This is a genomic window from Candidatus Laterigemmans baculatus, assembly GCF_010367455.1.
In the GTDB taxonomy this organism is placed as follows: domain Bacteria; phylum Planctomycetota; class Planctomycetia; order Pirellulales; family Pirellulaceae; genus Laterigemmans; species Laterigemmans baculatus.
This window is the reverse complement of sequence record NZ_WRPR01000012.1, coordinates 1-112980: the sequence shown is the minus strand read 5'-3', so window position 1 is coordinate 112980 and position 112980 is coordinate 1. Positions and strand designations below refer to the sequence as shown.

At 62.1% G+C, this 112980-nt stretch carries 81 protein-coding genes; 38 read left to right on the top strand and 43 right to left on the bottom strand.

Features of this window, described 5'->3' with window-relative positions; translation table 11 throughout:
* Positions 1 to 86: 86 nt before the first annotated feature.
* Positions 87 to 368: a hypothetical protein gene (locus GNK13_RS02495; RefSeq protein WP_164100859.1), complete on the bottom strand. Its 282-nt coding sequence runs from the start codon at positions 366 to 368 to the stop codon at positions 87 to 89.
* 294 nt (positions 369 to 662) lie between these two features.
* Here GNK13_RS02495 and GNK13_RS02490 point away from each other — a divergent pair, with 294 nt between their 5' ends.
* Positions 663 to 1514 (top strand): lipase family protein, encoded by an 852-nt coding sequence (locus GNK13_RS02490; RefSeq protein ID WP_164100858.1) that lies wholly within the window; start codon positions 663 to 665, stop codon positions 1512 to 1514.
* 113 nt (positions 1515 to 1627) lie between these two features.
* Here the strand turns inward: GNK13_RS02490 and GNK13_RS02485 are convergent, their stop codons facing one another.
* On the bottom strand, positions 1628 to 2422 hold the full coding sequence (locus GNK13_RS02485; RefSeq protein ID WP_164100857.1) for a DsbA family protein: 795 nt from the start codon (positions 2420 to 2422) through the stop codon (positions 1628 to 1630).
* Entirely contained in the window at positions 2422 to 3387 is a 966-nt protein-coding gene (locus GNK13_RS02480) for a manganese catalase family protein (protein ID WP_164100856.1), read from the bottom strand. The genes GNK13_RS02485 and GNK13_RS02480 overlap by 1 nt, the downstream gene beginning before the upstream one ends.
* A 483-nt stretch (positions 3388 to 3870) precedes the next feature.
* Here GNK13_RS02480 and GNK13_RS02475 point away from each other — a divergent pair, with 483 nt between their 5' ends.
* The 5 genes from GNK13_RS02475 to GNK13_RS02455 all read left to right on the top strand — a co-directional run bounded on the left by GNK13_RS02475 (position 3871) and on the right by GNK13_RS02455 (position 8171).
* Complete coding sequence (locus tag GNK13_RS02475) at positions 3871 to 4686, top strand: endonuclease/exonuclease/phosphatase family protein (RefSeq protein ID WP_164100855.1); 816 nt, start codon at positions 3871 to 3873, stop codon at positions 4684 to 4686.
* Between the two features lie 374 nt (positions 4687 to 5060).
* The gene (locus GNK13_RS02470) at positions 5061 to 5366 is read left to right on the top strand and encodes a hypothetical protein (RefSeq protein ID WP_235934727.1); all 306 of its coding nucleotides are present in this window, start codon (positions 5061 to 5063) and stop codon (positions 5364 to 5366) included.
* A 109-nt stretch (positions 5367 to 5475) separates the two neighbouring features.
* Positions 5476 to 6990, top strand: a complete 1515-nt coding sequence (locus GNK13_RS02465) for an anthranilate synthase component I family protein (RefSeq protein ID WP_164100854.1) — start codon at positions 5476 to 5478, stop codon at positions 6988 to 6990.
* A 24-nt stretch (positions 6991 to 7014) separates the two neighbouring features.
* Positions 7015 to 7611: an anthranilate synthase component II gene (locus GNK13_RS02460; RefSeq protein WP_235934726.1), complete on the top strand. Its 597-nt coding sequence runs from the start codon at positions 7015 to 7017 to the stop codon at positions 7609 to 7611.
* Complete coding sequence (locus tag GNK13_RS02455; protein WP_164100853.1) at positions 7608 to 8171, top strand: DUF447 domain-containing protein; 564 nt, start codon at positions 7608 to 7610, stop codon at positions 8169 to 8171. Before GNK13_RS02460 ends, GNK13_RS02455 begins: the two co-directional genes overlap by 4 nt.
* On the opposite strand, the gene mgtE is transcribed toward GNK13_RS02455, so the two are convergent.
* Entirely contained in the window at positions 8168 to 9520 is a 1353-nt protein-coding gene (gene mgtE / locus GNK13_RS02450; RefSeq protein WP_164100852.1) for a magnesium transporter, read from the bottom strand. The two genes, GNK13_RS02455 and mgtE, sit on opposite strands and share 4 nt — an antisense overlap.
* Before the next feature lie 192 nt (positions 9521 to 9712).
* On the opposite strand from mgtE, the gene GNK13_RS02445 reads away from it, so the two are divergent.
* From GNK13_RS02445 to GNK13_RS02425, 5 genes are read left to right on the top strand one after another with little or no spacing between them, the layout of a single operon-like run.
* Positions 9713 to 10600, top strand: coding sequence for an NAD-dependent epimerase/dehydratase family protein (locus GNK13_RS02445; protein WP_164100851.1), 888 nt, complete (start codon positions 9713 to 9715; stop codon positions 10598 to 10600).
* A 49-nt stretch (positions 10601 to 10649) separates the two neighbouring features.
* The gene (locus tag GNK13_RS02440) at positions 10650 to 11645 is read left to right on the top strand and encodes an RluA family pseudouridine synthase (RefSeq protein WP_164100850.1); all 996 of its coding nucleotides are present in this window, start codon (positions 10650 to 10652) and stop codon (positions 11643 to 11645) included.
* Complete coding sequence (locus tag GNK13_RS02435) at positions 11642 to 12352, top strand: orotidine 5'-phosphate decarboxylase / HUMPS family protein (protein ID WP_164100849.1); 711 nt, start codon at positions 11642 to 11644, stop codon at positions 12350 to 12352. Before GNK13_RS02440 ends, GNK13_RS02435 begins: the two co-directional genes overlap by 4 nt.
* Positions 12349 to 13383 (top strand): zinc-binding dehydrogenase, encoded by a 1035-nt coding sequence (locus GNK13_RS02430; protein WP_164100848.1) that lies wholly within the window; start codon positions 12349 to 12351, stop codon positions 13381 to 13383. Before GNK13_RS02435 ends, GNK13_RS02430 begins: the two co-directional genes overlap by 4 nt.
* A 28-nt stretch (positions 13384 to 13411) precedes the next feature.
* The gene (locus GNK13_RS02425; protein WP_164100847.1) at positions 13412 to 14299 is read left to right on the top strand and encodes a sugar phosphate isomerase/epimerase family protein; all 888 of its coding nucleotides are present in this window, start codon (positions 13412 to 13414) and stop codon (positions 14297 to 14299) included.
* Positions 14300 to 14553: 254 nt separating this feature from the next.
* On the opposite strand, the gene GNK13_RS02420 is transcribed toward GNK13_RS02425, so the two are convergent.
* Positions 14554 to 15675 carry a class I SAM-dependent methyltransferase gene (locus GNK13_RS02420; protein ID WP_164100846.1) on the bottom strand — a complete coding sequence of 374 codons (1122 nt, stop codon included), beginning with the start codon at positions 15673 to 15675 and terminating at the stop codon, positions 14554 to 14556.
* A gap of 319 nt (positions 15676 to 15994) precedes the next feature.
* Here GNK13_RS02420 and GNK13_RS02415 point away from each other — a divergent pair, with 319 nt between their 5' ends.
* Positions 15995 to 22240, top strand: coding sequence for an ATP-binding protein (locus GNK13_RS02415; RefSeq protein ID WP_164100845.1), 6246 nt, complete (start codon positions 15995 to 15997; stop codon positions 22238 to 22240).
* A 109-nt stretch (positions 22241 to 22349) separates the two neighbouring features.
* Here the strand turns inward: GNK13_RS02415 and GNK13_RS02410 are convergent, their stop codons facing one another.
* The 4 genes from GNK13_RS02410 to GNK13_RS02395 form a co-directional block, all read right to left on the bottom strand.
* Positions 22350 to 23417 carry an HD domain-containing phosphohydrolase gene (locus GNK13_RS02410; RefSeq protein WP_164100844.1) on the bottom strand — a complete coding sequence of 356 codons (1068 nt, stop codon included), beginning with the start codon at positions 23415 to 23417 and terminating at the stop codon, positions 22350 to 22352.
* A complete protein-coding gene (locus GNK13_RS02405; RefSeq protein ID WP_164100843.1) occupies positions 23414 to 23833 on the bottom strand; it encodes an Hpt domain-containing protein in 420 nt (139 codons plus the stop codon). The genes GNK13_RS02410 and GNK13_RS02405 overlap by 4 nt, the downstream gene beginning before the upstream one ends.
* Positions 23834 to 24545: 712 nt before the next feature.
* On the bottom strand, positions 24546 to 25901 hold the full coding sequence (locus GNK13_RS02400; RefSeq protein ID WP_164100842.1) for a PQQ-binding-like beta-propeller repeat protein: 1356 nt from the start codon (positions 25899 to 25901) through the stop codon (positions 24546 to 24548).
* 47 nt (positions 25902 to 25948) lie between these two features.
* Positions 25949 to 27652, bottom strand: coding sequence for an FAD-dependent oxidoreductase (locus GNK13_RS02395; protein ID WP_164100841.1), 1704 nt, complete (start codon positions 27650 to 27652; stop codon positions 25949 to 25951).
* A 243-nt stretch (positions 27653 to 27895) separates the two neighbouring features.
* On the opposite strand from GNK13_RS02395, the gene GNK13_RS02390 reads away from it, so the two are divergent.
* Complete coding sequence (locus GNK13_RS02390; protein ID WP_164100840.1) at positions 27896 to 29533, top strand: alpha-amylase family protein; 1638 nt, start codon at positions 27896 to 27898, stop codon at positions 29531 to 29533.
* A gap of 6 nt (positions 29534 to 29539) precedes the next feature.
* On the opposite strand, the gene GNK13_RS02385 is transcribed toward GNK13_RS02390, so the two are convergent.
* From GNK13_RS02385 to GNK13_RS02360, 6 genes are all read right to left on the bottom strand, one after another.
* Positions 29540 to 29944: a hypothetical protein gene (locus GNK13_RS02385; RefSeq protein ID WP_164100839.1), complete on the bottom strand. Its 405-nt coding sequence runs from the start codon at positions 29942 to 29944 to the stop codon at positions 29540 to 29542.
* 103 nt (positions 29945 to 30047) lie between these two features.
* Positions 30048 to 30920, bottom strand: a complete 873-nt coding sequence (locus GNK13_RS02380) for a manganese catalase family protein (protein WP_164100838.1) — start codon at positions 30918 to 30920, stop codon at positions 30048 to 30050.
* A 161-nt stretch (positions 30921 to 31081) separates the two neighbouring features.
* On the bottom strand, positions 31082 to 32176 hold the full coding sequence (locus GNK13_RS02375; protein ID WP_164100837.1) for a dipeptidase: 1095 nt from the start codon (positions 32174 to 32176) through the stop codon (positions 31082 to 31084).
* A 91-nt stretch (positions 32177 to 32267) separates the two neighbouring features.
* Positions 32268 to 33710, bottom strand: a complete 1443-nt coding sequence (locus GNK13_RS02370) for a DUF1501 domain-containing protein (protein ID WP_164100836.1) — start codon at positions 33708 to 33710, stop codon at positions 32268 to 32270.
* 25 nt (positions 33711 to 33735) lie between these two features.
* A complete protein-coding gene (locus GNK13_RS02365) occupies positions 33736 to 37167 on the bottom strand; it encodes a PSD1 and planctomycete cytochrome C domain-containing protein (protein WP_235934725.1) in 3432 nt (1143 codons plus the stop codon).
* A gap of 8 nt (positions 37168 to 37175) precedes the next feature.
* On the bottom strand, positions 37176 to 38309 hold the full coding sequence (locus tag GNK13_RS02360; protein WP_164100835.1) for an SGNH/GDSL hydrolase family protein: 1134 nt from the start codon (positions 38307 to 38309) through the stop codon (positions 37176 to 37178).
* Positions 38310 to 38518: 209 nt separating this feature from the next.
* On the opposite strand from GNK13_RS02360, the gene GNK13_RS02355 reads away from it, so the two are divergent.
* Positions 38519 to 39775: a dienelactone hydrolase family protein gene (locus GNK13_RS02355; RefSeq protein WP_164100834.1), complete on the top strand. Its 1257-nt coding sequence runs from the start codon at positions 38519 to 38521 to the stop codon at positions 39773 to 39775.
* Between the two features lie 110 nt (positions 39776 to 39885).
* Here GNK13_RS02355 and GNK13_RS02350 read toward each other — a convergent pair whose 3' ends face one another.
* The 3 genes from GNK13_RS02350 to GNK13_RS02340 form a co-directional block, all read right to left on the bottom strand.
* Positions 39886 to 41031, bottom strand: coding sequence for a hypothetical protein (locus GNK13_RS02350; protein ID WP_164100833.1), 1146 nt, complete (start codon positions 41029 to 41031; stop codon positions 39886 to 39888).
* Positions 41032 to 41318: 287 nt separating this feature from the next.
* On the bottom strand, positions 41319 to 42764 hold the full coding sequence (locus tag GNK13_RS02345; RefSeq protein WP_164100832.1) for a DUF1501 domain-containing protein: 1446 nt from the start codon (positions 42762 to 42764) through the stop codon (positions 41319 to 41321).
* Positions 42765 to 42772: 8 nt separating this feature from the next.
* On the bottom strand, positions 42773 to 45394 hold the full coding sequence (locus GNK13_RS02340; RefSeq protein ID WP_164100831.1) for a DUF1553 domain-containing protein: 2622 nt from the start codon (positions 45392 to 45394) through the stop codon (positions 42773 to 42775).
* A gap of 393 nt (positions 45395 to 45787) precedes the next feature.
* On the opposite strand from GNK13_RS02340, the gene GNK13_RS02335 reads away from it, so the two are divergent.
* The 3 genes from GNK13_RS02335 to GNK13_RS02325 all read left to right on the top strand — a co-directional run bounded on the left by GNK13_RS02335 (position 45788) and on the right by GNK13_RS02325 (position 48597).
* On the top strand, positions 45788 to 46087 hold the full coding sequence (locus GNK13_RS02335; RefSeq protein ID WP_164100830.1) for a Rho termination factor N-terminal domain-containing protein: 300 nt from the start codon (positions 45788 to 45790) through the stop codon (positions 46085 to 46087).
* Positions 46088 to 46313: 226 nt separating this feature from the next.
* Entirely contained in the window at positions 46314 to 47729 is a 1416-nt protein-coding gene (locus GNK13_RS02330; protein ID WP_164100829.1) for a hypothetical protein, read from the top strand.
* Between the two features lie 4 nt (positions 47730 to 47733).
* Positions 47734 to 48597, top strand: coding sequence for a sugar phosphate isomerase/epimerase family protein (locus GNK13_RS02325; protein WP_164100828.1), 864 nt, complete (start codon positions 47734 to 47736; stop codon positions 48595 to 48597).
* 157 nt (positions 48598 to 48754) lie between these two features.
* On the opposite strand, the gene GNK13_RS02320 is transcribed toward GNK13_RS02325, so the two are convergent.
* Positions 48755 to 52084 (bottom strand): sialidase family protein, encoded by a 3330-nt coding sequence (locus GNK13_RS02320; protein WP_164100827.1) that lies wholly within the window; start codon positions 52082 to 52084, stop codon positions 48755 to 48757.
* A gap of 178 nt (positions 52085 to 52262) precedes the next feature.
* On the opposite strand from GNK13_RS02320, the gene GNK13_RS02315 reads away from it, so the two are divergent.
* Positions 52263 to 53756, top strand: a complete 1494-nt coding sequence (locus GNK13_RS02315) for an aldehyde dehydrogenase family protein (protein WP_164100826.1) — start codon at positions 52263 to 52265, stop codon at positions 53754 to 53756.
* Between the two features lie 298 nt (positions 53757 to 54054).
* Here the strand turns inward: GNK13_RS02315 and GNK13_RS02310 are convergent, their stop codons facing one another.
* Entirely contained in the window at positions 54055 to 55416 is a 1362-nt protein-coding gene (locus GNK13_RS02310; protein ID WP_164100825.1) for a Gfo/Idh/MocA family protein, read from the bottom strand.
* A 75-nt stretch (positions 55417 to 55491) separates the two neighbouring features.
* Positions 55492 to 56937: a N,N-dimethylformamidase beta subunit family domain-containing protein gene (locus GNK13_RS02305; protein ID WP_203328886.1), complete on the bottom strand. Its 1446-nt coding sequence runs from the start codon at positions 56935 to 56937 to the stop codon at positions 55492 to 55494.
* A 281-nt stretch (positions 56938 to 57218) separates the two neighbouring features.
* Between GNK13_RS02305 and GNK13_RS02300 the strand changes: the two genes are divergently transcribed.
* Both GNK13_RS02300 and GNK13_RS02295 read left to right on the top strand, forming a co-directional pair.
* Positions 57219 to 58370, top strand: a complete 1152-nt coding sequence (locus GNK13_RS02300; protein ID WP_164100824.1) for a M20 family metallopeptidase — start codon at positions 57219 to 57221, stop codon at positions 58368 to 58370.
* A gap of 74 nt (positions 58371 to 58444) precedes the next feature.
* On the top strand, positions 58445 to 59407 hold the full coding sequence (locus GNK13_RS02295) for an amidohydrolase family protein (RefSeq protein ID WP_164100823.1): 963 nt from the start codon (positions 58445 to 58447) through the stop codon (positions 59405 to 59407).
* Positions 59408 to 59643: 236 nt separating this feature from the next.
* Here GNK13_RS02295 and GNK13_RS02290 read toward each other — a convergent pair whose 3' ends face one another.
* Positions 59644 to 60453 carry a hypothetical protein gene (locus GNK13_RS02290; RefSeq protein WP_164100822.1) on the bottom strand — a complete coding sequence of 270 codons (810 nt, stop codon included), beginning with the start codon at positions 60451 to 60453 and terminating at the stop codon, positions 59644 to 59646.
* Positions 60454 to 60507: 54 nt separating this feature from the next.
* On the opposite strand from GNK13_RS02290, the gene GNK13_RS02285 reads away from it, so the two are divergent.
* A complete protein-coding gene (locus tag GNK13_RS02285) occupies positions 60508 to 60813 on the top strand; it encodes a hypothetical protein (protein WP_164100821.1) in 306 nt (101 codons plus the stop codon).
* Positions 60814 to 60953: 140 nt separating this feature from the next.
* Here GNK13_RS02285 and GNK13_RS02280 read toward each other — a convergent pair whose 3' ends face one another.
* Together GNK13_RS02280 and GNK13_RS02275 are read right to left on the bottom strand one after the other, a co-directional pair.
* A complete protein-coding gene (locus tag GNK13_RS02280; protein ID WP_164100820.1) occupies positions 60954 to 61451 on the bottom strand; it encodes a hypothetical protein in 498 nt (165 codons plus the stop codon).
* Positions 61452 to 61542: 91 nt separating this feature from the next.
* Entirely contained in the window at positions 61543 to 62556 is a 1014-nt protein-coding gene (locus tag GNK13_RS02275) for a DUF1559 domain-containing protein (RefSeq protein ID WP_164100819.1), read from the bottom strand.
* 894 nt (positions 62557 to 63450) lie between these two features.
* On the opposite strand from GNK13_RS02275, the gene GNK13_RS02270 reads away from it, so the two are divergent.
* Positions 63451 to 64629 carry a hypothetical protein gene (locus tag GNK13_RS02270; protein WP_164100818.1) on the top strand — a complete coding sequence of 393 codons (1179 nt, stop codon included), beginning with the start codon at positions 63451 to 63453 and terminating at the stop codon, positions 64627 to 64629.
* A gap of 15 nt (positions 64630 to 64644) precedes the next feature.
* Here the strand turns inward: GNK13_RS02270 and GNK13_RS02265 are convergent, their stop codons facing one another.
* The 4 genes from GNK13_RS02265 to GNK13_RS02250 all read right to left on the bottom strand — a co-directional run bounded on the left by GNK13_RS02265 (position 64645) and on the right by GNK13_RS02250 (position 70889).
* Positions 64645 to 65382 carry a 3-keto-disaccharide hydrolase gene (locus GNK13_RS02265; protein WP_164100817.1) on the bottom strand — a complete coding sequence of 246 codons (738 nt, stop codon included), beginning with the start codon at positions 65380 to 65382 and terminating at the stop codon, positions 64645 to 64647.
* 276 nt (positions 65383 to 65658) lie between these two features.
* Entirely contained in the window at positions 65659 to 67017 is a 1359-nt protein-coding gene (locus tag GNK13_RS02260; protein ID WP_164100816.1) for a hypothetical protein, read from the bottom strand.
* Positions 67014 to 68453, bottom strand: a complete 1440-nt coding sequence (locus tag GNK13_RS02255; protein WP_164100815.1) for a DUF1501 domain-containing protein — start codon at positions 68451 to 68453, stop codon at positions 67014 to 67016. Before GNK13_RS02255 ends, GNK13_RS02260 begins: the two co-directional genes overlap by 4 nt.
* 15 nt (positions 68454 to 68468) lie before the next feature.
* Positions 68469 to 70889: a PSD1 and planctomycete cytochrome C domain-containing protein gene (locus GNK13_RS02250; RefSeq protein ID WP_164100814.1), complete on the bottom strand. Its 2421-nt coding sequence runs from the start codon at positions 70887 to 70889 to the stop codon at positions 68469 to 68471.
* Between the two features lie 163 nt (positions 70890 to 71052).
* Between GNK13_RS02250 and GNK13_RS02245 the strand changes: the two genes are divergently transcribed.
* Both GNK13_RS02245 and GNK13_RS02240 read left to right on the top strand, forming a co-directional pair.
* Positions 71053 to 72375 (top strand): Gfo/Idh/MocA family protein, encoded by a 1323-nt coding sequence (locus tag GNK13_RS02245; RefSeq protein ID WP_164100813.1) that lies wholly within the window; start codon positions 71053 to 71055, stop codon positions 72373 to 72375.
* A 16-nt stretch (positions 72376 to 72391) separates the two neighbouring features.
* Positions 72392 to 73111 (top strand): DUF434 domain-containing protein, encoded by a 720-nt coding sequence (locus GNK13_RS02240; RefSeq protein ID WP_164100812.1) that lies wholly within the window; start codon positions 72392 to 72394, stop codon positions 73109 to 73111.
* Between the two features lie 59 nt (positions 73112 to 73170).
* Here the strand turns inward: GNK13_RS02240 and GNK13_RS02235 are convergent, their stop codons facing one another.
* The gene (locus tag GNK13_RS02235) at positions 73171 to 74052 is read right to left on the bottom strand and encodes a DUF1206 domain-containing protein (protein ID WP_164100811.1); all 882 of its coding nucleotides are present in this window, start codon (positions 74050 to 74052) and stop codon (positions 73171 to 73173) included.
* Positions 74053 to 74108: 56 nt separating this feature from the next.
* Positions 74109 to 74450 (bottom strand): family 16 glycoside hydrolase, encoded by a 342-nt coding sequence (locus GNK13_RS02230; protein ID WP_164100810.1) that lies wholly within the window; start codon positions 74448 to 74450, stop codon positions 74109 to 74111.
* A gap of 212 nt (positions 74451 to 74662) precedes the next feature.
* On the opposite strand from GNK13_RS02230, the gene GNK13_RS02225 reads away from it, so the two are divergent.
* From GNK13_RS02225 to GNK13_RS02210, 4 genes are all read left to right on the top strand, one after another.
* A complete protein-coding gene (locus GNK13_RS02225; protein WP_164100809.1) occupies positions 74663 to 76051 on the top strand; it encodes a dipeptidase in 1389 nt (462 codons plus the stop codon).
* 131 nt (positions 76052 to 76182) lie between these two features.
* On the top strand, positions 76183 to 78555 hold the full coding sequence (locus GNK13_RS02220) for a PSD1 and planctomycete cytochrome C domain-containing protein (protein WP_235934724.1): 2373 nt from the start codon (positions 76183 to 76185) through the stop codon (positions 78553 to 78555).
* A gap of 13 nt (positions 78556 to 78568) precedes the next feature.
* Positions 78569 to 79918: a DUF1501 domain-containing protein gene (locus tag GNK13_RS02215; RefSeq protein WP_164100808.1), complete on the top strand. Its 1350-nt coding sequence runs from the start codon at positions 78569 to 78571 to the stop codon at positions 79916 to 79918.
* Between the two features lie 163 nt (positions 79919 to 80081).
* Positions 80082 to 81590 (top strand): outer membrane protein assembly factor BamB family protein, encoded by a 1509-nt coding sequence (locus GNK13_RS02210; RefSeq protein WP_164100807.1) that lies wholly within the window; start codon positions 80082 to 80084, stop codon positions 81588 to 81590.
* Here the strand turns inward: GNK13_RS02210 and GNK13_RS02205 are convergent.
* The 6 genes from GNK13_RS02205 to GNK13_RS02180 all read right to left on the bottom strand — a co-directional run bounded on the left by GNK13_RS02205 (position 81584) and on the right by GNK13_RS02180 (position 88560).
* The gene (locus GNK13_RS02205; protein WP_164100806.1) at positions 81584 to 82432 is read right to left on the bottom strand and encodes a hypothetical protein; all 849 of its coding nucleotides are present in this window, start codon (positions 82430 to 82432) and stop codon (positions 81584 to 81586) included. The two genes, GNK13_RS02210 and GNK13_RS02205, sit on opposite strands and share 7 nt — an antisense overlap.
* Before the next feature lie 32 nt (positions 82433 to 82464).
* The gene (locus tag GNK13_RS02200) at positions 82465 to 83016 is read right to left on the bottom strand and encodes a CAP domain-containing protein (protein WP_235934723.1); all 552 of its coding nucleotides are present in this window, start codon (positions 83014 to 83016) and stop codon (positions 82465 to 82467) included.
* 831 nt (positions 83017 to 83847) lie between these two features.
* Positions 83848 to 85131, bottom strand: coding sequence for a hypothetical protein (locus GNK13_RS02195; RefSeq protein WP_164100805.1), 1284 nt, complete (start codon positions 85129 to 85131; stop codon positions 83848 to 83850).
* 4 nt (positions 85132 to 85135) lie between these two features.
* Positions 85136 to 85894, bottom strand: a complete 759-nt coding sequence (locus GNK13_RS02190; protein WP_164100804.1) for a creatininase family protein — start codon at positions 85892 to 85894, stop codon at positions 85136 to 85138.
* A gap of 27 nt (positions 85895 to 85921) precedes the next feature.
* Complete coding sequence (locus GNK13_RS02185; protein ID WP_164100803.1) at positions 85922 to 87613, bottom strand: sulfatase family protein; 1692 nt, start codon at positions 87611 to 87613, stop codon at positions 85922 to 85924.
* A gap of 257 nt (positions 87614 to 87870) precedes the next feature.
* Positions 87871 to 88560 (bottom strand): amidohydrolase family protein, encoded by a 690-nt coding sequence (locus GNK13_RS02180; RefSeq protein ID WP_164100802.1) that lies wholly within the window; start codon positions 88558 to 88560, stop codon positions 87871 to 87873.
* 824 nt (positions 88561 to 89384) lie between these two features.
* On the opposite strand from GNK13_RS02180, the gene GNK13_RS02175 reads away from it, so the two are divergent.
* The 9 genes from GNK13_RS02175 to GNK13_RS02135 all read left to right on the top strand — a co-directional run bounded on the left by GNK13_RS02175 (position 89385) and on the right by GNK13_RS02135 (position 102119).
* Entirely contained in the window at positions 89385 to 90698 is a 1314-nt protein-coding gene (locus tag GNK13_RS02175; RefSeq protein ID WP_164100801.1) for an MFS transporter, read from the top strand.
* Positions 90676 to 90906, top strand: a complete 231-nt coding sequence (locus GNK13_RS02170) for a hypothetical protein (RefSeq protein ID WP_164100800.1) — start codon at positions 90676 to 90678, stop codon at positions 90904 to 90906. Before GNK13_RS02175 ends, GNK13_RS02170 begins: the two co-directional genes overlap by 23 nt.
* A 237-nt stretch (positions 90907 to 91143) precedes the next feature.
* The gene (locus tag GNK13_RS02165; RefSeq protein ID WP_164100799.1) at positions 91144 to 92751 is read left to right on the top strand and encodes a MotA/TolQ/ExbB proton channel family protein; all 1608 of its coding nucleotides are present in this window, start codon (positions 91144 to 91146) and stop codon (positions 92749 to 92751) included.
* Positions 92751 to 93566 (top strand): hypothetical protein, encoded by an 816-nt coding sequence (locus tag GNK13_RS02160; RefSeq protein WP_203328885.1) that lies wholly within the window; start codon positions 92751 to 92753, stop codon positions 93564 to 93566. Before GNK13_RS02165 ends, GNK13_RS02160 begins: the two co-directional genes overlap by 1 nt.
* Entirely contained in the window at positions 93566 to 94696 is a 1131-nt protein-coding gene (locus GNK13_RS02155; protein ID WP_164100798.1) for a hypothetical protein, read from the top strand. Before GNK13_RS02160 ends, GNK13_RS02155 begins: the two co-directional genes overlap by 1 nt.
* Positions 94697 to 95099: 403 nt before the next feature.
* A complete protein-coding gene (locus GNK13_RS02150) occupies positions 95100 to 96569 on the top strand; it encodes a tetratricopeptide repeat protein (RefSeq protein WP_164100797.1) in 1470 nt (489 codons plus the stop codon).
* Between the two features lie 69 nt (positions 96570 to 96638).
* Positions 96639 to 98573 (top strand): RCC1 domain-containing protein, encoded by a 1935-nt coding sequence (locus tag GNK13_RS02145; RefSeq protein WP_164100796.1) that lies wholly within the window; start codon positions 96639 to 96641, stop codon positions 98571 to 98573.
* A 186-nt stretch (positions 98574 to 98759) separates the two neighbouring features.
* Entirely contained in the window at positions 98760 to 100514 is a 1755-nt protein-coding gene (gene xrtU / locus GNK13_RS02140) for an exosortase U (RefSeq protein WP_164100795.1), read from the top strand.
* A gap of 192 nt (positions 100515 to 100706) precedes the next feature.
* Complete coding sequence (locus tag GNK13_RS02135; RefSeq protein ID WP_203545330.1) at positions 100707 to 102119, top strand: tetratricopeptide repeat protein; 1413 nt, start codon at positions 100707 to 100709, stop codon at positions 102117 to 102119.
* Between the two features lie 10 nt (positions 102120 to 102129).
* Here the strand turns inward: GNK13_RS02135 and GNK13_RS02130 are convergent, their stop codons facing one another.
* The 7 genes from GNK13_RS02130 to GNK13_RS02100 all read right to left on the bottom strand — a co-directional run bounded on the left by GNK13_RS02130 (position 102130) and on the right by GNK13_RS02100 (position 111725).
* Positions 102130 to 102666: a WD40 repeat domain-containing protein gene (locus GNK13_RS02130; protein WP_164100860.1), complete on the bottom strand. Its 537-nt coding sequence runs from the start codon at positions 102664 to 102666 to the stop codon at positions 102130 to 102132.
* Between the two features lie 26 nt (positions 102667 to 102692).
* Complete coding sequence (locus GNK13_RS02125) at positions 102693 to 103391, bottom strand: c-type cytochrome domain-containing protein (protein WP_203545329.1); 699 nt, start codon at positions 103389 to 103391, stop codon at positions 102693 to 102695.
* Positions 103392 to 103398: 7 nt separating this feature from the next.
* Positions 103399 to 104319: a DUF1501 domain-containing protein gene (locus GNK13_RS02120; protein ID WP_164100792.1), complete on the bottom strand. Its 921-nt coding sequence runs from the start codon at positions 104317 to 104319 to the stop codon at positions 103399 to 103401.
* A gap of 126 nt (positions 104320 to 104445) precedes the next feature.
* Positions 104446 to 105438 carry a dihydrodipicolinate synthase family protein gene (locus GNK13_RS02115; protein ID WP_164100791.1) on the bottom strand — a complete coding sequence of 331 codons (993 nt, stop codon included), beginning with the start codon at positions 105436 to 105438 and terminating at the stop codon, positions 104446 to 104448.
* 216 nt (positions 105439 to 105654) lie between these two features.
* Complete coding sequence (locus tag GNK13_RS02110; protein WP_164100790.1) at positions 105655 to 107373, bottom strand: FGGY-family carbohydrate kinase; 1719 nt, start codon at positions 107371 to 107373, stop codon at positions 105655 to 105657.
* A 3-nt stretch (positions 107374 to 107376) separates the two neighbouring features.
* Positions 107377 to 109011 (bottom strand): L-fucose/L-arabinose isomerase family protein, encoded by a 1635-nt coding sequence (locus tag GNK13_RS02105; protein WP_164100789.1) that lies wholly within the window; start codon positions 109009 to 109011, stop codon positions 107377 to 107379.
* Positions 109012 to 109070: 59 nt separating this feature from the next.
* Positions 109071 to 111725 carry a CehA/McbA family metallohydrolase gene (locus tag GNK13_RS02100; RefSeq protein WP_203328883.1) on the bottom strand — a complete coding sequence of 885 codons (2655 nt, stop codon included), beginning with the start codon at positions 111723 to 111725 and terminating at the stop codon, positions 109071 to 109073.
* Positions 111726 to 111973: 248 nt separating this feature from the next.
* Between GNK13_RS02100 and GNK13_RS02095 the strand changes: the two genes are divergently transcribed.
* The gene (locus GNK13_RS02095) at positions 111974 to 112648 is read left to right on the top strand and encodes a PEP-CTERM sorting domain-containing protein (protein WP_164100787.1); all 675 of its coding nucleotides are present in this window, start codon (positions 111974 to 111976) and stop codon (positions 112646 to 112648) included.
* Positions 112649 to 112980: the final 332 nt, after the last annotated feature.

The window sequence follows — 112980 nt, the reverse complement described above, 5'->3', positions numbered from 1 at the left end:
TAAAAAGCAGTCGCCTTCGGCTTGCCGTTAAACGATTTTTCTGCGAGCCGTCCCGCTCCGAACCAATCCAAAGTGGCGCTGTCCAGCTAAGCCGCGCGGCGGAGCGGCAGTTCCGCCTTGTCGGCGCGCTGCCCATCGCTGCCGTAAAAAAAGACGTGGCGTCGTTCGAGATCGGCCACGGCCGTCAGTTTGACGCTTCTCGGGCCATGCAGGCAGAAGTAGATCCCGCACGGCTTCCCGCCCCGAACCACCACGCGTTCGGACATCGGGAACGCTCCCTCTTCGAGCTGTCCCAGATCAGCCAGTTTATTGCGGATCAGCTTGCGAAGACTGTCGACGTTTACCGCCGGTTGCGACCACCCGATCATTCGCTGCCACACTCCCTTGAAACGCCCTCGGAGATGACCGTCTTCCCTGACGGACACTCGAGGTATCGGACGATCGGCGAACGAGAATTGAGGCTGGAAGAACCGCTCAAGGCCCGTGTTTTGGCGGTCCAGGTAGCCGGCGCCGAAAGTGCCGATTGCCCGCCTCGGCTAGCGTTTTCTGCCTCTTTTTTCCCAACTCGTCTCAAGCGGCCCGGCTGATCTTTCGCTCGGGGCCGCTCGCAGTGTAGGAGACAGCACGCAGGATTTCGGAAACCGCAGCGGAAGAGGAGTGCGATGCCACGGATCGTCCAGGATGTTGGGGAGGTGCCGCTCGAACTCCACAGCCGACTCGCCGGCCCAATCGCTGCCCTCGGCTTTCTCGAAAAGTCGTTGTTGTTCGCCGAACTCGCGATGATCGCCTACAACGACCTCGACGAGGCCCAGCGAGCCTGCCGGGCGATCGGTTTCGAGGATGCCGCGCTGTTCGATAACGATGGTTCTCAGGCCTATCGCTTTCGCAGCCGTCACGATTGCGTCATCGCCTGCCGCGGCACCGAGGCCGACGAATGGAACGACATCCGCGCGGACGTGAACGCCGTGGCGGTGCTGGCCGAAACAGTCGGTAAGGTTCACTGCGGTTTCAAACGCGAAGTGGACGACCTATGGCCGATGCTCGAAGAAGTCCTGAACTACAACACGCAGCCTCTCTGGTTTTGCGGGCACTCGCTCGGCGGCGCCATGGCGACGCTCTCCGCCCACCGCTGCTATCGATCCTACATCCGCAGCAATCCCACCGAGCTCTACACCTTCGGTTCCCCCCGCGTCGGCGACCGGGCCTATGTCCAGGACGCCGAGCTCCCGCATTATCGCTGGGTGAACAACAACGACGTGGTGACGCGGATGCCGCCACCGTGGCTGGGATTCCGCCACACCGGCGAGGAAGTGTACCTCGACCGCCGCGGCACGATCCGCGAGACCGCCGGCTGGCACCGCGTCCGCGACCGCTTGCTCGGCATGCTGCACGGGCTGCGGCGCGGCAAGATTGACGCCTTCAGCGACCACGGAATTCACTGCTACGTGGCCGCAATCCACGCCTTGAAAAAAGCAGCCGCCGAGCCCGAACGCTCACTGCCAGTCGCTGCCTGATCCATAGTCGCCTTTCGCTCCGCGAAAGCAGCGCCGCTCCGCCAATCCGTGAGCCGCAGGCGCTAGCCTCGGGCCTCTCCGCCTTCGGGTTTTCTATTGGTGCGAGCCCCGCCTCACGCCACCGGACTCTCCAGCTCTGCGATTTCGCGGTCGAGCGTCCGACCCCAGTATGCCTGGTACGCTTCCACGGAATCGGCGCGGCGGTCCGGCCGCGTGCGGTCGTCGACGTGGCGGACTGCCGCAACGAGCGACTTGTAGGGGCGGTAACCGGTCAGCAACAAACCCCGCTCCTCCCCCGGTCGCCGAAGGATCAAGCTCGGATACCGCCCGATCCCCAGATACCGGGCCAGGCGTAAGTCTTCGCGAAGCGCCGTCCGCACTTCCGGACTTTGGAAATCTTCAGCGAACCGCTCCGCATCGAACGCCACGGCCTGCTCCTCCTGCAGTTGTCTAGCAAGCCGCTCTAACACCTCCTGCCGGGCAATGTTCTGGCGACCGAACATCGCCGCCTCGCGGAGCAGACGGAGATACGCCTCCCCCGCTTGCGGCGACTGCAGTTCCGCGGCCTTGAAGGCGGCGCAGCCGGGATAGGAAGACTCTGGCGGATCCTCCAGCCAGATCCGATCCTCCAGCGGCATTCCCGATAGCTCGCGGGCTTGGAACCACAATGGCCCCATCTGGGACGGACGATGGATCGAATTGACTGGATCATCGTAGGAAGACCAGTCCGAGATCATGCCTCCCATCCGATACCGCCAAGCGAGCTGGTTTCCAAATTCGAACCGCAATCTTCGCCACTGCGGTTCGAGAGCCCAACTCCAACAGCACAGCGGGTCGGTGAAGTATTCGATTTCGACCAACCCGGTCGTCGCAGCACGCGTTTCTTCGAGCATTTCCATGCGTGGCATCAGCGGGATTTCGGGCTGTCAAGGGTTTCCTGAGGATAGCAAGACCACTGGTTCTCGCCTTTCGGAACCGCGCTCGAAACTTCCTTACTTCGCTCCTTGCTTAGATTTCGGTTCAAGGTTTGAACCTCCTTTTCGGTCCGTTTCGAACCTTCAATCTCTTGTTTCGTTCCCCCTTGCGTCTGGATAACATGGTCGAGCGGATCTTCCACATACACCCATTCCTCACCGGCCGGCCAGGGACCCTGCCCTTCATTCCAAGGGCCGCGTGCGCTCGCGCCATTGGACATGTTGAAATAGGTATGAGTATGCCGCGGATCGCCCTGCAAGATTCCGGGCGGGAAGTTCGGCTGGATGGTTTCCAGTGCCGCACCGAACATTTGGAAATGGGCGATTTCGCGCGTCATCAAGAACCGTAGTGTGTCCTTGACATGCGGGTCGTCGGTGAACTGCATCAGATACTCATAAACGATTTTCGCTCGCGATTCGGCCGCGATATTGGAGCGGAGATCGACGGTGAGATCTCCATTGGCGTTGACGTAACTCCCCTGCCAGGGAACGCCTTGGCTGTTGGTCAACGTCGGGCCACCGCCGGAGAGGCACAGGAACTCGGGATTCGCCATCGCATCGTGAATAATCGTTTCCTTTTCTTGCTTCCCCTTCATCAACCGCGTCAAGAAGTTTCCTTCGGCCGCGTTTTTGAGTTCGCCGTTGACGCCGTCGAGCAACATCGTGATCGTGGCACCGACGATCTCCAGATGGCTGAATTCCTCCGTCGCGATATCCATCAACAAGTCGTACTTCTCAGGGTACGGCTGCCGAGCGGAGAAAGCCTGCACGAAGTACTGCATCGCCGCCTTCAGCTCTCCGTTGCCGCCGCCGAACTGCTCCAAGAGCAGACTTGCAAAGCGAGGATCTGGACCGGACACCCGTGCATCGAACTGGAGTTCTTTGACGTGATGAAACATAAGCCGAGCCTTTCGCGGTTTGACAGGGTTTAGAAAAAAGGCACCTCGGGGATGCGGGGCGGGCTCGATGCGAGTCCGCTTCCGCTCCTGCGGTTGCCCCGGTTCCCCGTCGCAATTTCCATGCCCCATCCCGCTAAACTCCAGCCTCCCAATCTCCAGCCCCCACTCTCAACCGCGAGGCTCCCGACGATGGTCCCCTCTGAACCAGTCCCCTGCCGCTCAAGCCGATGCACCAGCCGTAGCACCAACCTTCGCCTCAGAACGGCACGGTGGCTGGGGCCCGCCCTCCGCCCGCGCGGCTTCGGTCGGCGGCTCGCGTTCGGTCGGCGGCTCGCGTTCGGTCGGCGGCTCGCGTTCAGCGGGATCGTCCTGCTCGCTGCTCTGGCTACCATCATCGCCCCCACAGCGTCTCACGCCCCCACAGCGCTTCACGCGCAGGAAGTCCAGAAGCGAGAAACGCCAGCCCGCGAAGGAGAAACTGCCATGATCCGGTTGCTGACGTACAACATCCGCTACGGCAGCGCCCGCGACGGCGAGGATGCTTGGCCGGCTCGGCAAGACTCGGTGGCTCGGGCGCTTCGCGAGGCCGACGTCGTCGGCTTGCAGGAGGTTGAGGTCGACCAGCTGCGATATCTCGAGCGTGCCTTGCCTGAATTCCGCTTCATCGGAGTCGGGCGGACCGACGGCAAGGAGGCGGGTGAGTTCTCGCCGCTCGCCGTTCGCACCTCTCGCTTCAAGACCCTCCAAAGCGGGACGTTTTGGCTTTCGCCGACTCCGGAGCAAATCGGCTCCCGGGGGTGGGACGCTCAGCTGCCACGGATTGCGACCTGGGCGGTGATCGAAGATTTGCGGAGCGGCGGTTCGTGGGGAATCATCAACACGCACTTCGACCACGTTGGGTCCGAGGCGCGACGGCAGAGTGGACGGCTGATTCGTGAGCGGACCGGCACGTTTCCGGCCACGAGCCCAGTCGTCGTGCTCGGCGACCTGAACGCCGGGCCCGATTCTCCTCCTCTGCAGGCGCTGACGGCTCCCCCCGCCGCCGACCCGCCCTCGGGATCACGACAGCTGTACGACGCCCGCAGCGTCACGACGACGCCCCCGGCCGGTCCGACTGGAACCTGGAACGGGTTTCGGGAAATCGACCCCGATAAGCGGATCGATCACATCCTGGTCAGTTCCAATGTGCGGGTAGAGAGCTACGAGGTGCTCGATCCACGGACGCCAGCGGGCCGTTTTGCCAGCGACCATCTGCCGATCGAAGTCGTGCTCGCACCCCAGTCGCCGGCGAACCGCTAGGCACTGTCAGAAAACTCCCTTTTGGCACTACCCTCCCCCCGGGAGGGCCGGGCTCTTAGGCCCGGGGAGGGCCCCCTGGATTCGCCACGCGGAGGCCCTATGTCGCGCATCCCCCTCCCCGCTCGTTCCTCGCGACCCTCCCGGGGGGAGGGTGTCGTTACGGGTTTTCGGACAGAGCCTAGCGTCCGGTTCTCACGCCGTTTTCGGGAACCGGGGGGGCTAGCGCCCGGCGGCTGATGAATAATCCGGACTAGGCTCTGCAGGAAAGACGGCTGCGGCGGCGCGTTTGGCGGAAGGTTCGCGCTTGCCTCACCCGGAGGCGATTCGTATTACTGGAGAGAACCTGCTCCTCCAAGTACTCACGGATGGGTCTGATGAATCGCTTGACGTCGTTCCTCCTCGGTATGGTCACTGGGGCCGTGTTGCTCACCGGTGCGATGAACTACCACTTGGTCCACTCGGACGAGGGAATTCTGATGATTCCCAAACTCACGAAGGGGCTCGACGATCCCTACGTCGACATCCGTTCGTTCACTTTGGCCGATTGGCAAGAGCATCGCGCCCTGGCCGCGGCGCTCGTGCAAGCTCAAAAGTCGGAGCTGTTGGCCGACGGATCGCTGGTCAATTTTCGCCGTTCGATCGATGGCGTGATCGAGGGTCTGCTCGGCCCCAGGGGATAACGGTGCGAGGAGAACGCGGCGAGGAAAGCGCTGGGGAGGCCGGGCGTCGGTGGGGAGGCCGCTCGTCGGTCAGCTTTTCGGATCGCGGACAAACCCTAAACTGGGCGGGATGAATCCGACCGTCGTTCCTCCCTCCCTTGCCGGCTACCAGCGCTCGGCCCGCGAGGTGCTGCCGCTGGTGCATCCGCTTCCTGCTTCGTTTACTCTGGCCGAAGCGTTCGATCGCCTGCAGTCCCTTCCCGGCGTGCTGTGGTTCGATAGCGTCACCCATCCGTCGCCGACGCTCGGACGCTACAGCTTTCTGACGGCTGATCCGGTCGCGCGGTTGACGCAGTCGCACGTGACAGGGCCCGGTGACCGAGCCCCTTTCGAGGCGCTCCGCCAACTCGTCGCGTCCCTGCCGAGCACGTTTGACCCCGCCCTGCCCCCCTTTCAAGGAGGCGTCGCCGGGCTGTTCGGTTACGAATGGGGACGGCAGTTTGAGTCGATTCCTGAGACGCGGTACCACGATTTGCCAACTCCCGCCCTCTCGGTGGGGCTCTACGATTGGACGCTGGCCACTGACCACCGCACCGGGCAGAGCTGGATCATCAGCCAAGGCTTTGAGGCTCCCGAACCTGGCGAAGCCGGCTCGCGCCGCGCCGAGGCCGACTCGGAGCAGCGGTTCCAGCGGGCGGCCCGGCGGATCGACCAAGTGCTGCAGTGGCTGGCCGCCCCCGCTTGGCCGCGACTCTCCGCCACTCGCCAGCGACCGTCGCTGCCCCCGGTCGATCAACTGGCTCCACAGTTCCCGACGCAGCGGCATCCGAAACTGACCAGCAACTTTTCTCCCGAAGGTTTTCGTGAAGCAGTCGCTGAGATCGTACGATCGATCCGCCGCGGCGATTGCTTTCAAGTGAACCTCGCCCAGCGTCTGCTCTTCCCGGCCCAGCATCCGCCGGGAGAACTCTACCGCAGGCTCCGCCGTGAGAACTCGGCTCCCGAAGCGGGGTACTACGACGGGGGAACGTTTCAGGTCCTCAGCAGCAGCCCCGAGACGTTCCTACGAGTCCGCGATCGGCGGGTGGAGACGCGGCCGATCAAAGGGACCTGCCGTCGCAGCGGCGATGTGCAGATCGATGCGGAACTCGCTGCGGAGTTGTCCGCCAGCGAGAAAGATCGGGCCGAGAACGTGATGATCGTCGACTTGATGCGGAACGATCTCTCCCGCGTCTGCACCGATCAGAGCGTCCGTGTCGAGCAACTCTGTCGCGTCGAGCCGTACGCCTACGTCCAGCACTTAGTCTCGGTCGTCACGGGCGAACTCCGGCCCGAAGCGGATGTCTGCGACCTGCTCGCTGCCTGCTTCCCCGGCGGAAGCATCACCGGTGCCCCGAAGGTCGAAGCGATGCGAACGATCGCCGCCCTGGAACGCGTCCCCCGCGGACCTTATTGTGGTTCGCTCGGTTATATCAGTTGCGGCGGCGCGGCAGATTTCAACATTCTGATTCGCACGATCACCCAAACCGCCGGCTACCTCCAGATCCCCGTGGGCGGCGGGATCACGGCGGTGAGCGATCCATCGAGCGAAGAGCGAGAAACGTGGCACAAAGCCGAAGGCCTGCTCCGCGCCCTGCCGATCTGAGCCCTGCCGATGGAAGCCCAGCGGATGGAAGCCATGCTGATCCTCGACAACTACGACTCCTTCGTCCACAACCTGGCCCGCTATTTCCGCCTGCTCGGCCAGCCCACCGAGGTCGTCCGTAGCGATGCAGTGACCCTGGCGGAAATCGAACAACGACTGCCAGAGGCGATCGTGATTTCCCCGGGACCGCGAGGTCCAGCCGAAGCTGGAATCTCCTTGGCGGTTGTCGAACGCTTCTCCGGACGCGTCCCGATCCTGGGAGTCTGCCTCGGCCATCAGACAATCGGGGCTGCGTTCGGCGGCCGCGTGATTGTGGGCGAGCCGGTCCACGGTCGTCATTCCGACGTCACTCACGAAGGCCGCGGTCTCTTCGCTGATCTTCCCACGCCCTTGGCGGTCGCCCGCTATCACTCGCTGGTTCTCGACCCGACGGCGATTCCCGAGGTGCTCCGCGTGACCGCCAGCACGCAGGAGGGGACCGTGATGGCCGTGCAGCACCGCGAACACGCGACGTTCGGCGTCCAGTTCCACCCCGAATCGGTACTGACCGATCAGGGCGCGCAGTTGTTGGAGAATTTTTTGCGTCTCGCAAAGCCATCTGGAAACTTCCCCCGCCGATGATTCTCGAAGCGGTTCTCACCACGATCGACGAGCGCGGCAGACTCAACGTCGCGCCGATGGGGCCGCACGTCACTCCCGACCTCGGCCGCTTCACGCTCAAGCCTTTTGTCGGCTCGCGAACCTACGACAATCTCCGCGCCCAGGGACGCGCCACCATTCATGTGACCGACGACGTGTTGCTGATGGCCCAAGCCGTCACCGGGACGCTCGATCCGCTCCCCGCGACCTTCGAATTGCTGGGCGGCGATTGGCGCGTGCTGACCGCCGCCTGCCGATACTTCGCGGTCTCGGTCAACCGCTGGGAGGAGGACCCGCTGCGGCCGACCGCGCACTGCGAGATCGTCGCTTCGGGCGAGCTGCGGCCTTTCTTTGGTTTCAATCGGGCGAAGCATGCGGTCATCGAAGCGGCCATCCTGGCCACGCGAACCTCGCTGCTCGAGGCGGATGCGATTTCCGCTGAACTCCAGCGCCTCCAACCGCTCGTCGAGAAAACGGCTGGACCCGACGAGCAGCAGGCTTTCGAGCTGCTCAAACGATATATCGCCGCGCGGTGCAGTTAGTCGGACAGCATCAGCTTTGCGACGCTGAAATAAATTACCAGCCCGAGAATATCAATAATTCCCGTGACGAACGGGGTGCTCATGAGCGCGGGATCCAATCCCAAGCGTTTGAACATCAGTGGCAAAATCGAACCAGCCAAACAGCCGGCCAGGACAACGCCCATCAAGGTAATCGGCAAGACGGCCGCAGCCCACGGCGACGGAGCGAGCACCCAGGCGGCCCCAAAACCAAGCGTGGCGAGAAACACGCCCAACATCAAACCCATCATCAATTCCCGCAGCAACACCGCCAGCCAATCGGCCAGTTTGACGTCGCCACTGTTCAGCGCCGTGATCACGAGCGTTGCGGCTTGGCTGCCCGAGTTTCCTCCACAGCTAATGATCAGCGGGATGAATAACACAAGCCACTCGAACCGCGCCAGCTCCTCGTCATAACCCCGCAGCGCAAAGGTGGTCAGCAAGGCCGTAAAAAAGAGAATCCCCAGCCATGGCCCCCGCTTGCTGGTCAACGTGAACACATTGATCCGCAAATAACTTTCGTCGAACGGGTTGACCGCAGCGATTCGCTGGGCGTCTTCGGTCAACTCCTCGCGCAACACATCGATCACGTCGTCGTGGGTGATGATCCCGAGCAGGTGGCGTCCGGCGTCGACGACCGGGATGGCTAATAAGTCATAGCGCTCCACTTTCTCGGCGACCGATTCCTGGTCGTCGCTGACCTGGACGGCGATCACGTCGGTTTCCATCAAGTCGCACAACCGCTGGTTGGGCCGGGCCAGCGACGAGATGATCTTCCGCCCCGAGACGACGCCGCGGAGCACGTTGTCATCATCGACGACATAGATGTAGTAGATCGTCTCCCAGTTTTCGCCCTGCCAGGTCAGCTCTTCGAGCGCCTCGCGGATCGTCAGCCGCTCGCTCAGCTTGGCGACTTCACTGGTCATCAGCGCGCCGGCCGTTCCTTCCGGGTGGGATTTCAGCCGGAGGATGTCGCGGCGGTCGGCCGCTGGCAGTAAGGGAAGGATCTCGGCGACCCGCTCTTCACTCAACTCTTGCAGCAAGTCGACGCGATCGTCCGCGGCCAACTCGGTGATCAACTCGGCGAGTTCGGCTGGCGGCTCGTGCTCGAGAATCTCCAGCTGGCAGCCGTCTTGGAAGTGATTGAAGATTTCCGCGCGGCGAACTGGATCCGCGTGCCGCAGCACCGCCCATGCCTCGGTGGCGGTCAGCCCCTCCATGAACTCCGCCGTCCGCCCTGGATTCAGCGCCGAGCAGAATTCAGCCAACTCCTGCTGGTTATCCGTCTCCAGCATCTCGCGAATTTCAGGCAGGAAAAGCGTGTTGACCATAGTGGCGGGCAAAAGGAGAACGGCGGGCTACGGTGGACTGGCCATCGGAATTCGCTGAGGAAGGAGGGAGGTGCGGGGCGCATTCTAGGTCAGGGCCCGACCTGGACAAGGTCGCCCACCCTCGCATCGCGGGTAAAGGGGCTTAAACTCGGGTTCCCACGCATCTGTTCCTTCCAGCCCGAGTTCCCTGCCATGCAAATCAGCCTCACCGGAGCCACCGGATTTTTGGGTCGCTATGTCGTCGATTCGCTGCTCGCCGCCGGCCACTCACTCCGCTGTTCCTACCGCGACGGCTCGGACCGTTCCGACTTTCCCGCGAACGGCATCGAGTGGATCGAAGCAGAGTTGGGCGATTCTCGGGCGGCCGAGCGATTGGTCGCCGGCAGCGACGCCCTGGTCCACGCGGCACTCTGGCATCCGGCTGGCGGCTTTCAAGGAGGCGAAGGAGACGTCGTCGAGTTTGCCGAGCGGAACGTGATCGGTTCGCTGCAGCTGTTCGAAGCAGCCCGCACCGCGGGAGTCGGACGGGTCGTCTTTGTCAGCACCTGCGCCGTGCACGATCGAATCCTGAACGATCGCCCGCTCGATGAAACGCATCCGCTGTGGCCGCACAGCCATTACGGTGCCCACAAAGCGGCTCTCGAAGCATTCGTCAGCAGCTTCGCCTTCGGCCATGGGCTCTCGATCTGCGCCATCCGCCCGACCGGTATCTACGGCGTTGCGACACCGCCGGAGCAGAGCAAATGGTGGGATCTCGTCCGCCGTGTTGCCGCAGGCGAATCGGTCGAGTGCCGCGGTGGCGGCAAGGAAGTCCACGTCGCCGATGTGGCCGCCGCGATTACGACCCTGCTGACCGCCTCCGGCGTCGAGGGCAACAGCTACGCCTGCTACGACCGCTACATCAGTCGCTTCGAGGTCGCGGAGATTGCCAAAGAACTCTCCGGCAGCCGGGCCACCATTCTCGGAGAAGCGAGCTCGCCCAAAAACCAAATCGAGACCAAACGGATTCGCGACCTTGGCGTCCGCTTCGGCGGCACCGAACGCCTCCGTTCGACGATCGCTGAATTGCTCCAGAGCTGAGCCCCTTCCCTGCTTTCGCGGTGGCGCTGGCCGGGCCTATGATCTGAGCATGCCTATCATCACAAAATCGGCCGCCGTCACCGCCGAACAAGCCGGTCGAATCGACCTGGTCGTCCGCACGCTCACCGAGCTCTCCCGCAGTCAGGTGCGGGGGCTATTTGATCACCACTGCGTGACGCTCAATGATCTGCGGTGTGAAGATCCTGGGACGGCCGTGGAAGCAGGCGACCAAGTCGTCGTCCGCTACGACCCCAATCGCGGTTACCGGGAAAAGCCGAAAGCTTGGGTCGATCGAGCGTTCTCGATCGTGTTCGAAGACGACCATTTGATCGTGGTCAACAAAGCTCCCAACGTGCTGACGGTGGCGACCGAACGGGGCGAGGAAAACACGCTCTTCGATCGCGTCGGAGTCTATCTCAGCCACGCTCGGAAAAAACGAGAACCGGGCGTCGTCCACCGTCTGGACCGCGGCGTCAGCGGACTGTTGGTGTTCGGCAAATCGCCACAGATCGTGACTCAGCTCCAGGACCAGTTCAAACAACGCAAACCCGAACGAAGCTACGTCGCGATCGTCGCTGGTGAGATGCAATCCAGCGAAGGCACGTTCCAGTCCTACCTCGAGACGGGCAACAACCTCGATCGCTTCTCGACGTTCGACCAAAGCAAGGGACAGCTCGCGATCACGCATTACCGCGTGCTCAAAGGGCTCGACGGAGCGACGGTCGTGGAAGTGCGGCTGGAGACGGGACGGCGAAACCAAATTCGCGTCCACTTCGCCGACGCTGGCCATCCGGTTCTCGGCGATCCACGATACGGGAGTGGCCAAGCGGTCCATCCACGGTGGGTTCAAAAACGGCTCGCGCTGCACGCCGTGACGCTCGGACTGACGCACCCGGTCACCGGCAAAGCGATGCTGTTCCGGTCCGAGTTGCCCCAACCGCTGCAAAAGTTCATCAACGGCCGCCCCCTCAAGGATGCTCCCGAACTTCCCCAACCGGCCGCCCCACCACCTCAAAAAAAGAAGAAGCCGAGGAACGCTCGATGAAGCCGATCGTCCAGATTTCGTTGGATATCACCGAGATTGAAGAAGCGTTGGCGACCGCCGAAATGGCTCTCTCGGCCGGCGTCGACTGGCTCGAGGCGGGAACTCCGCTAATCATCGCCGAGGGGATGCATGGCGTCCGAGCCCTGCGCGAGCGATTTCCCAAGACTCCGATCGTCGCCGATTTGAAGACCATGGACGGCGGTTGGCTCGAAGCGGAACTGATGGGAAAAGCGGGCGCAACACACGTGGTCGTGATGGCGGCGGCACACGACGAGACGATCAAATGCGTCGTCAAGGCGGGCCGCGACCTCGGCCTCAAGGTGATGGGAGACAATCTCGCCTGTGCCGATATGGTTGCCGGGGCGCGGCGGCTGGCCGATCTCGGCTGCGACTACATCGTCCATCACATCGGCTACGACGAGCGACGCGGGATCGCTGCGGCAGGCAAAAAGCCCCCCAGCCCGCTCGACCAGTTGCGAGAAGTCGTCCAGGCCGTCCCGGTCCCCGTTCAGGCCGTCGGTGGTCTCTCGATCGAACAGGCGATCGAGACGCCCCGCTATGGAGCCGAATTGGTCGTCCTCGGAGCCCCACTGACTATCGACTCCGAAAAATTCCAAACCGCTCAAGGCGACGTCGAAGGCGCTCTGCGAAAAATTTGCCAGAGCGTTCATGCTTACCATCTCGATCCGACAGGAAAAACAGCATGAAGATGCCAGCGGTCGTAAATTATGCCAATCAAGCTGGGGCCGTCGAAATTCGCGAACTCCCGACGCCCGAGATCGGCGACGACGAGGTGCTGCTCGAAGTCGCGGCGGTGGGTGTCTGCGGCTCGGATCTTCACCAGTGGACGGCGCACCACAGTTGGCCGGTGAATTATCCCGTCGTGCTCGGGCACGAATTCGCCGGGACCATCGCGAATCGCGGCGCTCAGGTGACCCAATTCCAACTCGGCGACCGCGTCGTCAGTGAGACGGCCGCCGTCATCGATGCGGACTCGCCGCTCAGCCGCCAAGGGCTCTACAACCTCGACCCTTCGCGAAAGGGCTTTGGCTACGGAGTCGATGGCGCCATGACGCGATTCGTTCGCGTTCCGGCCCGTTGCCTGCACCAAGTGCCTGAGACCCTTCCGCTCGAGATCGCCGCCCTCACCGAACCGTGCTGCGTCGCCTACAACGCGGTCGTCCACCACGGCGAGATCCGCCCGGGCAACCGGGTGCTGGTCATCGGTGCGGGTACGATCGGAATTCTGTGCGCTGCGGTCGCGCGCCTGCAGGGCGCGCGGGTGGCGGTCTGTGGCCTGCCGCGCGACGCCGAACGCCTCAGAATCGTCCGCCAGTACGGATGCGAGGATATCGTCGGCGACCCGACCGAATGGGCCCGAGCTGGCGACGGCTTGGGAGTCGACGGGGCGATCGACGCGGCGGGAGCGTCAGCCGCTTTGAAAACTGCGATCGCGGCAGTTCGCCCCGGCGGCTGGATCAGCAAAGTGGGATGGGGCCCGCAACCGCTCGATTTCTCACTCGATCCGCTGGTGCAGAAAGGGCTCACGCTCCGCGGCAGCTTCAGTCACAACTGGCCGATCTGGGAATCGGTGATCCAGCTCCTGGCGACCGGCGATCTGGACGTCCGCCCGATCGTCGGCGGCACCTGGCCCATCGAGCAGTGGCAGGATGCTTTCGAAGCGATGTCCTCCGGCCAGATCGTCAAAGCGGTCATCCAACCCCACCGGAATTCCTAACAAGCGTCGATTCCGCAGGTGATGCAACATGCCCCAGCTCGCAGTCTTTCCCAAGGCTTACATGGACGCGCTGTGCGTCGATGGTTCAATGTCACTCGACGAGTGGATCGATCTGGCAGCGGGTCTGAATGTCGAGGGGCTCGAATTCTACTGCGGAATTCTCGACCTCGGCGACGAACGTCGCTGGTCTCACTATCGCCACAGTGTTGAAAGCCGCGGGATGGCAATGCCGATGCTCTGCTGCTCTCCCGATTTCACTCACCCGGATCCTGCGTTCCGCCGCGAGCAAATCGAGCGGGAGAAACAGTGGATCGAAATGACCGCCGCACTCGGCGGAAACTACTGCCGCGTCCTGTCGGGCCAACGTCGTCCCGAAGTCCAACGCGCCGAGGGAATCGCCTACGCGGCCGAGTGCATCGAAGCCTGCCTCCCGCACGCCGAATCACACGGCGTGACGTTGATCCTCGAAAATCATTACAAGGACAACTACTGGAGCTACCCAGAATTCGCTCAGCACATCGATGTGTTCTGCGATCTGGTCGAACGGATTCAGTCGCCCCATTTTGGGGTGAATTACGATCCGTCGAACACTCTCATCGCGGGAGAAGATCCACTCGAACTGCTACGAAAAGTGAAACACCGAGTCGTCACGATGCACGCCTCGGACCGGTACCTAACGTCGGGGACGCTCGAAGATCTGCGTCGCGAAGAGGTCGGCTCGCAGGGCTATGCCGCGCGCATGGCACATGGCGAAATCGGCCGCGGACTGAACGACTACGACGCGATTTTTACGGAACTCCGCAGCGCTTCCTTCGACGGCTGGATCAGTATCGAAGACGGAGTCGATGGCTTCGAACAACTGCAGCGAAGCGTCGCCTTCCTGCGTCGCAAGATCGCCCAGCACTGGAGCGAGTGAACCGTCGCATTGGTCTCGACGTAAGTCGCACGACCCACCATCGACCCTCCCCCGCGGGAGGGTCGAGCGTCAGCGAGGGGAGGGAGAACCATCCTCAACGATTGCGTCCTAAATGTAACTCATCGTTGCGGAAACCCTCCCCGCTCGTTCCTCGCGACCCTCCCAGGGGGAGGGTGTTGGCTGTGCCCTTCCTAGCCCTTGGACTTGGGTAGAAACCAATGCCCAGGGGGAGGGTGAAATTTGACTTCCGAAACCTACAGCGTCGGCGTGCCGGTAACGCTGGTGCGGCGGAGTCGCGGCGCGCGAACGGCCGGCTCGGCAGCGTCGACACGAGTGAAGGCAGGTTTTCCGATCGGGCAGAAGAAATGGATGATGATGTCCGAGGCATCACGCTCCATTTCGATCGTCGCGGAATCGAAGCCTGCCGCCGCCAGCAGTCGTCGGCAGTCCTCCTCGGTCCGTTGCAGGAAGTGCCAATCCAGATGCCACTGGTAGGGCGTCTTGTCGTAGCGACGGCAGTCCTTGAAGGCGACGTAGACGATCCCACCCTCGTCGACGCTCTCACGCCAGCCCTGGAGCATCGCGATCAACGGCTCGTCGGGAATGTAGTCCGCCAGCCCCACGCTGTAGAGCACATCGAAGCGGCCAAAATTCCGCTCCGTTGCCTGAGCCGACTTGGTGCGGAGCGCGTTGTAACGTTCCAGCCGGAACTGCTCAATTCCCGACGCAGTCGGAACCACGTTTTCGCGAACGTAACCCAACGCTTCTTGGTCGGTGTCCAGACAAGTCAGCAGGATTCGACTCTCTTCAGCCCGGTCGGTCCAACCGAGAAATTCACGGCAAGGACCCGAAGCGATATCCAAAATGCGAACGTCGCCCTCCCGCCATGAAATCTCCTGCGTCAAGAACGCCTGAGCGGTCTTCATTCGCTCCTTGACGGCAATGCCCAGCGGAAGCGTCAGCAGGCATGCGTCGAGATAGCCGCCAAGTCCGCGGGTCGGCACATGCTCGTCATAGATCGTCGCCAACATCATGCAGTCGCCCGGAAAGCCGGTCGGCTTCGTCTGGGCTCGGTTGGCAATCCAGCTTTGGGAAAACCAGGGAGCCATCTCCTTGCGAAACGCTTCCTGAACCGGGGTGATCGAATCCATCTGCCCGGCGAGATCCTCTTCCACGCGGCGGCAGTCGTCGCATGACTTGAGCAGCAGTTCGCCGATCCGCTGCAAATGCCCGGCGTTCAGCGGCTCTTCCTGCGGGTCGATCTCATTGCGGAGCGCTTCGAGATTCGCCTTCAATTCCTCGACATCCTTTTGGAAGAACTCCTGCAAGCGGTTCTTCACGTTCAAAGACGAGTCTTTCGTCAGAGTAGCGTCCATCAGATTTCCCCGAGAAGGCTGAGGTAGAAGCCCCAGCTAAGGATGAGTTCCCAGACGGCCCAAATGTCTGCCGACCCGCATCGCTGCTACAGCAAGCAAGTGACCTACCACCGTCATAACTGGACGCAGTCTCATATGTGTTTCAATGATGTCAAATCATCTTGCGGGTATCCACAATACAAGGAGTAAAATTCTCCTACAACTCATACTTGTGGCAAAACCTAACACCCCCAAAGGAGCGTCAAGCTGGACGCGGCTTTGCGCATTTGGCGAGCGTTGCGGATTGTTCCGGCTGTGTAATCGGAAAGAGTGGCGCAAAGTGAGCCGGCCGATCACTGCGGGTCCGATGCTGGAGGCGGGTCCGATGATGGAGGCGGGGCCGATGATGGCTGCGGGGCGAGCCGCTGGCTGCGGAGCGAGCCGCGCCATGCTGGAGCGGCATGCAAGGAGGAAATGGAAGAAGGCGATGGAACCGACGAATCGGCAAAACGATGGCGCTCCAGACCCAGTCGCAGAGGAAGTCCCCGCGGAGCTCGCGGAATTGGCGGCACGGTTCGCCTTCCGTCAGTTGCGGCGTTCCGGGCTGAGCGGAAGCAGCTGGGCCTGTGAATCCCGAGCCGATGGCCGCCCGGTGGTCCTCAAGTGGTGGCCGCTCCAATCGATCACCCGCGCCGCGGCGAGCCGCCTGGAGAGCGACTGCGCGGTGCGTGGGAGACTCGGCAGTCCAACCATTGCTCCGGTGCTCGAATTCGGACGGATCGAATCCGGCTGCTATGCGGTCATGCCAGCGATCGCGGGGCCCAGCTTGGCTCGCCGCCTGCAAGACGGACCGCTGGAATTGTCGGAAGCGCTGACCACGGCCACCGCAATCTTTTCAGCACTGGAGGATCTGCACACCGCCGGGGTCCTCCACCGGGATCTCAAAGCGACGAATGTTATTCTCGCACCGGGCGCACCGAACCTGCGGCCGATCGTAGTCGATATTGGAGTGACTCGCTCCTTCTCCCCTTCGCTCGGAATGCATAAGCAGGCGTTAGAATCCGCTTATTATATTTCTCCCGAACAGGCCGGATCGCTCGATTATGACGTTGCAGATGCTTCCGACTTATACTCGGCGGGTATCTTATTATTTCAGTGCTTGACCGGCCGGGTTCCCTATACTGGAGTGGATGTTGGCCAAGTGCTCTTGGCGCACTTGACGGGCCGATTACCCGACCTCTGCCTCGGCGCGGATGTACCTCGCGCGCTCGAGGAGATCGTGCACCGCCTGCTGCGCAAGGACCCTCGGGACCGATACCAGCGCGCCGAGGCGGTGCTGAATGATCTGGCGCAGGTCGTCGAGGCGATTCAGCGAGGCGACGCCCTCTCCGATATCGTGATCGGGCTCTCCGACCGACGATGCACGCTGACCGATCCCGCACTTGTCTCGCGGCGTGAGGAGCTCGAAGCGATCGAGACGCGTTTCGAGCAAACGCGATCCGGAGCTGGCGGGTTAGTGGTGCTTGAGTCGGAGGCCGGGGGAGGCAAATCGCGTCTCCTCGCCGAATTCGATCAACGGGCTCGCCGCCACGGTCTGTGCGTCGTGCGGGGTTACGGCGCGACCGAGGTCGCCCATAAGCCGCTACACCTTCTGCACAGTGTTGCCGAGTCTTTTGCAGCGGCTGCCGCGAGCGAACCGGAGTGGTCCAAGCGGGTCGGCGAGCGGGTCGGACACCACCGTTCGGTGCTGCTCGCCGCGCTGCCGAAGCTGCGTGAGGTTTTGGGTGAGAGCGCAGCGATCGCATCGGACGACCGCGCGCCGAGCGCATTCGCGGAAGCTCGAACCATCGACGCCTTGGCCGCCTGGCTGCACGCGATGGGGGACGTGGAACAGCCGACGGTCGTGATGTTGGACGACTGCCAATGGGCCGACGAGCTGACTTGCAAGGTCCTCCGGCGCTGGTGCCGATCCAAAAGCGACGCGAACACGATTCACACCACGATCGTGATCGGGTTTCGCAGCGAAGAGGTTGGAGCGGCGCATCTGCTGCGCGAGATTCCCACCGACAGCCACTTTCGGCTGAGCACGTTCGCTCCCCCGGAGATTCGCCGGCTGGCCGAATCGATGGCCGGGGCGCTACCGGAGGAGGCGATCGAGTGGATCACGCGGCTGGCCGACGGCAGTCCCTTCATGGCGTCGGCCGTTTTGCGCGGGCTGGTCGAAGCGGGCACTCTCGTTCCGGGGGGCGAAGGCTGGACGATCGCGCCGCACGCGCTGAGCGATCTGCAGTCGTCGCGTCACGCCGCCTCGTTCCTGGCGCGGCGTATCGACCTGCTTCCGGAACCGACAGCGCGCCTGCTCTCGGTCGCGGCGGTCATTGGAAAAGAGTTTTCGCTCGAGATGGTCGCCGAGTTGTGTGAGCAGCCGCTCGAAGAGGCCGTCGCGTCGATGGATGAGGTTCGTCGCCGCCGTCTCGTCTGGGCTCGCCCCGACGGTAACCATTTTCTGTTCGTGCACGACTTGATCCGAGCCAGCCTGCTCGATCGCATGGCTGCGGCAGACCGCGCTCGGTTGCATGGCCGCGCGGGAGACTTTTTGGAGCAGCACTTTCCGGAGCGCGAGGCCGAAATTGCTTACTGCTACGACGCGGCAGGCGAGGTTCGGCGGGCGCTACCGTTCGCCGTCCAGGCTGCGGAAAAGGCGCGTGCCCAGTACTCTCTCGAAGCCGCCGAAGCGCTCTATGAGATTGCGATCAAGGGGCTGCTCACGGTCCCCCGCGAAGAGCGGCGGCGGATCGTCGAGGGCATGGCCGATGTCCTCACGCTCCGCGGCCGATACGACAGCGCCGAACGGTTGCTGACGCGGGCCGCGCAGCTAGCCGACGGTAAATCGGCCAAGGCGGAGGTGCTGAAAAAGCTCGCGGAACTGGATTTCAAACGCGGCGACATGGAAGCGGCGACGGTCGGCTTCGAGAACGCCTTGCGGATGCTCGGCTGCTCCGTCCCCAAAACCCATCTCGGCTGGGCGATCTTCGCCGCCTGGCAGTGCGGCGTGCAAACCCTCCACACGCTGCTGCCACGAATCTTCGTCCACCGCCTCCGCCGCTTGCCGACGAAGGAGGAACGGCTCGAACTGCAGCTATTGAGTCATCTGGCCCACGGCGGATGGTACTCGCGCAGCAAACGGTTCTGCCTCGGCGCCCACCTCCGCGGGTTCAATCTGGCCGAGCGGTACCTCCCGACCGCGGAGTTGGCGACCGCCTACGCCGAGCATGCGCCGGTCACCGGGATGCTGGCGTTATATGACCGCGGTTACAAGTACGCAGCCAAGAGTTTCGCGATCCGCCAGGGCTTGAATGACCAGTGGGGGCAAGGCCAATCGCTGCACTACCATGGAATCGTCTTATACGCGAGTTCCCGGTATCGCGAATGCATTGAAAAGTGCCGCGAAGCAATCACCCTGCTGCAGCGGACCGGAGACTTTTGGCAAATTCATATCGCCCGCTATCAGATCGCTGCTTCCTTCTATCATCTCGGCGAATATGGAGAGGCGGTCCGAGAGGCACAGAAAAACTACCAGTCGGGAATCGAACTGGGCGATAGCCTTGCCTCGGGAATCATCCTGGACGTCTGGGCCCGCGCGGATACCGAGCCCCTGCCTCCAGGACTCCTCGAACGGGAGATCGGCCGTGAGCATCAGGACGCGCAGCGCGCGGTCCAGTTGCTGATCGCCAGTGGCGTGACAGCGCTGCAGCGGGAGGACGTGGAGGGGGCGGTCGCGGCGTTCGGCGAAGCGGTCCGCACCGCCGAGCAAGCGGGAATCAACAATGCTTACACGCAGCCGCCGCTGACTTGGCTGGCGACGGCGCTCCGCGTGCAACTCGAGCAATTGTCTCCCTACCAGATCCGGCACCGCAAACGCCTGCTGCGACGCGCACGGAAGGTGGCGTGGGGGGCCGTCTTCTGGAGTCGCACCTGCAAAAACGATCTCCCGCAGGCGTTGCGGGAATATGCCAGAATCGTCGCCATGCAAGGACGCTTCCGCCATGCCCGGCGGTTGCTCAATCGCAGCTTGGCAGTCGCGCGCGCCCAGCAAGCGAAGCGGCAAATTGCCGAAACGCTCCGGGTGCGGGGAACCATCGGCAGCAGCGTCGGTTGGGACTCGGCCGAGGAAGACTTGCAGGAAGCGCACGGCATCCTCGCCGCGCTCGATCGCAGCGACGACGAGGACCGCGACCGACGGGCCGGATCGGTAGGCGAAGCGAGCCTGTCGATGCTCGACCAGTTCGATGCGGTGCTCGATTCGGGCCGTAAGATCGCCTCTGCTTTGGAAGCTTCGATCATCCATCGCGAGGCGCAAGCGGCGGCCCTCCGCCTGCTCCGGGGAGAGCAGTGCGTGCTCGTCTCGCTCGACGAGGAGCAGGTCGCCGAGGAGGCCACCGCGGTTGCTCCGCCACTGCTCACGTTCGAGCATCCGCTGGTGCAGTATGCGGTCGGCTTGCAGCGGACGGTCGCTTTCACCCAGCCGATGCTCGAACGGCTGCACGTCGGCTCGGAGTTTCTCGAAGCCCAATCGGTCCTCTGCGCGCCGATCCAAGTCCGCGGCCGCACCGTGGCGTGCTTGTACGTCGAGCACCGCCAAATCCGCGAATTCTTTGGTCCCCACGAAGAGCGTCTCGCCGACTTCATTTCGACGATCTCCGGAGCTGCACTGGAGAATGCGGAGAACTTCGCCCAGCTCTCCAAACTCAACGCGACCCTCGAAGAGCGGGTTGCCGAACGAACGGCTGCGGCGGAAACGCGAGCTCGCGAGTTGGCCGCATCCAACCTCGACTTGATCCGGATTGCGGGCGAGCTGCGGAGCACCGAGGAACAACTCCGCCAAGCGATGCACGCAGCCGAGTCGGCGAACCGTGCGAAAAGCGCATTCCTAGCCACGATCAGCCACGAGATCCGGACGCCGATGAATGGCATCCTGGGGATGACCGATCTGGCGCTGCGCTCAGACCCCAGCGCCCAGCACCGAAAATACTTAGGCGTCGTCAAGCAGTCGGGCGACGCACTGCTGAGTCTGCTGAATGATATTCTCGACCTCTCGAAGATCGAAGCCGGCCGCGTCGAACTGGAACATATCCCGGTCGAACTGCACCGGGTCGTCGGCGACGCCGTCCGCTTGCTCGCGGTCTCGGCCGCACGCAAAGGGGTCGAGCTGATCTGCGATCTGGCTCCCGAGGTGCCGCAACGGGTGTGGGGGGACCCGACTCGCCTCCGCCAGGTGATCATGAATCTCATGGGCAACGCGCTCAAGTTCACCGAGCACGGATTCGTCTGCGTGCGGGTGGCGCTGAGCCAAGACTCCGCAAGCGAACCGCGGTACCAGATCAGCATCCAAGACACGGGCGTGGGGATTCCGGCGGAGAAGCAAACCACGATCTTCGAATCGTTCGGCCAGAGTGATAGCTCGACGACGCGGCGCTATGGCGGCACGGGACTGGGGCTGACGATCTCCGCCGAACTGGTGGAACTGATGGGAGGCAAGATCACGGTGGAAAGCGAGGTGGGGACCGGAAGCACCTTCTCCTTCTCCCTACCTCTCGAAGCGATCCAGGATGCATCCGAGGAGCTGTCGGCTCCGATCGGGCGGCGGCTCGAGGGATACCGCGTTCTGCTGTGCGGCCACAGCGAGCTCGCCTCCCAAATCTACCTGGCGTCGCTTCGCAACGATGGAGCGGAGGCCGCGGTGGCCCAGTCGCCACGGCAGATGGTCGCTTTTCTGACCGAGGGTCTTCAGCGGAACGAGGGAGACGCTCCGGCCGACGGATCCTCCCTGCGAACGGGCCAAACCGTGATCGTCCTCGATGGAGATCGCAGCAACGCGTTGACGAAGTGCGTGCTGGAGGTGCTCGCCGTCGACCAGCGGTTCGAGGCGATCCCCGTGGTCGCGCTCGTTTCGATCGATCGCGTTACCGCCCCGGCGCTCCGCCTGACGCTCGCGGACGACCGCCTGATCACCAAGCCGATCGTGGGCGACGAGCTCACCGAAGTCGTTCGCCGAGTGGCGAGTGAACCACGCTCCCTTCCCCCCGCCGCCAGCCCCGCCGCCAGCCCCGCCGCCAGACTCGCCGCCAGCCCCGCGGCCGACGCCCCGGTTGCCGTGCCCGATTCGCTCGCCGCGAGCCCCCCGCCATCGGCCAGCTGGCGGATTCTGGTCGCAGACGACGGTCCGATCAATCAGGAGGTCGCTGTGGGACTGCTCGAGATGCTGGGACACCGCTGCGCGACGGCCGACAGCGGTAGCGAAGCCGTCCGCGCCGCCCAGAGCGGCACGTTCGACGCGATCCTGATGGATCTGGAAATGCCCGAGATGGATGGGCTCGAAGCCACGCGGCAAATTCGCCAGTGGGAATCCGAGCACGGCCGTCGCACCCCGATCATCGCCGTCACGGCCCACGCGTTAAACGGCTATGAAAAGCAGTGTTACGAAGCGGGCATGGACGGGTATCTGTCAAAGCCGTTCGACGCGAACCAGATGCTCCGCGTGCTCGCAGAGATCATTCAGTCCGAACTCTCCACCCCATCAAGTTAAACTCTGTTGGAAAACTCCCTTTTGGCATCACCCTCCCCCCGGGAGGGTCGGGCTCTCAGGCCCGGGGAGGGTGTCGTGATGGGTTTTCTGACAGAGCCTGAAACGCGTCTCAAACTGTCATCGGGAGGTTGAGACTCGACCGGAACGAGGGAACCTGAAACAGGCTTTGCTCCACGCAATCGGTCGCCGCGCGGTGCTGGATTTGGATGAATTCTCTCTCGACATTGAGGAAGGCTTGTACGATCGCGGGATCGAAATGCGAGCCCGCCCCGTCGAGGATGATCCGACGGGCTTTCTCGTGGGAGAACGCAGGTTTATAGACGCGTCGGCTCGTCAGCGCGTCGTAGACATCGGCCAGCGCCGTAATTCGACCACAGAGCGGGATCTGTTCGCCCGCCAATCCGTTCGGATAGCCGCTTCCATCCCACCGTTCGTGGTGGGTGAGAGCGATTTCGTATGCCATCCGCAGAAAGTCCGCCTCCGGATAATGTTGGGCGGCCGATTCAAGCGTCTCGGCTCCGATGATCGTGTGGGTCTTCATGATCTCAAACTCCTCCGGAGTCAACGGCCCCGGCTTGAGCAAGATCCGGTCGGGAATACCGACTTTACCAATGTCATGCAACGGGCTGGTCATATAGATCAACCGCACGTATTGGCCATCGACCGTGTTGCGATACTGCGGCCAGTTCGAGAGCTCGCTCGCCAGCAACTGGGTATACAGCCGCATGCGTTCCAAATGGGCGCCGGTCTCGTTGTCTCGATGGTCCGCGAGTTTGGCCATCGTGAAGATCACCAAATCGCGACCTTCGAGCGACAGCAGCCGCTTGCCGGCGCGAAGCCGCATCTGCAGCTCGGCCGGGTGGAACGGCTTGCTCATGTAGTCATCCGCGCCGGCGTCCAATCCCTTGATGACGCTTTCCGTGTCGCAGTAACTCGTCAGCAAGATGATGTAGACGTAACCATTCGTGGCCCGACCGCGAATTTCGCGACACAACTCGATACCCGACATACCCGGCATCTCGATGTCGGAAATGACCATCTGGAACGACCCGGTGCGAATCAATCGCAGGGCGTCGCGGCCGTTCTCCACCGTGGTCGGCTCGAATCCAAAACACCGCACGGAATTCTCCAGCACGGCCAAATTCGTCGGATCGTCATCGACGAGCAGAATATTCACTCGCCACCTCCATTCGCTCCAAGGTTTTGGAAAGCATCCAGCGACTCGTGGCACCGCTGGCTCACTTCGACCTGCACGGCGCGGATCTCCGCCACCAGAGAATTAAGAACTGAATCCAGGTTGGCAGCCCCAGCCGATTTGCTCTCGCGTTCGATCCGCGATGCGAGCCGAGCCATTCGCTCGGCTCCGATCGTCGCGGAGTTGCCTTTGAGACGATGGGCGACCGAGGCGAGCGTCCGGAGATCCCCCGCTCGAAGCGCCGCTTCGAGATGCTCGCAGTCTTGGCGGCCGGAGTCCGCAAAACGACTCAACAATCGCTGCACTAGGTCGAGGTTGCCCATGCATCGCTCGACCAGGGAGTTTGAATTGAGCAGTGCGTCGCACGCGTCTGTTTCCAACGCCATCATCGTCGCCATCGGCAAACTCGAATTGATCCCAATGCTTCTCTCGATTCGACAGTCAACCCGCAGCGACCGCCGGCCCCCCGGGAATTCATTCCCGGAGGATTCGTCTCTAGAGGAATCTACGTCGCATTCCGCAGGCGGCAGCAAAGCAGCGGAAAACCGCACCTCCCCCACGAAAGCGGGGACGCCGCGCATAAAAAAATCACCCTCCGAATCGGGAGGGTGATTGCGCGTTTTGTCAGAAAAAAATAAACATCACCCTCCCCCCGGGTGGCCTGACGAATATGACGGCAACTTGGGCGACTGGCGAACATAGGGCATTTTAAAACTGCCCGGATTTTATCGCCATAACTAATTGGTGCGACTGGATTTACCGTCGTTTGTCGCCGGGTAGTTTTATTTAACAGCAAAGCAACATATTCGTCAGGCCACCCCCCGGGAGGGTCGCGAGGAACGAGCGGGGAGGGCCGGTAGACGCTCGCGTGATGAGTGCGTGTAACCCTTTTTCCTCGACGAATTGGCTTGTTTTTTAACGGCTCAATCGAGAGTTCGTATCGAAACCCATTGCCCTCCCCGGGCCTAAGAGCCCGACCCTCCCGCAAGCGGGAGGGTGATGTTCTGACTCGCCGTTTCTACTTCTGGCGACCTTTTCCTCCGGGCTTTTCACCATCCCAGCCCGACCCTCCCCGGGGGGAGGGTGATGGTGAGGATCAGCGCCGTCGGCTCAGGGCTGTGCGATGCAGTAGAGGTGCGAGCTGCTTCGCAGCAGTAGTTCATCTCCGACCAGCGCGGGGGAGGCATCGACCGGCTCGCCGATGGAATTGGTCGCCAAGACTTCCAGCGCGTCGCCGTGCTTGATCACCACGGTCGTCCCATCGCGGCCGGTGAAGTAGATCCGCTCGGCAGCGGCGACCGGCGAGGCATAGAGCATGCGGATTCCAGGCAGACGTTGCTGGGGAATCACCACTTCACCCGTCTCCGCATCGATCGAAGTCACGATCGCGTTGTTGGCTTTCGTCAGGTAAAGCCGGCCTTTGTAGAGGGCGGCCGAGGGAACGTAGGGCGCTGCGTCTTCGCGGCTCCAAAGCACTTCAGCCGTATCGGTGACATCGCCGCGAGCCTCGAGCGAGATCGAATAGATCGCGTTGCCCCGGAAACCGGTCATGCAGATCACCGAATCGCGAAACCGGATCGGCGAGGGAATCGGGTTCTGGACCTGGCCGCCACACTCCCAGAGCAATTCCCCTGTGTTCAAGTCGTAGCTGCGGACTCGCGTGCCGTTGGTGATGACTTGCTTGCGTCCCTGGTACTCCGTGATCAGCGGAGTCGCCCAGGTCGTCCGCTCATCGCGCTCCGATTCCCACAGCGTCCTTCCGGAGTTGGCATCGAGAGCGATCACCGACGAGTCCCCTTCGTGGTCCCAAGGAATGATCAACACATCGCCATCGAGCGCCGGTGAACTTCCTTCGCCAAAGCCGGCCCGCGTCTCCATTTGTCCAAGATCGCGTTCCCACTGCTTATTGCCGTTCATGTCGAAGCAGAAGATTCCCCGCGACCCGAACGACACGAACAACCGTTTCCCGTCGGTGACCGGCGAAGAGGAAGCGAAACTGTTGGTCTCATGGCCGGGCTCGTGCGGAACCTCTTCGGCCGCCACCGTCCGCCAAATCTCCTCGCCGCTCTCCCGGTCATAGCAGAGCACGATGAACTGGTAATAGTGGTGGGGTGCCTCGGCTCGAGCACGTCCCCGCCTTCCACCTCCCGGGGCCTCCGGAGTCTCCTCCCGAGCCTCGGCCCGCGGCTCTTGCTGCCGGTCGGTTTTGAGAGCCGTGAGCAGGTAGACCCGCTCGCCCCAAACGATCGGCGAACCGCTCCCCTGCCCCGGCACGGCCACCTTCCACTTGACGTTCTTTTCCGGCCCCCACTCGATCGGCGGATTGGCCGTCTCGGACGCTCCATTCGCCTCCGGTCCCCGCCACTGGGGCCAATGTCCCCGTGATTCCTGAGCAGGGGCTTCTTGCGGCGAAATCCCGCCGGCAGCAACACTCCACAGGATCAATCCAGCAGCCAACACTCTCATCATTCCGGCCCTCCAGGCAGTGGGAACAGGGACATAGCTCGAAGCACTCAGCGGGGACGGGCGCGGGGCCAAGCGGTTTCCACGCCGTCGCTCCGCAGCTGCCGCTGGAACTGACTCAGCCGCGATCCGTTTTCGCGGATCGCGGCTGGCGTCTCTCCGACGCGGAGCGCGTAGGCCGCCACCGCTCCGGCCGCTTCGCCGATATTCCACTCGACCGGATGCAGCCGGTAGCAGCCATTGGTGATGTGCGTGACGCCCAGATTCTTGTTGCCGGCCAGCAGATTCGTCAGCCGCCGAGGGATCAGGGCGCCGAGCGGAATTTGGAACGGCAGCGAGCTGAGGTCGATGTAGTTGTCCCCTCCAGTGCTCGGATGCAGATCGATCCGATAGCTGCCGATGCCCACCGAGTCGCGGTAGTCGACGGCGGTCACTTCCTCGCGAGAAAGTCCGGTTTCTTCCATGCGGTAGTCGGTGCTCAGGTGCTGTTCGACGACGGTTTCCAGGGCCCGGATCCGCCGAGATTCGCGGATGTAAGGGTACTTGGCCAGCCCGTCGGAGGTATCGACCAGCCCGGGCCGCAGCCGCAGCCCCGGCCATCCGGTTCCGCCATCCGGTCGCGGTGCGTCGGTCTGCAGCCAGTACAGCAGCGAGAGGCTCAACTGCCGCGCCCCTTCGCGATGCCGAGCGGCTTCCTCGTCCGAGACCTCGAACAGATTGCCGAGCAGGTAGTCGTTTTGCGGCCAATTCACGAGTGAGATGCTGCCCGGATAACTTCCCTCGGTAAAGTTCGCTTTGTTGGCGATCCGGCGATAGAGCCACCATCCCGAAGCTTCTTTGGCAGGATCGAAGGCCAGCGTGCGCGGTTTGAGCGTCGCCGGATGGCTGTAGGTGAAATCGAACAGCTTCCCCGGCCACGGCGGATCGAGTTCGGGGACGAAGTCTTTCCAGAAATCGTACTGCTCGGGTTTGGCGATCGTGAACTCTTCTCCTGCGACGTATTCCATCGGAAAGCACCACGTGCAGGCTTGCATGTTCGCCGGCTGGGCTTCGCTCGGTGCGTGCGGTTCCCCCGTCTCGCTCTGCGACTCAAACCCAGTGACGTACTCACACTCGGTCAGCGGGAGCAGATCGCCCATCTCGGTCGCATCGACGAAGTAGGGCCCTGCGAGCGTGATCTGGCCTCCGTCCCGCAGGCTGCGACAGGTGACCGAACGGACGCGATCCCCTTCGACCTCGGCGGCCACGGGACGATGGTCCAGCAGGATCAACAATTGCCCGCTGCCGAGGTAGGAAGCGAACATCTCGTACAGCACGGCCACAGCGACTCGCGGCTCGTGGCACAACCGCGAGACGCTGCCGCCGCCGGGGTTTAAATGGGCTTGGGCTCGAGCCTCCGCGGTCAACGGGTAGTGCTCGCGATAGTAGTCGCGAATTCCCTGGCGAAGCGCTTGATAGCTGCGGGTCGCTCCGAACGACTCGATCCAGGGGTGTTCGTCGGGCGGCACGGCCTGGGCACTCAATTGCCCGCCGAGCCAGTCGGTTTCCTCGGTCAGAACCACGCGGTTTCCGGCCCGCAGCGCGGCCAAGGCGGCAGCACACCCACCGAGGCCGCCGCCGATGACAATCACGTCGGCGGTCAATTCCGAGGGCAGCCGGGCCTCCTGGCCGCGGAGCATGCCGCTCAGCAGCCCCCCCTGCAAAATCGCCGGCACCGATAGCCCCGCCCACCGAACAAATTCCCGTCGTCGCATCTCGTACCTTCTCCTGCTCTCATTCGATTAATCGGGCCACGGCTCAGGAGTTGCAGGGGGCGATCCGCTGCCCCACTTTCACTCACCCGGAAACCGTCACCCCCAAAGCCGTTCACTTCAAAGCCGTCGATCCAGCAGCAAACTCAGCCGCCCTTCTCCAACTTCTCTGCCACGAGGAACATCATAGCAGGCGGCGAGACGGCGGGGCGGGGCCTCCGTCACCCCTTTGGCAAAGCAAGCATCATGCTCGACCTGTGGTACAAGAACGCGGTGATCTACTGCCTCGATGTCGAGACCTACCACGATTCGGACCACGACGGAATCGGGGACTTCAACGGGCTGAACCACCGACTCGAGTACCTCTCGGGGCTCGGCGTCACCTGCCTGTGGCTGCTCCCCTTCTATCCCTCGCCGAACCGCGACAACGGCTACGACGTCGAAGACTACTACAACGTCGACCCGCGGCTGGGCCATCTGGGCGACTTCGTGGACTTCATGCACCAAGCCCGCGAGTTCGGCATGCGGGTGATCATCGATCTGGTCGTCAATCACACGTCGATCGATCACCCGTGGTTTCAGCAGGCGCGGAGTGACCCGGACTCCCCCTACCGCGACTTCTACGTCTGGAGCGAAAAAAAGCCGGCGGACCACGACGAAGGACTGATCTTCCCCGGCTTTCAGAAGTCAACCTGGACGTATGACCGCAAAGCCAAAGCGTACTACTTCCACCGCTTCTACGAGCACCAGGCGGAGCTGAACATCGCCAATCCGCGGGTCCGCGATGAAATTCGTAAGATCATGGGATTTTGGCTCGAACTCGGGGTCTCGGGATTTCGGATCGATGCCGCACCGTTTTTGATCGAGCTCAAAGCCCTCCACAACGTCGACGTTTCCGACCCGTTTGAGTATCTCGAAGAATTTCGCAACTACCTCTCATGGAGGCGCGGGGACGCCATTCTGCTCGCCGAAGCCAACGTCTCGGCCAGCGACGCCATCAAGTACTTTGGGGACGGGAACAAATGCCAGATGCTGTTTAACTTTTTGCTCAACCAACACGTGATGCTGTCCCTCGCTCGCGAAGAAGGCGGGCCGCTTTGCAAGGCATTGGAAGATTCTCCCGAGATCCCCCCGATGGCCCAATGGGCGAACTTCCTTCGTAACCACGACGAGCTCACGCTGAACGCGCTCGACGAGTCGCAACAGCAGGAGGTGTATGCGGAGTTCGCACCCGAAGAATCGATGAAGATCTACAATCGCGGCATTCGTCGACGCTTGCCCCCGATGGTCCAGGGCGACCAGCGCCGCCTGCAATTGTCGCACAGCGTGTTGCTCTCACTTCCCGGAACCCCCGTCATCCGCTATGGCGAGGAGATTGGGATGGGAGAAGACCTCTCGCTCCCCGAACGCAACAGCATCCGCACACCGATGCAATGGGCCAACAAACACAACGGGGGTTTCTCCTGCGCCGACCCCGACCAGCTCATTCGCCCGCCGGTCAGCGGAGGACCGTTCGGTTACGAGCAAGTCAATGTTGCCGCTCAACAGCGAGATCCCGACTCGCTGCTGAGCATCACCGAACGGATGATTCGAGTCCGCAAGGAGTGCCCTGAGATCGGCTGGGGAAAGTGTCGGACGCTGGAAACCCAAGACCGACAGATTACGGCCCATCAGTGCGAGTGGCGTGGCGAAAGCATCATCGTCGTCCACAACTTTGGTGAACGGTCGCGGACCATCCGACTCGACTTGCACAGCAAGGATGGCGAGCAGTTTATCGAATTGCTTTCCGACCAACCCTACGCCGAACTCGAGAGCCCCGCGGATCCCATAAAAATTTCGGGCTACGGATATCGCTGGTTCCGACTCGGAAGCGATCGTCGCTAGCTGGGACTACACCGAGCGTACCGGAGCGGATTCCGAAGCGGCCGGCATGTGCAGGAGGCTGAAGGTCAGGTCCCCCACCGGGTCGGAAAAAAACGCGACGGTGACCCGTACCCCGGCGCGGCCGGATTGCTGCTCGGGAGCTGCAAAGATCGACTCGATCGCTGGATTTTTTGAATCCTGCTTCACGAGGCTGCACAGCGTGATTCCTTCGCGAACGCCCGTCTCGATGAAGCCTGACATCTTCCGCCCTGCCGCGTGCTCGCGCGTCAGAGTCCCGCTCACCAGCACACCGGAAGCGGAGTTCCGGGGGAGCTGCGAATCCGCTGTCGCCTCGCTTCCCCCGATCAGCGCAGCGGCTAGCCCACCACCGGCGATGGATCGCAAGGCATGGCGGCGAATCATTTTCTCCATCGGATCTCACCTTTGCAGGACAAAGAAAAACTCATAGCGTCCGGGGACGCGTCTCATGGGATCGCTCGACGCGCCCCATCCCGGCGTTGGCCAGCAGGCAGCACTAGCCTCTGTCGTTCCGTTGCGAACGGGCTTCGGGTTCACCGACCGGTGGCAGCTGAACCGATTGAACGGCCGCTTTGGGAGAGGCGGGACCGAGCTGCGGCTTTTCACCCAGGGGACGCATCCGCACCGTCTTAAACTGGCCGTTTCCATCGACCGATTCGCCGTCGGACCAGCGTCCCTCGGGCACCGGTACCGAATCGTCTTTTCCAAACACCATGAACGTGTAATTGACGTCCTGGTTTTCCTGTTCTTGTGGGAACGAAGTGGGGATCGGATGGGCGTCTTTCCCACCGAGCTCTTCCCATGCCGCCAGCCACTGGTTCTGGTGCATCGTGTCGCGGGCGACCAGATAGGCCAGCATATCCTTCATGCCCGGGTCGTCCGTCATTTTGTACAACTGGGTCGCCAGCATCCGGCCGGTCGACTCAGCAGTCACGTTCGCCATCATGTCCGCCGCGGGATTTCCCGTGGCGTAAACGTGCGAGCAGTTAAAGGGCACGCCCTCGCTGTCGACCGGCATCGCAGCCATACAAGTCGAAATGACGTGGCGGACGTTCATCCCGCCCAGCGTGGCGTAGACGATAGGATCTTTAGCCGCCTCCTCCATCTCCAGCGGCGCCCCTTCCAGATTCAATGCCACCGCGGTGGCGAGCATTTCAATATGGCCGAGCTCCTCTGTCCCCGTCTCGAGCAGCAGATCCCGGTATTTGCTCGGCCCCCGTGCTCCCCAAGCCTGAAATAGGTACTGCAGGGCGACGCGGATCTCGCCTTCGATTCCGCCGATGGCTTGTTGAAGCGCCTTGGCGAACAGCGGATTGGGTTTCTCGACCCGCACCGGATACTGCAGCTTCCCGCCGTCGTGATAGAACATAATCCCGGAAATCCTAAGCGCGTGGAGCATTGGCGAATGGAGCGTCCGCCACGAACAGCCCGTGGCGGGGCACTGTAGCGCTCGCATCCACTCTGTCCACTCCGCGAAGTTCGAATCTTCCGTGAAAATTCTCGAACGAGGGGAGGACTGCCGGGCCGGACTCACGCCGGCGGTAGACTCTCGCTGAGCAACCGAAGAAAGTTGCCGCTGAAAATGTTGTCGATGTCCGCTTCGGCATAACCGCGGTCCGCGAGCAAACCGCCGAGACGTTGGAGGTCGGCGATCGAATTCAAATCGCCCGGCGTCTGCTCGGTTCCGAAACCGCCGTCGAGATCGCTTCCGATCCCGGCGTGCAGCGCATCGCCGGCCAATTGGCAGACATGGTCGATGTGGTCGACGACGTCCTTGAGCCCCGTCCCGGCTGGATCGGTTTGGCCTTTGACCCACCCGGGGCTGAGCATCCACGCGTCCAGCGGAGCGCCGATCACGCCCCCTCGGGCGCAAAGGCGGCGGATCTGCTCATCGGTCAGCTGACGATCGCCAGGAACCAGCGAGCGGCAGGCATGGTGGCTGGCCCAGACCGGACCCTCGTACAACGTGAGCGCTTCCTCCATGCTCTCATCGCTCAGGTGCGTCACATCCAAGCAGACGCCGAGCCGTTGCATCTCCGCGACGAGCGCTCGTCCAGCGTCGGTCAGCGGCCCCTCGGTCGCCGTGCCGCTCGCATAATGACTTCGCCCGTAGTGCGCCGGCTCGATCGCCCGCAGTCCGAGATCCCACCACTGCTCGAGCGTCTCGGGCGCCATCACCGGATCGGCCCCCTCCATCGACAGAATGACCCCGATCGGCAGATCGGCGTAGCTCGATGCCGCCTCCCACCGCTGCCAATGCCGCTGCAGTTCTTCGCGGGTGCGGAGCATCGCGATTTCGCCCGTCGCTTCCCAGTGACGGTAGCAGGCATATTGACCGTGGGCGGCGGCATAACAGCCCAGCCGCGTGGCGTAGTCGAGCTCTTTGCGCAAATAGGAAGTCTGCCGCTGATGCTCCGGACCACTGCGCGCCAACAGCGTGCCAATGCAGACGGCGATGCCTGCCTTCCGCATTTCCGGAAACGTCACCGTCCCCCGTCCGCGAAAACGTCCATCTTGCATGTTCGACTCAGCCGCCCGCACTTCGTCGAGCGAGAGCGTCAGGTCGCGGTCAAAGGAGGCGGTATTCCAGGCGAGGTCCAGGTGCGCGTCAAAGATCAATCGCATCGCAGGCATTTCACAGAAGTCGGGACACAGGAGGGGGCAGGACACAGGAGGGGGCAGGACACCGGAGGGGGCGGGACACCGGAGGGCAGGGTCAGGCAAGAATATCACGAATGACGTTGCCGTGAACATCGGTCAGCCGAAAGTCGCGGCCCGCGTAGCGATAGGTTAACCTCTGATGATCCAGCCCGAGTGCATGCAGAATCGTCGCGTGCAAGTCGTGGACGCTCGTCGGCCGGTCGACCGCCTTGAATCCGAATTCGTCGGTCCCGCCGTAGACCGTTCCCCCTTTGATCCCGCCGCCCGCCATCCAGACCGTAAACCCGTAATGGTTATGGTCGCGGCCGAGCTTCGGATTGCCATCGCCGCCGAGTTCCACGGTCGGCGTGCGACCGAATTCACCACCCCACAGCACCAACGTGTCCTCGAGCATCCCTCGCTGTTTGAGATCGCTCAGCAGTGCGGCGATCGGCTGATCGATCTGGCCCGCCAAGCGGCGATGGTTGTCCTCGATATTCTCATGGTTGTCCCACGGTTGTCCTGCTCCATGCCAAAGCTGCACATAGCGAACGCCCCGTTCGAGCAAGCGGCGAGCGATCAGCGTTTGGCGACCGTGCACTTCGGTCCCATACATTTCCTGGATGTAAGCCGGCTCGCGGGAAAGGTCGAACGCTTCGGCCGCATCATGCTGCATGCGAAAAGCCAACTCATAAGCATGAATTCTCGCTTCCAGCCGGTCATCGGTCCGCTCCGAGAGGTGCCTTGCATTCCACTGGGCAAGCAAATCCAGTTGGCGGCGCTGGTCCGCCGTGGAGACGTGGGGATGTTCGATGTTTTCGATCAGCCGCCTGAACTCGCGATGCTGAGAGTCGACATAGGTGCCTTGAAAAACTCCAGGCAAAAACGCCGATTGCCAGTTTTCGGTGTCCTTGATCGGCAGCCCACCGGGACACATGGCGATGAAGCCGGGCAGATTCTGATTCTCCGTCCCGAGTCCATACATGACCCAGGCCCCCATGCTCGGCCGGGGCTGGACCGAGTCTCCGCAGTTCATCAACATCAACGACGGCTCGTGGTTCGGTACCTGAGCATACATCGAGCGGACGACGGCGATCTCATCGATGTGCTGGGCCGTGCGTGAGAACAATTCGCTGACTTCGATCCCCGACTCGCCATACCGCCGAAACTTAAACGGCGAAGGAAACGCGGCTCCCGTTTTCCGCTCCGTCGTCAGCGTCTCCCCGAGCGGCTGACCCGCATACTTTGCCAGAGCCGGCTTGGGATCGAAGGTGTCGACGTGCGAAGGGCCTCCATTGAGAAAGAAATGGATCACCCGTTTTGCCTTCCCCGGAAAGTGCGGCGAGCGCACCTCGAGCGGTCCTCCACCGGCTTGGTCACTCTCCGCGATCAGCCGTCCCTCATCACCGATCACGCTCCACAAGCCGAGGGCCCCGATTCCGAGCCCTGAGCGCCGGAGCAAATCGCGGCGACTGCTCAGGCCAAGCCAGTCAGGACTTGGAGCTGTGGGTTTGGACATCGTCTTCAGGCTCCGTTGGCAGGGCTCAGTCGACAAACAAAAACTCGTTGGTGCACAACAGAATCTGGGCGAGCTGCTCCCAGGCACTGAGTCGCTGCACGTGGTCCGCAACAAAATCCTCGCTCGAATCCCACGCCGGCCGCGGTTCCGAAGCCGCGGAGGTGCCGACTGCCGCGAGACCAGGATCGGAAACCAACGCTTCTAATTGTATTTTCCAAACGTACTGATCGCTGTTCAGGACGTTCCCAATGTCCACCACAAAGTCGATCGTTTCTCCCGCCTCGACGTCCAGACGATCGATCGTCAGCTCGACTTCCTGTTGATGGATCTCCGCGTCTTTCAATCGTCCAGCGCGGGAACTGACGACGAAAGCACGGATACCGTCTCCGGCCGCCGCCTCGTGTTTGAGGTGAGACCGAAGCGTGATCGCCATCGACCTTGGGGCGGTCCAGCGACGAATGCTGGCGTGCTTGCGATCGTTGCCGGGATGGCCTCCCTCGGCGGTCAACTGCACCCAGCCGAGCTTCGGGTCCGGCCATGCCGGGCTACCCTGCCACGCGGTCCCAGTAAAGTGCGGCAGCGGTTGAAAATCGGCGACTCGCTCGCTTGCCGCATCGAATTCTCCGTAACCGTACTGCCAATCCTTCGCAGTCAGCGAAGCCTTGGGGGATGGTTCCGATGCGAGCGCACGGACCAGCTCCAGGGCCTCGCGTCTCTCTCGCGATGAGGGCTCGCGCTGCAACACCCGTTCGAAGAGGTACTCGATCGCTGCCGACTCGTCCTCGACATCCGCTCCCGAAGCCAATTTTTTGGCATGTTCGATCACCAGCGGGTGATTGAGAAAGAACAGCGATTGCTGAGGAACGGTCGTCTCACTTCGCTGGGGAATGTGAAGATCCGGATTGGCAAAATCGAACACCCGCAGCGAAGTCGGCAAAAATTGCCGGTCGACCAGTCCGTATAAGGATCTGCGAGCGGGATACGGAGCCGTAAACATCTCGACCGGCTTTCCGCCAATCTCCAAGTCGAGTGCGCGCGACGCAGTGAGCAACGAATCGCGGAACTCTTCGAAGCTCAGCCGATGCGGATTCATCCTCCATAGCAGTCGGTTCTGCGGATCCACACGCTCGGCGTCCAGCCAACTTTCCGAAGGATTTGGCTGCTTCGACGCCTGTCGGAACGTGGATGACAATAAGATCCAGCGATGCAGCTTTTTTAGACTCCAGCCTTCGGCGACAAATCTCGCGGCGAGGTAATCGAGCAGCTCGGGATGCGAGGGTTTCTCCGCGCGGGTTCCGAAATCGCTCGGTGTCGAAACCAGTCCTTGGCCGAAGTGATGTGTCCACACTCGATTGACGAGAACTCGCGCCGTGAGCGGATTGGTGGGACTGGCAATCGCCGCGGCCAACTCATAACGGCCGCTCCCTTTCTGAAAGGGCTGGCGGGATTCACCAGACAGAATCTCCAAGAATTGTCGCGGAACCTCGGCCCCTTTGTTGGCCGGATTGCCGCGGCGAAAGATGCGTGGCTCGACGGGAACCGGGCGATCGACCAGCGTCAACGCATAAGGAATCGGCAGCTCGGCGGCGATGATCCAACGATCGACGTCACCCTGCAGCTTCCACAACTCCGTGCAGGTCGCCGAGTCGAACAAATCTTCGGTATGCACGATCGGTTCGTCGGGCACTTCGCACGGTGATCCAGTCCCGTAGAGGACGCGGCGGATTTTTTCCGCTGCCGGATCGGCCAGCCCGACCGGAGAATCTCCGCCACTCGCCGCTGCGTCTTTCACAAGAGTCTGCCAGCGGCTCTCGACCTCTCCCAGCAAGGCCGCATAGCGATCGACCACTTCGCCGAACGATTGTGGCGGAGTTTCGAAGGCCGCCAACACTTCGCGGTTGACGGCGGACTCGGGCGAGTTTTGGAGTTGCTCGGTGACAGCGACCGCTTCCTCCGCAAAGGCCGCTGTCGCAAGATCGCGGTAGGCATGCCAGGCAGCGAAGACCGGATCCCCGCGATGCTTGGCGCTGCGGAGATAGGTATCCCAGCGGCGGACCAGTGCCGGTAAGAGATCGTCTTTCTGTAGAATCTGGTCAAAGCCGTCGTTGGGATACTTTTCCAGTTCCGTTTGAGCGCGGAGGTACTCTCCCACGCGCCGCCGGGCGAGCGCTGAAAATTCCGCGCGGCTTTCCGCGGTCCGCGAAGCCAGCTTCTGTCGACGCGTTTCCAGTTCGCGCGCGAACTCCGAATCGGGCTCCGGTTCCGCCAGCGGCACGACCCTTTCGGCCGAGCTGTCAAATACCCCGTACAGCGAATAATAGTCGGCGGTTGGAATAGGATCGTACTTATGGTTGTGGCAGCGGGCACAGCCAACGGTCAGTCCCATCGTGCCGCGGGTCACGACATCGATGCGATCGTCAATGATGTCATGCTCAACCCCCAAAAACCGCCGCCCCAAGGTCAGAAATCCCATCGCCGCCAAATCGCCTTGCTCGCGATCCTCCACCTGATCGGCGGCAATCTGCAGCATTAGAAACCGGTCATAAGGCAAATCTTGATTCAGCGCCGCGACCACCCAGTCGCGATACGCCCACGCGTGAACCCAAAACCGTTCTTCCCGGGCGTAGACGTATCCTTTGGTATCCGAATAGCGAGCCACATCGAGCCAGTGCCGCGTCCAGTGCTCCCCATAGCGTGGTGAATCGAGCAGACGCTCAATCAAATGCTCGTAAGCCTGGGGATCGGAACTGCGAATAAATTCCTCCGTCTCCTCCGGGGAAGGGGGGAGTCCGGTCACGGCGTAGCTGGCGCGGCGGATCAGCGTCCGGCGGTCCGCTTCGGGCGATGGCTCCAGATCGGCCGCCTCGAGTCTAGCCAGTACGAAAGCATCGACGGCAGTCCGCACCCAGTCGCTCCGCTCCGGTACCGGAACTGGAGGCTCCGCGACCGCTTGAAACGCCCAGTGCTCGTCGGCCGCGGCAGCCTCCGCGGCCCCGGCGTGACTTGATCCCGCGCCCGCAGCGTCCTTTCCGCCAGGCCGCCGGTCACTCGCCGGCCAGTAAGCTCCGCCGTTGACCCACGCGACCAAGGCATCGATCTGCTGCGGCTCGAGCGGTTCGTCCGGCGGCATCTCCAATCCGCCTTGGTGGCGGATCGCTTGGATCACGAGGCTCGAGGCGGCATCGCCGGGGACGACCGCGGGGCCGGAATCGCCCCCGGTGAGCAGTCCCTGCAGCGAGTCGACACGAAGCCCCGCCTCCTGCTCTTCGCCGTGGCAGGGGGCGCAGTGCTCGAGCAAGACCGGCCGCACCTGGTTCTCAAAGAACCGTTCAGAGGCTGAGATGGCAGCTGCATTGGCGGCCGCATCCGCTGCATCCTCGGCCGCGACTGCCGGGAGGCTCAGCAGCCACAGCAATCCGCAGAGCCAACTGACTCGAGAGGAAATCCAGGCATTCACGTTCCGGCTCAGGCTTGGAGCAATTTTTCTAACACCGGCTCCATCGCCTCGGCATGTCGGTAAAAACCGAGATCCGAAGGATGAGAGCCATCGGTCGTGTCGTCGCGATCGTCACCGAGCAGGGTTTCGCCGTTGAGGTAGGCGATCTTCTTCATCCCCGCATCGACGACTGCATTGTACGCAGCTCGCAACGCCGCGCGGCTCGATTCGTGACGCTGCTGGCGATCGGGCAGGAACGGAGCATTGGTGTAGGTGCGATCTTCGACGAGCAGGATCGGCGTTTCCGGCCGTGCGGCGCGAAGCTGGCGGACCAGCGGTTCGGCCCGCTCGGCCACCTCTTCGCCGTTCATATTCGGCAAGCAGTCGATCACATACACCGCTGGATCCAGCTCACAGAGAAACTCGCCCACTTCGGCTTCCATTTTCCCATTGCCGGAAAAACCGAGATTGATCACCGGGCGATTCAGGCGACGACCGAGAATCGCCGGGTGGGGCATCCCCGGACGCGATGCACAGGCGCCGTGGGTGATCGACGTCCCATAGAACACGATCGGCTTCTCTTGCCGCGGCTCGATCGGAGCGAACTTCGCACCCTCGGGCACGCCGACTCTCAAATACTCGGTCCCGTTGTACAGCGGCAGATAGAGCGTATAGCCGCGCTCTCCGGGCGCGATCCCGGAGATCAAACTGGTGTTGATCGTCTGGGCAGCCGGCCGGGACACCGAGAGCCACTTCCAATCCCCTTCCGCGTCGTCGGCGTACAGGTCGACTCCGCTGACACCGGTCGCAGGCATGTGGGGCATGTCCAAGCGATCGGAGGTCACTTGATAATCGACGAATATCTCATCCGCGTCGGTTTGAAACCGCGTGAGCATTCCCGCGGAATGACGACTGAGACTCCAGACCGCGTCGCGGACTCGACCTTTGGCGCGGGCTGGCAAGCGGTCGTAGTACTTTTCGGTATCCGCCCACCCCTTTCCCTCCACGCCCCAGTCGCGGACGTCGTGCCAAGCGATCTTCTTCGAGGCCGGCGGGTCTTGAGCGAAAGCGGGAGCCACCCCGGCCACTCCGGCCGCCCCGGCCACTCCGGCCGCAGTCGTAGCGAAACGGAGAAACCGACGACGATCCAAAAATAAACTCATGGGGTGATCTCCAAGGTGGTTACCGGCCAGCCGGCGGGCCGCAAGGGGCACGGGCGACCGGGGCAAAGGGACGGGCTACAGTCAGACGGCAGACGGACTACAATCATAAACGACCTTCACGCCCTTCGCGGCAGTCGCGCTGGATCGGCTTGCGAAGCGAGGTCGTTCGCCGCACCCGCGACACCGCCTGCACTGGAATTCGAAGAGATATGCGAGCTTGGCCCTCGAAGTGGAAAACCGTTCCTATCGCCGCGATCGTTGTCGCCGCGACCGCCGCGGCGCCGTGCCGCACGTACGCCCAAACCTCTGCCCAGCAGCCCGCACCTGCCCTACAGCCCGCATCTGAGGCCGCTCGCGACGAAGCGAAGTCCCCGGAGCAAGCGGCCGCGACGACTGCCTGGGAACGGATTGCTCCAGCGTTCGACGTCCCCGAAAAGTGGGAAGGCGAATTTGGCTCCTTCCGCAGCCCGCTGCGTTTTCTCGACGGGTCGGTGGTCCAGAATGCCGACGATTGGGCTCGCCGCCGACAGGAGATTTTGGACCAGTGGCATGGATTGATGGGTCAGTGGCCGCCGCTGATCCAAGACCAGCAACTGGAGGTCCTCGAGGAGGAGCAGCGGGACGGCATCCGGCAGCTCCGCGTCCGCTTCCAGTGGACGCCGCAGGAGAAGACGACCGGCTACTTGCTGATTCCCCCGGGAGATGGCCCCCGGCCGGCGGTGGTCACCGTGTTCTACGAGCCGGAGACGTCGATCGGACTCGGCAAAGAAAATCGCGACTACGGCTGGCAGCTCGCCCAGCGGGGCTTCGTCGTGTTGTCGATCGGGACGACCGAAGCGACGGCCGCTCGCACCTACTCGCTCTACCATCCGAGCATCGAGAATGCGGAGGTCCAGCCGCTGTCGATGCTGGCCTACGCCGCAGCCAATGCCTGGCATGTGCTCGCCAATCGGCCGGAAGTCGATGCGGAGCGGATTGGCATCGTCGGCCACTCGTTCGGCGGCAAGTGGGCGATGTTCGCTTCCTGCCTGTTTGAGAAATTCGCCTGCGCCGCCTGGTCGGACCCTGGCATCACTTTCAGCAGCACGCGGCCGAGCATCAATTATTGGGAACCGTGGTACCTCGGTTACCATCCCAAGCCGTGGCGGCGGCGAGGCTTGATCACGTCCGACAACCCGGCGCAGGGTTTGTACCCTCGCCTGGTCGCCGAAGGCCGCGACCTGCATGAACTCCACGCGCTGATGGCCCCGCGGCCGTTTCTCGTTTCCGGCGGCGCGGAAGATCCTCCGGAGCGATGGATGGCGCTGAACCACACGATCGCAGTCAACGATGTGCTCGGCTACGAAAACCGCGTCGGGATGACCAATCGCCCCGAGCACTCGCCGAACCCCGAAGCCAACGAAGTCGTGTACTCGTTCTTCGAGCACTTCCTGATGGACGCCCCGACGAAATCGGCCAAACGCTAGCCCGACTGATGCATCAGCCGCCGGGCGCTAGCCCCCGGTTTCCAAAAAACGCAGGGGAAACCGGACGCTAGCGCGTGGCGGCTGATTTGATTGGTTCTCGATGCCCAGGGCTAGCTCCCGGCGTCCGACGCCAGCGGCAGTTTCTCGGCACCGCATTTCTCACACGTTCCCAGCAGACTGTGCCGAGTGGCATGGCAGCGGCTGCATTCTTCGTACAGCTGGGTATGGCAGGCCGGGCACCAGTAGGGACGGTCCCCGGCAGTACCTTCGCCGGAGCCAACCTCAAACCGGGCTTTGCGGATCGTACGGCGGGTCCAGGCCCGGAACTTCAAAGGCCCCCGCTGGATCGGAAATTCGCAGACTGGACAGAAGAAGGAGGCATAAGCCTCGCGGTACTGCTTGATCAACCAGTCCCGCTTGGGAAACGCCAGCATCCGCAGCAGATGGACGAGGATCCAAGCGACGATAATCAGCGAGATCGCGATCAGGATGTATTTGAAATATTCGGCAGGGAAATGCTCATGCATCACCATCAGCACTTTGAGCGAGATCGCACCACCAGCCGCATACATCATCGGCGCATAAAGACTTTCCTTATAGCGCAGAAAGAGCAACAGAATCACTATCAGTAGCGGCAGCAAGACGGCCAGCTTGAGTCCAGCGAGCTTGAGATTGTGGCTCTGCAGCCTCTCCTCAAATTCCTCCTGAATGGGCCCGCGAGCTTCGGCCAGGGCCTGCTCGCTGAGCCGTTTTTGTTCTCTCAGTGTTTGCCGCGTTTGCGTCAGTTCGGAAATTTGCGAGTTGAGCGCTTGATACTCGCGCTGATTCTCGAGAAAGAGCTGGAGATTGCTGGTCATCGCCGCCATCTCCTCCTCGGTCAACTCCGTCTCCTTTTCGATGCTCAGCCGCTGGATCTCAAGCAGCTGATTCACCGTTTGCTGCGAGTTGGCGATGCTGGCTCCGAGCAGACGCTGCTGTTCACTCAAATCGGCGATTTCCCGCTCGGCCTCGGCCAGCTGATCGGCCAGGTCTTCATCGGTCGTGAGCAGTTCCGGATCGAGCATCTGCGCCTCGAGCTCCCGGTACTGCGGGCCATCGATTCGGCCGATGTCGCGGAGAATGAACCCCAGCAACCAGTAGCAGAGCACGGCAAAGGTGAGGCTGAAAATCCAGATCAGCAACCGGTAACCGGCCGGGCCTCTCCGCTGTGGGGGAAGCGGGTTTTGAGACGGACGAGTGGGAGGCGTCGTCGACATAGCACGCAGCGGGGCAGCAGGGTGAGAAGCACGCGGCCCGCCCCGGGGTACAGGCGGCGGCGAGTCGCGACAGCAAGTGCCGTCAGCGCATTAGAGCCCTCGCCAACCCAAGAAGCGCGCAGGAGGGGTGAAAATTCCCACTCCACTCGCCCAGCGATTCGTCACCTAGTCGTTTAACGGCAAGCCGCAGGCGACTGCTCTTTAAAACACAGTCGCCTTCGGCTTGCCGTTAAACGACTCTTCACGAGCCGTTCTGCTGCGAACGAATCCAACGTGGCGATGTCCCCTCAGACCGGATGTTTGAGGATCTCTTCGACGATCCTCGCTTCCTGCCCGTCGACGAGGCTTCCCACGCCGGTCGGCTGCTGGAAATTCAGCGAGTTGTGATCGAGACCAAACAGGTGCAGCAGCGTGGCGTGGTAGTCGTAATGGTTGACGATGTCGCTGACCGCGCGGTGTCCGAGTTCGTCGGTCGCACCATGAATCTTACCACCCTCGATGCCACCGCCGGCGAGCCACATGCTGAACCCGTAGGTATTATGGTCGCGGCCAATATTCTTCTCGTTCTCGATCACCGGGAGCCGCCCCATCTCACCGCCCCAGTGGACGAGCGTCGTGTCGAGCAACCCACGCTCCTTCAAATCGGCAACGAGCGCCGCGGCGGGCTGATCGGTCTTGCCACACACGGCCGGCAGGAGTTTGCCAATGTTGCTGTGATGGTCCCAGGTTTGGTTCCCGGTATAGATCTGGACGAACCGCACTCCACGTTCGACCAATCGCCGCGCAATTAGGCAGCGGGAAGCGTAATCTTTGGTTTCCGGATTGTCGATGCCGTAACGCTTGAGCGTCGCCGCGGTTTCCTGCGAGAGATCGAGCGCTTCTTTCGCGCTCGTCTGCATCTTGGCAGCCAGCTCGTAGCTCTGGATGCGCGCTTCCAGATCGGTCTCGCCTGGGTTTTCCGCCAAATGCTCCTGGTTCAATTGCTGCAGGTAGGAGAGGAACCGTTCCTGCCGCCGCCCCGACACCGATGGGGGCGGGTCGAGGTTCAAGATTCGCGGTTCGGTGGGACGCACCACCGTCCCTTGGTAGATCGACGGCAACCAGCCATTGCGCCAGTTATCGACGCCGAGCACCGGTAGGCCTTTAGGGTCGCTGAGCACGACGAAGGCGGGCAGGTTATCCGCTTCGGAGCCGAGTGCGTAGGTCATCCACGAACCGAGCGAGGGCCGTCCCGCGGTGATCCGCCCGGTGTTCATGGCGTTGATCGATTGACCGTGGTTGTTCACCCCGGTGTGCATCGAGCGAATCATGCAGATATCGTCGGCGACGCTGCCGAGATTCGATACCAACTCGCTCAGCTCCATGCCGCTTTCGCCATACTTGGAAAACTTCCAAGGGCTGCCATACAGCTTCGAACTGGCTCCGGCCGCATTGTCATACTTGATCTCGCCGGTATAAGTCTTCATGTGCAGGCGAGACAGCTCGGGCTTGGGATCGAACAGATCGATGTGGCTCGGCCCGCCCTGCATGAACATCGAGATCATCGCCGTCGCCCGCGGCGGCCGCGGCGGCTTCTTGGGAGTCAGATCGTAGTGGACCGGTTCCAGCGGCGGCTGAGCGGGACCGGCAGCGCGAAGTGGTTCGCGCTGCAGCATCCAGGCCAGCGCGAGTCCGCCGAGCCCGAACGATTGCTGCATCAAAAAATGCCGCCGCGAATGTGGCTGGTGCGTCATGGCAGTCTTCACTCAATGTAAAGGAATCGGGTGCTGCAGAGCAGCGCCTGGCAGAGGTTCGTCAGAGACAGGCTGGCCGCCTTTCCCTCGGCCTCAGCGGCGGCCGCCGACTCGCCAGCATCACCGCCACCGAGGAACTGCACCCCGGAGGCGACCTCTTCGGGCGAGGGCTCCCGAGCGTAGGCCAATCGCCATGCCGCGCGGAGCTGAGCCTCCGGCTCGCTCCCCGCTTCCCGGACCACCCGCTCGGCCATCTTCGCCGCCTGCGCGACCAGAAACGGGCTGTTCATCATCAGCAGCGATTGCGGGGCGACGGTCGAGGAAACCCGCAGCTCGCAGTTCGGCGCCATCACCGGCGCGTCGAACGGCTCGAGCACCCCCAGCGGCATCGTGCGACGAACCTCCACATACACGCTGCGGCGGAACTCGTCTCCTCCAATATCGACATGCTTGCCGGTCGGCCTGCCCGCCGAATCGCGAGTGTCGACGGCGACCACGATTTGCCCCACTTCATCGGGAGCGACCGGCGAAGGCTTTCCATATACCTGGTGGACCAGTTGGCCGCTCGCCGAGAGCACCGCGTCGCGAATCGCTTCAGCCTCCAACCGCCGCACCGGCATCCGGCCCAGCAGTCGATTGTCGGGATCGACCGCGTCGTGCTCGGCGCGATGTCGCGATGTCTGGCGATAAGCGGTCGAGAGGACCATCATCCGCTGCAGCGGTTTCAGTCGCCAATCGCGGCGCATGAATTCGTCGGCCAAATAATCGAGCAACTCGGGATGGGACGGCGGTTCGCCAAGCACCCCAAAATCACCCGGCGTGGCAACGATCCCCCGCCCAAAGTGATGCATCCAAAAGCGGTTCATCAACACCCGCGCGACCAACGGATGCCGCCCGTCGGTCAGGTACTGTGCGTAGGCCAGTCGCCGCCCGGTGGTGGGGAGCTCGGGATCGTCGACTGGGATCGACACCTCCTCTCGGCCGAGAACCGTCAGCGGTCCTGGGACCACTTCGTCGCTCGGCTGATTGAAATCCCCCCGCACAAACACAAAGCTCTTCGGCACCTGGTTCGGGACTTCGGTCAGGCAGTGGACGAGATCTTCTTCCGGGCGGCGGCTTTCCACCTCCGCTCTCCGCTCGTCCCATTTCTTGTTGAAGCCTCTCAAGCGATCGGGCAAGTACAGATAGACCGTTCTCGGATTGACGTTCAAGAACGGGTATTCCTTGATCAACTTCTGCTGGGCATCGGTCCGTTCTTTGGGGTCGGTCTCGCGGGCCAACCGAGCGTCCGCCTGAAGCTCCTCTGGCAACTTGGCCAGCTCCCGTTCAAACGTCTCGGCAACGATCTTGTCGAGCTCTTGGCTGCGCTGCTCGTTGACCGCTTTGAGTTCTTTGGCAACCTCCGCAGCTCGGGCCCGCGTTTCGTCGGACCACAGCGAGATCAGTCGAGCGTTCGCAGTCCGCCAGTTCTTCGCGTCAAACGCCGGCTCGAAGAGGGCGCGGAACCGGTGGTAATCCTTCTGCGAGATCGGGTCATAGCGATGGTCGTGGCACTGGGCACAACCGACGGTCAGCCCGAGCATCGCGGTCGAAGCGATCTTGACCGTCTCGGCCAAGACGTCGTTGATCGCCGTGTTTTTGTCGGCAGCGCTGTCGCCAGTCCCATCGGGCGCCATGCGCAGAAAGCCGGTGCCGATCAGAGCCTCGGCCTGTTCGGGGGTCAGGTTCTTGTAGGGCGGCTCGGACAGCTCGTCGCCAGCAAGTTGTTCGACGATCAGTTCGCGCCAGGAACGATCGGCGTTCATCGCCCGGATCACATAGTCGCGATACCGCCACGCCCAGGGACGCGGAATATCCTTGGAGGTATATCCGTCGCTGTCCGCATAGCCGGCGACGTCCAGCCAGTGGCGTCCCCATCGCTCCCCGTAAGCCGGTGAGGCGAGCAGCCGATCGACCAGCTGCTCATACCAGTCCGGGGAGTTGTCGGCCATGATTCGCGCCAGCTCGTCCGGTTCCGGCGGGAGTCCAACCAGATCGAAGTAGAGCCGGCGAACCAACGTCGCACGATCGGCTTCCGGAGCGAAGCTGAGCTGCTCCGTTTCGAGTCGCGCGAGCAAAAAGGCATCGATCGGCGTGGAGAGCAACTCGGGGTGCTCGGTGGCCGGAATCTCGGGTCGCGCGATCGGCTGAAACGCCCAGTGGCTCCGCTCTTCCTCAGTGAACAACGCGGCTTCGGTGAACGTCTCCGGCTCCGGACGGGCCGTCGTCGCGCCGCTGTCGATCCAGGCGGCGATCGTTTCCAGTTCGGCCGCCGTCAGTTGCTTCTCCCCCGGAGGCATGTCCCCGTCGGCAATCCGCTGGTAGAGCAAGCTCGACTCGTGGTCCCCCGGCTCGATCGCGGCTCCCGAATCGCCCCCTTCGTGCAGCCAGCGAGCCAACCGCGTGTCGAGTCCCCCTTCGACATGGTCCGCTTCGCCGTGACAGTGCCAACAGTGGGCCTTGAGAATCGGCCGGACATCGGCTTCGAAAACCGGTGACGCCGAAGCGGAGGGGGGAACCGTTTCCGCCGCGGACAGAAAACCACAACCGGCGAACCAGAACAGGCAACAAAGCAGGCTTCGTGTATGCATCGTCCCGGAGGCTGGATAGAGGGAGGGGACTCTAGGCGGGAGTGCCGTGGCTCGCCAGCGACCGCGACGGAATGGCCCGGCTAAATCGCGAGGCCAGCGAAATCGCGTGCGGAAGAGCGCGCCGACACTGGGGGTGGGTACCTCCAGCATAATAGAAATCCGCCGAGACGACACCACCATTCTCCTCCCCCGCCCCGACGACAATGCCAGCGGGAGCCCGTGGGAGGTGAGGCTGCCTGGGAGGATCCGCCCCGTGGCATGGGAGATGCGTCCGTGGAGATACGTTCGCGTGCGCCGGCACGTTCGGCACGGCCCTGACATTTCGTCACGGCCCCCGAATCGTGCCGATCGCCACCACTTCTAATCGCAATCGCATCTCGAGGAGGGGCAATCATGCCTGAAGCGTGGAGCAAGAAAGACGAGCGGCAGTACGACCACATCAAGCAGAGCGAACTCGACCGCGATGTACCGGCCGATCGAGCAAAAGAGATCGCCGCCCGGAGCGTCAATAAACAGCGCCGCAAAGAAGGGCGGACTCCGAACCGCAAGACGCAGGGCACCGGGAATCCCAATCAGCGGCTTGAGGACCGGACGGTTGACGAGCTGCGAAACATAGCAGCAGAGATGCACATCCGCGGCCGCAGCAAGATGAAGAAAGCCGAGCTGGTCGACGCCGTCCGCGAACACCGTTAGGCCTGTCATCAGCCGCGGGTGAGCCGACGGCGCTAGCCGCGGGTGAGCCGACGGCGCTAGCCGCGGGTGAGCCGACGGCGCTAGCCGCGGGTTCTGCAGCGGTGATCCCGGGATCGAATGCCCGAGGCTAGCGCCTACGGCTCAAAGGATGAAACTCGGTATGCGGCTGATGTAACACCGCTTGCGGCAGAAGCGCTGCTTTCGCGGAGCGAAAGGCGACCAAACGATGCCCACTCCCGACGAAATTCGCGAGCGACTGCGGCTCTACTACGCCCATGACGCGGTGCGGGCTCGGATCGTCGAGTTCCTCGGGGGAACGTTCCTCGAGCAGGGAACCTGCGAATACGTACTCGGTTCGCCGACCGCCGCGTTTTCCACGGCGACTCCACGTCCGCGAAGTGCAGTGCTCGAATCGTTTGAGCAAGGCGAGGACATCGCTCGGGCGCTGTGGGATCACAAACGGCTGCTGGCCCATCTCGACGTGGAGTACGTCAACGGCGAATTCGTCGCTGAGCCCTACTTGGATCCGCGGCGGACTTTTCAGCTGCAGATTCCCGTCGTCCGAGCAATCGAAAAAATCTTGCTCGGCGTTGGGATCAGCCCCCTGCATCAGCTGACCGGTCGCGGGCACCATTTCGTCTGGAGCGTCGCCCAGGACTCGGACACCTTTCGCCGCTTGGCCGCGCTGGGACCGGTTTCCGAGGGAATGCTGCAGATGTACGCGCAGCCCCACCCACCCCACGGCCACGCGATCCGGGCGGAACTGGCCCGCGCCTTCGCTGGCTTGGGACTGCTGATGGAGTACCTCGCTCATCTCATCCAGCGGGAAGCGGGGGCGGAAACCCAGGTCCCGATCCAGCTGACCGATGTCGAGGTTGGTTCGGGTGAACGCGGCCGCGAGTCGATCGTGATCGACATTTCGGAGTATGCTGATCCGCTGCATACCCGAGTCATCCGCGTCCCCTTTAGCGTCTACTTGAAACCGCAGGGGATGGCTGGGGCACTCAGTGAGGAAATGATCCGGGCAGTGCCGCTGATGTTCCAGATCCCGATGTTCGAGATCAGCGAAACCGAAGCGATCGAGGTCATGCGATCGGCCGATCTAACCGCCGAGTTGGCCAGCCGCGCTGCGGTGCGGATCCCCGATCAATCGGGCCCGGTGGGGGTCTTGCTCGAACGCTATCAGAGCAGCCCGCTCGCCGCTTTTCACGGGCGGTTTTACTCGCAGGAGCAGCACCCGCCCGAACGGTGGCCGGAGACATACGATCGCTTGGACCTGCACGAGCTTCCCAACTGTGTCAGGGACATCCTCGAAAATCCGAACGACCGGCTGCTCAAACCGGCAGGTATCCAGTTGGTCGTCCGCGTTCTGATGGCACTCGGATGGCACCCTCGCCACGTCGCAGGTCTGATCCGCTCGAAATATGAGCGTGACTTCCACTGGGGCACCCGTTGGCTCCGCTACAACGCGGCCTGCCGGGCGGATGCGTACACGCGGCTGTTTGCCGGCCAAATCGCCACGGGCGCCGACAGCTTGATCGATTTCAACTGTGTCTCGAATCGCGAGAAAGGCTACTGTGGCCATCACAACTGTGAACACAATCTCGCCGATTACCGCGACTTGCTCTTGAGCAGGATATGAACCCATGAGCGATTGGGCCGTCGGACTCTCCACGGGATGTTTTTATCGAACCAGCATTTTCGACTGCCTCGATTCGATTCGAAACGCCGGTTTTGGACGGATCGAAGTCTGCTCCTATCCGCCGCACCTCGATTACCACGACCAAGCGGGAGTTCGCGAAGCCGCCAAGCGTCTCGACGATTTGGGACTGGAGGCCTATTCCTTCCACGCTCCCTTCGCCGAGGGCATCGACATTACATCTCCGAACCAACAGCAGCGGCAGGTGGCACGGGACGAGTTGATGCGAGCCTCCGATGCCGCCGCGGAGCTCGACGTCCGGCACTTCGTGATCCACCCCGGGCCTGAGAAAAGCGGACTGCCCCCGAGCGATCGCGTCGAGCGAATGTACAACGCGGTCGGAGTCCTGGAAGAAGTCTCGCGCAACTGCCGCCGGCAAGGCATGGCCCTCGTGCTGGAAAACATGCTCCCCCACTTGTTCTCCGGTCACGTCCGCGAGCTGCTGTGGATCCTCGGCGCCCTCGAAGAGACCAACGTCGGGATCTGCCTCGATACCGGCCACGCCCATCTCTCAGGCGACCTGCGAACCGTCGCTCATAAACTCTCGGGACACCTGTGGATGGTTCACGCCAGCGACAACCGGGGCAAGTACGACGACCACCTGCCGCCGGGCGACGGAGAAATCCGTTGGGACGCGCTCCTTCGACAGCTTCACAGCACCGGTTTTTCGGGCACCCTGATTCTGGAGATCGCAGGCGACGGCGACGCCCAGCACATCTTGGAAGGCGCCCGCCGGGCCCGGCGGTTCCTCCGCCGCATCGCCCGCGGGATCGGCCTGGAACAAGCCCCCGGAACGCTTCCCGGTTCATGAAGCTTCGTCCTGCCCAGAGTCGCCTTTCGCTCCGCGAAAGTAGCGTTCGCAAAGTCGCCTTTCGCTCCGCGAAAGTAGCGCTCGCAAAGTCTTAACCTTTCATTTCCCGATAGCCCTGAGGAACCGCTACTCTCGCGGAGCGAAAGGCAACGAAGGGTTATTCCGGCGCGGGTTCGGTCGACTCATAGAACCAGCCGACCGGCAGCGAGTGGAACCGCGCGGAGTATTGGCTGGATCCTGCGTCCTGATCCCAATAACTCATTACGGCTCGCCCGCCGACGAACGTCAGGCTCGTGTAGGCGTACGTGCGATCGCCGCGGCTCTGCAGGTTGCGAAGATGCTGCCATGATTTTCCCTCGTCCGAGGAAATCGCAGCGGTGAGCGGAGTGCGACGTCCCCCGTGCCCTTGGTCGGGATCATAGGTGTTGTTCCAGATCAACAGCAGATCGCCGGTCGCCGGCACGCGGCGGAGAGTGGCGGGTGCTTCCGGGGCTTGGAGCGGCAACGCGAATGGCTCGCTCCACGTATCCCCTCCGTCGCTCGAGTGGGCTGCGGCGATGATGCCGAGTTGTGTGCGTGCGATCATCATCACTCGACCGTCCCGCAGCTCGACCACTTCCGGCTCCATCGCTCCCCGCTTCGGTTGGTCCATCGAACCGCGGCCGCGACGCCACGTCTTCCCGTTGTCGTCCGAGAGCAGGCAGAACGAAACGAAGTGGTTCGACTTCGCCACGTCTTCGGTAAACGCGACCGGTCCCAGCAGCCGGCCGCTCGACAAGCGGGTGACCCGGTCGTTGTTCATCACGTGGTAGCCCGGCTCCTGGTTGACCTTGATCGGCTCCCCAAACGTCTTCGCTTCGTCTTCCGAAATGCGGAGGTACAGGTCGAGCGAACTCTTGCTATTTTTCACCAGGTAAAACATTCCGATCGGGCTGTCCCACTGATTCGGCGACCCCAAGCGACGGAGCGTGGCGCTCATTACGTTCATTTCGCCAACGTTTTCCTGCAACACGCGGGGAGCCGTCCAGGTGCGTCCGCCATCCTGCGACTGGCGACTGACAATTTTTGCTTTGGCAAAGTCGCTTCCATCGCCTTCAAACCGCGTGATTGCGAACAGCAGCGTGCCATCGGCCAGTTCGATGATCGATCCCTCGGTATTGCGAGGGTGCATCTCGTTCGCCTCGAAGATCAAATAACTCACCTCCGCATCTCGATCCACCGGCGGCTGTTGCAGTTCGAGCAGCGTTTGCGCCGCGCGGATGCGCGCATCGAGCTCCGGATCGTCGAGTTGCTCGACGAGCCGAGGCGCCAGCGAAGTCGCCCGGGCATCGCCAGCAAAAGTCGCCGCATAAGTGCGAATCGCCGCGTCCTCGGAGCTGAGATTTTCCGCCAGGGCATGCAGTCCCTCCGGATCGCCGAGCGCGGCCAGCGAATGCTCGATGAACGCCCGCGTCAGCGGCGTCTGCGCCCGCCCCAGCGCGGCTTTCAGCCGAGCGATGTCTTCGCTTTCGCCGACGCGGCCGAGCACCCAGGCGGCGATCCGCAAATCGTCGTCGGCTTCCGCATCGAGGGCGGCGCGGATCGTCGCCAGGGCTGCCGCGTTGCCTTGGCGAGCCAGCGCGGCGCTGGCCATCAACCGCAACGCGAGATTCTCCGACTGCTCCATCGCCCCCCGCAGCGCTTTCCCGTCGCCAACCTGGTCGACTTTGAAAAGACTCTCCGCCGCATGCGTGCGACCGCTCGATTCGGTGTCGGCGAGCGTCTCCAGCAAGACCCGCGTGTACCGTACTTCGCCAGCTCGCACCAATTCGCGAGCCAGGCCGCAGCGGCGTTGGGCGTCCGTTTCAGCGGCCAGTCGTTCCGCCAGCCCGTTCAGCAGCGACTCTCCGTGGCCACCTCGCGTGAGTCCTTCGGCAGCGTGCATCGCGGGCCAAAACTGGTCGCTTGCGAGTCCCTCGCGGAGGATCTCCAAACAACGCTGCTCCACCTCTTCCGGCAACGCGATCTGCTGCCACTCGCCGGTCTGTTCCATCTCGGACGAAGTCGGCCGCAGGACTTCGCGGAGGGCCGACTTGATCGCTTCCTCGCTGCCCGGGCCGGCCCACCGCCATCCGTGATTGAAGCCCTCGGCAAAAGCCAAAGCGGTTGGGACGTAACCGGGCCAGCATTCGCCGTATCCGATCGCCATCACGAACGAGTCGGGGCGCATCTGCTGGGCCATCACCTGATAGCCGACAAAAGCCTCGCCCGGCAGCAACACGATCTGTGCGAATCCGAAATCGACGCAGGGAAGATCGATCTTCTGCCCGGCGGCGATCCGCGCCCGGCTGCTCAGTCCCATCGCAGCGAGGATCCGCTCGGAGATCTCCTGCTCGTCGTCTTCCAAAATCTTGCGTAGCGACTGCTCGGTGAATTCCTCGCCTTCGTGAAAGGGCAAATCGAAGGTCGCGTTGCGAAAGCGGAGCTGTTCGACCGGATGTTTTTCGGTCGCCTCCCAGGCTCGGGCCATCGCTTCCCGCAAGCGGTCGGCCAGCATCCGGCGGCTGTCGCTCGTCCCCTCGTTGTACTTTCCTGCCACCACGTCACCGCTGCAGCCCGAGAGGTAGATTTGCGGCACGCCCGATTCCCGGCGGCGCTCCTCCCGCGCGATTCCGACGAAGTCGTAACTGACGCCCCCCCGCCCGTAATAACTCATCGGATGCACGGCGTAGTGGTTCACCGCCAGCAGCGGTTCATCGTCGCTCCAAAAGCTGAGCGTCTTGAGCATCGGATCGATCAGCCCCTCCGGCGCGTCGGCCTGGAACGGATTCGTGCCGCCGCTGCTGTACCGGCCATGGTCGACGCGCCCATCGAGATGCTCGAGGCGGCGGTTCGATGCGACTTTAATGACGCGGCTTTGGCCGACGCCGACATGGGTCACTCGCTTGGCCGTCGCCAATGAATTGCGGACGGCCTGCGAAACTCGCTCGAGACAATCCTGATGGAAGGCTCGGTCGTACAACTCGCCTTCAAGTCCCACTTCGTCGAGCAGTTGCTGAGCACCGCTGTCGATCACCGGGGCGTCGTGCTGGTGCAAGCTGCTGACCAGGACGCGTTCCCGCGAAGTTCCCGCCGCTTCGGCCAAGGCTTCCCGCCAAGCATCGTAGGCACCGTTGCGGATCTCGCACCAGTCAAACGCCGCGAGCACGATCGGTTGCCCTTCGCCGAGCAACACAAACCCGTGGACCTGCAGCGGATCGACGATTTTTGAAGCTTTGGCCGGGAGGATTCCCATACAGCGGTGACCGAGCGGAATCGTCACGTCGGCCGAGAACCGCGCCAAGCGAATCTCGCCGGCAGCGGCCGGTTCCGGAGACTGAGCCGCCGCGATGGATCCCCCCGTGAAGAGCGTTCCCAGGGCGATCGTCCCCAGCGCGATGACGAAACCCGAAGCGGCCAACGCGGCAAACAACGCGGTGGCCCCTAAACGATGAGCGAAGTGCAGCACGGCGGAATCCTCTGAGCAGTTCGGCGGAAGAGCTTCGATGCGATACAATCGTAGCCGATCGTGTGCACCTCCACCGGCAGCGAACGCGTCGCGACTTACAAATCGCCGCTCGCCCCCAGCGGGACGTGCCGAGGCTTCCCTCACAACCCTTTCGACAGGACTCCCACGGGTGAAAACGATGATTGCCAACGTGGATACCGGGCTGCTTCCCGAGGTTCAAGCGTTTCTCGACGGCAGCCCCTTGGCCAGCTTCGTCGGCGGCGAGAACGTGGAGTCGAGCGACGGCAGCACCTTCGCCACCTACGACCCGGGATCGATGAACAAGCTGGCCGATGTCGCCGAACTGCAAGCGGCCGACGTCGCTCGCGCCGTCGACGTGGCTGATGAAGCCTTTCGCACGGGCCCGTGGGCGAAGCTGCCTCCGAACGAGCGGAGCGCGCTGCTGCATCGCTTGGCCGACGAAGTCGAGAAACGGTTGCCGATCATCGCTCAGATCGAAGCCCTCGATGCAGGCAAGATCGAAGCCCAGGCGCAAGGGGACGTGCAGAATTTCATCGCCACGATGCGGTACTACGCCGATCTCGCCCAACACGTCAATCGCCGCACGACGCTGGCGGTCAAAGGGCACGAAGCCTGGACGGTCCGGCACCCCTGGGGACCGTGCGGATTTATCTTCCCCTGGAACTTTCCCTTGCTGCTGGTCGGCTGGGGAATCTCGCCAGCCTTGGCGGCGGGCAACACGGTGGTGATCAAGCCGGCCGAAGATACTCCCCTGTCGACGCTCTATTTAGCGCGGCTGGCAAAGGAAGTCGGGATTCCCGATGGGGTGATCAACGTCGTCACCGGGACCGGACCGGGTGCCGGCGCCGCACTCTCGTCAAATCCCAACATCAAGCGGATGTCGTTCACCGGCTCGCCGGAAGTCGGGCGGCTGGTCGCCGAGTCGTGCGGCCGCAACCTCGTTCCGGTCAAACTCGAACTCGGTGGCAAAGGCGCCGCCGTGGTGTTCGAGGACGTCGACATTGCGCAGACGGCCGAAAGGTTGGTCGGTGCGATCACCTTCCACACCGGCCAGGTCTGCTGCGATGCGACGCGGTGGTTGGTGCACAAGAACATCTACGACCGGTTCGTCAGCGAATGCGTCAATCGGCTCAAGGCCGTCCGCATCGGATACCAATTGAACGATGCGAGCCAGATGGGTCCGGTCGTCAGCCAGAAACAGCGCGAGCGCGTGCTGGGCTATCTCGAGCGAGGGCAATCCGAAGGAGCCGAGTGCTTGCTCGAAGGGGGCGCGGCTTCGGTCGATGGCTTCTCCGGCCACTACGTCAAACCGGCCCTGCTCGCCGGCTCGCTCGACAACGTGGCGGCCCGCGAGGAGATCTTTGGACCGGTCGCTTACCTGGCCCCGTTCAGCAGCGAAGACGAAGCGATCGAGCTGACCAATCGCACCGACTACGGGCTGGCCAACAGCGTCTGGTCGTCCGACCTCGGCCGCGCCGCGCGAGTGGCCGAAGCACTCTGCGCGGGCAACAGCTGGATCAACGCCCACAATGTCTTCGCTCAAGGCGTCCCCTATGCAGGGATCAACAAGAGCGGCATGGGCGGAGGCGTGCTCTCGGTCGAGACGCTGTTCGACTACTACCGCAGCCTCTCGGTCGTCCGCCCGCTGTAGCGCTATCAAGCCGCAGCCGCTGGGCGCCAGGCTCTGTCAGAAAACCCTGAGCCGACGGCGCTAGCCGCGGGTGCTGCAGCGGAAATTCCGGGGCTGCGAGGCCCGAGGCTAGCGCCTACGGCTCAGAAGACTGAAGCCACTCGGTTTTAGCCCTGGGTTCTCCAAAACGCAGCGGAAACCGGACGCTAGCGCGTGGCGGCTGATGGATCTGGGTTAGTGCTGTCGGCTCAAAAGCTGACGGCACTAGCCCCACGGCGGCCGTTGACCGGCCGCCGTCGCACCCGGAGTCTCCCTCCGCTCAAACCCAGCTCGGTTCCCAGCCCTTGCGGTACGGCTTGCTGAGGAATTTCTGCGCGGCGTCGGAGTTGGCGATCCGCAGCTGGGCCGAATCCCACTGGAGCGTCTCACCCGGGAACCGGATCCCGATCGTGCCGAGCAGCACGGCTTCGGTCAGCGGCCCCGAATAATCGAACGCCGATGTGGTCGTGTCCGCACCTCGGCAGGCGTCGGCCCACTGCACGTAGTGATCGACCGCTTCGACTTTCGGCTGCTCGGACTCCGGATACTTATCTTCCGGGAACAACTTGGGCATCGCGACGTGCGGGATCACCAGCGAGCCCTTTTCGCCCACCAAGACCGAACCGGCCTGGGGCAGGTCGTACGAAGCCGGTACATCTCCCAAGACTTCGCGGGGCGGTTTCACACCGACTCCGTCGTACCAGGTGACGTTGATCGTCTCGCCCGCCGTTCGCTCGGTGCCGGGGAAGACGTAGCGGACGGTCGCCGCATCGGTCCAGGTTTCCGGCTTCAGCGGCGGTGCCTCGGCAACCAGCTGCGTCGGCGCGGTCAACTCGAGCGACTTGAAGACCGGATCGAGGATGTGACAACCGAAGTCGCCGAGCTGACCCGTTCCGTAATCCTGCCAACCGCGCCACGCGAACGGATGGTACAGGTCCTCCTTGTAGGGACGCTCCGGGGCCACGCCTTGCCAGAGCTCCCAGTTGACGTGCGAGGGAACGGGATCGGAGCCTTCGGGACGCTCGATGTGGCGAGGCCAGGCGGGAGTCCCGCTCTGCCACGAGTGGACTTCTTTGACTTTACCGATCAACCCCGAGTGAACCATCTCGACCGCAGTGCGATACGCCGAATGCGACTGGATCTGGTTGCCCATCTGAGTGACGACGTTATTCTTCTTGGCCGCCAGCTGCATCTGCCGCGCTTCATACACGGTGTGCGTCAGCGGCTTTTGGCAGAACACGTGCTTGCCCTGCTGCATCGCCACCAGCGCGACCGGTGCGTGCATGAAGTCGGGGGTCGACACGATCACCGCGTCGATCTCCTTCGACTCATCCATCAGCTTCCGCCAATCGGCGTACTGCTTCGCTTCCGGATACTTTTCGGCGGCCCGGCCCAAGTGCGGCTTCGAGCTGTCGATGTCGCAGAGCGCCGCGACGCGGACCGCGGGGCTGGCTGCCACGCCGAGCAAATCGCTCCAGCCTTTTCCGCCCGTTCCCACGCTCGCCACACTCAATCGTTCATTCGCACCAAAGACTCGGGAATAGCTTCCCGCCGAGAGAGCGATCGCGGCGCTGGCGAGCCCTAGCTGCTTGCCGAATTGGCGACGTGTGGTCAGGCGGGAAGGAGTGGGGCGGGGGGACATAAAATCCTCGAAGACGGGGGTATCGGAATCATTCACACGAAACGGGGCGCCGCGGTTCGGAGCGGCCGAACGATTCTAACCCGCCCCAGCGAGCCGATCGAGCACGTTCTTAGTGATCTGCTCGACCACCGGATCTTCGCCGCGGAGCCCGTGGGCCCAGTCGGTCGACCCACAGGTAAAAACCGTACCGCCGCGCGTGTAGAGCCCCATCACGGCCGCACCGACGCGATCCTTGGGAAATCGCTCGTACCACACGCTGTCCCCCGGAGCCCAGCGTGCCGGGCAGGTGCCGAGGATCTCAAAGGAGTCGGGGGTCCCATCGCGCCCGGTGGGAACTGGCAATCCATCCCGGAGTTCGAACTCGCAACCGTCGCATTCATAACCCACGATCGAGTCCTCACCGCCGAAGCGATCCTCGAGTTTCAGATTCGTTCCCTCGAACACCCAGTGCTCGGGGCGATGAACCTCGTAGGACGCAGGCCCATCCATGAACTGGCCGTGGCTGCGGTGGTATCCTCCCCACAAGAACCCCACTCCGGTCAACTGGTTTTCGGGCCGCTCGAGCAGATGATGGCTCCAGAGCGTGCTGAGGGTTGACTGGTCTGCTTCGCGGTAGATTGGGTCGACATTATACGACTGCTTATAACACACCAGCGCCCGTCCCTCCTCCTCGCTCCGCACTTGCCAGCAACAAGTATTGCCACTGAAGAAGGCAACGTTTCCGCCGCCCCCAATAAACTGTTCCAAGTGATCCCGCATCGGCTTGGACCAGTACTCATCATGCCCCACGCTGAGCACGAGCCGATAATGCTGTAGCAATTCGGGCCGAAACTCGAGATCGCTGTTCACGGCGTAGTCGAGCGCGTACCCATTCTTCTCAGCCCAGCGAACAAAAGCGGCTTCCCAGTTATAAAATTGGCTACTGAGGGGTCGATTGAACGATACTCGATTCCCTTGCAACCCGTTGCGGCCGTGGTAGGCGTAGAGGCTGTGTCCGCCCCAGTTGGTGTAAGCGTTATAAGTATTCGTCGAAAGCTGCAGCAGGATCTTCGAGTTTCTTCCGGGGTTTGCCGCCCGCACGACGAAGAACAAACTCCCCTCGGCCGTCCGCCGATTGCGGGCGACAAACGGCCCACCACCATCTTCCGCCTTCAGCGTCACCTGGTAATAACCGCTTTGCCAATCCGCAGGGATCTGGAAACGAAATCCCGCGGGCCATCCGCAACCGTGCGAAGAGGCGTTGTCGGGAATCGGATGCGCGCTACCGGCAATCTCCGACTTCTCCAACACACGTTGGTCGGTTCCACCGATCCGATCGACCGTGATCGAGTACTTTGCCGCCGTCGTCGAGACGTGCAGCGCCACTTCATCCCCAGGGGCGTAGCTGAGCTGATCCGAATAGCCTTCGATGAACAGCGATGGCGGCGGCGTCTGCTGGGCCTGAACCAAAGCGGGCGTGGCCCAGGAAGCGATGGCAATAAAAACGCTGGCGATCCACGGGAAAGGCTGCCACAGTCGCATCGAGGTTCTCCGCGTATCGAGGAAATGGCCAGCGAAAAATGCTGCCGATTAAAGTCGCTGCCGATTATAGACACCCGCAGCTCCCCCCGCGGACTTCCCGCCGGCGTTATCATGGCCGAGCGATCAACCGCAAGCGGATGAAGGAGCGGTTTAGCCGCCACGCGCTAGCGTCCGGTTCCCACCGCGTTTTCGGGAACCGGGGGCTAGCGCCCGGCGGCTGATGAGATGAAGCCCCGCGGCTCCCGGGTTAAACCAATACACCGCGCACGACCGAGGCCCCCATGCTCGAAACACTCACGCAAGAAGTCCTCGAAACGCTCGCGGATTTGGTTCGGATCAACAGCGTCAATCCGAACTACGAGGGAGGCGTTCCCGAGGCGGAGATGGCCGACTACATCGAGTCCTACTTCGCCTCGCGGGGTATCGAGACTTGGCGGCAGAGCGTGTTTCCGGATCGGCCCAACGTGATCGCCCGAGTTCCCGGCCGCGATTCGCAGCGGCGGATCGTCTTCGAAGCTCACATGGATACGGTTTCGGTCAGCGGGATGACGATTCCTCCTTGGACACCGGAGATCCGCGACGGGCGGATGTACGGCCGGGGAGCCTGCGATACCAAAGGCGGCATGGCCGCGATGATGCACGCGCTCGCCTCGCTCCACGCCGACGCTCTGACGCCTCCCTGCGACGTCTGGTTTGCCGCGACGATCGACGAAGAGTACTCCTACCGCGGGGTTGTCGCCCTTTGCAAAGAGTTGTCGGCCGATGCGGCCGTGATTGCCGAGCCGACGCTCTTGCAACCGGTCGTCGCCAGCAAAGGGCTCGTCCGCTGGCAGATCGAATCGCGGGGCCGCTCGGCCCATTCGGCGAAACCGCACCTGGGGGTCAATGCGATCGAGCACATGGCGCATCTGATCGTCGCTCTCGAGCAGGACACGCTCCGGCTCAGCGAGCAGCCCCATCCGCTCCTCGGTCCAGCGACTTGCAACGTCGGCGTGGTCCGCGGCGGCGTGCAGATCAATTTTGTCCCAGATCGGTGCGTGATCGAAATCGACCGACGGATGCTCCCGGGCGAGACGTGCGAGTCGGTGCTGAACCATTACCAACGCCTGGTCGATTCGGTGGTCGCCCAGCACCCGGGGATGGAGGCCGTGATGCATCCACCGATGCTGACGGACGTCCCCCTGGAGACCCGCCCCGATTCCCAAGCAGCGCGGCAGATCGCTCGGATCCTTGAGGAGATGCAACTCGATCCCACGCTGATCGGCGTCCCCTTCTGTAGCGACGCCAGCAAGTTCGGAGCGATCGGAATTCCGAGTATCATCTTTGGACCGGGCAGCATCGATCAGGCGCACGCCGCGGTCGAATACATCGACTGCGACCAAGTCCAAAAGGCGGCCGCGGTCTACCGTCGTTTCATGCTCGAGTTCAATTAAATCTCCCACGCCCTGTCCTTCGGAGGTTCGTGATGTCCCTGAATGCAAAACCTGCTGCGGCAAACTCGACTTCCATGCCAGCTCCCACGGCCCATCGCCTCTCGCGGCGAGAGTTTCAATCGCTCGCCCTGGCTGGGGCGACCGCGCTCGCCCTTCCCGCCGCCTCGGCTCGAGCATTGCCGGCCGCCGAAGAGGCAGGGTCCCCCGGCTGGATTGACGCCCACGTGCATGTTTGGACGCCGGACACCGACCGTTATCCGATCTCATCGAATTTCAAGGTCAGCGACATGCAGCCTCCGAGCTTTACGCCGGAGCAATTGTTTGCCCACTGCAAACCGCAGGGGGTCGACCGGATCGTGCTGATCCAGATGAGCTTTTATGAGTTCGACAACAATTACATGTTGGACACGATGGCTGCCCACCCCGGCACTTTCTCCGGTGTTGGGATCGTCGATAGCAAGGCTGCCGACGTGGCGGCGAAGATCAAAACGCTGGCGTCCAAGGGAGTCCGGGGGCTGCGCATTCATCCCAAACCAGGCGAAGCGGCCGAATGGATCCGAGACGAGGGTATGGCCACGCTCTGGAAGACGGCCCGAGAGAATGGGGTGGCGGTCTGCCCGCTGATCAATCCCAGCGACCTGCCGCACGTCGACGCGATGTGTGCGAAATTCCCCGGCACGACGGTGGTTGTCGATCACTTTGCCCGAATCGGAATGACCGGCGAGATCGATCCCGATCAGCTTAGTGCACTTTGTCGTTTAGCTCGCTTCCCGGACGCGCACGTGAAGACCTCCGCCTTCTACGCGCTCGGCAAAAAGGAGCCCCCCTACGTCGATCTGCTGCCGATGATCCGCCGCTTGGCCGACACGTTCGGCCCGGACCGCCTGATGTGGGCCAGCGACTGCCCCTACCAAGTCCAAGGCGAGCATACCTACGCCGCCTCGATCGCGCTGATCCGGGATCACGCCGACTTCCTCTCCAGCGGAGACAAGCAGGCGCTACTGCGAAACACCGCCGAGAAGGTGTTTTTCGCCTAGGCCCTGTCAGACAACCCTGAGCCGACGGCGCTAGCCGCGGGTGCTGCACGGAAATTCCGGGGCTGCGAGGCCCGAGGCTAGCGCCTACGGCTCAACAGAGTGAAATCGCCGGGTTTTCTGAGCCGACGGCGCTAGCCGCGGGTGCTGCACGGAAATTCCGGGGCTGCGAGGCCCGAGGCTAGCGCCTACGGCTCAACAGAGTGAAATCGCCGGGTTTTCTGACAGGGCCTAGCGTGTTAGAGCACCTCCGACAACGGCCGCTCGACGGACTGCGCACGGGTTGGCGGCGGACCAAACAACTCCGTCGAAAGCTCGATCAGTTCGTCATCGAACAGCTGCCAGTAACCATCGTCCTCCGCGAACTCTTGCCACCGGTCAAGGACGCGCATGTGGGAGGCATTGCCGTGGTGTTTCAACCCATCGAAGGAACTTCCTCCTGCCGTATCCGCGACGTCGTTGATTGCGGCGTCGGTGAACCGCAGCCCGAGTTGTTCGGCGATTTGGCGACGATAGTCCGAGCAGGTTACCCACGAGTTAAATAGGATCACCCGCCGAGACGAGGGGAGAAATCGTCGGATGCCCAGGGCCTCCCGCGCGTGCTGCTTCCAGATTTTCATGGCTCGAGCGTGCGGGATGTGGTTCAATCCAAAATGCACCCGGCTGGCGAAAAGGTTAAACGGATCTCGCAGGATCAGCAGGTCCTGCCGCTCGGCCGAGGCCCCCAACCATTCATCGTGCCGAAATTCTACCGCCGCCTTGCGGAGCAGGCCGAGGAAGCAATCCTCATAGCTGTACAGGAGATAGTCCTTCCGGGAAAACTCTCCCAGTCTCTCCGCCTGCAGATTCAACTGCGGAATATTGGTCTCATACGACAATCCGGAGCCCATCGGGCGTGACGATTGGTACGGATTCTGTTTGGGCTCGACGCAGTTGAGAAAGCAAAACTGGCCCTCAAGGTGCGCCAGCAACCAATTGATCACCGCGTGATTGCCGCTGCGGGACATTCCGACGATCCGCCATTCATTCGCATTAACGATTCTAGACATCAATCCTTTTGGGTTTCAGACGTTATGGAACCTTGACCATTCGGCAACACGGGGTTGCAGGTCTCGGTAATCGGCTTCGGCAGTGCGCCGATCGGATTCCTCAATACCGATATCGACGCCATCTCTAAACGGCTCCACTTCTTGCTCGACGCGGGCGTCAATCGGGTCGACATCGCTGTGACCGAAACGTCGGTCAACCTTTGCGACCAGACCAAAATGTACCAGGATTATGCTCGGACCTACACCGAACGACTCGCCCCAATGGGATTGAGCCTGCAGGAGCTGGGCGTGGGCCACTCCGGCATCTCCTCGGCCCCGAGCGAGGCTTGGCCCGACCGTACGTCAGCCTTTCCAGCCTGACATGCTGCATCCCGAAAAGTCAGCCTGGAAAGGCTGACGTACGGGAAGTCCCATAAAAAACGGCGTGCCTGCGAGGTGGAACGCCTCGCCGACACGCCGCGCGAATTCGACTCGATACCGGGGATCGATCGCGGGTCGATTTACTGCGACACCAACTCCAGCTTGAAATCTCCACCCCCTTCTGGAATCTGGATCTTCAGCGGAGTCATCTCGGGCGAGGTGTAGATTGCCGGAATGGTTTTGGGCCCCCCGCGGACGGGCGCCGGAATGCCGAGCGCGACTTCGGGTTCATCTCCCTCCCCCTGTACGGCGATTTCCTCTCCGAGCGGGAACATCGGCTCGTTCACGGTGACGACGTACGATCCGGGCAAGGCGCCATACACATCCTCGGTGGCTCCGGCGGCGACCGCCAGGAGCTCAAAAGCACCATTCTCATCCGTGCTAGCCCCGGCCCCCATCCCGGGCGTGCCGGGCTCGGGAGCAAAAAATACGGTCTTCAGCCCGAGCGGCTTCCCGTCAATCGTGACCACACCTTTTACGGGAACATAGTTTGGACCGGAGGGGCCGCAACCAGTGAGGGCCACGGTTACGGCGAGCAGCGGCAGGAGCAATAAATGCAAGCGGCATTTGGACTTCATCTTCGTTCATTCTCCATGGGGATCGAATTCCCTTGGCCCGGAAGACAACGGAGCGACGCGCCGCCGCCCCACGATTTTCGGCGTCTGCGGATCAGGGCAGCGAAGCGACCTCCCCGTCACCCATGCGACAGAGCCGCTCGAGCAACACCGAGTCGACGGTCTCGGCGACGAAGGTGACCGAGCCGTCCCCCATCGCGAAACCACAACCGCCCGGGTGGAGACTGGCTGCCGCAGCCCACCAAGTGCGGGTGTGTCCGCGGACCGGTTTGTAGGGAGGGCTCTGCCAGGTCGGATGGACCGCCGGCAAATGCCAGAGGTTGATCCCCGGGTTGCTCGTTCCGGGATCGATCCCAATCATCACCCACCCGCGATAAGCCCAAGCGTTGCCGCGACCGTTGACGTGACGGAGAGTGGTCTCGCCTAAGGCAAAGGTGTTGCTCAGACCATCCGTCACATCACCAGGATCGGTGGTGCTGTTCTCACCAAACATCCGCCGGGCCACGCCCGCGGTCCTCCAGTTGTTGCAGATGCTGAAGTCAGAATCGCTGGTGATGAAGTCATAATTCGTGCCAGCCCCAGCCAATCCCGCGGTTCCCGCATCGGGCCCATAGTGAGCACCGACGAGCCAGCCGCTATAAGCATTGCTGTCGGAGGGACAGAGAAAGGTACTGATCACCGTCGATGAGAGCGCAGCATTTCCGTTGGCAATCGGATCTCCCACAATCGTTCCGGTCGTATTCCGGGAAGCGGCGGAACCCAAGATCGCATGGGCTTCTTCGATCACGAATTGATCGTAGATATTCTGCTGCTCAATGTAATTCAGCAGATTGACGAGCCCGTTCGAATTATAGATTTCCGTATCCGCGTTCGCACCGGCGGGGCACATTGCGTACCCCTTGCCGGCTGGCGGATATTTCTTGAACGTCGACTCGTGGTTATGAAGCGCCAGCGCGAGCTGCTTCAGATTGTTTTGGCAACTCATGCGACGCGCCGCTTCGCGGGCCGCTTGCACTGCTGGTAGTAGTAGTCCGACAAGAACTCCAATGATCGCGATCACCACGAGGAGTTCAACAAGCGTGAACCCTCGCCTCCTGGCATAGATCATAACTTTGTCTCCAAGGCTGGAAAGACTGATAAAAAACGTGGCGTATGGTGGATTCGGCGAATCCACGGCCGCCGATGCGCGTGGAGCGATGCTCACGCAACTCGGAAAGAGCGGCTTCGCCGAAAGGCCCAGCGGGAGGAAGAAGCCTCAGGGCTCGCCGCAAGAGCCACTGGCAGATGACGACCCAATGGCACCAAAGTGCGCCGTGGGAAGACAGCCTCGAGGGACGGCGTCGATGGTGATTCTCCCCAAAGCCAGAGACGCAAGAGACGCTTTTCATGACTCGAAACCTCGAGACGGGCGACTTCGGGGAACAGCCGGATCATACCGACAATGGGGGCCCCAGGAAAGCAAAATCAGGGATTTACAACAGAAATATTCCTTTCGCGATGCGAGGTGTGAAACTGAGCGGGCGAGACTCGCACGCCACACGCCTCCCATCCCAGGGACGTGCGGCGTTCCTTATTTTCCCGCTCCCGATTGCATTCGCTGAGCACAGCAATTCCTACAAGTTCACCTTAACGGCGGAGCAAGCCCCGCTGCTGGGGACGTTAGCTTCGCCCTTGCCAACCTTAGGCTCGTGCGGTCCGCGGTCTCCCCACCCTCCATAACGGCGTCTCCGTTCACGCTCTTTGGCCGCCATTTCAAGACCCCAAGAGGCTGGCCCACGACGTATCAGACTCGCGGTCTCGAGCACCATTTTTTTTCCCGACGAATCGCCGGACGCGGTCGAAACGGCTGGAGGAGTCCGGCAAAGCGTGCGGTGCCCCGGAGGACGGAAGAGAGACCCGTGGTCGTTGAGCCGATAAGGTCCCCGTAGCCAAGGTCCTCGCAGCGATCGACTGGACCGTCGATTTCCCCTGCCCCCCACGAATTTGCAGTTCAGGAGCCCGCATGGCATTCCTCAGCGGAAGCATCGCGTTCGAGAGATTTCGCGTCGCCGGTAGCGAAGCCGACACCTTTGGGCCCGAGCACCTTGAGGTGCTCGAACAGTACCGGAGTGGCCAGTTCCAGACCTCCTCGACCGAGAACATCCACGTCGGATTTCTCGCTGGCGGCCACCTCTTCGACCATGCGTTCGACCTGGAAAAGAACGTCATCAACGACGCACTGCACTGCGCCGTGCGGATCGATACCAATCAGATTCCTTCGCCCATCCGCAAGGCTTGGCTGCAGATGGAATTGGCGGCGATCATGAGGGAGAATCCCGATCGGCGACCGACCAAGGCCCAGCGTCAGGAAGCGAAGGACGCAGTCGAGCAACGCTGCGAAGACGAAGCCAAGACGGGCAAGTACCTCCGCATGCAGCAGTCTCCAGTGCTCTGGGATGCCCGCCACCAAATGCTCTACTTCGGCGGCTCCAGCGCCACGGCCGCCGGGCATGCGGCCGACCTATTCGAACGGGCGTTCGAAGTGGAACTGCATCGCGTGACGGTGGGGAAGCTGGCACAGCGATGGGCGGAGGGCGAGAATCAGCTGGCCGCCTTCGACGCCGTCACTCCCTCGAGCTTTCATCCACACCACTCCAACTCGACCTGGGCCTGGCTGGCCGACGCGGAAGGTCTCGATTTTCTCGGCAACGAGTTCCTCCTCTGGCTGTGGTGGTACCTGGAGAGCGAATCCGACACCATCGCTCTGGCCGACGGCTCCGAGGTGACCGCCATGTTCGCCAAGACGCTCACCCTCGAATGCCCGCTGGGCGAAACCGGCAAAGAGGTCATCTCCTCCGAATCGCCGGTGCGGCTTCCCGAGGCGATGGAAGCGATCCGGTCGGGAAAATTGCCTCGCAAGGCGGGCTTAATCCTCGTCCGCGACGGCCAGCAGTACGATCTCGTACTGCAGGCAGAGACGTTCGGGATCGGCGGAGCCAAAGTCCAGGCGGATGAAGATTCCGAAGGCCGTGCGGTCCTCGAGGAGCGGATCGACGCGATTCGCAACTTGAGCGAAACGGTCGACCTCCTGTTCCACGCCTTCTGCCAGCGGCGAATCGGCAACGCGTGGGGCAGCGATCTGGAGCGTCTCCGCGGCTGGCTGCAAAGCGACGCCGCAGAAGTCAAACGCCCCGCGGCGTAGATGGGGAGTACTGAGTCACTCCTCAACCAACGGAGCGGTTTCTTCGGGCGTGGTCGTCCCCGGGGGCAATTCGAGGATGCGGATATTCCGAAAATGGATCTCCGCTCCTTCGGACTCGAGGCAGAGGTAACCTTTTTTGACCGACGAATCGCTCATCCCGTTGACGAATTTCCCGTTCACCGACAGCTTGATCTCCCCATCGACGCAGACCACGTCGTAGACGTTCCACTCACCCTTCCCTTTGCAGCGGTTCTCCACCGATTTGCTCCGAGTCCCACGCGGATTGTCGGGTGTCGCCGTCAGGCCATTCGCTCCGAATAGTTCGCCGTGCACGTAGGCGATCGGCGGCAGGCTGCCATCCTTGAGCTTGTGCTGGTTGACCCAGTCGAGCTCGAGCATCTGGATCTCCATTCCCTTGGGTAATCGCCGCCCCTCGGGCACGGTCCCCTCGCTCCATGCGAACACCCCCGAGTTACCCCCCGCCTCCATGTGACGCCATTCAATGTGGAGCAAAAAATTCTCATACTGGCGGTCCGTCCGCATCACACCGATCGGATGCCCGCTGCACACCAGCAGTCCATCGCGAACGCTCCAGGTATCATCCGCGGTGTTCACGTTGACCCAGCCGGTGAGGTCTTTGCCATTGAACAAGTCCCGCCAACCCGCAGGCTCCTCAGCCGACGCAACACCCGCTCCACAACCGAGCAGAACCACGCTACCGACCAGGATTGCAATCCGGCAGATCCCACTCATAACCGATTCCTTCTCAATACTCATCAACGCCATAGCGCCATCTCTCTCCGAGGTTATGTTTTCGCAGCTTCACCGAGAGCATAATCCATCCGCACCCGTACGTGCCCGGCGAATTCAACCTTTTTGAGCCGTAGTCGGCCGGACTATCCATCAGCCGCCACGCGCTAGCGTCCGGTTCTCCCAGACTCCGCAGAAACCGGACGCTAGCGCGTGGCGGCTGATTTGAAACACGGCTTCGCGGCGTTCCGCGGCAGACCCCGCGGCTATCGGTGTCGATTAGCGGTTCTGCCACGGCGCCAAACCCCGCACCCACTGCACGACTCGTGCGGCTCCCACTCCAGCGGCGGCGTACATCAGCGGGCGAACCGGAACCGTGAATCGGCCTCCGACCGACCAGCTGGCGGCAACGGCAACACTCGCAGCGACGAGGAAACACACCATCAGCCACTGTTCGTCCCGCCGCGGATAGAGCACCAGCCCGACGGCCACGAGCAGCAATAAAAGGATCTCGCGTCGCGATGTTGGCCACCACTCGGTCCGCACCCGAGCGACTATCAGCCGAGGAACCTGCCGCCAATTCTCCGCGAGCCATCGGCCCGCTTCGCGGCGACTCTGCTCGGCCAGCCATTGCTCACGCTCGACCGCCCGGTCCGGCAGCGCGGCGACTGCAGCGGGATCCTCGGGCAGCGGGTTGTACCACAGCCCGCCCCCTTGCAACGCTCGATCGCTGTAAGCCACCGCGAGATTGATTTCACCGTGCAGCCCGAGCGGCTTGAACTCCTCAAGCAGCAGCGAATTCCGCACGGCCCAAGGCGCCACACAAGCGGCGAGCACCACAGCCGTCACCGTCGCGTCGACGAGCCGTCGCCGCCAACCCACTTGCCTGAGCGAATGGGGAACCGGCAGGACCATCGCCAGCAGGAGCACCGGGAGCCATAGCACGAAGGCGGTGCGAAACAGAACCGCCACCCCCAGCGCCCCTCCGATCCCCACAGCCCGTCGCAGCGAAGGCCCCCGGATGTAGTGCAGTTGCAGGACGAACACGACGGTAATCGCCAAGGTCGCGAGCGGTTCCGAGAGAATGTCGCCTGAAATGTAAGGGCGAACGCTGTCGACGATCGTCCCGCAAAACAGCCCCACCACCACGGCGACCAGTCCCGCAGCGCGATACGCACAAACCAAGGTGAGCGAAATTGCCGCCGCCATCGCCGCGCAGTTGAGCAGCCGCACGAGGGCGAACTGGCGGCCGGCCGTCTGGTAAATCGCTGCCATCACCGCGGGCAGACCGGGAGGCCGAAAAGTTGTTGGACCATGCAGCGGATCGGCCAGTCGCTGCTGATAGATTCGGTCCCGCTCCACGTCGGCAGTTGCATGCGATCGCTCGCCGTCGGCCGCGGCCAAATACGGACGCTGAAAATCGGGGTCGCGAAAGTCAAAGGAGAATCCATTCCCTTTGGCGATTTGAACAGCGAGCGCATCGTAATCGAGCGAATCGAATGGCTGCGGTGGAGCACTCAAGCCGTCACGCCGCCCGACCTGAACGGCGAAAAAGAAACACGCCAGGCAAAAGCAGACCACAAACACGGCCCACTCCGCCCAGCGGCTTTGCCGCGAAGTGTCGTCTTCCCGGTTCACGCCCCGATCAGCTTCTTATTGAATCGCCCTTCGTTGATCGTGGGGCGTTCCGGGCGTCCTTTATGGTCGTACGTCAGCTTCATGTTATCGATCCCGAGCAGCCCCAGGATCGACGCGTGGATGTCATGGACGTGCATCTTATCTTCAATCGCATACAACCCGAGCTCATCGGTCGCACCGATCGTCTGTCCCCCCTTCACACCACCGCCCGCCATCATGATCGAGAACCCGGTGGGATTATGGTCGCGGCCATTGGACTTTTCGCTCATTGGTGTGCGGCCAAACTCACCGCCCCAAATCACCAGCGTCTCGTCGAGCAGTCCCCGCTGCTTGAGGTCCTTGATCAATCCGGCAACCGGCTTGTCCATCGACTTGCACAACCGCGAGTGATTCTTCTCGATCGCCGAATGAGAATCCCAGCCGCTGCCGGTACCGCTGTAGAGTTGGATGAAGCGGACGCCCCGCTCGGCCAACCGGCGGGCGAGCAAACAGTTGCGCCCAAACGCTTCGGTTTCTTTCTGGTCCAATCCATATAACTCGCGAGTCGCAGCGGTTTCTCCCGACAACTCAACGGCTTCCGGAGCTCGGGCTTGCATTCGGAACGCGAGCTCATAACTTTCGATCCGGGCGTCGAGCTCAGACTGCTGCGGTCGCATCGAGGCATGCTCGCGATTGAACTGCTGCAACAGGTCGAGTTTCGCACGCTGCCGCTGGCTCGAATAGCCTTCGGGCCAGTTGAGGTTCGCGATCGGCTCGGCGCTGCTGCCGTCGATATGCACTCCCTGGTGCGTCGCCGGCATGAACCCCGATCCCCAGTTTCGCGGACCGTTGACGGGCTTGCGTGAATTGTCGCACATCACGACGAACGAGGGCAGATTTTGATTCCCACTGCCCAATCCATAATTCACCCACGACCCGAGCGAAGGTCGGCCCGCAACGTTGATGCAGGTGTTCATCTGGCAGACGCCACCGGCATGATTGATTCCGTTGGTCCAGCACGATCGAACGACGGCGATGTCGTCCATGCAGGTGGCGATATGGGGAATCCACTCCGACGCCCACAACCCACTCTCGCCGTGCTGTTTCCAGGTCCGCGGAGCGGCGAGCAACGGCGCCCCTTTCTCCCCCATCGCCGTGATCGGCTCCTGAAAGCTCGACGGCAAAGGCTGGCCGGCCAGCTTGTTGAGCAAGGGCTTGGGGTCGACCAAATCGAGATGGCTCGGCCCCCCTTCCAGGAAGCACCAGATCACGCGTTTCGCTTTGGGTGCGAAATGCGGCCCCGGCGTAGGAGATTCTGCGCCTCGCAACTCTTCATGCATCATTGCCTGAAGCGCAAGAGCGCCAAATCCAAATCCCGTCGCCTGCAGGAATTCGCGGCGGGAACCGGGACTCCAGTGGTGCGGCTGGTTCGACTGTCGGCAAAGGCGGGAAGTCATCGGGATCAGCCTCGATCAATCGACGTACAGGAATTCGTTGGAGTTCAGCAGCACATGGCAGAGGTCGACCACGCGGTCCTCGGGAAGCGACTCACCGACGAACGCCAGCGACTGTTCCAACTCGCTCGGCGTCGGCTCGCGACCCCAGCTCAGCCGGAAAGCGGTCTTCAGCATTTCGTGCGGGGAGCCGGCGTGCTCTTGCAGCCGCTCGGCCATCTTCTTCGCCCGGGTGAGCGTCCAGTCGCCATTGAGCATCATCAGCGACTGGATCGGCGTCGTCGTGCGATTGCGTTCGGCAACGCTTTTGAGCCCGTTGGCCACGTCGAACAACTGCAGGAACGTGTCGGGGTTGTTGCGATAGAACTTGACATACAGCGACCGCCGGGGAGCCGCGCCGTCAACGCTCGGGCCGCCGCAGTGATGCTCGAGTTCGCCGCTGGCGATCAACATCGAATCGCGAATCTGTTCCGCGTTGAGCCGCCGCACGGGGAACCGCCAGAGCAGACTCTCGGCTGGATCTTTCACTTGATTCTCCGCCGCCCGGGAATGCAGCGAGGACTGCTGCCAGACGGCCGACATGAGAATCCGCTTGTGCAGTTTCTTGAAGCTCCACCCTTCTTCGACAAACGTGACCGTCAACCAATCGAGCAAGTCGGGGTGGGTCGGAGGGAGCCCGAGGTGACCGAAATCGCTCGCCGTCGGCACGATCCCCTGCCCAAAATGCTGCTGCCAAATGCGGTTGACGATCACCCGCGTGGTCAGCGGGTTGTCCTCCTTGCCGATCCATTCGGCCAGTGCGGTCCGCCGCCCCGACGACTTGAGCTCGTCGATTCTCTGCGGCTCCACCGGCTCGACCACTTCGCTGAGGACCGTCAGAAAGCCGGGTGGGATCGGTTCTTGGTCCGCACTGTCGGGGATCAGGGTCGGCGACAGCGTGCCGGGGAAATCGGCGACCGTCATGAGCCCCGGAAGCGGCTCGGGTTTGAGATGATCGAACTCGGCGAGTTGCTTCTTCAGCTCTTCGTAGCGCGCCTTATCTTCCTTCTTCATCGACTTCAGCGGTCCGCCCCCTTCCTCCTCGAACTGGCGTCCGATCAGGTAGGCCATCTGGTGCTCCCAGCTCGTCCGCTCCTCGACCGGCTTGTGGAAGCAGGCCTGGATATCGAGCGGGAACTTTTCGACGGTCGAGACCCACTTGCGGTCGTAGTAGGGCTTGAGCAGCGCTTCGATTTCCTGTTGCACCTCGGCCGACGCATCGAGCCAAGCCGCGTGCTGCCGTTCGTACGCAGCCAGTTCCTCCTCGGTCGCCATCGGCACATCGTCGCGCCAAATCAGCGGCTCGAAGAACGCGCGAAGCTGAAAATAATCTTTCTGCAAAATCGGATCGAACTTGTGATCGTGGCAGCGAGCACAGGCCATCCCCATCCCAATAAACACGTCCGCCGTGACGTCGGTGATCTCGTTGATCGAATCGTCCCACAGCGAGCGGGCGTCGCGCTGGTTGTATTCATAAATCCCCAGCCGCAAATAACCGGTCGCGGCGAGCGCCTCGGGATCGGGGCCCGGAATCTCGTCACCGGCCAACTGCTCGCGAACGAACTGCGGGTACGGCTTGTCGTCGTTGAACGAGCGGACGACGTAATCGCGATAGCGCCAGATGTGGGGCCGGTAAGCATCCTGGTTCCAACCGTCCGACTCGGCGTAGCGGACCAAGTCCAACCAGTATCGCCCCCAGTGCTCGCCATACCGGTGGTCCTCGAGCAAACGGTCGATCAACCGCTCCCAGGCGTCGGGGGACTCGTCCGCCACGAAGTGAGCCAGCTCCTCCGGCGTCGGCGGCAGGCCGATCAAGTCGTAATAGACCCGCCGGACCAGCTGCTCTTTCGCAGCCTGCGGGGCGGGCTCGATTCCTTCACTCACGAGCCGATCGTAGATGAAGCGGTCGATCTCGGTCCGCGACCACGAATCCTCTTCCGGCGCAGGGACTTCGGGGCGACGCAGCGGCTGGAAAGCCCACCACTGGCGGTCGGACTCGGAAATCACCCCCGAGACTTCGCGGACCGCCTCTCCGTGCTCAGGCCACACCGCTCCGGCGGCGATCCAGTCGACGAAGCGAGCGACATCTTCCTCGGGCAGCGGGGCCGACGGCGGCATCTCGAAGGATTCATAACGCACCGCCTCGACGAGCAGGCTTTCCGCGACTTCGCCCGCCACGACCGCCGGTCCACTGTCGCCCCCTTTGAGCATCGCTTCGAGCGAATCAAGCCGCAGCCCACCTTCCTGTTTCTCCGGGCCGTGGCATTTCACGCATTTCCCGGCCAGCAACGGACGCACGTACTGCTCAAAGTACTTTCCTCCATCGGTCTCGGCCCGAGCGGCGGTCGACGTGCAGCAGAGAGCGGCAATGATGGCCAGAAAGGAGCCAGTGCGGCGCATTGCGAGCCTCGTTGGAGGGAGTGTAGGCGGGAGCTCCCATGGTACCCCATCTCGCGGGGCACTGCACGCAAGTCCCAACTAGACTTGCAGCCGGTCTGTGATGCTAAATTGGGCTCTCTGCGTTGTCCTTCCCGCCACTCCCTCGCCGTTTGGAGTTTTTTCGATGGCCTTTTCGCTCGATCGCCGCGGCTTTCTCAAAGCCGGTGCCGCCCTGGCTTCCACCACGCTCGTCCCGGTCCGTGGACGGGCCGCTTCCCCGAACGGCCGGCTTCGGACGGCGCACATCGGCGTCGGCGGAATGGGCGGAGCCGACCTCCGCTCGATTGCCTCGCACCCGCAAGTCGAAGTCGCGGTCCTCTGCGACGTCGATCAAACCCGCTTGGCCGCGGCCCACGAGCAGCATCCCGGCGCCAAGACGTTCCAAGATTACCGCGAGATGTTCTCCGCCCTGGGCGACTCGTTCGATGCCGTGGTCGTCTCCACTCCGGACCATACGCATGCCCCGGCAGCGATGATGGCGCTACAGCACGACAAACCGGTTTACTGCCAAAAGCCACTCACGCACGAAGTTTTTGAAGCTCGGCAACTGCGGAAAGTCGCCGCCCAAAAGGGCGTCCCCACGCAGATGGGCATCCAGGTTCACTCGAGTGCCCCCTATCGCCGCGCGGTCAAAATGATCCAAAGCGGCGTGATCGGCAAAGTCAGCCAGGTTCACGCGTGGTCGAACAAAAACTGGGGCTACGACGGACCCGCGTTCACCACGAGCGCGGCGCCGCCGGAAACGCTTGCCTGGAATCTGTGGCTCGGCGTCTGCGACGAGCGACCCTACGTGCCCGAGGTCTACCACCCTGGCCAGTGGCGGAAGCTGATCGACTTCGGCACCGGCACGCTCGGCGACATGGGAGTCCACATCTTCGACACGCCCTACGATGCACTCCAGCTGACCGCTCCCCGCTGGGCCAAGACGACCTGCCGCCCGCCGACCGGCGTCGGACACCCGACGCAAAACATCGTGGAGTACGAATTCCCCGGAACCGCCCAGACCACCGATACACTTCGCTGGACGTGGTACGACGGCGACTTCGCACCGCCAAAGAGCGAGCAGCTGCAGCTTCCCGAAGGACTCCAGCTCCCCGGCCAAGGCTCGCTGTTCGTCGGCGAAGGGGGCTACATGTTGCTGCCCCACGTCGGCGAACCGCAACTGTTCCCCGAAAAGCAGTTCCGCGATTACCAGCCGCCGGAGGTCGAAGTGGTTAGCCACTACCACCAGTGGGTCGATGCCTGCCGAGGCGAAGCGAAGACGAGCGCGGGATTCGATTACGCCGGACCGTTGACCGAAGCCCTATTGCTGGGAGTCGTCGCCAACCGCTTCCCCGAAAAACAGCTCGAGTGGGATGCCGAGCAACTGCAGGTCACGAACCTCCCCGAAGCGAACGAGCTGCTCCGCCGCAAGTATCGCGAGGAGTTTCAGGTCGCCGGGCTCTGAAAGCGGGCCCTGACCGTTGCCCGATCACCGCAAGCACCGCGGACCGCACCCGGAGGACTCGCGGCTGTTCCGCAGTGAGAATTTGCCGGCCCTGCGGATGGCGACCCGCGACCTGAGCTGGTTGCTCAGCCACGGTTATGCCCCCAGCTCGAGTCTGAAGCTGGTCGGCGACCGCTACGCGTTGGACTCGCGCCAACGCGTGGCGGTGGCCCGCTGCGCCTGCGGCGACGCGGCGCTCGAACGGCGCCAGCGGCATCGCGTCGAGCCGCCCGCGATTCGCGGCGCGGCGCTCTCGATCGATGGCTTCAATGTGCTGACAACGATCGAAGCAGCGCTCGCCGGTGGCCTGATCCTCAAAGCTCGCGACGGCTGCTACCGCGACATGGCCAGTATGCACGGCAACTACCGCACGGTGACCGAGACGCGACGCGCGATCGAGATTCTCGGCGTCACGCTCGCTGCACTCGAAGCCCGACCTTGCCTGTGGCTGCTCGACCAGCCCGTCTCCAACAGCGGGAGGCTCAAAACGCTGCTTCGAGAATTCGGTGAAGCGGCGGGCTGGGATTGGCAGATCGAACTGGTCCCGGATCCCGATCCCGTGCTGATCGGCAGCGACCAGATTGTCGCCTCCTCCGACAGTCAAATCGTCGACCGCACCGAGCGATGGTTCAACCTGGTCCAAATCGTGCTTGACACCCACCTGCCCGACGCCTGGCGAGTCGACCTCGCAACCTGAGCCAGCGCCAGCATCGCCTTTTGCAGCGATCGCTCCCCACGCCCCGCCCCGGCAGCGAATCAGACCGGCGACCCTGCGGGAAGCCGCCCGACGCGGAACGTGCTGTAGCGGGCCTGCACAAAGCAGAAGATGCCGTAGCAAAACAAACCGATCCCAACGGCGAACAGAATCCACTGGCCGTAGGGCTGCCGAGCGAGAACGTCGAGCGCCTCGCCGGTTCCCTTCACTTTGTTCGGGTCGAGCGTCCGGGCTGCGAGGACCAGGAAGAAACCGATAATCCCAAAGGTGATCCCGCGGGCGATCAGACCCAAGCGGCCGGAATATTTGGCGACCTTTCGCTGCGTCTCGCTCATTCCCCCCGCATTGTACTTGTCCATGAACTTATCGGCCGCCCCTTGGTAGATCTGGTACAAGCCAAAGCCTGCAACGGCCAAACCGATCGCTCCCAAAACCCACTTTCCGCCCGGCACCGAGAGCAGCCATCCGACCGTGTCTTGAGTCTGACCCGAACCGCCACCCCCACCCCCGGCTGGCGAGCCCGTTGCCGGCGAGACGGTCCAGGCGAGCATCCCATAAGCAATGCCGCTGATCACGTAGCCAATGCGGGTTGCGATCCCTTTCGCATCGGTCCCTTTGCCATCCGGATCGGTAATGGCCTCAACGATTCGCCAGACGCAGTAACCAAGCAGGCCGATCGTCACCAGCCACAGCAGAAACGTTCCAAACGGCTGTTGGGCAAGCTCCGAAATCGCCCCCTCGGAGTCGGTCGTGCGGCCTCCGGCTCCCCACCCCGCCGCCGCAGCCATGCCGCCAATGAGCAGGTACACGACCCCTTTGGTCAGGTACCCCGCTCGACCGGCGTATTCAATCCATTTGCGGCCATGCTCGGCGATCTCGCCGGTCGAAGGGGTGCGTGCGGTTCGAGCGACTTGCTGAGACATGTTTGGGTACCCCCACGCCCGCCGGAGTTGAAGAAGTGGTACCAGCGGCGGTGACATCACCAGCACCAGCCAAATTCGGAAGGCAAACGGCATGCCAGCAAGTGGAGTCGAGCCAACTCGCTGTCAGAGCCGGGGCGCCTACTCTTCTGCCTTCCCCTCCGTTTGCGTCCCCCCTGCCGGCCGCGTCGGGCGGGGCTGATTCTTCCATCCCCCTCGAGTCGCCGATTCTTTGCGTCGAGGTCGACGACGTCGACCGTCTGCACGCCATCGATCCAGTGCTGATGATGATTGCCGCGGACGACCACCCGATACTGATGCCACGGCTCGGCCGGAAACGCGTCCGCCTGCGCGACCAGGGCCGACAAGCAACAGACGAAAAACATCCCAAACCTGCGCATCCCAACACCTTTCAAAGAACCGGCTCAAGCATTTTGTCCAGCGAGCGCCAGCACGCTCCGGCAAGGACGCGAGCATCGCTGCCGCCAGCGACGCTCGACGCCGGTTACAATCAATCGCCGACGACAATCCACACCGAGGGCATGGCAACACGGGCGATCTTGCAGCGATCCTCCACCGCGATCCTCCACAGCGATTCAGGAGCACTCACATCATGACCGACATCTCGAAACCCAGTGCGGAAAGACAGAGCGTGCAACGGCGGGCGTTTCTCCAGGCATCCGCCGCGGCCTCGCTCGTCGGCCTTGCCGGTTCCGAAAAAGCGCGCGCGGCACGACCGGCCGAGGAAACGGCTCCCGCCGACGTCTCCGCCCTCACCGAACGATTGAATCCCGCCATCCAACAAGCCCGAGAAGCGGCTCTCAACATTCTCAAACCGTCGCCCGCGGAACTCGAGCGAGGACTACGGCTGCACGCTGAATCGATTGTCTTTGATTCTTACGGTTTCTCACCACGGGCGGCTGTCGACGGGGACGCACTCGCCGCGGCGATCGAAGCCGGAGCGTCAAGTATTGAGATATCCGATCTCCGCGAAGAGATGACGATGACGCGGACGGTCACCGACCCGGTCGAAGAACAGGAGTACCGGGCGGCCTGGCGAGCCTCGGGCGTGACCTGCATTTTTCAAAATGCGGGCGAAGAAGGACAAGATCCGCTGCGGTTGATCAAACGGCTCGCACGCTTCACCTATGCGACCGATATGCTGCGGGGATTCGTCTCCAAGGCAGCCGTCCCCGAAGACATTGAAACCGCCAAGCGCGAAGGCCGTCACTGTTTATATTTCACCGGCAACGGCGTTCCGCTCACTCAGCAGTGGGTGTCGGTTCCCGACGAACTCCGCTATCTCCGCGTGTTCTATCAACTCGGCATCCGCATGATGCACTTGACCTATCAACGCCGCAACATGATCGGCGATGGATCGGGAGAAAAGTCCGATGCGGGTCTTAGCGATTTTGGTCGTGCAGTGGTTGCGGAGATGAACCGCGTCGGCGTGATTCCCGACTGCGCCCATTCGGGCTGGCAGACCAGTCTCGAGTCGGCACAAGTCTCGGAGAAACCGGCGGTCGCCAGCCACACGGTCTGCGCGGCGCTCGACTCGAACCCGCACGCCCGCAGTAAGCCCGACGAAGTGATTCGCGCGATCGCCGATACCGGAGGTTTTGTTGGCATCTGCTGCATTCCCCGGTATCTCCGAGGCAGCGGCGACATCGCGATGCTGCTGAACCACATCGACCATGTGGTAAAGAAGTTCGGCATCGATTACGTCGCGATCGGCACCGACATCGCCTACTCCTCGCAAAATAGCTCGGCTGAGAGCAAGAAGGTGCCGCGGCTGCCGCGACGGCGAGAAGAGTTCCGCATGCTCTGGCCGGCCGACAGCTTCCAAACGACGCGAGAGATGACCGACAGTCTCTCCTGGACCAATTGGCCCCTCTATACCGTGGGCTTGGTGCAACGCGGTTACTCGGATGAGGAGATTCGCAAGATCATCGGCGGAAACGTGATGCGAGTCGCCCGCGAAACCATGGACCGCGCTTCTTAGATCAGCGGCGGCGAAGCGGCGGGAAGAGCATCCGGCCGGATTCCGGAGGCGCACCCAGATTTATCCACCCCCCACAGTGATTGTGGTATGCTGCGGGTCCCACCCCCGCCTCTCGCGAAGCAGCCCTAGCCGTGAATCATTCCGCCTACGCTGTCGCCTGCACGCTCGTCCTGCTGATCCCAGGGGCTCCGCCGGCGGTCCAGGCCAAACCCGTCTCGCCTGAGGATCGGACTTTTTTCGAGACCCGGATTCGCCCGGTCCTGGTCGAACACTGCTACGAATGCCATGCGGCCGATTCTGCGGATCTTGGTGGCGGGCTGCGACTCGATAGCCACGACGCAATCCGCCGCGGAGGCCAGACCGGTTCGGTGTTGGTAGCGGGCGAGCCAGCGGACAGCCTGCTGATTCAGGCCCTTCGCTACGAGGGGCCGGAAATGCCACCCGAGCAGCCGCTACCGGAGTCGGTGATTCGAGATTTCGAAGTCTGGGTTGAGCGCGGTGCTCCCGATCCGCGGACCGAGGAACCGCCGCCGAAGACTGCCGAACCGCAGGAGGAAGTGCTCTGGTCGCTCGAGCCTCTCGAGGAGCCGCCGCTGCCGAAAGTGGCGCGAACCAATTGGCCGCGCGACCGCATCGATCACTTCGTCCTCGCGCGGATCGAAGCGGCGGGACTCTCCCCCACGCGTGACGCCGATCCGCGGACGCTAGCCCGACGTCTGCATTACGACTTGATCGGTTTGCCTCCCTCGCTCGAGGCGATCGAAACGTTCGTCGCGGCAAGCGAGCGTGACGGTGCCGCGGCGGTCGAGCGGTTGGTAGATCGCTTGCTCGCCAGCCCTCAGTTCGGCGTCCGCTGGGGTCGGCATTGGCTGGACGTGGCCCGCTATGGTGAATCGAACGGCAATGACGGGCTCGGCCGCAATCCGACGTTTCCCCATGCTTGGAGATATCGCGACTATGTGATCGACGCTTTCAACCGCGACACTCCTTACGACCAATTTCTCACTGAACAGATCGCCGGGGATTTGCTCGCCGCCGACTCGCCCGAGCAGCGGGACCGCCAACTTGTCGCGACCGGCTTCCTCGCCCTCACCGCCAAACCGGCGAAGGCGATGAATGAGAATTTCGCCATGGATGTCGTAGCGGATCAGATCGATGTGATCGGCCGCGGGGTGATGGGAATCAGCGTCGCCTGCGCGCGATGCCATGATCATAAGTTTGATCCGATCCCCATGCGTGACTACTACGCGCTAGCTGGACTTTTCACCAGTACCGACACGCTTTGGGGTGTCGCCGCTCACGAAGGCTTGACGGCACCTCCGACCGACGTCCATGTGCTGCAGGCTGCTCCGACCGTGCTCCCGCCACCGGATTTTGTCGAGACCGTCCTCGTCCTCGATTCGAACACCGGCGAACCTCGACCGATTCCTAAATCGAAGTGGGCTCCAGGCACTCCCTTGGCCATGGGCGTGCGGGACCGCAAAGAGGTCGCGGACTGCAAAATCAACATCAACGGAGAATCGAAAAAACTGGGCGATGCCATTCCGCGAGGCTTTCTGTCGGCGGTCTCCCTCGAGCAAACCAGCCCCATCACGGTCGATCCGCAGCAGAGCGGCCGTCTGCAGTTAGCCCAGTGGCTGACGCACCCCACGCATCCGCTGACCTCCCGCGTCATGGTCAATCGAGTCTGGATGCACCTCTTTGGCGAAGGGCTGGTTCGGACTCCCGACGATTTTGGGAAGTACGGCGAAGCTCCCACCCACCCCGAGTTGCTCGACCATCTCGCGCTCCGCTTCGTCGATTCAGGATGGTCGATCAAACGGTTGATTCGAACGATCGTGCTCAGCCGGACCTACCAGTTGAGCAGCTCGACCTCCGACGAGCTGGTCAGAACCGACGGGGCGAATCGGCTGCTGGCCCGCCACAACTACCGGCGGCTGGATGCCGAAGCACTGCGGGACAGCATGTTGCAGGTCAGCGACCAACTCGATCTGCGGCCTGCGGACGGCTCGATCATCCGCCACCGCGACATCTTGGTGAACCTGGCCGGCAACCTCCATCAACCGAGCAACCTGCGAAGCGTCTATCTGTGCTACCTGCGGAGTTCGCCTCCCCCAGAGCTGGCCGCGTTCGACCTTCCCGAATTTACCTCAGTGACCGGACGACGCGACACGAGCACCGTGCCGGGACAAGCCCTGCATCTCTACAACAGCTCGTTTGTAATCGCCCAAGCCAATAGCCTCGCTCGGTGCGTCCTGCGTGAAGCCGAAGGCGAGGAGCCGCGGGTCCGCGCTGCCTTCCGCCGCGCCCTGGGCCGCGAGCCGGCCGAAACCGAACGGACCGCAGCGAAGCGTCTCCTCCACTCCATGACCGGCCCCCCCGCGGCGGCTCACACCGACGCCGTGCAAGCTGGCGCGCAAGCTGACTCGCAAGACAAAGTCCGCCCCTGGGCCAGCCTCTGCCAAGCGTTGCTGATCACCAATGAATTCCGTTACGTCGACTAAGTAGGACCAAACCATGCCTTTCTCACGACGCAATATGCTGCGGTCCACGGCCTGTGGTTTCGGCTACTTGGCGTTGCAGGGGCTATGCGGATCGCAAGCAGCCGCGGCGGTCGGGCCTAGCTTGGTCGAGCGGAAACCCGTGCTGGCGCCACGGGCCAAGCGGGTGATTTTCCTCTGTATGAGCGGCGGCCCCGCTCAGATGGATACGTTCGATTACAAACCTCAAACCGGCAACAAAAAGCATCCTGGCTCGGTCTTCCAATTCCAACAGCACGGCGAGAGTGGATTGTGGGTTTCCGAGCTGTTCCCGGAAACGGCAAAGTTTGCGGACGACCTCTGCGTCATCAATGGCATGCACGCCGATACCGGCATCCATGCTCAGTCCTTCTTACAACTGCACACCGGCGACCGCTTGCGGGAACGACCAAGCCTCGGATCGTGGATCACCTATGGGCTTGGAACCGAGAACCAAAATCTGCCCGGCTTCATCAGTCTCAATACTTCGAAGAGCTCGATCTATTCGAGCGCCTTCCTCCCCTCGATCTACAACGGGACGCCGATCGGAGTGAACGGCGAAGACATGGCGGAAGCGACGATCCGCAATGTTTCAGGGACGCAGCTCAGCTTAACCGAGCAGCGGAGTCAGCTCGATTTCGTACAGCTAATGAATCGCCAGCACGCCCTACAGCGGCCGGGCGACGAGAATTTAGAGAGCGTCATCGAATCGATGGAACTCGGCTTTCGAATGCAAGCCGAAGCGCCCGAGTTGCTCGACATCAACCGCGAAACGCAGGAGACGCTCGAGCGTTATCAAGTCGGTAAACATACCTCGTCGGTCGGCACCTGTCGCGTCTCCGATTTCGGACGCCAGTGCCTGCTCGCGAGGCGTTTTTCGGAAGCCGGAGTGCGGTTCATCGAAGTCAATCACGGCAGCTGGGACCAGCACAAGAATCATCGCCGCGATCTCCAAGCGAACTGCGAATTCACCGATGCGCCGATCGCGGCACTCCTCGGTGATCTCAAACAGCGCGGACTGCTCGATGAGACGCTGGTGATTTGGGGCGGTGAATTTGGTCGCCCCGGTCTCACACCTGACGACGGCAAGGACGAAACGGGCCACAACGCGCGGGGCTTCACCTTCTGGATGGCCGGGGGAGGCGTCAAGCAAGGCTATGTCCACGGCAAGACGAATGAGACCGGTTCCCAAGCGGTCGAAGGGAAAGTCCATTTCCGCGATCTCCACGCCACCATCCTGCACCTGCTCGGACTTCCCCCGGACGATTTGACTTACTGGTACGCCGGCCGCGAGCACCGCTTGACCGGTCCCGAAGGGGGAAAAGTGGTGCATGAGCTGTTTGCCTGACCCAGGACGATCGATGCCAGCGAGCGACCGGCGTTTTCTCCGGCTCTCTTTTCGCCAAATGCTGGATTCGTCTCGGGGGCAGGGCTAGAATGCACCCCCAATTTGGAACCCGGCAATCCCGCTCGGCCCCCAGAGGTACGCGATGCGCGCTACAAACCGGCTCATGCGATCACGTCGACTGCTCCGCTTGTGTTGCGGAGGACTCCTCTGCAGCTCGATCGTCCTCTCAGCCGTCGCGGCCCGCGGTGATGACTGGCCTCAGTTCCGAGGTCCGAACTGCACCGGCATCTCCCAAGACGACGAACCCTTGCCGGTCCATTTCTCGGACTCCGAGAACGTGGCTTGGCAGCATCCAGTGGGCGATGGCGTGGGAGGCGCGGTCGTCGCGGCCGGGCGCGTGTTCGTCAACGGGATGACCGACGAGCAGACGGTCAGCCTGTTTGCCTTTGATCTGAAGTCCGGAAAAAAGCTCTGGCAGCGCGATTGGGCGACCGGCAAACTTCCCGAGGTCCATGCGACCAATAGCCAAGCGAGCACAACGCCTGCGGCGGATGCCGAGCGTGTCTACTTTTACTTCCCCTCGCTCGGTTTGCTGACCGTCGACGCCGAGACGGGCGAAGACATCTGGCACCAAGAACTGCCCGTGCCTTTTTTCGTCTTCAAGTGGGGTGCCGGCATGTCGCCGGTCCTCTACGACGACCTGGTACTCTTCTGCCAGGATGACGATCTCTATCCCGCTTTCTACGCGTTCGATCGCAAGACGGGAAAACTGCGCTGGAAGGACACCCGAGATGACATGGCGGTTAATTACTCACACCCGGTCATCTGCACCGTTGACGGACGCGACGATATTGTCGTCGCCGGTACCGGGATGTTGATTGGTTACGACCCGGAAACAGGCGAGCGACGTTGGCACGCGAAAGCGCTGCTGCGCAACATCAAGACGACGCCCGTGTGCAGCGACGGAGTCATCTACATTTCGGTGCAGAGCGGAGGGATTGCCAACCAGTGGCTCGCCTCGGTCGACAACGCCGAAACCGGCCACCCCGACGGCAAGCTGACCAAAGACGAAGTGCGGGCATTCATGGGAGACAATCCAATTCCCGAGGCGTTCTTTCGCAAAACGTTTGATCGCGGCGATCTCAATGGCGACGGAGCTCTCGAAGGACGCGAACTCGATCTCGCTTTCCTGCATCCCGACAATTTTGCCGGAGCGACGTACGATACGCCGAAGGAGAACGCAGCGCACGAGTACGTGCTGGCAGTCCGGGGCGGCGGTGAAGGGGACGTCACCGATTCCCACGTCCTGTGGCGCAATCCGACGCGGCATACCGACCACATCGTCTCGCCCTACGTCTCCGATGGACGCATGCTGCTGATCAAAGAGGGAGGCATCAGCACGGTCTTCGACACTGAACAGGGAGAACCGCTCCGCGGTGCCAAACGCGTCGGACGCGGCGGAAACTACTTTGCTTCGCCTGTCTCGGGGGACGGCAAGATCTACATCGCCAGCCAGAACGGTAAAGTCGTCGTCCTCCGCGATCACGCCGACTTTGAACAGTTGGCAACCAACGACATGGGCGAAAGCATCATCGCCACTCCCGCGATCTCCGATGGCAATCTGCTGATCCGCACCCGCACGAAATTGGTTTGCGTCGCCCAGCCTCAGTGACTTGCGAACCAGTCGACGAGCGACCAGCGCAGCCGGGCTCGCTTCTTATCGATGGCTTTGTTGAGCTTCGTCGCAAGCCGCTGATTCTCTTTCTCCACCAAGCGATCGCGGAATACGTCCTCGAGAAAGTCGCCGAGCTCCTCGGCGACATCCCCTCCAATCTTGCTGATCCGGTCGACTTCAAACCGCTCGATCGCGAGCTCCGCCATCTCCACCCGCGGGTCGACGGTCAGCGCCGGAGGAACTTCGCTGTAATCGGCGTAGAAACCGACGGTGGTGGTGCTCCGCAAGCGGACCCGCAGATCTCCCTCGACGCTGACGCTGTACCACTGTACGCCCAGGTTCCAACGCTCCACTCGCGCGACAAATGCCATCGGAGCCGTGATCGTCGCCTCGATTTGCCAACGGCCATCGGGCGATTGATGGACACGGTCGATTACGATCTCGACCGCCGGCCCTCCTTGCTCCGCGGCGGGAAGGCTCAACTGGTAGCGTGCCCAGCGACCATGGCGGAGTTCCCGAAACCGCCGATTGGTCTTCAGCTTCAAGCCGTCGAAGCGGACCTTGACGCCGGCCCAAACCTTTTTCGTTTCGCCCCAGTCCTTGTCCCCTTCGTAGACCCGGGGCAACTGAGTGACCGCCCACGCGGCAAGCGACTGGACCGACGATGTCGCTTCTTCGGAAGTGAGCTCTAACGCCGAACCGGTCTGAGGCGGCAACGGCGTTTCTGTCACCGGGGGCTCGGCTGCCCAAACGCCCGCACCGGGCGTGGCTCCCACCGCGAGCGCCGCTGCCCAAGCGAGCAGGACTCCCCCCACCGCGAGCCGCACTCCCTGCGGCACGCGCGTCGAGACCGCACGCGGGGGTGCGGAAATCAGCGATAGACGACGCAGAAGTAAACGCCGTCGCGGCCGGTCGCCATCGCCGCTCCGGCCACCGTCATGCGGGGATCGCTGGTATAGCAAGCCGACACTCCCGACGGCGAGAACGAACTCGACCAACCGACGCCTTCGTAGCGCCCAGGCGAGAACGACCCCGGAGGATGGTTCTTGTTTCCCGTGGCGGCCATCTGCTGGGCCCGCCGCTGAGCAACCGCCTGCAACTGGGGATCGTATCGCAGGCTCGCCAGCCCTTGTCGAGCCCGTTGCGAGTTGAGGGCTGCCAGCACATTGCCCGCTCCCCCCTGCGATCCGCTAACCACGTGTGCCGAAGTCGAGTCAGCCACACGCGCCGTGACCACGCGCCTCGGGCTGGTCGTCGCCGGAACCCCCGTCGCGTGACTGACCGCGCCGTGGATCACCGTCCCCGACGAGACCGAGCCACAACCCGATCCACTGCCACACCCTTGCCCCGAGTAGCCAGGGCTCGAGTAGCCAGGGCTCGAATAGCCAGGGCTCGAGTAGCCAGGGCTCGAGTAGCTGGGCATCGAAGTCCGATAAACCCGGCTCCCACCGTGGTAACCCCGCTGATAACCCCGTGTCCCACACGAGCCACGGGAGATCGTCCCACACGAGCCACCGGAGATCGTCCCACACGAGCCACCGGAGATCACCCTGCCCGAGTAGGGCGAACTCGAAATCACGCGGGATCCCGAGACGACCGGGGAGCTCGAAATCACGCGGGCTCCCGATGAACCATTTCCACAGCTGGTGCAGCCCGAGCCCACCGGCATCGAGACCACTCCCTGGGCCGACAGCGTCGAAGCTGGGGCGGCAAGGAAGACCGTCGAAAGTGCCGCCGCTAAAGCCGTAGCTGAACGAACCAATGTACGTCTCCATCTTCAGGTACGAAACGAACCACTCTGGGGGCGGCCAAAGCCCGACGCGGGCCTGCCGCAACACACTGGAACACCGGCCTCCGCCAGCCTCCAGTCCCCAAAACGCCCAGCAAGATGGTGTTTTTTCTCTCCAGGTAAAGGGGCTAACCGGCTTTATCCCGAAACGCCCCAACTTAGGAAATCCTGGCACGACCCTAACTCAAACAACGACCCGAGTTACGCAAAACCCGTAATCCGCAACTTCCATCGTCGGAAAGCCGAAGCGCGGCGGCAGTGCGTTAAACTGGGCAACTTGCCTGGCTGGTCTCCGGGGTTTGCTCGAGACGGCTTTCCGTCAGAAAACCTGGCGATTCCAATCCCTTGAGCCGTAGGCGCTAGCCTCGGGCCTCGCAGCCCAGGGATTGCCACTGCAACACCCGCGGCTAGCGCCGTCGGCTCACCCGCGGCTAGCGCCGTCGGCTCTGGCTTTTCCGGCAGAGCCTACTGCTGCCAGTACATCGATTCGCGGGGGCCGCGATACGCGACCGCCATCTCGGGCGTGGCATACCGCTTTTCTCCAGCGGCTAACGATTCGACGCCGCCGATCACCATCCCCGAGGTCAGCAGCGTGCGGGCAATCGGATAGGGCGTCGAGCCGCGGAGAATCATCTGCTCGATGTGCTGGATCAGCGGAGTAAAGAAGTCGGCCGTCGTGGCGCTGCTGCCCGGCATGGGGAGCATGAACTGGCAGCCGATGATTTCCCCATTGTCGGCGCGCATCCCCGCGTAGTTGAAATCGCGGATGCCGGTCAAGAAGATGGTGGTCCGAAAGCCGTCGAGATGTTCGACAAAATAGGCGGTCGTGTTGGGCAGCGCACGGCGAGCCCACTCGATCGTGATCGGAGCGGTCGGATAGCCGGTTTCCACTGGCAGATTGTGGCTGCGGCACAGCGCCGAGACGAACAGCTTGCTCGTCGCTTCGCGCTGCGCGAGCAACTCCCAGCACCGCTCGTTCGTCACCGCATGCACCGAGCGTATCCCCACTTCCCCTCCCTGCCGCCGCTCCGACATGCACTGAGCGGTTTCCAGAGCGTGAAAGTCGTAGCTGTCCACGCCTCCGTAGGCGACGCACACACTCTCCTTGAGCGGCGTGTCGTAGGGCAGGTCGAACGCCGGCAGCCGCCAGGTAACCGGGAGTGACGACCCGGCGTAGAAGGGGAAGCCGAGACGCTCTGCGTCCTCCACCATCTCCACGCACTCCGCCCACTCGGTGGAGAGATGTTTGTCGTTGAACACGGGTACGCTTCGCCCACTCGCTTCAAAAACCTTGACCACCTCCTTGAACCAGGCATAGCGAGGATAACGAGTCTGGCCTTTGGCGTTCATCGGGTAATCGCCATGCTCGCCGATCAGGATGACGCCATCGACCGCCAGTTCTTCTCCGCCGAGCGTGAGCGCCTCGGCGACCGTCGGAAACCGCTTCAGACCGTATTTGGCAATCCGTTGGCGGCCGATGTCGTTCTCGGGAAACTGATCGAGGAAGACGGAGGCCACCTCCAGTTTTGGCTCGACCCATCGTCCGCCGCTGGCGTAGCCCATCGCGAGCCGATCGAGAAAATGCTGGGCATGCGAATGGCGGAACGCGCAGGTTCCGAGAAAGGCGATTTTCTTTCTCGAACCCGGTGCCCCTGCGGCCTCGGACTCCCCCGCGGCCACAGATCCGAATAGCGCCGGAGCCGCAACCCCACCAGCCAGGGCACTGACAAAGTCTCTGCGCGTAATCATCCGCTTAACCCTCCCAAGAACGGCCGTCCCATTTCAACATGCGTTCGATCAAACGTTCGACATCGTCGCTGAAGGTGACTAGCAAGTGCTCCCCTTTCTCCGCCGACGCCAGTTGGGGCCAGCCGATATGCCCCGCCTCGGAGCGTTCCTGCGTCACCCAACCGCGCGTCGCAGGAAGAAAGGAGTCGCCTGGCGGAACGGCTCTCACCGCGCGGTAATCGCCGACCAACCTGGGCGAGATTCGGAGCATCATCGACGTCTCCCACTCGCAGGCGTGTCCCATTTCCTTTTGCTGGATCTCGGGCATCGTTTCCCACGGTCGTCCGCCGAGAGACCAGTAGGTCGTAAACAGCAGAAGAAGGTCGCCGCGGCTGCGATATCGCTGGCGAACTTCAAACACCGCCTGCTTGCCCGGCACGTCATTGCCCCCGTGACCGTTCAACATCAACAGCCGCTGAAAGCCATGGCCGATCAGGTTGTCGAGCAAACTCACCAGCAGGTCGAGATACACGCGAGGCTCACACGAGAGAGTCCCGGCAAAGTCGAGATGGTGATGCGAATTACCCAACCACATCAACGGCGCTACCAAGACTTGCTCGGAGGCCCGTTGTTCCACGCGGCGAACGATCTCGCCGAGCAACATGCTGTCGGTGTACAGCGGCATGTGGTGCCCATGCTGTTCGACGGCGGCGATCGGGATGATCACCGGCGTCTCTCGGGGCAGGGCGCGGACAGCGGGCCAGGCCAATTCTTGCAGCAGCATCGAAGGGTGATCGCCTGAGTGGGTGGGTTACTTGGGAGCCGCCGTTTCCTGCGGTTTGCTCGAGCGTGAGCCGCGGTTCCAGAACGTCTTTTCATCGGGCAGCGGACCAGCCAGCGGAGGCGTTTCGAAGTACCGCCCGTCATCGACGAGCCGCGGGTCGCCCGTCTGCCGCAGCTCGTCCATCAACCGTTCCCCTAGCCCCGCCTTGACCTCCGCATAAGCGGGTTCGTCAGCCACATTCGTCGTCTCGTGCGGATCCTTATTCAAGTCGTACAGCTCGTACTTGGGCCGCTTGCCATAAACCCAATCGTAGTGCGACTTCCACTCGGCCGAGTTCCGTTGGCCTACCAACCATGCCTTGGTCGGTCCCGCGTCTTCATCCGGATAGGTAACCCGCGTCGTTTTGGTGATCTCTTCGGCAGTCGGCGGATCTTCGCCGTCGAGCCGATACGGATCGCCGAGCGGCCACCGATCCGGCCGGAAGTTCACGATCAGCACGTGATCGGCGGTGCGAATGGCTCGCTGAGGATAAGGGCTGTAATCTGCGCGAGCAATTTCCACATGCCGCTCGCGTCCGGTCACCACCCAAGTTCGCGCGGGATCGACCAGTCCGTTTTCCTTCGACTTCAGAACCGGCCACAAGCTGCGTCCGGTCATCACATCGGGGACCGCCACACCGCCCGCTTCGAGAAACGTGGGTGCAAGATCCGGAAGGTTGACAAAGTCGTCGACCACTCGACCTCCCTCGACCCCGGGCCCGGTGATCGCCAGCGCCACGCCCGTGCCGAAACCATACAGATTGCACTTGCCATGCGGGAATCCGGGTGCACCGTGGTCCCCGCTAATCACGATCAGCGTACTCTCACGCTCTCCCCTTTTCTCCAGCTCGTCCAGCAGCACGCCGATCCCAGCATCCCAAGCAGCGATCTCGCCGAAATAATCTGCCAGGTCCTCGCGGACCTCCGGCACATCGGGCAGGTAGGGCGGCATCTTGCCCTTCAGCGAGTCGGGATCGATGCCCCACAACTCTTTGCCGCTGCCGGCAACCCAGGTACGGTGAACGTTGGTCGGACCAAACCAGTAGCAAAACGGCTTTCCTGCTTCGCGTGCCTCGAGAAAATTGCTGAAGTTCGTGCGAATTTCGTCGTACAGGGCTTGCTTTGCCTCGTCGATCGATTCGCCGCGTTCGGTTTGCTTCACGACGTTCTGCGAGAACTGGTTAAATCGCCCCCCCGCATCTTGATACGAATACTGCTGGCCTCCATACGGCGCATCGGAAGGGGTTCCGGGTCCCCAGACTTTATAGGTTTTGCCAATGTGATACCCGGCGTCTCGGAGCAGCAAAGGATAGGACGGAATCGATTCGTCCCAAACCGCGCCGCGGAGAATCGCGCCCCGGCCGGTCCGCCAGAAGTATTGACCTGAGAGCAGGGAACTGCGGCAAGGGGTGCACGATGGAGCGTTGACGTGGGCGTTGCGAAACAGGACGCCTTCTCGTGCGACACGATCGAAATGGGGCGTTTGCACCACCTGATTGATGCCACCCTTCCCGTCCGCTTCCGCCTCACCGTCAACCTCTGCATAGATGCTCGCGTGTCGCCCCCAGTCGTCGGCGAACAGAAATAGAATATTAGGATTCTCTGACTCGTTACCGAATGTCGTGGACGCTGGCAGAACCACCGTCAAAAGGAACAACCCGAAAACAGCTAATAACTTCATGCAATACGCTCGTAATGGAATCAGGAAATGTGTCGCCAGGTTTGAACCAGGTGTGTTGCATGCTCAACCCACCCCCCTCTGCGATCCGCCGGATCACGTCTGCGATCCGCCGGATCAGGGGAGCGAGTTGGGATGATTGCAGCGCAGCGCTCCGCGGCTTCCACCGGCTCGAGTGGAGGCAGTCCGAAGTGTTCAGGCAACTTTAAGTGGAGGGGCATCCGCACAACCCACGGTGGCAATCAAGCGGGTGAAGGGAGTCAGCAGGCCAGTAGCCGCACCGCGTTTTCAGAAAGCAGAGAGCCGATCTGCTCACGGTCCAACTCGGACTCGTCGAATTTGATCAGCGACGACTCCATGACCAGGAAGGGAGCGTGCGAACCATGAAGCACCCGCTGCGGCGAGGCGGTCCGCATCAGGCGAGCGATTCCGTCGGCTCCTTCGACGCGGGCGGTGTCAAACACGATCTGCGGTGTTTTCGCCAACTGAGCCGCGAGAGTGCCGGCGGGACGATAGTTGAGCAGCATCACCTTGGCATCCTCAAACGATGCCAAGATGCGTGGCAAAGGCTCGAGATTCACATCAGGCACTTGCAGTAAGGGGTGCTGCGTGCGGCGATCTTCAAGTGCGACCACGATCTGAACCAGCAAACCTCGCTTGGTCGCCGATGCCAACAGCGAGATGAAGCGGGAATCATCGAGCGTGTATCCGTGGTAGCTCGGGTACAGTCGCACTCCGGGCATCGCATGGCTCCCATGACACTTCCGTAAATCGTCTTCCCATCCCGGAAGAGCCGGATTCACGGTTCCCATGGGAACCAACATTCCTTGCGGCGCTTCGCGGCAAGCTTTGACCAGCCGCTCATTGACGCCGCCGAGGTCGCGATGCAGCACGCCTTCGTAGCTGCCGGCCCAGGCCTGCTTGATCCCCAGCGACTGCAGTTTGTTCACGAGCGCCTCGGTCGTGCTGCAGGGGAGCTGGCGAAAGGGCCACTGAAAGAGGTGGACGTTGGTGTCGACAATCCCCCTGGGTCGCGCTGATCCGCTGCCGTCCCCGCTCGATAACGGAACGGCATCCGCTGAGCGCACGGGTTCCGAGGCCACCGCAAGCGTTCCCGCCGTAGCGGATGCAAGAGCGCCCCTTAAAAGTTCGCGACGGTCCAATCCCATCGGGGTTCCTACTCTACATTGCTAGGCGAAAAGTTCTGAAACGACGCGTGGCTCCTTGACCCCGGTCAGCCGCTGGTCCAGTCCGTTGCGAAGCGTTTTTGATGCTCCGCAGATCGATCGCGTCCCCCGCGGGGTGCTGTGAGCGGATCGCTCCCGGTCCCCAAGATCGCTGCAGCCGCCAGCAAACCGCGCAGCGAGATGGCCGTCGAAGGCGCGAGCCGGGCGAGCATGATTTTCCCCCTACGGGCGGGAGGGGACAGCGGGCGGGAGGGGACAGCGGGCGGGTGCGGACTGCGGGCGGGAGGGGACTGCTGGAAGTCGGCGGGACTTGCCCAGCATGGCATCCCGGAGCGCGCGATTCAAGTCAGCGAAAGGCTTTCCTGGCCCTTCGAAAGGCTTTCTGGTCCTTCGAAAGGCTTTCTGGTCCTTCGCGCTCACTGACGCGAGCACGAACCGAGCAGGAAATTATTTCCAGCGAGACCACCGCTCCGACGGCAGCGATTATAAAACCACCTCTCTGGAGCGTCCGTTATACTTCGCTCCACCGGGCCGCGCCCTCCCTCCGTTCCTTCCCCGACCCTGCCCCCCCCGAGGAAATGACTCCGATGGAACCCACCTCACGATCGAAGGTTTGGCAATGGTGGGTGGCCGGGCTGTTGCTCCTGGCGACGATGATCAACTACATGGATCGCCAGACGCTCTCGAATCTAGCTGTTCGCATCACTCAACAATTCGATCTGAGCAACGAGCAATATGGCGATATGGAGTTCGTCTTTGGGATCGCGTTTGCGGTCGGCTCGCTGTTTTTTGGGATCATTGCCGACCGGGTCCCAGTCCGTTTGCTTTACCCGGCAATTCTCGTGGCTTGGTCGGCGGTTGGATTCGCTACCGGTTTGGCTCGCGGATACACATCGCTGTTGGTTTGTCGCTGCTTATTAGGATTTTTTGAAGCGGGGCACTGGCCGTGCGCCTTGATCGTCACCCAGGCGGTGATGTCTCGGGGCAATCGCGTCATGGGCAACAGCATCTTGCAAAGCGGCGCGTCGCTCGGCGCAATCCTCACTCCGATTGTGATCCGGTTGATGATCGGCGACAGCACCGAGCCCGATGCATGGCGGACGCCGTTTTTCGTCATCGGTGGTATCGGCGTGGCTTGGGCCTTTGTATGGCTGGCGGTCATCCGACGGGGCGATTTGCAGCGACAAGATTCCGCTGAGCCAGCCGCTTCGCAGAACGAAGCTTCCAGCCGCAGCTCCGAGCCGCACGATTCTGACCGTCACGCCCCGGGGAGATGGATCTGGACGCTGCTCACCGATCGCCGTTTCTGGGCGCTGACGTGTATGGTGATCGCCATCAACACCTCTTGGCAGTTAATCCGCGCGTGGTTGCCCAAATTCTTGCAAGAAGGACGAGGCTATTCCGAGGCCGAAGCGCTCTACTTCAATTCGACCTACTTTATTTTCACCGACGTCGGCTGCATCGCCGCCGGGGTGGTCGCGATGTGGCTGGTCCGTCGCGGGTTGCGGGTCCATACCAGCCGCGTGTTGGTCTATCTTGGGTGTTCGCTGCTGGCCGGGCTCACGACGCTGGCCGCAGTGCTGCCTCAAGGCTGGCCCCTGCTGGCAACGCTGTTGTGCGTCGCGGCGGGCACTCTCGGCGTCTTCCCCTGCTATTATTCGTTCACGCAGGAGGTCAGCGTCACCCACATGGGACGGCTGACTGGAATGCTCTCCTTTATCGGCTGGCTTGCCTCATCGCCGACGCAAAAGTTGTTCGGCTACGTCGTCGACCAGACGGGTTCATACGACTTCAACCTCGCCATCCTCGGTTGGTCCCCGCTGCTCGGCCTTATCCTTTTCTTGGTGCTTTGGCCGCGGCATACCAGCGACGATGCCGATGCGGCGCTGCCTAACGTCTGAGGCTAGCGCTCCCGCCCGCGGAGGTGGATTGGCCCGCCTGCTGTGGCTACACTGCCTCCGCGATCCGCTGTCGCTTCCCCAGTTCATCGCCGACCTCAAATCGGGGCAACCGGCCGAGGAGGCATTGATGCTCAACTACGGCCTCACGTACGAACTGCTCGCCGCTCAATTCGGAGCTTCCTTCGGCATTCCCGGAGTCCAGCCGTAGGACCGGATTGCGTGGTGACATTTCTCGTTTCGGGCGTTCATTAAGTAACCGTCCGGCCCACTTTCACGGCTGGCTCCGACGCACGGCTGGCTCCTATGCACTGCGGGCCCCGTCGAGTGCCGGAACGCGTGCGACCTTCGGCACGCAGAGCTGTCGCTTCCGATTAAACTGGGCCTCTTCTCCTCTGAGTTCGAGTTTCTCAACTCCTCGTCGCTTTCCCTGGCAAACCGAATTTCGATGGCCACTTACTTCAAAATTCCCTGCCCCGAATGTGGCAAGTCGCTGAAAGTTTCCGAGAATCTTTGCGGCAAGAGCCGAGCCTGTCCCTACTGCCGCGCCACAGTCCGGATTCCCGACGCCCCTCCGGCGGAGGCGTTCGAGCCGGAAGTGGTGGTGCCGAATCTGCAGATTGAAGAGCGTCCTGCGTCCGGCCGCCCAGCGCCGCGCGTGGCCGCCAAAGCCGCCACGCCCAAAAAACCGCACGTCGTCCAGCATCAACGGGCCAAGAAAAGCTGGTTCAGTTCGTCGAGCGATTCGGCCAGCAGCGACGTCAGCCTCGTCCTCTCAGGGCTGATCGCGGCCGGCGTGTCGGTCGTCTGGTTCGCCCTCCTCTACCCCGTCCGCGAGACCTACTTTGGAGCCCTGTTCTGGGACCGCGGTCCGGTTCCCTTTCCGACCACGTTCCTGATGTTCTGGGCGCTGGCGATCCTGGGGCTGAAGTGGCTGCGTTTGAAGCAGCAGCGGGACGCGATGTTGCTCGACGTTCTACCGACGGAAGTCTCTCGCGAGATCACGCTCGATTCGATCGACGGATTCATCGATCATATCAACCAACTTCCGGCGGACAGCAGCGATAGTTTTCTGATCAATCGTGTCGTCCGCGGCATCGAACATTTTCGCGTCCGCAAAAGCGCCGCCGAAACGGTCACGATGATGGAGTCGCAGTCGGAAATTGACGCCAACAACGTCGCCGGCAGTTATACAATTCTCAAAGTCTTCATCTGGTCGCTCCCAATTTTGGGGTTCATCGGGACGGTGATGGGCGTCAGCGACGCGGTCGCCAGCTTGGCCGGAAGCCTCAGCAGCGGCGGCAGCATGGACGCGATGAAAGGGGCGCTGCAGCAGGTTTTCGCTGGCCTCGGTACCGCATTCGACACGACGCTCCTGGCGTTGATCATGAGCATGCTGGTCAAGATCCCCGCCTCGGCACTGCAGAAGGGGGAAGAAGACGTCATCACCAAAGTCGATGAGTACTGCAACGAGAATTTACTCCGACGGTTGAACGATGGCCGCGAGGGTGGGGCCGAACGCGGTGCCGCGGCTGGCGGTGATACGCAGGTCTTTCGCGAAGCGGTCGAACAAGCCCTGGGGACGCAGCACGCCGAAATGGAGCGGTGGCTCAGCAAGCTCGATGCAATCGGCGGGCGACTGACCGATCAAGTCTCCAAAGGGTGGGATCGAGTCAACGAGCGGATTGAACAGCAGCAGCAACAGCATGTTGCGGTCCTGCACAAACAGCAACTCGATCAGCAGGCGCGACTCCAGGCACAGCTCGATCAAATGGCCAACGCCGCGGAGAAGATCCAGGCCAGCCTCACCCAGTTGGCCGAGCGAACCTCGAACCTGCAATCGCAGGTCAACGAGACGTTTGAAAAGACCAACGGCGTGCTCGCCGACCATTTAGCCGGCGTCCAACTCGGCTTAGCTGGCCTCAGTGGAGTGCTGGAAAAAATCGGCGACCAACAAGTGGTTGTGCAGCAGATCGAAGCCTCGCCGGAACGGTCGCGGCCGTGGTTCGGGCGGAATCGGCGGACCGCTGGCAAGCAGAACGGAAGCAAAATCTGATGGGAAAGCGACGCCGCAATGCGGATGACGACATTTCGTTGTTCCCCTTCCTCAGCATCATCGCCTCGGTCATCGGAGTGCTGACGATGATGATCGCTACGCTTGCGCTGGCCGAAACCGACACGCCCGATGTGGCGCAGATCGAACGGTTCGAAGCGCTGCAGAAAGAGCTCAAACAGACCGACGAGCAAATCGAGGAGCTCCGCCGCCAAATCGCCATCTCCGATTCCTCGTCTCTCAAACTGCGGGAACAGAAAAAGCTGCTCGACGTGACCTTGCAAGAACTCCAAGAGATGCTGATTCAGCTCGAGGAGGTGGAAAAGGAACTCGCTGAACAGCAACAGGTCGAGATCGTGATTCCGCCGATCGACGAGGAGGCTCGCGAAACGGCGGCCGACATGCAGGCCCAAGCGACGGCGCTCGAAGAGGAGCTCGCCCAGCTCGAGAAGGAGCTCGCCGAGAGGAAAGAAAAGAGCGAAGCGAACGTGACCGTCCTACCCCAGGGCAGCGGTTTGAACTTCGTCCCCCATTTTGTCGAATGCTCCTCCGATTCGATTGTGCTTCACACCACCGATCCGCCGAAACGGATTCGCACGGCGGAGGTGCCCAAAGATCAGGACTTCCTCGATCTGCTCGGAAAAGTCGCCAACGGTGCCAACGATTCGATCGTATTCCTTCTTCGCAGCGACGGGCTCTCCACCTACCAGCTGTGCAAACGCCTCTGCGACGAGCGTCAGATTCGCAATGGCAAATTGCCGGTTGTTGGCCAGGGCCGAATCGATCTGAGCGCGTTCGTCGAAAAGGAACCCAACTGATGGCCCGACGACAAACCAGTGATGATGACGAGGGTGGTCTCGACTCGCTGCTCGATACGCTGACCAACGTGGTGGGAATCCTCGTCCTCGTGCTGATCGTCATGCAGATGAGCATCGCCGACGTCGTGGCCAGGATCACGACGGAGAACAAGATCGATGAGGCGAAGATTACGGAGCTGACTCAGCAGCTCGCTCTCAAAACGGAACAAAAAGAGCAGCTCGAAAGCGACTTGGTCGATCCCCTCCGCATCGACCCGGAACGACAGCAACAGGAACTGAAGCTCAAGCAGGAGCTACTCGAGCGACGCAGGCGTCTGCTCCAAGAAAAGCAACAGCAGAAGAACGAGTACGCCTTGAAACTCGAACAGGATCGGGAAACCGCCGAGAAGAACCGGCAGGAGATCGCCGACACCGAAGAAACGCGGAAACAACTGGAGGCCACGCTGGCCGCCGCTCTCGATAAGAAGGCGGAACTGCAAGCCAAGCTGGCAACGACGCCCAGGACGCAGGCCCCGGCGGACGTCAAGATCAGCATTCCCAATCCTCGCCCCGCGCCGCCGGGAGCCGAGCCTCTGTTGATCCTGTGCGTCGAGGATCGGCTCTACCCAATGGCGACCGAGTTTTTCCGAAAGAATGCAGAAGCCAAGGCGAAGCTGCTGATCAACCGCTTTGGGCTCGACCGCAATCCGATCCAAGGCATCAACCCAGAAATCTTTACTCAGCACTGGGAGAAGCTGGGAGACCAGGATGATTTTTTTGACGTCGAATATTATGTCCAGGATGAGCGCTACCCACGCATTCGCTTGATCCCGCGGGAGGGCCGTGGAGCTACCATCCGTCAGCTCAATACGCGAAGCTCACGGATCCGCTCGGCGAACTATCTCGGCGCGATCGATCCCACCCAGTCCTACGCCCGGTTCTACGTGCTGCCGGACAGCTATGAAGCGTACGTGCTTGCAAGGCGGTTCTTCACCGAGGCGGAGATGTTGGCGGGCTGGGAACCGCAACCAGCCGACTGGCAATACACCACTTCGGTTCCGGGCGGCATCGAACTCGGACCACCTCGCCCCAAACCGGCCACTCCGCCGGCGCCGCGTCCCCCGGCGAAGCCCCAGAACGTGATCGACTGATCGCTCTTCTGCGAGTCGTCTTAAGGTGCCTTTGGGGGTATTGGAACCCTCGAGGAATCGCCTCCGGGTGCGCGGTGGCCGCGCGACCTTCTTTTGGGTCACAGCCCCCTCTCTCCGGCGAACAGCATCCGGCAGCAAGAGGCACGGATAGGGCGGACAACTTTTCGGTTTGGGCTGCTTGATCCGGGCCCGCGAAGCGCGCATACTCGCTCCCTAAAATGCCACCCCTGGGTGGTACAGGCGACTCCACAGTGGTCTTTCCCGACCGGGTGTCAAACGGTTGAGCACCCGCCGTGAGGGCTTCGGGCACAGCGATCTTTTTGACGCTGGTCCGGTCCGCCCGCGGAGAAGCCTTCGGGGAACACAGACGATGCCGCGGTCGAAAAGCAGGGAGCGATTTGCAATGGTAGAACGTGGAACCAGTTGGCGGAGCGTCCGCACGGTGACGTCTCAAGTGCGCTCTCGGGCTGCTCGGGTAACCCGCGGCTTCGCGATCGTAGCAATCTTGCTAACCGGCTCGACGCTGGCCGATGCGGGTCTGATTCCAATGCTCGACTCCGCCACGGCGCGACAAGGTGCGGCGCAGTTGTCGGCCGAGCAACTGCGTTTTGCGGACGAAGCACAGCCCGGCTTCGCGGAATTGGAAGCGGCGGTCAATGCGTTTCGAGAGGGCAAGATTGATGAGGCGCAGGAGCAGCTCACCGCAGCGGCAAGTGTCAACGATCAGTTGCCGCCGCCGACGGTGATGCTCTCGAGAATGTTCTTTGCCACCGGCCAAGTTCGCGGCGGACGCCAGCTACTCGAACAAGCGGCGATCGAGCACGCGGACCACCCGGACGTCTACCTCGCGCTGGGCGACCTCGGATTGGTTGAAGGGCGTGTGACCGATGCGGCGCTACAGTACGAAAAGGCGCTTTCACTACTCCACGTTGCCTCGCCCGCGATGTCGCAGAAAGCAGTCGACGCGAAGAGCGGGTTAGCGGCTGTGGCCGAGCGCCGCCAACATTGGGAATTAGCGGAAAAACGGCTCGCCGAATGCGTCGAACTGGCGGCTCAAAACGCGTCGTTCAAACAGCGGCTCGCTCGAGTCCTCTTTGAGCAGCAACGCTACGAGGAAGCTGCCACTGCACTCGCCGAGGCCATGCAAATCGACAGCAAGATGCAGTTGCCGGCACTGATCATGGGCCACTGGCACCACGTCGCCGGCAATGCTGCCGAAGCAGAAGATTGGATGCAGAAGGCGCTGGAGGAAGCGCCCGAAGCACCGTCCACGCTCGTCGCCGCCGCGGTCTGGTGCTTGGAATCCGATCGTCCCCGAGACGCCCAAAAGCATCTCGAGCAACTCGCCAAGGTGCAGAGCGACGCTCCTCAGTTGCTGCACCTACAAGGAATCGCTGCGATGGACCTCGGTGATTATGAGGCCGCGGAACGTTGCTTCCAGACGCTCACGACCGAGCATCTGGGTGACTTCGCGTCATCGAATCGGTTGGTGCTCGCACTGATCGAGCAGCCGAGTGAACCGAAGCAGCGGCGGGCACTGCAAATCGCGGAGTTGAATACGCGGCAGTACCCCAACTCGCCCGAATCCCAGGCGACGCTGGGGTGGGTTTGTTACCGCTTAGGAAATCTCGATACCGCCGAACGCATTTTTGAACCTCTCCTTGCCGCGGGAGTCCTCTCTCCCGACGCCACCTACTATGCCGCGAAACTGCTCGTCGATCGCGAACGGACAGACGAGGCCGGCCAACTCCTGAGCGGTGCACTCGCTGGGTCCCAGCGTTTTCGCAATCGAAGCGCCTGCCAAAGTCTGCTTGAATCTCTCCCCGGGCATGCTGAAAAGGCTGAGAATGCTGAGAACGTGCAAGGTCCCTAAACCCTTCGTGCGTCCTCGACGGTACACAATTATCTGCCTCGATCGCTCAACGAATGAGTGGAGTCTGCGATGATCGCAATCTTGATTCGATTTTCCGTATTGACCGCGCTCGTAGCATTAGGAACAGCATCCGCCTCGGGACAAGCATTTGATGCCGGTGCGACCATGACCATGAACGTGAATTCAGATGGCACGCTCTCCATCTGGGGTTACGTTGGATACGGTCAGCTCAGTCAAATGCCAGGGGGCAATGATTTCACTGCGGTCGCGGCTGGTCGCGATCATGCCGCAGCAATCCGAGCGGATGGAACTCTTGAGTCGTGGGGCTTTGAATCGGTCAACCCCATCGTCCCCTACGAATCGCCGCCAGCCGGAAACTCCTACACCGCAATCGCCAGCGGTTACTACCATACTCTGGCCCTGCGTGCCGACGGCACGGTGGCGTCCTGGGGAGCAAAGGGTTCCGCCAAGAGCAACGTCCCGGAGAATCTAAGCGGAGTCACGGCGATCAGTGTGGGAATGCATCATTCTCTAGCCCTTAAAGACGACGGTACGGTGGTAGCCTGGGGCTATGCGGGTGACGGTCGAACCACGGTGCCTGATTTCGGTGAAAATGTTAAAGCAATTGCCGTGGCTGGAGGCGGCCACCACTCCCTGGCCCTGCTCTCCAATGGAACCGTCGAGGCGTGGGGACTCAACACCGCGGGTCAAAGCACGGTACCGAGCCAGCTATCGGGCGTCGCTGCGATTGCGGCCGGCGAGTCTCATTCGCTGGCCCTCCATTCCAACGGCACCGTCACCCAGTGGGGGACGATTGTGGCAGAACCAAATAGGCCTATGGTGCCCCAACCTGCAGAACTCTCGGACGTGGTGTATGTGAATGCAGGGTGGAGTCACAACTATGCCATCCTCAGCGACGGTACGTATGCTAACTGGGGGCGCAACGGTTCAGGCCAATTGAGTACTCCCCCAAATTCCGCGCTGCCGACCGTCGCGCGCTGGTCGACCGCCACCAGTGGCGACTACCTGCACTCCCATCGCTGGGAGCAACAGATTCCCAGCACCAAGCTCTCGACGGCGGTTTTCGACCAGGCGGGAACGTACACCGTCAGCTTTGGTAACGATGCGAGGGCCTCGAACCTGCACGTCTCGGCTGGTGATGTGACGTTTGCACAAAACGGAAACGCCTATCAAGTTGAAAACGCGCTCAATGTCACCGGTACCAATACGACGTTACGAGTCGACGGGTTGGTCACCGCGAGCAGCGTTACCAATCAGGGTTTAATCCACATCGCCAGCGGCGGCGAAATAACCGCTGGCTCGCTCACCAACACCGGAACCATTCGCAACGACGGCGTACTCAATGCCAGCGTGACGATGGCTGGTGGCGGCACTTTCAGCGGCAATGGAGAGGTCAGCGGGATGCTGACAGTCGCCGACGGAGCTTCTCTCGCCCCTGGAGCCAGCGTCGGTTCACTGCGAGCCGGCGACACGACATTCGGAGCGGGTGGCATCTTCGACTTCGAGATTAAAGATGCCCTGGCTGTTCCCGATGGCCCACTCGGCTGGGACACGCTTCAGCTCAACGGTCAGCTCCAGATCACCGCAACCCCAGCAGACAAGTTCATCGTCAACGTCAGCTCGCTCAACATGCAGGACGCGTCAGGGACCGCCTCCAATTTCGATCCGAAGCAAGACTACTCCTGGGCCTTCGTCACTGCGGCAGAGGGGATTGAGGGCTTTGATGCGGGCTTGTTCGCGATCAACTCTTCTGGATTCCAGAACTCGCTCGACGGCGGCCATTTCTCGATCGGCCACGTGGGCAATAGTTTGACGTTGCAGTTCAACTCTTCTCTATCTGCGGTCCCGGAACCTTCCAGTCTCGTGGTGCTGGGCATCTGTGGGATCGGCTGGGCCGGTTACCGAGCTCGCAACCGCAACCGCAAACGCGTGGCAAGTGGTGCTATCGAAGCGGATGCGGATTCTTCCGCGGCCCGAGCCTAGAGGCTCTGCCAGAAAACGGGAGATTTGGTCGCGAAGCGACTCCTTCCATCCTCTCTCCCCCGCCGCGCAGCGATTAGCGGGGGAGAGGGAAAGGGTGAGAGGCCAGTTTTCTGACAGAGCCCAATCCTGCAACTCCACCGCGTCTCATAAGCATTCCAGTCGATCCGAGTTCGAACTGAGGGATTCATGTCGCTCGCTGCCCCCGTTGATATCTCCGCATCCCCATCTCGAAAACATCCGAATAACACCTATGCAATCGCAGAAACTCCGCCCTGCGTCGCCGAAAGTCGAGGCTGGGCTTGGTGCTTATTCTGGACGACGTGCCTCGCCGCTCCGATTCCACTGCTGATCCCTTATCTGACGCGTCTCTGGCAACAGGAACATTATCAATTTTTCCCGCTCGCGGCCGCCAGCGTCGTCCTACTCGTCCTTGCGCGTTGGGACGGCCGTTTCCGGGCACCGCGATCGTGGTGGGGTAGCGGGTTTCTGTTGGGCGGCTGGGTAGCAACGGCACTCTCGGTCGCCATTTTTTCGCCCTGGCTGGCGATGGTCGGCTTCGTCGCACTCGCCAGCAGTTGGCTGCTTTCGGCTCGCGAAGGGAGTGGCCGCAGTCTGCTGGTTTTGGTCCTGCCCCTCTTGACGCTGATCCGCCTGCCGCTGCAGACCGATATGCTGCTGATCGTTCGGCTGCAAACCTGGACGACAAAGATTGCCAGCCTGCTGCTCGACGTCTTAATGATCCCGCACCTGACGACGGGGAACGTGATCGAGCTCACCGGTCGGGAGCTGTTCGTTGCTGAAGCGTGCAGCGGGATTCAGTCAGTGTTCACGCTCTTTTTCTTGGCGAGCCTGCTGGTCGCCTACAACCGCCATCCACTCTGGTTTACGCCCCTGTACTGGGCGGCAGCGGTGCTGGTGGCGATTATCGGAAATGCGATCCGCGTGGCGAGCGTGGCCGTGGCTGATTCCATATTCGGTTTCGACTGGGCGACGGGTTGGAGTCACGAGGTCGTTGGCTATGTGGCCCTCTCGATCGCCGTCCTGCTTCTGCTGTCGTTCGACCAATGGATTACTGCGTTCCTTCACCCGATCCAGGACGTTCCAAATTATCTCGGTTTGGAATCGAACCCTCTGGTCGACTGCTGGAACGCCTGCATGGGGATCGTCCCAGGCGAAAACGAGTTCCCCGCCGCGACCACTGCGATGCAGTCGGCGGTCGCCCCACGACGCCCTCGGTTTGGCTGGGTTCTGCCCGTGGCGATGACCACCGTTTGCCTCCTGCTATGCACTCTCACCACCCTCTCGCTGGGTTCCGGATGGAATGGGTCGGTGCGACAACCTTCGGAACAAGAGCTCACAGTCTTCTTCACGCCTCCCGAAGACATGTTCGCCGGCGTCTGGAACGATGGTTCGGTCGTCAATCACGAGATTGCTCGCGATGGTGAAGACCGCCGGCTGGGCAAAGCGGCGGACATATGGTCGGTTGCGGATTCAGAACTGCAGTACCAGGTCGTTTTGAGCCAGCCGTACATTGGTTGGCACGAGCTCTGTATCTGTTATGAGAACCTGGAGTGGGAACTCGCCGACCGCTCGATCATCACCTCGGATCAGAATGCCGCGGACAACCTGGCTGAACGCGGCAACCCCCAATTCGCGTTCGCGCGCTTTCGCCGCAACGATGACCGCCGAGGATACTTGCTGTTCGCCGCCATTACCTATGACGGCCGAGGCGTCGCACCGCCGCTCGGGCCTGGGCTCGTGGAGAGGTTGGGACAACGGTTTGCCGTTAATCCCTACGTTCCCCAACAAGAAATGATGATGGCACAGCTCTGGCTGGAGTCCGAAGAGCGTTTGCATCCTGATGACATCCAGCGTCTGAGAGAAACGTTTGATCGCGTGCGGCTACGGATACTCGAGACGGTCCGCAACTCTCCGGAGTAGCGAATCGAATCCGTTACACAATCCAAATCATCACGCAATACAAAACCTTCAAGCAGTGTATAGCAGGAGAGCGTTCGCATGGGGCACGCCTGGATTCGGCTCTGGATTCTCGCTTTCGATTTTTGCCGCTATTGGTTCGCGTCTTTCCCATGGAAGCGGCTGATCTGCGGAATGCCGTTTCTTTTACTTCTCTTGTCCCTTTCCACTGGTTTCTATCTTTTGGAAGCCCGCGAAACCGGGCTGCGGACGCTTCTGCTGAACAAGCAGCTTGGTGATGCCGTCGAGCGAGACGACTGGAAAACCGCCCGAGTGGTGCTCCACCGGCAGCTGCGTATGGCTCCGGACAACCGCCAGGCGCAGTTCGAATTGGCGCGAGCTCTGTATGCGACGGGCGAGCAAGACCAAGCGGTGCAGCTGATGCGTCAACTGGTCTACTCGGAGGAGCCTTCCCCAACCGAGAACCCAACCCAAGACCTGACACGGTTCTATGGTGCCGATCCCCAGGCAGCGGAGTGGTTGGTGGAGAACTTGTACCTCCCGAATCCCTGGGAAGAATTGAGCGACCAGGAGAAACAGGAGCTTCTGGGGTTGTTGGCATGGCTGAATCACCTGATGCCTGAACAGGTTTCGGTGAAGCAGTCGTACGCCGAGCATCTGCTCAAAGCGGAACGGTACGCCGAGGCGCTGCCGGTTCTAGTCGAACTGATGCCAGAGAGTCCGGGCATCGGGCTCCGAGCGGCGATCATCGCCCGCGCGCTCGGCGACGCCGACCAGGCAAAGCGATATGCCCAGCACTCACTCGAAAAATTCGCCACGCTGGTTTCTCAGCGGCCATCCGACGCCTCGCTGGCGCTCGCCTTGACCAGGTGCCAAATCTTTCTTGAGCGGTATCCGGACGCGGTTCAGACGCTGCGGGACGCGATGGACCGCTGTCCTCAGGAACGGTCGCTACTTGAGCATGCACTAGCCAAGGCGTACGTCACCTGGGCAGCCACCTTGCGAGGGAAGCCGGATCCGACGGTTCAAGACCAGCTGCAGATCCTGGCCCACCTGCAGCACGCGCTCGAGTATGCTCCGAATAATCAGCACGTCATTCAGATGGTCGCCGATGAGGTTCTGGCGGCCGCCGAATCCGACGACGAGCAAGTGGCGTCACTTCGCGAATCTCTACTCCGTGGAACCTCACCGGGTATCTCCCACTTCATTCGCGGAACCGCGGCGGTCCTGGCGGGCGATGACGCGAAGGGAGCGTTTCACTTGGAGCTGGCTGCGAAATCGCTCCCAGACAGCCACGTGATCCTGAACAACTTAGCCTTCGTGATGTCCCGCCAAGAGAACTCCGACCTCGAGCAAGCATTGCGGGTCGCCGAAACCGCGATCGCTCAGGCCATGCCTCCCACGCCGTATCACTACGAAACTCGGGGGCAGATCCTTTGCCAACTTGGGCGATATGTCGATGCCGTGCCCGATCTCGAGGCGGGCCTGGCTGTCCCCGCTTTGGCCGCGGCCGCCCATCGTTCACTCGCCATCTGCTACGAGCAACTGGGCGAAGAGGAACTCAGCGCCCAGCACCATGACGAGGCGGAAAAGCTAGCCGCGCCGTGATCCCTCTTCGCTACTCCGGGGCGGCAGTCCAGGAATGCGATTTCACGGCATCGGTTTCGATCGACGCGAGATGTAGTCGCCCGGCATGGTCACCGAAGATGACTCGCTCATTGTCGGCGGTCACGGCAAGGCTCGCCACCCAGGCAGGTGCTCCAGCGAATTCGCGGACCCGTTTCCCATCGACGCTCTTGTGCAGCCGAATTTTGCCATCGGAGCCAGCAGTCAGAATCTGTTCTCCACCGAGCACTCGAAGTCCATCCATCTCGATTGCCAAGCCGGGAATATCGCGAACTTGCTTTGCGTCCGCGGTGTTCCAGATGCGAATTCTTCGGTCGTCGCCTACGCTGAAGGCACGGGTTGCGTCTTCGAGAAAGCCTGCAGCGGTCACGTTTTGGTTATGACCGTTGAATGTGACGTGCAAGTCCCCGCTCGCGGCGTCGAAGATTTTTGCGGTTTTATCGCGGCTGGAGGAAATAATCGATCGACCATCGGGTGACCAAGAAATCGAGTTTACCCAGTCGGAATGGTCTTCGATCACCAGTGGCACGGCACCAGACTCATCGTACGAGAAAATCACAATCGTTCCGTCGGCTCCACAAGCCGCTTTCCATCGGGATGAAAGTCGAGCCCATGCACGCGTTCGGCGACGTTCGGAATGCGTCCGCTCAGTTCTCCCGATGGCAGGGACCACATCAAAACCTCGTGGTATCCCGAACTGGCGACGCGGAGACCGGCAGGATCCACGGCGACCGCGGACACCGGCACCGGCGCGATGTATTTCCGCGGCGGCTCGGGCTGTGGGATCCTCGGCATCAGTCGGACCAGCGGCGCCTCGGCGTCCGCCGAAGCGTCGAGTCGCGCTCCCTGGTCAATCCACTGCCGGATCGTCGAGATCTGCTCGTCCGACAGCGGATCCGCGTCGTAGGGCATCGACCCATCTTCGACCAACTGCAACAGCAGCGAATTCCCCGCGTCGCCCGGCTCGATTGCGACGCCCGAATTGGCCATCGAACGGATCGCGTGGAAGGTGGTCATGTTGTAACGCCCTTGCGGATTTCGGGCATTGTGGCAGGCCACGCAGTGCTGGTGAAAAATCGGTGCGATGTGCTTGGAAAAGGAGACTTCCGCGGAACCCTCCTCGCTAGCGGGTTCGCCAGCGTGACACTGCACGCTCAGCGGCAGAGCGAGCCCCAGCAGCCCCACTCCCGTGACCTTCCGGAGCCTCGGAAACAGCAGACGGATCGACGAGCGGATCATGGCAGATTCTTGCACGGCAAATTTATGCGAAAACATCGGTTACCGGATTGCCGGCAATCATCAGCGGGCGATTGCCTCGGTCATAGACTTCGGTCCCGGGATCAATCCCCAATGCAGAATAGATGGTTGCCGCCAAATCTTCGGGACGGACCGGATGTTTCGCCGGATACATGCCGTTCGCATCGGAGGCACCATACACATAGCCGCGTTTGACGCCCCCACCGGCTAGCAGAGTCGTATAGCACTGCGGCCAGTGATCCCGACTCACGTTCTTATTGATCTTCGGAGTCCGGCCGAACTCTCCCATCCAGACGACCAAGGTCTCATCGAGCAGACCGCGGTCCTCCAAATCATCCAACAACGTCGGGAGAGTTTGATCGGTGATCGGATCGGCGAGAAAGGCCCGCGCCTCTTCGGCCGTCGGTAACACGCCGAGCAAGTCGAGATACACGCGGCGAAGAAAGACCGAATCGCTGGCCACGCCCGCAGGGTTCAGCTTGAGCTGCCGCAATCGCGCAAAGACATACTCATCGATAAAGTTCTCCGCCGCTGGCTCCGTCCAGGCGAATTGAGGCGCGGCAGTGCGACACGCCAAGCGGACCCGGAACTGACCCTCGAGATAGCGGACCAACTCGGTCACCAGCGGAGCCGATGCGTCGGGCGGGGCGACGCCTGCTTCGATCCAGCGAGCCAGGATGGCGTGTTCCGGGGAATCCGTGGCGAACCGTTTTCCGCCTTCATGGGCCACCTGAGCCGTCGCCTTGAGCAGCGCCAGGCTCTTCTCCGGCACCATCCGGTTGATCCGCCGTTCGGCCGCCGCGTCGTTTCCGACGGCCTCTGGCAGATCACCGCGTGGGCCGTGAAGTGAGACGCTGCACACCAGCAGCACGACTGCGCAGCGGCGGAGCCACCGCAATCCAGCGTGGGGGGCAAAGTGGCGCATGGAAACCGGAGGGATGATCGGTGCGGCGGGGCTCGCGGAAGGGGATTCCCGCAAGCGGCCAGGGGAGGGTCTGGAGGTCGATCCGGGGCAAGGCAGCGACGGCCACCCCTCCCAGTTTACCAGTCCCTAGCCCGGGAGAGTAGAACTTTCGAGTTGCTCGATCAGTGCCCGCAGTTGCTCGATCTGCTGCGGAGCCAAAGGTTGCAGCGGGGGAGCCAGACGGTCACTGCAAATTCCCCTCAGTGCCAGCGCATGTTTGGGAACCTTCAAGAACCGCTGGGGGTCGTCGCCTCCGACGGCATAACAGGCTTGCAGGGCCTCGATTGCCGCTTGGTATCGCGCTGCCTCAGCCAGTGCCCCCCGCTGATGTGATTCGTAACAATCGACGAACCACTGCGGAAATAGGTGGGCTCCTCCGTTGACACCACCATCGCCGCCCAACTGCAGCGTAGCGGAAAGCAGATGTTCCGGTCCGACGAGCAGTGACCAATCGGGCCGCAGTCGTTTGAGCTCGACGGCCGCTTCGAAATATCGCAGATCACCGCTGCTGTCCTTCAGGCCGATGATCGACTCGACCTGCGTCAATCGCCGCAGCGTCTCGACCTCATACCAAACCTTGGTCAGGCCCGGCATGTTGTACAGCATCAAGGGCAACTCGAGCTCGGCCGCCAGCCCCTCGGCGTAATCGCCCAACTCCTGCTGCGTCAACGGAAAGTAGTAAGGCGGAGCGAGCACCGTGGCGGTCGCGCCTTCACCGGCAGCGATCCGTCCGAGCTCGAGCCCCATCGCCGGAACGCTCTCGGTGATCCCGACCATCACCGGCACCCGTTGGTCGACGAACTTGCAGGTTAGCATGATCAGGTCGCGCCGCACCGTTTGCGGCAAACTCGGACCCTCGCCGGTCGTCCCGAGGATGAACAGACCATGAACTCCACCTTCGATCAGGTGCTCGACCAACCGCTGCAATCCCAACTCGTCGATCGTGTCGGGACTGGCCAGAGGCGTGACCATCGGCGGCACGATCCCACGGATTGACGCAGCGGCCGGAGTCGCCAAAGTCCCGGGCACAGCAGCAGCTTCCGGCACGGCAGACGCCGCGGAGTCGCGAGGGGAGTCCATCAAGGTGCATCCTTGGAGTTACGAGGAACCGCGGTCTCCGTGAGGCCCCCGCGGGGGATCGAGCGTGCCTCTTCCCGTTCACAATGCGCCGCCCCAGCGAAGTTGTCCAGCGAGTTCTTGCGGAAGGCAGGACTTCCGATACGGACCGCCCCACCAAAACCGTCCCAAGCCGCCAAGTTTTCCCGATCGCTCGAGACACCGTTGGCGGAGAGCGATCTAGGACGTTGCTGCGGCCATCAGTTCACGGTAGGCCAGCTGGTCGTCGTGCATCCGACGGAAAACGGTGTATTTGGCCTGATGGAAATCGGCCGTCGCACCTTGGGCCGGTTCGATCACCTTGGCCACACCACTCATCCCAGCCATGGCCGCTACCAAATCGGGATATCTGCCGGCGGCCACGGCCCCCAGCATAGCGCTACCGAGCAGCACCGATTCAGGCTCCCTGGGAAGCACGACTCGGCATCCTGTAATGTCGGCATGCTCGCGAATGAAGATACGATTCTTGATCCCACCACCACACGCGAACACGGTGTCGATGCAATAGCCTTTGGCATTCATCTCCTCAATGATATGCCGCGTTCCATAAGCGATCGCCTGAACGACCGCGAGGTACAGAATCGCCAGATCGTCGAGCGACGCCGAAAGCGAAAGCCCCGAGATCATGCCTCGCAGCGAGGGATCGGCCCAGGGAGAGCGGTTGCCGTGAAAGTAGGGGCAAATATGGAGACCGGAAGTGAGCGACGCTGGAAAACTTCGACCGGCTGCAAGATCGTCCAAGCGGTCGTTCAGAATCTCGTAGACGCTCTGCTGGCGGACCCGCGCCAGCTCCTCTAACTCCGGGCTGGCTCCGTGGGTCTGGACGACGAAATCGATCAAGGCACCGGTGGCCGATTGTCCGCCCTCGGTCAACCACATTCCCGGTACCATCGCAGAATAATAAGGCCCCCAAATCCCACGGATGAAGCGGGGCGAAGCGGAAACCGCCATATGACAACTGGAGGTCCCGCCGATCAGCGCCAACCGCTGGTCCAAAGCCGCGGGGCCTGGCTCTTGGCCCTCCAGCGCAGCTCCGATCATCCCGATTCCACCGGCGTGGGCGTCGATGATCGAGACTCCAACCGCGGTTCCCGGAGCGACGCCGAGCTCCGCCGCCGCCTTAGCCGTAACCCCGCGGCCGACGGCTTCGCCCATCGGTCGAACGCGATTCCCAATGCGGCGGAACTGCTCGTCGACGAGATCTCCCAGGCCGATCTGCCGCAGGTAATCTCCGTCCCAGCCCCCCCCAACGCCCTCGCTCTTCCCTCCAGCCACGTCGCATAACTGCTCGCCCTCCCCATCGGCAGGAAGCGATGCATGGCCGAGGTAAGTCCATTTACACACGGTGCTGCAGAGAGAGCGGGTCTCATCACCCGTGGCCATGAATGTTAGAAAATCGGGCAGATCGAAGAACTGCTTCGCCCGCTTCCAACTCTGGGGCATATGCTCCTTAAGCCATAGCAACTTCGGGGTCTGCATCTCCGGGGAGATCGTATCGCCGACATACTTAAGAACTTCATACTGCCCCCGGTTGATCCGCGCTGCTTGGTCGACCGCACGATGGTCCATCCAAACGATGACATTCTGATCATCATCCCCATCCGGGCTGACCGTGACCGGTTGCTGCGAATCGCCGAGGACCACCAGCGAGCAGGTCGCGTCGAAACCAATGCCGGCAACCCTTTGGGGCTCGATCCCCGACTGGTCAACCGCGGTCCGGACACAGTGGCAGACGGCTTCCCAAATATCGCGGGAGGATTGCTCGACAAAATCTTTCGCCGGCCGATAGATCTGAATCTCGCGAGAAGCGGAGGCGAGCCGGTTGCCACTGGAATCAAACACGCCGGCGCGTGCACTGCCAGTTCCCACATCCACGCCAATGAAATACTGGTGGTTCATCGGCTAACCCTCCGCTTTCCATGCCGAACCATCCTTTTTCGTCCCGCAAAGATTGACCTTGATCCCGAGCGCCGCAGCAAAAGCGGCACGAGCGAGTAAGGCCCGGTCCGCGGAATCGGCGTCGTTCGCATAGGCGACTTGAACGTGATTGGCTTGGTGTTTAGCCATCAGCTGGTCTCGGCTCACCCCGTAGGTCACGCCATGCATGATCGGCCACACCGACGTCGTCGCTTCGAGCCGTCGTCGCGTCTCCTGCTCAGGTAGGGCAATCGATTGGCCGCGTCCGAGGTCCATGTGCAGTGAATTTTCCGCCACATAAATCCGCGACCACACAATTTCGCCCGGGCGGGCAACGCCGGCAAGCGTTGAGCCTCCCTTGGGAAAGTACATCGGCGGTTGGCGGTAACCATGGCACTGGCTCCACCCGCCGTGGTGCTCCGCGGGGGCCGAGCCGGAGATCTCAAAGACCCAGACGTACTCGTCGGTCGTCCCCGATTCGTCCGGACATCCCCAGCGGACATCGTGCAAGGTCGTTTCCACCGGCTCCTTCAGCGCTCGATGGAGCCGATTGATTAGCACTGCATCGAGTCCGGCACACTCGTCCACTTCATTGAAATGGGGGATGCAGCGGTCCGCGAACAGGACTCGCTCGCCGTCGCGGCTGGCCACCGGAGGCCGCGCGGTGCTGTTCAGTGTCCCCTCGACCAGATCGCTCGCGGGCGACAAGTCTTTCATTCCTTGCTGGTATTGGATTCCAACCGTCTCGCAGCCAAAATCATCCGCCATGCGCACGACCGCGACATACATCCGGCACTGCTCGAGAATTTGACCCTTCGTCAGCTCCTCAGCGTCGGACTCACCCAAATGGAATTGCATGCCCTGGCGCTCGTACCACTGGTAAACCGCCTCGGCCTCGGCATCCGAAACTTGACGCATCTCGTAATACAAAGCGGATTGGCTGAGCCGCTCTTTGAACATGCCGAGCGGGTTGAGCAGGTGATCGGGAATGATCGCGTTGAACATCCCCATACACCCTTCATCAAAAACGCCCATGATCGATTTTTCGTGACGCAAGCGATCGGCCAACTCTTGCCCCAGCGCTCTTAGATCCGGCGGTACAAGTTCTTGGCGGTAGGGCGTGACATGATCGACGGCATGCTCGCACCGTCCGGTCTCCAGCCATTCCTGGAGTTTTCCGGTGAAGTACTCGTCGACGAACGCTTCGCTCCAGAGCGTCGAATACGGAACCCCCGCTTTCGTGAGGGATCCGTTCAAGTTCAACATTCCGACCAGGCCTGGCCATTGTCCCGACCAGTTCGCAACCGTCAGGATCGGTCCGCGATGGCTGAGCAGCCCCGGCAGGACGTGGTGCGAGTACTGCCAAACGGCCTCTGCAACGATCAATGGCGCCTCGGGATCAAGCTGGCGAAAAACCTCCATCCCCCGTTTCTGACTATCAATAAAGCCATGACCATCGCCGGTCACCTCGTGCGCTCGCTCAATGCGATACCCGAGGTTCTCCACGGCCGCGGCAAGTTGGCGTTCAAGTTCTTGCTGAGCAGGCCAGCAAACCTGATTGGCCGAGAGGCGAGAATCTCCGCTAGCGATCAGCAGAACTTTTGGTGCATCGGGGTTCATGGAGTCGGCTTATCTCGAGGAAGACATGATGCGCAGGGAGTTAAAGTAGCGTCGTCCAGCTAGTGCGGATGCTCGTGCGAATGATCGCCGTGTGAGTGGGAGTGGTGATGGCCGTGGGACGGCTTAAAGTCGCTCGGCAGCGGCAGTGGCAATCCGAGCAGATCGCCGTTGGCCTTGAAACCATTCCCGTCGACGTCGACGAAGATGGGGTTGGATACCGCCACCGGCGCCGTCTCACCGGCCGGTCCCATCACGGGCCCAAGTTTCAGCCCTTCGCCAATGGTTGCCACGATGACATGGGCGTCCGCGTCCAACTCCAGCGGTATCACGCTGTCGAACTTGACGGTTTCGTCGGAGAATCGATCCGGATTCGCGCGTCGAGTAAAGTTCAGATGCTCCACCGGGCGGCCATTGACGAAAACTTGCACGCGGTTGATATCGAACCAGTTCGGGCACTGGATTTTTACCGAGAGATCCGCCTTACCGCCCGGCGCCGACACGTTCCCTCCGACTCCGGAAGCCGAATTGCGGCCAGGACGTTCGGCTTGCAGATAAACTTCCATGAACGGTCCGTTGGTCATCACCAACTCGCCGTGCTCCGCGGCGTGGACCATGTCCATGCAATCGATCTCCGCCGGATCATCGGTTTCGCTGCGGATGTAATTCCGCAGCCACCCGGAACCGTGGAAGTTGTAATGGGCGTCGGTGTTGACGACGCCCGGGACGCGGTAGCCGAGGTTCAGCATCTGCAACCAGTGGAAAATCGTATTGCCACGATCGCGAGCCGAGGGTTCGAGGGAGCTCGGCGGATTAAAGATTTCGCCTGGCGGATGCACTTCGATCACATCCATAAAGCCGATCATCGGCTCAAAGCCACCATCCCCTTGGCCATCCAAATCGCGGTCGGCGAGGACCTGCAGCAGATTGGGATGGTTTCCTTGTACGAGTTTATCGCTCGCGTTGTCCCACATCGCCAATCGCTCGACCTGCACGATGGGGTCGGGATCGGTGACCGGTCCCCCTCCGTCCTGCGTGCGGGGTTGATGCACCAGCGGGAACGCGTTTTGGTGGTTTACCGGTAGCGGCGATCCGGTCAGCTCCATTCCGGTGCAGGTCGCCATCCGATCGACCGCGCCGAAATACTCCAGGTCGGGAACGTAGGTCGAGATCCGATTGTGTTCGGTGCACGGAGCAAACTCGAGATGCTCGGCCAACAGGTTGAGGACTCGGCCGCGCTGACTGGAGGTATTGTCGCCGGACGGACTGGAGTGGCTGTGAAAGTCGCTGCTGACCCAGCCCGTCGTGTCGACGCTGCGGTTCAGAGCCCCCCGCAGGTTTGTCACTTCCCCTTCCCGCACTTCGATTTCCTCAACCAGTGCGTCGTACTCCGGTCCATGGCTGATCCGAACCAAGTAGTTGCCGGCGCGGATCGGCTGGCGAAATTCACCATTGGGAGTGTACCGCAAATTCTTGACACCATAGATCCCGGTGTCGGGTCCGAAGTCGGGGCTCTCGGTGCCGCTCAGTCCTACGAACTCGACCTTGCACGCGATCGCTTCGCCTTCGCCGTCTCGAAGGTTGGCAACGACGTAGCCGGGCTCGGCGAGCACGAATGGTTCGACCGGTCGGCTGCCTTCCTTGACGTCGATTGCTCGAGAGGCTTCCGGATGCACCGGCGAGGTCACGGTGGCGGTGTACTCGCCCGCGGGAAGTGAGGTTTCGAGGAGACCGCTCGCATCGGTCCGCCCCCACCCGTAGCGACTCTCGCCGCGGGCGAGCGTCACGAATGCTCCTTCGACCGGTCCCTGCGCGTCCTCGACGCGAACGCGGAGGGGATGGTCTTGGTGTTCAGCCAGTTGGCGTGCCGCGGCTTTGACCTCGAGGAGATTGCGAGCGGGGATCAGCCGCCGCACGAGCGTGTGGCTGGATTGCGGTGCGAGTGCGATCTTGGCGTTGCCCGCGTGCGCATATTGCAAGAGCGGCCGAGCTCCTCCGCTGACCATGATCCGAGCCTCGTCCGCCACGACGCCGTAGGCCTGATTCCACCACGGGTCGTAGGCCCAGAACAGGTTCAGCGGATCGTCCTCACCGAGCTCGAACCCGCGGTCCGCTCGCAGCGAATCTTGCAACGTCACCTCGAGTGGCTGCGTGTGCGAGTTGAAGTAGGTGGTGCGGACCACCAGCCAAGGCGAGCCGTCGCTCAGCTCATAACGCGTCTTCACCGCAGGCCGCCCTTCCTCGGCCGGGGCGTGCACCTCGAGGTAGACGGTCTGCCCACGGGCAGCGCAGTGCGCGGCTGGCTCGGCCGCGGCCTCGCCGCTAAGCGTCGGTTCACCGTTCGCTCCGCAGCCGAGCAGCTTCAGCGGGAATTCCGCCGCACCGGGATAGAACGCGCTCAGCTGGTCGTTCGGCCGGTCGCGAGACGTCAAGTCGATTACCGCACCGCCGACGTTTCGGACGGTCATGTTGGCGTTCCGCGTGGCGACCGGCTGGGCAATTACCGCCGTGATGAGATCGTTCCGTAGGACGTAGTCGCCGTAGATGCAGTCGACCTCCTTGCCCTGCGGCGCATACTCCTCCCACGTCTCGGGGGTCAGCGTCTCAAGCTCCGCCGCGGCGGAGCTGCCCGCCGCGGCGGCCCCGACGACAGCGGCCCCAAAGACAGCGGCGACAACCAACGTCCTGGACAAGGCAGAATTTAGCCAACGATTCATGCTCGGGTTCTCACCGTCTTGAACGGAAGGGGACAAAGGACGCCAGCCAATGTAGGCCCCAGCGAATCAAAATTCGACCCAAGAACCTTGTCACCGAATCGGAAGGGACTACAAAGCTCTGGGCGATCCTCCGCTAAGAAACCAGGTCACGAATGATGTCCTGGTGGATCAACGGGACCAGCGCTTCCACGACGATCATCGAACTCCCATGGACGCTTTTCCCATCCCCTCCGAGGTAGGGCAGCAGAATGTTAACGCTCAGAAAGCTGTGCCTGTGCGTGGCCGCAACCGTTCTGCTGATCGGCGGCTCTCGGGCCGAGGCGGGCGTGATCACGCTGGACCTCGCCCCTCCAACGATCGTCGGTTCCACCGCTTCGTTCGATGTACTGCTGACGTTTGACGGAAATCCAGATGATTTGCTTATCGCCGTGGGGCTGAACCCGATTCACGGCAGCAGTCCCGCGATTGCCGAGCCGAGTCGTTGGAGCTTCAGTCTCAGCTCGGAGCCCCCGCTCAACAGTTGGTTTGCGTCCGACACCATCGGATTGCTAGGTACCGAAGTGCTGGCGCCGAAGAACGTATTTTTCGGACCTTTCATCAAGCCTGGAGTGACACCTCTCGGTACCTTGAGCTTGGATCTTAGCGGGCTGACTCCGGGTTCAACCGTGGTTGCCAGCCTGAACAGTTCATTCACTGGCGGGATTGGGATCATCGATGGATCGCTCGCGATCAGCGGCTTGAGTCGGGACCTCACGGTGGAGCTAGGACAGCCGCTGGGCGTATCGTTCGAGGTTCCGGGAGGTCCGGTCGCCACGGTCCCCGAACCGAGTTCGCTCGCCGTCTTCGGCATCCTCTCGCTGGGCGGAACGCTGTATCGAAGGCGATCCCGCCGCCTCGGTTCCTGCAGACGCGAGGCCGAATGATTGATCAGCCGCAACGCGCGAGCGTCCGGTCATTAAGGCATTTCCAAGAACCGGGGAGCGAGGCTCTGTCAGAAAATCTGTAACGACACCCCCCCCCTCGGGAGGGTCGCGAGGAACGAGCGGGGAGGGGGATGTGCGACGTAGAGCCTCCACGTGGCGAATTTTAGCGGGCCCTCCCCGGCCCTTAGAGCACGACCCTCCCGGGGGGAGGGTAATGTCAGAAGGGAGTTTTCTGCCAGAGGCTAGCTGGACAGCGCCACTTTGGATTGGTTCGGAGCAGGACGGCTCGCGGAAAAATCGTTTAACGGCAAGCCGAAGGCGACTGCTTTTTA

Excerpts from the sequence above, each read along its gene's own strand:
- GNK13_RS02420 (WP_164100846.1), bottom strand. The coding sequence starts at position 15,675 with ATGGACGCTACTCTGACGAAAGACTCGTCTTTGAACGTGAAGAACCGC.
- GNK13_RS02250 (WP_164100814.1), bottom strand. The coding sequence starts at position 70,889 with ATGCGCCGCACTGGCTCCTTTCTGGCCATCATTGCCGCTCTCTGCTGC.
- GNK13_RS02425 (WP_164100847.1), top strand. The coding sequence starts at position 13,412 with ATGCCCCAGCTCGCAGTCTTTCCCAAGGCTTACATGGACGCGCTGTGC.
- GNK13_RS02300 (WP_164100824.1), top strand. The coding sequence starts at position 57,219 with ATGCTCGAAACACTCACGCAAGAAGTCCTCGAAACGCTCGCGGATTTG.
- GNK13_RS02395 (WP_164100841.1), bottom strand. The coding sequence starts at position 27,652 with ATGCGACGACGGGAATTTGTTCGGTGGGCGGGGCTATCGGTGCCGGCG.
- GNK13_RS02190 (WP_164100804.1), bottom strand. The coding sequence starts at position 85,894 with ATGCTGCTGCAAGAATTGGCCTGGCCCGCTGTCCGCGCCCTGCCCCGA.
- GNK13_RS02160 (WP_203328885.1), top strand. The coding sequence starts at position 92,751 with ATGGGAAAGCGACGCCGCAATGCGGATGACGACATTTCGTTGTTCCCC.
- GNK13_RS02345 (WP_164100832.1), bottom strand. The coding sequence starts at position 42,764 with ATGACGCACCAGCCACATTCGCGGCGGCATTTTTTGATGCAGCAATCG.
- GNK13_RS02455 (WP_164100853.1), top strand. The coding sequence starts at position 7,608 with ATGATTCTCGAAGCGGTTCTCACCACGATCGACGAGCGCGGCAGACTC.
- GNK13_RS02230 (WP_164100810.1), bottom strand. The coding sequence starts at position 74,450 with ATGCGCAGGTTTGGGATGTTTTTCGTCTGTTGCTTGTCGGCCCTGGTC.
- GNK13_RS02170 (WP_164100800.1), top strand. The coding sequence starts at position 90,676 with ATGCGGCGCTGCCTAACGTCTGAGGCTAGCGCTCCCGCCCGCGGAGGT.
- GNK13_RS02210 (WP_164100807.1), top strand. The coding sequence starts at position 80,082 with ATGCGATCACGTCGACTGCTCCGCTTGTGTTGCGGAGGACTCCTCTGC.
- GNK13_RS02215 (WP_164100808.1), top strand. The coding sequence starts at position 78,569 with ATGCCTTTCTCACGACGCAATATGCTGCGGTCCACGGCCTGTGGTTTC.
- xrtU (WP_164100795.1), top strand. The coding sequence starts at position 98,760 with ATGTCGCTCGCTGCCCCCGTTGATATCTCCGCATCCCCATCTCGAAAA.
- GNK13_RS02390 (WP_164100840.1), top strand. The coding sequence starts at position 27,896 with ATGCTCGACCTGTGGTACAAGAACGCGGTGATCTACTGCCTCGATGTC.
- GNK13_RS02440 (WP_164100850.1), top strand. The coding sequence starts at position 10,650 with ATGCCTATCATCACAAAATCGGCCGCCGTCACCGCCGAACAAGCCGGT.
- GNK13_RS02225 (WP_164100809.1), top strand. The coding sequence starts at position 74,663 with ATGACCGACATCTCGAAACCCAGTGCGGAAAGACAGAGCGTGCAACGG.
- GNK13_RS02380 (WP_164100838.1), bottom strand. The coding sequence starts at position 30,920 with ATGTTCTATCACGACGGCGGGAAGCTGCAGTATCCGGTGCGGGTCGAG.
- GNK13_RS02165 (WP_164100799.1), top strand. The coding sequence starts at position 91,144 with ATGGCCACTTACTTCAAAATTCCCTGCCCCGAATGTGGCAAGTCGCTG.
- GNK13_RS02155 (WP_164100798.1), top strand. The coding sequence starts at position 93,566 with ATGGCCCGACGACAAACCAGTGATGATGACGAGGGTGGTCTCGACTCG.
- GNK13_RS02195 (WP_164100805.1), bottom strand. The coding sequence starts at position 85,131 with ATGATTACGCGCAGAGACTTTGTCAGTGCCCTGGCTGGTGGGGTTGCG.
- GNK13_RS02490 (WP_164100858.1), top strand. The coding sequence starts at position 663 with ATGCCACGGATCGTCCAGGATGTTGGGGAGGTGCCGCTCGAACTCCAC.
- GNK13_RS02200 (WP_235934723.1), bottom strand. The coding sequence starts at position 83,016 with ATGCCCAGCTACTCGAGCCCTGGCTACTCGAGCCCTGGCTATTCGAGC.
- GNK13_RS02485 (WP_164100857.1), bottom strand. The coding sequence starts at position 2,422 with ATGCCACGCATGGAAATGCTCGAAGAAACGCGTGCTGCGACGACCGGG.
- GNK13_RS02405 (WP_164100843.1), bottom strand. The coding sequence starts at position 23,833 with ATGGCGACGATGATGGCGTTGGAAACAGACGCGTGCGACGCACTGCTC.
- GNK13_RS02400 (WP_164100842.1), bottom strand. The coding sequence starts at position 25,901 with ATGAGAGTGTTGGCTGCTGGATTGATCCTGTGGAGTGTTGCTGCCGGC.
- GNK13_RS02370 (WP_164100836.1), bottom strand. The coding sequence starts at position 33,710 with ATGTCCAAACCCACAGCTCCAAGTCCTGACTGGCTTGGCCTGAGCAGT.
- GNK13_RS02325 (WP_164100828.1), top strand. The coding sequence starts at position 47,734 with ATGAGCGATTGGGCCGTCGGACTCTCCACGGGATGTTTTTATCGAACC.
- GNK13_RS02175 (WP_164100801.1), top strand. The coding sequence starts at position 89,385 with ATGGAACCCACCTCACGATCGAAGGTTTGGCAATGGTGGGTGGCCGGG.
- GNK13_RS02445 (WP_164100851.1), top strand. The coding sequence starts at position 9,713 with ATGCAAATCAGCCTCACCGGAGCCACCGGATTTTTGGGTCGCTATGTC.
- GNK13_RS02265 (WP_164100817.1), bottom strand. The coding sequence starts at position 65,382 with ATGAGTGGGATCTGCCGGATTGCAATCCTGGTCGGTAGCGTGGTTCTG.
- GNK13_RS02355 (WP_164100834.1), top strand. The coding sequence starts at position 38,519 with ATGCGAGCTTGGCCCTCGAAGTGGAAAACCGTTCCTATCGCCGCGATC.
- GNK13_RS02330 (WP_164100829.1), top strand. The coding sequence starts at position 46,314 with ATGCCCACTCCCGACGAAATTCGCGAGCGACTGCGGCTCTACTACGCC.
- GNK13_RS02110 (WP_164100790.1), bottom strand. The coding sequence starts at position 107,373 with ATGAACCACCAGTATTTCATTGGCGTGGATGTGGGAACTGGCAGTGCA.
- GNK13_RS02385 (WP_164100839.1), bottom strand. The coding sequence starts at position 29,944 with ATGGAGAAAATGATTCGCCGCCATGCCTTGCGATCCATCGCCGGTGGT.
- GNK13_RS02315 (WP_164100826.1), top strand. The coding sequence starts at position 52,263 with ATGATTGCCAACGTGGATACCGGGCTGCTTCCCGAGGTTCAAGCGTTT.
- GNK13_RS02495 (WP_164100859.1), bottom strand. The coding sequence starts at position 368 with ATGATCGGGTGGTCGCAACCGGCGGTAAACGTCGACAGTCTTCGCAAG.
- GNK13_RS02465 (WP_164100854.1), top strand. The coding sequence starts at position 5,476 with ATGAATCCGACCGTCGTTCCTCCCTCCCTTGCCGGCTACCAGCGCTCG.
- GNK13_RS02460 (WP_235934726.1), top strand. The coding sequence starts at position 7,015 with ATGGAAGCCATGCTGATCCTCGACAACTACGACTCCTTCGTCCACAAC.
- GNK13_RS02095 (WP_164100787.1), top strand. The coding sequence starts at position 111,974 with ATGTTAACGCTCAGAAAGCTGTGCCTGTGCGTGGCCGCAACCGTTCTG.
- GNK13_RS02245 (WP_164100813.1), top strand. The coding sequence starts at position 71,053 with ATGGCCTTTTCGCTCGATCGCCGCGGCTTTCTCAAAGCCGGTGCCGCC.
- GNK13_RS02480 (WP_164100856.1), bottom strand. The coding sequence starts at position 3,387 with ATGTTTCATCACGTCAAAGAACTCCAGTTCGATGCACGGGTGTCCGGT.
- GNK13_RS02350 (WP_164100833.1), bottom strand. The coding sequence starts at position 41,031 with ATGTCGACGACGCCTCCCACTCGTCCGTCTCAAAACCCGCTTCCCCCA.
- GNK13_RS02120 (WP_164100792.1), bottom strand. The coding sequence starts at position 104,319 with ATGCGCCACTTTGCCCCCCACGCTGGATTGCGGTGGCTCCGCCGCTGC.
- mgtE (WP_164100852.1), bottom strand. The coding sequence starts at position 9,520 with ATGGTCAACACGCTTTTCCTGCCTGAAATTCGCGAGATGCTGGAGACG.
- GNK13_RS02145 (WP_164100796.1), top strand. The coding sequence starts at position 96,639 with ATGATCGCAATCTTGATTCGATTTTCCGTATTGACCGCGCTCGTAGCA.
- GNK13_RS02340 (WP_164100831.1), bottom strand. The coding sequence starts at position 45,394 with ATGCATACACGAAGCCTGCTTTGTTGCCTGTTCTGGTTCGCCGGTTGT.
- GNK13_RS02310 (WP_164100825.1), bottom strand. The coding sequence starts at position 55,416 with ATGTCCCCCCGCCCCACTCCTTCCCGCCTGACCACACGTCGCCAATTC.
- GNK13_RS02255 (WP_164100815.1), bottom strand. The coding sequence starts at position 68,453 with ATGACTTCCCGCCTTTGCCGACAGTCGAACCAGCCGCACCACTGGAGT.
- GNK13_RS02335 (WP_164100830.1), top strand. The coding sequence starts at position 45,788 with ATGCCTGAAGCGTGGAGCAAGAAAGACGAGCGGCAGTACGACCACATC.
- GNK13_RS02290 (WP_164100822.1), bottom strand. The coding sequence starts at position 60,453 with ATGTCTAGAATCGTTAATGCGAATGAATGGCGGATCGTCGGAATGTCC.
- GNK13_RS02105 (WP_164100789.1), bottom strand. The coding sequence starts at position 109,011 with ATGAACCCCGATGCACCAAAAGTTCTGCTGATCGCTAGCGGAGATTCT.
- GNK13_RS02150 (WP_164100797.1), top strand. The coding sequence starts at position 95,100 with ATGGTAGAACGTGGAACCAGTTGGCGGAGCGTCCGCACGGTGACGTCT.
- GNK13_RS02280 (WP_164100820.1), bottom strand. The coding sequence starts at position 61,451 with ATGAAGTCCAAATGCCGCTTGCATTTATTGCTCCTGCCGCTGCTCGCC.
- GNK13_RS02275 (WP_164100819.1), bottom strand. The coding sequence starts at position 62,556 with ATGATCTATGCCAGGAGGCGAGGGTTCACGCTTGTTGAACTCCTCGTG.
- GNK13_RS02375 (WP_164100837.1), bottom strand. The coding sequence starts at position 32,176 with ATGCGATTGATCTTTGACGCGCACCTGGACCTCGCCTGGAATACCGCC.
- GNK13_RS02185 (WP_164100803.1), bottom strand. The coding sequence starts at position 87,613 with ATGAAGTTATTAGCTGTTTTCGGGTTGTTCCTTTTGACGGTGGTTCTG.
- GNK13_RS02430 (WP_164100848.1), top strand. The coding sequence starts at position 12,349 with ATGAAGATGCCAGCGGTCGTAAATTATGCCAATCAAGCTGGGGCCGTC.
- GNK13_RS02360 (WP_164100835.1), bottom strand. The coding sequence starts at position 38,309 with ATGAGTTTATTTTTGGATCGTCGTCGGTTTCTCCGTTTCGCTACGACT.
- GNK13_RS02115 (WP_164100791.1), bottom strand. The coding sequence starts at position 105,438 with ATGGACTCCCCTCGCGACTCCGCGGCGTCTGCCGTGCCGGAAGCTGCT.
- GNK13_RS02475 (WP_164100855.1), top strand. The coding sequence starts at position 3,871 with ATGATCCGGTTGCTGACGTACAACATCCGCTACGGCAGCGCCCGCGAC.
- GNK13_RS02270 (WP_164100818.1), top strand. The coding sequence starts at position 63,451 with ATGGCATTCCTCAGCGGAAGCATCGCGTTCGAGAGATTTCGCGTCGCC.
- GNK13_RS02435 (WP_164100849.1), top strand. The coding sequence starts at position 11,642 with ATGAAGCCGATCGTCCAGATTTCGTTGGATATCACCGAGATTGAAGAA.
- GNK13_RS02100 (WP_203328883.1), bottom strand. The coding sequence starts at position 111,725 with ATGAATCGTTGGCTAAATTCTGCCTTGTCCAGGACGTTGGTTGTCGCC.
- GNK13_RS02470 (WP_235934727.1), top strand. The coding sequence starts at position 5,061 with ATGAATCGCTTGACGTCGTTCCTCCTCGGTATGGTCACTGGGGCCGTG.
- GNK13_RS02235 (WP_164100811.1), bottom strand. The coding sequence starts at position 74,052 with ATGTCTCAGCAAGTCGCTCGAACCGCACGCACCCCTTCGACCGGCGAG.
- GNK13_RS02295 (WP_164100823.1), top strand. The coding sequence starts at position 58,445 with ATGCCAGCTCCCACGGCCCATCGCCTCTCGCGGCGAGAGTTTCAATCG.
- GNK13_RS02305 (WP_203328886.1), bottom strand. The coding sequence starts at position 56,937 with ATGCGACTGTGGCAGCCTTTCCCGTGGATCGCCAGCGTTTTTATTGCC.